Source organism: Brevibacillus sp. YAE8 (assembly GCF_057543335.1).
The window spans coordinates 1-91,590 of record NZ_BAAIYG010000019.1 but is presented as its reverse complement, the minus strand read 5'-3'; the positions used below and the strand labels follow the sequence as shown (position 1 = coordinate 91,590).

The following is a 91,590-nucleotide window of genomic DNA, read 5'->3' as shown; positions in this document are numbered from 1 at the left end:
ATGTACCAACTCTTTGAAGCGTTGTTCTACATCTGCTTGCAGAAAAATCTTTCTTCTGTACCGAGGGCAGAACACAAAATGGTAGTTTAATAATGAAAGGGTTGTGCTTGTTCTTCTGTATTCGTTCATACACCTATCGTATCAGTTTGTTTTATATACTACAACAGATGAACAACAAAAAAGAGTGGAATTTTCAAATACTTGAAGTACCACAAACCTTCGATTTATTCGTGGTACTCCGTATTTGACCTCACTCTCATCCCGCCCCTAAAGGGGGTGCTATCGCACCGTAGCGGGCTTTCTTGTTCGGAAAATCTGTAACCAACGCAAAGAAAACAGCGGTCGAGTATCCGATTCCTTTTGCCAATGATTGCAACGCTCTTTTTTTCACTCGGGCCCGCTCCTTTCCGCTGATTTCGGTTCCAACCGAACTGAACTGTATGTAAAAAGAAACGCCGCTCATCCTGATTTTTACAGAATTATACGCCAGCCAGGCAGTCTTGGCAAGGCCGCCCCGGTTTATTTTTTCCTGCCGTTTCGCCACAGCATATAAACGTTCGCAACCGAGGTGACAACCAGCATACCAAGCAGGATGTTGGTCGCCACAAGCGTGTTCCTCAAGCTGCGAATCGGGTCCTGGATGGAGGCGAGCACCCCGGCCAGCCTGTCCGGCAGGTCGTGGATCGCGGCGATGAACTGATTGAGGTACTGCAAGTAGTTTTCCAAAGCAGCAGCTCCCTTTCCGCATGGTGATGGCTTTTGCCTGTACAGTTGGTATGGTTTGTCGGAAAGTCGCTCTTGATGCTTCTGCCGGCCAAAACCGCTTCGGGCCAAGCCATAGGCCATGACATGACGGCGGCAGGCACCGGGAAAATCCGCATCTTTCTGCTATGGCTAAAACTCGTCTGGTTGTGGAATAATAAAAATGAGAATATTACAATGATTCATAATTGCTTGATCCACAAAAAAACGAAAGGACGTCTTTCCATGATCGCAGAACGTTTTGTCCGGGAGTCGCGCACTTTCAAGGCAAGCCATGTGCTGCCTCCCGATACGAACAACCACAACACGCTGTTTGGCGGCAGGCTGATGGCGCACATTGACGATGTCGCGGCCATTTCCGCCATGAAGCACGCGCGCGGACCCGTCGTGACGGCTTCTACCGATTCCGTCGATTTTTTGCATCCGATCCGCGTGGACAACGAAGTTTCGCTCGAAGGCTTTGTCACCTGGACACACCATACGTCCATGGAGGTGTTCGTCAAAGTTGTGGCAGAGGACTTGCTGACGGGTGCGCGTAAAGTCTGTGCGACCTCTTTTCTCACCTTCGTCGCCATCGGGCCGGATGGCCGCCCAACCCCCGTGCCCAAAGTCGTGCCGGAAACCCAGGAAGAAATTTTTTTGCACGACGGAGCGGCAGAGCGGGCAGAGGCGCGGCAGCAGCGCCGCAAGCGCAGCAAGCATCTCGCGGATTTGCTCGGAACGGGGCGCCCTTGGGAGCCGTAGCTGACGGACGCTCGGACGCGCGACTGCAACGCCGCGAGCGTCTCTCCTGATTCGCTCGGCACGGGACCCGCCCGTGGGAGCCGTAGCTGACGAACGCTCGGACGCGCAACTGCAACGCCGCGAGCGTCTCTCCTGATTCGCTCGGGACGGAGCGCCCGTGGGAGCCGTAGCTGACGGACGCTCGGACGCGCGACTGCAACGCCGCGAGCGTCTCTCCTGATTCGCTCGGAACGGGACGCCCTTGGGAGCCGTAAGCTGCCACGCGATCCTTTTGCCCAGACAAAAGCTCCCCTTTCCAGCCGTCGAAAAGGGGAGCTTGCTCGTTTTATCAGCCTTCCTATGTTATTCCTTCGTGGCCCATTTGAAATCAAGGTAGCCCAACTCATCCATGACGACGCCCTTCAGCTTCTCGTCCTGCACCCAGTTGCTCGAATAAAAATAAATCGGAAGCACGGGCATTTCTTCCGTCAGGATGGCTTCTGCCTCCGCCAGCAATTGCTTGCGCTTGGCCGGGTCCGCTTCTGTCGCCGCTTTGTCGAGGAGCGACTGGTACTGCTTGTTTTCCCAGTTCGTATTGTTGTTGCCGCCCTTTTTGTCGTAGAACAGTCCCAAAAAATTCGCAGGATCGCCGTAGTCCGCCAGCCAGCCCATCCGTCCAATTTGGTAATTGCCCTCGGTTATATGATCCAAAAAGACCTTCCATTCCTCTTCCACCAGCTTCACGTCAACACCCAGCGCCTCTTTCCACTGCTTTTGAACTTCAAGCGCAATCTTTCGATGGTTTTCCGAGCGATTCATGGACAGGGAGATCGGCGGGAGCTTGCCGATTCCCAGCTCCTTCATCCCTTCTGCCAAAAGCTTTTTCGCTGTCTCGCGATCATTGTCCTTGAAGTAGCCAGACTGCTTCTCGCCATTGGTCACAGGCACGATTGCCGTAGCGGGCACCTGGCTTCCCTTGGTCACCGTGTCGACAATCGCCTGGCGGTTCATCGCGTAGGCGAACGCTTTGCGGATTTTCGCATTGGTAAAAGGAGCCTGCTCCGTATTGAACTTGTACCAGTAGACACCCGCGATCGGCTTCGTGTGCAGAAGCCCTTTCTCCTTCATCACTGGCAGAGCATCTGCCGGAAGCTGCCCGGGAGCACCCGCCCAGTCCAGCTCACCCGTATCGAACAAGGCCAGCTCCGTCTCTTCGTCCTCAACCATCGAAAAGGCGAGCTTGTCCAACTTCACGGCTGCCTGATCCCAGTACGACGCATTTTTCACCAGCGTCATCTGTTCAGCGCGCGTCCAGGAAGCGAGCTTGTAAGGGCCATTTCCTACATGCGTCGAGACGGCATTGGCCCATTTCGGATTCGCGGCCACGACCTTCTGGTTGACCGGATAAAAGGTCGGGAAGGCTGTCAGTTGGGCAAAATAAGGAGTCGGCTCCTCCAGCACGACGCGCAACGTCTTCGCATCAACTGCCTTCACTCCTACGGCGTCCAGATTCTCCTTGCCGCTGTTGGCTGCTTCGGCATTTTCGATCACGTAGAGCTGATGGGAGTAGATGCTGTCCGTTTTCGGATCGAGCACCCGCTTCCATGCGTATTCAAAATCGTAGGCCGTGACGGGATCGCCGTTGCTCCATTTGGCATCACGCAAGTGGAAGGTGTACGTCTTCAAATCGTCAGACACCTCGATCTTGTGCGCCATGGATGGCTGCAGCTTTCCATCCGGGCCAACGCGAACCAGGCCGTCGTACATCGCCCTGGTCAACATGAACGATACTTCATCCTCTGCCAGCGCCGGGTCGACCGTGAGCGGCTCCGCGACCAAATTGAGCCGCAGTACTTTTTCCGTAGCGGCCGGACTGGCTGCCTTTGGCTTTGCTTCATTGGCTGCCGCGTAGCCAGCGCAAGAGGCGATCACTCCAGCGGCTACCAACACATTCAAAACGCTTTTGCTGCGTGATTTCATCGCGATTCTCCTTTGATTCCTAGTTTTCAAACTTTACATATAATACCAAATAACTAAAATAAACACAAACAAGCCACTATCCACCGCTACCGCGTCCAGCGGTAGTGCCAAAATCCCGCAGCGTCAGTCTCGCGAAAAAAAAGCCGTTTTTGAGCAGCACTTTTTGCGAGGCGATATTTTCGGCTGTCGTCTTGGCCTGTACTTCACGGATACCGAGCGGCTGTATGTATTCGGTAAGCAGTAGCTTGAGCGCCTGAGACGCCACTCCTTTGCCTGCGGCATCCGCTCCGACCCGGTAGCCGAGTTCGGCGCTTCCTCGTTCGTGATCGAGGTCGACCAGATTCATCCGGCCCAAAATGTCTCCCGCCGCATTTTTGATGAGCGTAAAGCAGGAAATACGCTGCTCTTGCTCTGCCAACAAAGCTTGCAGACTGTTTTGAAAATAATCGCAGTGATAGTACGCCTCCCCGCGGCTGGGGACTGTCCGCTCGAAAAACTCCCGATTTTTGCACTCGAAGGCAAAAAGCGCCGGGGCATCCTGCTGCTTCAACGGCTCGATATGGATGGACATGAAAACGACACTCCTTCACAAACATGATTGGTTCTTCATCCGCGGCCGAAATCCGCTAGAATAGGAGACAGGTACAAAAACGAGGTGAATGCGCAAATGGCTTATTTGGAAGAAGGCACGTTCATTGCCTTTCTCGCCTTTTCGATTTTTTTCCTGGTCGCCTACAAGCTGGATCAGATTTCGTTCGTCGCCTTCGTCGTTTCATTGGTCGCGACAGCGGCGGTGCACGCTGCCTTTTACCTGCTCATGCTGAAATATTGGCCGATCTTTTAAACGCGCCGCCTGCTTGCTACAGCAGCAGATCACGCACCTGCGAAAACAAGCGCGGGCTTGATGCTCCCGCGCTTGTCTTTCGGCACGCTCAATTTCCGGCTTGCTTTTCGTAGGCGGCAAGAAGTCCGGCTGCCTGTTTTTGGTATGCTGTCAAAAATCCTTGAACGCCCCGGTTCCACTCCGCCTGCGGCAACGGCAGCGGCAACTGGTTCGCCTGCTTTCCGTTGACCAGCAGCATCGTCTCGACCAGCGCCTTCTGCTCAGGCGACAGCTCTCCAGCCTTCAGCACTTTCGGCTTCGCGAGCTTTTTCCCCGCCACCGATCGTAACAGCTCCGCAAAAAACATCTGGTGATACTCTTTGTACAAATCCATCGACATATAGTAGCTCATGCCTCCACGCTGCGGCACGATGCCCCGCTTTTGCGCCCATTCCGTCAACTCCTTGGCGGTCAGCGACTGGCTGCTTTTGCCTGTCGCCATGAAGTAGGCGAGGCTGTACATGTCTTCGTCGCTCATGTCAGCGCGTTTCGCATCGGGCTTGATCGCGCCTTTTGCTTCCAGTGCCGCGAACACCTCTGCTTTTCCTGCGCCCTGTGGCAGTCCCGCATACAGCGCGAGATTCGCGTAAAACTTGCTCTCGCTGCTGCCCTTCCCGGACCAGCTATACGGCTTGCCGAAGTCGACAAGCTCCAGCGGGTTTTGTTTCATCAGTGTCGTATATGCCTCGAAGCTTTGCAACTGGAGCGGGCGATACGTAATCACAGGCTTTTTCGTCAGGAACTTGGTCGTAAACAGCTCTTTGCCGTCCTGATCGAGATAGCCGAACTGGTCCTTCGTCGCAAACGCAAATGGCGGCTGTGTGTCGTCGTGCAGCCAAAGTCCGGGAAAGACTTCGCCGGACGGCTTGATCGCTTCGTACCTGGGAGCAGTCAACTGTCTGCCGTCTGCTGCCAAAAGCCCGTACAAGCCCGTCTGCTTATCCTGGTAGACGACAACGCCTGGTCTTTTGTCGCTTTGCGGCAGCGGCTTCAACGACTGGTAGTTCCCTGTGGTGATGCGCTCCAGCGAAGAGGAGTACACATCCCAGCCATCTTTCGTTTGCACCAGCAGCTTGTCGAAAGTAGAGGCTGTCTCGTATCCGGTTGCGTTCGCCAGCTTTTGCACGAGCCGGCTGCCTTCCTGCGCCCAAACATCGAGCGTCCCGTCCGCCCGCATCGCAACGGCCGCTTTTTTCTCGCCCATCGCTATTTCCACAGCCTCCCGATACGCAAACTCGCCCGCGACCTGCAACTGCCCGTCTGCGATCCGGATGAATGCCCGCTTGTTTGTGCCCTCCTTCACGCCCAATGTATAGAAGGCGTCGCCCACCTGCATGATGGTGACGGGCGGAGCGTCGTAGCGCCCCTTCCACCGCGCCAGCTTGATCTCTGTCGTGAGCAGCGTGCCGTCTGGCGTGTACAGGTCAGCCGTCTGCCCATCTGCTGCGACGATCAGCTTGGAGGCATCGTCTGCGTAAAGCTGTTCATAATGCTTGCTGATCGGTTTATCGGTCGAACGGTCGACGATTACGCTCCCTTTGCCCGCTTCGTACACCGCATTCAACTGCTCGGACAACGGCTGGACGTCGTGTTCGCTCTCCGGCTTGCCACTAATGCCACCGAAGCGTAGCACTTTTCCATCCGGCTCGGTTACCACCACCTGTCCCGTAGCTTCCTCATAGCGAATGACCCGATTTTCTGCTGGTGTGAGCAGCAAACCTTCGCGCTCCGAATACAGCCCGATTTTGCTGCCGTCCTTGACGCTCTGCAGACTGTAACTGCCTAACGGCGTCAACGAATCGAACCAGAAGTCCGGTTCGCGGATCGGCTTTTCCCAACCGGGGAGAATCGTCTTTTTCCCGTCGCTGCGCACCAGCAGACGGGAGGCAGGCGGCCCTTCCACGCGCGGATGCACGAACGGGATCACCACTCCTGCGTCTACCTGCACAACGCCGTACATGCCCGTCTTCGGGTCCTGTCCCAGCACGTAGCTGTCGCGCAAATAGTCCGCGCCCTTTTTCAACGAATGAGCCGTTCCTTTGGCGATGGAATGGTAGGTCACAATATCTTTGGAGACGGTCCAGTACAAATCCGGGTTGCTATGCGCAAATCCCACCTCGGCATGGAGCGGCTCCGCCAAAAGCTGTCCGTCCTTCCACAAACCGACTCCGTTTGGCCCCACCAGTTGAAAATATCCATGGTTCCAGGTGTAGATCGCCTTGTATTGCGCAGGCAGCACGTACTGTCCATTCACATCGACCAGACCTTCCTTGCCGCCCGAGCGCACCTTGAGATAGGCAGTCTTTGGCCCGCCTTCATTGGGAATCAGCGCGGCCCCCGGCAAGGAAAATCTCGGCTTGAACGTCACCAGATCGTACAAGGTCATCGCCTTCGCGGTCGTCGCCACAACGTAGCGCGTCGCGTCTGCTTCCTGATCGCCCTTTGCCTCTGGGGGAATCAGCGAGACGATGGACAGCTTGCCTGCCACGGGAGGAATCAGCACCTTGCCCGTTTTGTCCAGCAGCATGGAAGTCTGTCCGCCCAGCACAATGACTGGGTCATGGTCAGAAGACAGATAGTAGCTGTGCGCCCCTGCAAACTTCGTGGCTGACAGCTTTTTCGTCGTCAGGTCGATGTATTGAAACCAGCCGCCTTTTTGCACGATGGCGATGTTATTCGAGCCGGGAATTTCGATCTCGTCCCAGACGGCGGGAGTGATTTCCTTGCCGGTACGCACGTCGAGCAATCCTTTTTTTCCGGCCTTGGTGACGATCACCGCGTGCGCAGAGTAGTCGAATGCATCGTACTGGGCTTTCGTTACCAGCGCGTTGCCATTGGTGAAACCGATCTTGTAATCCGTCAAGTACGGCTGAACGGTTGCAAACGAAGCCGCTTGCACCGGCGCTGTCCATGCGCTCGCGCAGAGCAGCGCAGCCGCCATCAGACTGATCGCTTTTTGTTTCATGGGCTTGTTGGCCTCCCCCTGTGCTTTTTGCTTGCTATCAGTCAGACGCGCAAACGGCCACGTTGGTTTCACTTTCCTTTTCCATGGGTGGGCAGCGAAAAGGAAAAAGCGACGCCTGTCTTCGTATTTCGCACACTGTAGGAGGCTTCATGCAGTTCCAGAATGTGCCGGACGATGGCAAGTCCGAGCCCGGTCCCGCCTGTCTTGCGGTTTCGCGAGCGCTCAATCCGGTAAAAGCGGTCCCAGACAAAAGCGAGTTGCTCCTGCGGGATTTGCTCGCCTTCATTTTCAATCGTGACGCGCAGCGCTTGCGCCTCGCCTTCGATCCGCACGGTAATCTCGCTGCCCGGATTCGCATGGCGGATGGCGTTGACCAGCATGTTGAGCAACACTTGCTCGATTTTCTCCTGATCGGCGTACAGCGCTTCCTCGTTGGCCAAAATCGTCACGGCCCGCAGCTCTTTTTCGCGGAAATGATGCATCAGCCGCTCGACGATTTCCTCCGTCAGCTCGCTTAAGAAAAACCAGCTCTTTTTCAGCTTGATCGTCTTCGACTCCAGCTTGGCCAGCTCCAGCAAATCGCGGACGAGTTCCTCCATTTTTTCCGTCTCGTCGAGGATGACCTCGATGTAGCGCTCGCGCTTGTTCTCGCCGACGCCGTCCCGCAGCCCTTCCGCGAAGCTTTTCACGATGCTCAGCGGCGTTTTCAACTCGTGCGAGGCATTGGAGACAAACTCCTTCTGGATCAGCTCCATCCGCTGCTTGTGGTCCATCTCGTTGCGAAGCTGTTCATTGGCTTGTTGCAACTCCCGCAGCGTCACATCCAGCTTTTCCGCCATCGTGTTCAGACTGCGCGCCAGGCTGCCGAACTCGTCGTTGCGGATAATCGGCGACTTGACCGAGAAGTCGAGCCGCGCCATGCGCAGGGCGCTTTTGTTTAAGGAAAGTAGCGGCTTGGTGACGATTTTGGACAAAAGCAGGGACAACAGCAGGATCAGCGCGAAGCCGCCGATTCCGATGTAGACGTAAAACAGCCGCAGCGCATCGTTTGCCTCGCTGATCTGCTGCAAGGAGGTGAGGGCGACGACCAGCTCACTGAGCCGCCCGTCCTGTACGATCGGGTGAATCGCAACCAGGCTGCGCACGCCGCTCCACGGCTCCACCCATTCCTCCTCCAGCACGCTTCCGCCCTCCAGCGCGCGTTTGCGTTCCTCCGATAACGGGAATAAGTCCTTCAGCACATGAAACAGAATCCCTTGCCGCAAATTCCACTGGTTGGGCGCAGGCAAAAACAGCTCGGTAATTTCGCCGGAGACAGTCGACAGCGTCAGAGTCGTGTCGCTCCCTCGCAACGTGCCGATATCGGCTGCCCCCGCTTTTTTAATGACGCGCGGATAAAACATCTCCTGCAGCAGCCCTTCCTCAAAGACGCCGATCGCTTCAATCCGGTCGCCTTTGTGCAGATTCGCGCTCAAAAGGGCGCTGCGGTCTTCCTCCGGGAGCAGGGACAGCGAGATTTTCACGTTTTTGCCTTCGCGATCGCGAATGACGATGCGAAACGGATTGTCGTACTTCACCTGGCCGTTTGGGCTGACAATCGCCAGTTGCGTCTTGTTGCGGCTGATAAAAACGGACAACTCCCGGGCCATGCTCTCTGCGTCCCATTCCCGCGAGACGTACTCTTTGGCAAACGCTTCGAGCTTCTTCTCCAGGTCGTCCAGCTTTTTCGATTGATAAAATTGCTCAAAAAAAAGTAACTGACCGATCATGATAATCGTATAAAACAACAGGAAACACGATGAAGTGATGGCAAACAGCTTGAGTGTGACGCCCCATTTTTTCATCGCTCTTCCTCGAACGTATAGCCTGCCTTGATAACTGTCCGGATGTGTCGCGCTTCGCTGCCGAGCTTGCTGCGAAGCTTCTTGATATGGGTGTCGACGACGCGCAAATCGCCAAAGTAGTCGAAGCCCCAGACGTGATCCATGATCGTTTCCCGCGACAGCACGATCCCGGCATTTTTGATAAGATAGACGAGCAACTCATACTCTTTCGGGGCGAGGTCGATTTCTTCGCCCCTGATCTTCATGCGCCGGGCATGCCGATTAATGACGACCTGGCCGAAGCGCAGCAGATGGTCGGTTCCTCTGACCGTGCCCTCAACCCGCTTCATCAAGGAGTTGGCCCTGGCGACCAGCACTCGCGGGCTGAACGGCTTCGTGACGTAATCGTCGGCGCCAAGCTCAAAGCCTTGCATCTTGTCGTCTTCTTCGGACTTGGCGGTGAGGATGATGATCGGCACATCAGAGGTTGTGCGGATTTCTTTGCAAACCGTCCAGCCATCCATCTCCGGCATCAAAATGTCGAGAATGACCAGATCGACCCGGAGGCTTTCCAGCATCTGAATGGCTTGCTTTCCGTTTTCCGCTTCGTGTACAATCCATTGCTCCTGTTCGAAGTAGTCCGCGACGATTTCGCGGATGCGGCTCTCGTCTTCGACAAGCAGCACCTGTCGCTTCATGGATGGCTCTCCCTTCCTTGGATGGTGTGATAATTACAGCATTCGCCAAAAAAAGACACAGGAAATACACATCGTTACGGTAAGCTTAGCATAGAAAATAGCGCGTCTCGAAATTGGAAAGGATGTTCCCATGAACTTGCTCACCGTCTTGCAAAATAAGGATTTCAGACGTTTCGGTATTTTGGCGTTGTTTTGTTTCCTGCTCTACTCGCTCGGAAGCATGCTCAATGTCGTTTTGCTCACGTTTCTCGTCACATTTTTGATGGATCGGCTGCACCTGTTTCTCACCAGGGCGACCCACAAGCTCGTGCCCGTCCATCCCAAATTGATTCTCATAGCCCTCTACGCACTGTTGACGGCCTTTCTGGTTGGCGGAGGGATGAAAGCTTTCCCGGCCCTGATTCATCAAACCGGGCAATTGATCCACCTCATCGAGCAGGTGGTGCGGGAAAACCAGCATAACGAATTTGCGCCTTATCTCATGTCCGCCCTAGACAAGCTTGACATGAAAGGGCTTGTCAAAGGGAGTCTTGACTTTTTGACGGTCGTCAAGGACATGGGCTTCAACCTGTTTCTGGCGCTGCTGCTCAGCCTGTTTTTCCTGCTGGGCAAGGACAACGTGATCGCGTTTACCGCGCAGTTCCGCACCAGCAAGCTGTCGTGGCTGTACAACGAGATTGAATATTTCAGCCAAAAGTTTATTTTGACCTTTGGAAAAGTCATTGAAACCCAGTTGCTGATCGCCCTGTTCAACACTGTGTTCACGGTCATCGGCCTGTGGATTCTCGGCTTCCCGAACTTGTTTGGCCTGGCGCTGATGGTGTTCGTGCTCGGGCTGATCCCCGTGGCCGGCGTCATCATTTCCCTGATTCCGCTCAGCGCCATCGCCTTTAGCATCGGCGGCTTGCCTACGGTGATCTACCTGCTGGTGTTCATCATGCTGATTCACGCCATGGAAGCTTACGTCCTCAACCCTCGCCTGATGGCGTCGAAGACCCATCTGCCGATTTTTTACACGTTCGTCGTCCTGATCTTCTCCGAACACTTCTTCGGCGTCTGGGGACTGATCGTGGGGATTCCGTCGTTTGTATTTTTGCTCGACATTTTGGAAGTAAAAAAAATGGGAACCCCGATGTCCAAAAACAGACCTGTTTCCAAAGAAGTGCTGGACGTGCGGGTCAATGCCAAATAGGAAAACGGACAGCCGCCTCAATCCTCGACATAACCAAGCAAAAGGAGCCCTTCTCGTGCGGGCTCCTTTTTTGTTTGCTTTACTCTTTCCAAATTGTGCTACTCGCGTTCAAACCATTTAATCAGCGCCTGTGTCCCGCTGTCTGCCTCGCCTTTTTCCGCAAGCTCCTCATAGAGCGACTTGGACAGCGCGAGCCCAGGCGTCAACAGTCCCATCTCCTCGGCCGCTTCCAGGGCGATGCCCATGTCCTTGATAAAATGCTTGATGTAAAAGCCGGGCGCGTAATTGCCCGCAATCATCCGCGGAGCCAGATTGGACAAAGACCAACTGCCCGCCGCTCCCGCTTCGATGCTCGTCAGCACGCGCGCCGGGTCCAATCCCGCTTTTTTCGCGTAGGCGATCGCTTCGCACACGCCGATCATATTGGTCGCGATGCAGATTTGGTTGCACATTTTCGTATGCTGTCCGGCACCAGGGCCGCCCTGGAGAACGACGTTTTTGCCCATGACCGCAAGCAGCGGCTCCACCGCGTCGAACGCTTCCTGATCGCCGCCGACCATGATCGCAAGCCGCGCTTCCCGCGCTCCGACATCTCCGCCGGACACCGGGGCGTCCAGCGCATGCAGCGCATGCTTTTTCGCTTCCTCGTATATTTTTTGGGCGAGCGAAGGCTTCGACGTTGTCATATCGATCAAAAAAGCACCCGGCTTCGCATGCGAAATGATGCCCTCAGGCCCAAGGTACACTTCTTCCACATCAGACGGGTATCCGACCATCGTAATGATGACATTGGCTTCAGCAGCCAGCTCGCTTACCCGTTCCTTCCAGACTGCTCCTGCCGCCAGCAGTTCCTCGGCTTTTGCCTTCGTGCGCGTATAAACGAGCACCCGATACCCTGCCCGCAAAAAATGTCCCGCCATGCTTTTGCCCATGACGCCTGTTCCTACAAACCCGATAACCGTTTCTTCTGCACGTACAGTCACGCTACCAGCTCCCTCGTTTCTCTCTGTAATACCTACCCGTATAGTTCTGGAACAAAGCGGGATATTCCTGCTGCTCTCTGGCAAAGCGAGCGCCTGCACGGCCACAATTTCAGCCAACAGGACATATGTCCTTTTTTCTCGCCCCCCAGTCTTTTACTATAGAAGATGCCGTCTGCCCCATCCTTTTTTCTCGGAGGATTGCCATGAAGGAAATACACGATCGAGCTGTGCTCCACGCTTTTATCGAAAACAGTTGTCTGCACGAGCTGTTCGACGCTGCCGCCATCCGCGAAATGCATCTGTACCAGGCGGAAAAAGGCGAGCTGTTGTGCGCCAAAGGCGACGTGCTCCAGCACATGTACTTCGTCGTCGAAGGCAAAATCAAAATTTTCACGACGCTCCCCAACGGCAAGTCGCTGCTGCTGCGCTTCAACAACCCGCTGGCGATCATCGGCGACGTGGAGTTCGTCACGCGGCTGGAGGCGCGCAACACGGTTGAATTTGTCCATCCGGGCAAGCTGATTGCCTTGCCCTTCAAAGTATTGCACGAGCGCTACCAGAACCATCCGGGCTTTTTACAGTTCATCCTGCAAAAAATCAGCCACAAGCTGTACACCTCGTCCAACTCGACGAGCCTGAATTTGCTGTATCCGGTGGAAAACCGCTTCGCAAGCTACCTGCTCTCCACCCTCGAAGGCGGCACGCAGCCGACTGCCTCGGACGAATTGAAGACGGCGAAGCTCACAGAAGTAGCGGAGCTGCTCGGCACGAGCTACCGTCATCTGAACCGGGTCATTCAGAGCATGAGCGCGTCCGGCATCATCGAGCGGAAAAGAGGGGCGTTGCACATTCGCAATCGAAAAAAAGTCGTGGAGCTTGCGAGCGGCAACATTTACGAATAAATGGCCGCATAGGAGGGCGTGAAAAGCATGCAAGGCATTCTGTTTTCGCTGCTCGCAGGCGTGTTCATCTGCTTGCAGAGCGTCTTCAATGCCCAGGCGAGCGACAAGCTGGGCCTGTGGCAAACGAACGCCATCGTCCACGGGCTGGGCTTCCTCGTCTCGCTCGCCGTCTTCGCCATCGTCCGCGACGGGGACTGGCAAAAAATCGGGGAAGTGAACAAGCTGTACTTGCTCGGAGGCGTATTCGGGGCGCTGATCGTTTTCAGCGTCATGAAAGGCATCACCTTGATCGGCCCGGCCTACTCCGTCTCCATCCTGCTCATCTCCCAGTTGCTCGTCGCCCTGCTCATCGACTCTCTCGGCTTGTTCGGCGTGGAAAAAGTCCCGCTTGGCGCAAACAAACTGCTGGGAATCGGCATCATGATCGCAGGCGTGCTCGTCTTTAAGCTGAAATAAAAAAGGAGGGCGCATCTGCCCTCCTACAAAATCAACTGCTCCGGATTCAGCCCCAGTAAAGCCTCGTGCACGAACCTTCCGTCTTTGCGGATCAACACGTCGTCAAACCAGATTTCCCCGCCGCCGTACTCCGACCTTTGAATCGCGATCAAATCCCAGTGAATCGTGCTGCGATTGCCGTTGTCCGCCGAATCGTACGCCTGTCCCGGCGTCAGGTGGAAGCTCCCGGCGATTTTTTCATCGAACAAAATGTCGCCGATCGGGTGCAAAATGTGCGGATGAAACGCAATCGCAAACTCTCCGATGTAGCGCGCTCCCTCATCCGTATCCAGTATTTCGTTCAGCTTCTCGGTATGATTCGCCGTCGCCTCGACGATCTTGCCCTCGCGAAACGTGAAGCGCACGTTGTCAAAAGCCGTCCCTCTGTAGCGGCTTGGCGCGTTGTACTGGATCGTTCCGTGGAGCGAGCCGCGCACGGGCGCTGTGTACACTTCCCCGTCCGGCATATTCCGCTTGCCGACCGCCACCTGTTTGCCGATTCCTTTGATGGAAAAAGCCAGGTCGGTTCCCGGCCCCACTATCCGCACCTGATCCGTTTTGTCCATCAGCTCGTACAGCGGCGTGCTTGCCTTGGCCATTTTCCGGTAGTCAAACGAGCAGACGTCGAAGAAAAAGTCCTCGAAAGCGTCTGTGCTCATGTTTGCCTTTTGCGCGGTTGCCGCCGTCGGGTAATGAATACGGATTCCTTTGATTTCATTGTCGACGCGGTGCGCCATGGGTTGAAAAGCTTCGGCAAGCAGCCGCTGCTTTTCCTCTGGCACGTCTTTATACTCGCTGTCATTCGTCTCACCGTGAATGCCGATGTAGCCGTGGATGCCGTTCCACATGTCTTTTTCCCATTCGGCGACTTGCGCAAGCTGTGCCGCTGTCAGCCCGAGCATCCACTCCCGCTCGACGCGTGGCCTGATAAAACGCAGGTGCGGGTAAGCTCCTTTTGCATACAAACGTTTGACCGCCAGTGGGCAAGACTTGCTACTTGTTCCCAAAAACAGAAGGCCCTATAGTAAATGGTAAAAATGCAGTAATGACGGTCCTGATATGCAGAACGGAAAGGAGCGGATGAGCGTGCCAAGGGCATTAGTGGTCGATGACGACCCGCACATTCGGGAATTGGTCGCATTGTACTTAAAAGACGAGGGGTTTGACATTGTAGAAAAAACAAATGGAGCAGACGCATTGGCATACGCGGAAAATCATGCCGTGGATTTGGCGGTTATCGACATCATGATGCCGCAAATGGACGGCTGGGAGCTATGCTCCAAACTGCGTGAGTTTGGCGATATGCCGATCATCATGATTACCGCCAAAGGCGAGGCGCAGGACCGCATCCATGGATTCAAGCTGGGGACCGATGATTATCTGGTAAAGCCGTTTGATCCCGTAGAACTGGTTCTGCGCGTAAAGGCACTGCTCAAGCGGTATCGCATTTCGGTATCCAACATCATTACGCTTGGCCATCTTTCGTTGGACCGTTCACGCTATCTGGTGGTATACGCAGACGGACAGACCAAAACGATCCCCATGAAAGAATTTGAACTGCTGTACAAACTGGGCAACTATGCCGGGCAATTATTTACTCGCGAAACATTGATCGAACAAATTTGGGGGCTCGATTATGAAGGGGACGAACGAACGGTAGATGTGCATATCAAGCGGCTTCGCGAGCGGTTCCCCGAAGCCGAATTCGGATTTCGCATCGTGACGATTCGCGGTTTGGGCTATCGACTGGAGGTAACAGCGCAATGAAATCGCTCTATACACGGGTCGTGCTCGTGTTCGTCGGAATCGTCATGCTCAGCCTGGTGACGGCTTTTTTCATTACGACCTGGCTGTATGAAGAACGCGCCAAAGGCATCGTCCGAGACATACTCATCGAAAACGGAAGCCAAATGATCGCTACCTACCAATCCACTCCCACCGCAGAGCTGGTTCCGCTCATGCAGCACTTGTCGGGCCTTTCCCTAACCCATACGCAGCTTTACAATGCAGAGGGCGTTCCGCTCCTCGCCGAGAAAGGAACCTCGTTGCAGGTGGAGCCTCGTGATGTCGCGCGTGTCCTCGCTGGTGAAAAGCTAACTGATCTGCTGCGAATCGACACTTCTGCTTCCCATGAAGCTGCACTGCCTGTAATTGGCCTGCCTTTTCAGGTGGACGGACAGCCTTATGCCTTGTTCGTGACGCTGACACGAAACAGCGCTGACGAAGAATTGATGAATTCGATTCATTTGCTGTACGGTTTAATCCTGTTCATCGGAAGCTTTTTGATTCTCATCGCCGCCCGTTACCTGGTCAAGCCGATTGTTCAATTGACCGAAGCCACCCGGCGAATGGCGGAAGGAGAGTTCGCAGTAGAAGTACCTATCAAGCGCAAAGACGAGATCGGAATCTTGAGCGCCAGCTTCAACCAGATGGCCAAAAAGCTCGGAATGCTGGATCAAATGCGGCGGGATTTCGTCTCCAACGTCTCGCATGAGATCGGTTCCCCTTTAACTTCGATTTCCGGTTTCACAAAGGCGTTGAAGCACAAGGAAGTAAGCGAGGAAAACCGCCTTCGCTATTTGACCATTATCGAGGAAGAGAGCGAGAGACTGTCTCGGTTGAGCCAAAATTTGCTGCAATTATCCCAACTGCAGCAAGAGAACATGCCGCTGCGCACCAAGACGTATCGTCTCGACGAGCAGATTCGCAAGGTCGTGATTGCGCTTGCTCCACACTGGGAAACCAAACAGATCGACTTCGACCTTCATCTGGAGCCGCTCATGATAGAAGCAGACGAGGACCAGTTCAGCCAGGTGTGGATCAATCTGCTGAGCAATAGCATCAAATTCACACCTATAAACGGCACGATTCAAATCACGGCTGTCAAGAAAGGCAATCAGTGCATCGTTTCCATTACCGATAACGGAATCGGGATTCCTGAAGAAGAAAGGGCTCACATTTTCAAGCCTTTTTACAAAGTAGACAAAGCTCGCAATTCTGCCGTAAAAGGAAACGGCCTTGGGTTGTCCATCGTGAAGCAAATCATTGACGGGCATCGGGGAAACATTCGGGTTTTAGGTGAAGCAGGAAAAGGAGCGACGTTTGAAGTTACCTTGCCGCAGTGAAAAACCGCCAGCGTGCGGTTTTTTTCTTTTTTTGGTTCCCGTTCATATTCAGTTCACATAGCTGCTTTATATTCCTCTTAGAAGCTAATTACCCTACGGTGGTATAGTAAACAGGAGGAATCAAAAGTGAAAAAAGTTTTGTTGCGTTTGGCGGTGTATCTGCTTAGTCTGGTTGTATTTGTAGGCGGTCTTGGCTTTCTTGGATATTCCCATACGCAGAAGGAATTTTACAACGCGCTCCGCGAAGAGGCCGTCCCTTCCCTGGAGGGAGTCACCATTCCCCCTCATGATCCGGCGAAACCTACCGTTGCAGTCGTCTTGGGAGATTCTTCGATTACAACAGAGGATTTCGATTTTCTCATTCCGTACACGCTGCTCTCGATGACAGAAGCGTATAATGTCTATGCTGTCGCACCCGACAAAGACCTCAAAGCTCTGTCAGGCGGACTCGATGTCGTCCCGCACTACACGTATGCAGAGTTGGATGCTCTGTTGGGGAAAGACCCTGACGTAATCGTAGTCCCGTTTATGCCCATTATCGATGAAGCGACATATGCCCCTACCCGCGAGTGGATTCAGAAACACGCTAACAGCGATACCACTTTCCTGAGCATTTGCGGGGGTTCAGGCAACCTGGCTGATGCCGGTCTGCTGAAAGGAAAATCGGCTGCGTCTCACTGGCAAGCGATTCCGTCATTGCGAGTATTCTACCCGGATACGACTTGGGTAGAGGATGTGAGATATGTCCACGAAGGAAATACGCTGACTTCATCCGGTCAAACGGCTGGTATCGATGCGGTGCTTCACCTCATCTCGCAGCAAGTGGGCGAGCCGACAGCAGCAAGCATTGCCAAACAAATCAGCTATCCGAATTACGAATTTGTCGCGAATCCAAAAGTGGAACCGTTTGTTCTCGACTACAAATTTTCCACCTACATTCTGAATAGCACATTCCGCTGGCAGAAAAAGCAAATGGGCGTGCTGCTCTATGACGGCATGGAAGAACTGGCCCTGTCTTCGATCTTTGACTCGTACGCGGACACAGGAACGACACGCGTTCGGACCATTTCGAGGACGATGACACCGCTTACGACCAAGCATCACCTCAACATCGTGGCACGACACACCATCGAGAATGCGCCACAATTGGATAAAATGATTATCCCTGGCGGCGACGCGCCTTCGCTGGCTCACGATGACATCAAGTTTTGGAATGAAAAAGGCAAGGCCGATGTGACTCTGCTCATTCACGCCGATTCTCCCAACCGTTATGTGTTTGAAGCTCCATTGGAAGACCTGGCCAAGCAGGAAGACCTGCTGACAGCCCGGCATGGCGTAAAGCGTTTGGAATACCGCTCCGACAATATCAAGCTGGAAGGCAGTGCGCTTCCTCTCATGACCTATGCGCACCTGCTGCTTACTCTCGCTCTTGCTTTCTTTACGGCATTTTTCATTGATCGCAAGTTCATTGCCAAGAAATCGATTTGCTGTTTGCACAAGCGCACGCCGTAATCTCTGCCGAAACTGATCCCAAGCATGTGAAACAGATGAAAACACCTTCAAGACAATCCGATCATTTCGCAAGATCGGGGACAATCTTGAAGGTGTTTTTTTATGCGTGCGTGTCTGCTCCTTGAGCCAGACGACGCCGATCAGCGTAGCAAACACGATGCTGATTTCCCGCAGCGCCACTTCTCTGTCTTTGGAACGCAGTCGGCAACCGTTCCGTTCAGCAGACGATCCGGTACGGCAACGGCGGACTCGTATGCACAAGCCCCTGCTGTCCCCGCTCAGGCTCAGGCGCAAGCTCGATCGCGATAGGATGGATGGTGGCCCCTCTGTCGGTCGGATACCACGGGCGGTTTGCTTTTACCAGCACGAGCACGCCGTCCTGATCGCCGTAAAAGCGAAAGACTTCCGATTCAGCCTCAAATTCGCTCGGGATCGGGGCGAGCGAAGCCGCGAATGCCGCGACATCGGGAACGGGCATGCCGACTTCCTGAATCGAGAGCCAATCCGTCTTCGCCTCTGTCGGAAAAGCCAGCAGCTCCAAAATGTTTCCTTCCGGGTCTGCGAAGTAGAGCTGCTTTCCTTTCCACGTGTACGACTGCATGACTTCCTGCCCGTCTTTGCTGCGCAAAACGATGCCGCGCTGTCTGATCGCTTCCGCATACGAATCGAACGCCCGCTCCGCGATGCCGCAGGCAAAATGGTAAAACGGCTTTTGCTCGGCCCGCTGAAAAGCCAGTGTGGCTTCCCCTACCGATACGGCAAACGAGCGGGGCGTGCTTTCGATCAGCGGCATGTGCAAAACTTGCGTGTAAAAAGCCAGCAGTTCTTCCGGCTTGCTCGTCGTCAACGTCACCTTTTGCAGCTTCATCGGCCGTTCACTTCCTTTTTTCTTCCATAGTAGCATAAGTAGCGCCCGGGAAGCGGCAGCCCTTTTCGCCGCGGAAGAAAAAAACAAGCGATCCCCAAACAGGAATCGCTTGCCGCTAGTCACGCGAAATGCTTGACCAGATTCAGAAACAGATCAATAGCCGTGCCGATCTCTTCCTCGTCGATATCAAATTTGGGGTGATGATGCGGATAGGCGCTCTTTTTTCCGCACAAAAACACGATGTTTGGCTTGACCGCTTCCCGTTTTTCAGCCATCCATTTCGCGACGGCGAGCAAGAGCGCCGTATGTCCGTCGTGTCCCAGGGGAATTGTAGCGTGGCGGCATAAAAAAACCTTCTCTGCCGAAAGAGAAGGAGTTGGATTTTCAGAATAAGGCACAGGAAACGGGACGAAATAGGGAGGTTGGTGTTCGCGGTTGTCCAGCCGAATCGAACGAGTAACCGATGAACCGAATAGGCGTCTGGCGATTCGTTCTACCCATACAAATTAGGATTAGCACGTATGCTCTGTCATACATTTCTACGAGCGACCAGCGCTCATAGGGGTCCTTGTCTCGCACAAGGATAGGCGTTGTCCGCGATTTCCTGTGGCTGAGATGTACTCAGCTTACAAAACGCAATCCGTTACGTTTTCTAAGCTAAGCACATGAAGCTGTGCCTAGTCTTCCAGCTCGATATATTTTTCGGCCTGCGGAAACTCCAGAAAAATGTTGTGGCATTCGTCTTCAATCAACTGGGACAAGCGCTTGACTTTTCTCTCCAGCTTCAAGCCGCTTTCCCGCGCTTTTTCAATGTCGTACATGGCGCGCGTGATCGTCTTGTCCCCGCCATTGAAGTAGCCGCCCGTATTCAGTTCCTCTTTTTTCATCGAACCGTATCGCTTCAGCGAGGCAGCTTCCTTGCGCATATGCTTCGCAATCTGCATCGCAGTAAAAAGGCTGATCTCCTGATTGTTCCAGGTGATTTTGTGGGCGAGATTGGCGCTGTGGATCAGCTCGTCAATGACGCGGAAGTCTTCGCGCGCTTCCTCCAGCTCTTCCGTGATGAGCGCAAACGAACGAGTCGGCTCCTCCGCTTGCTCGCCTTTCACATAGACGCAGAAGGCGTTTTTTTCGCGCTCCTGATCGAGCTCGCTGACCTTGTGGGCAATATCTGAACGCAACGGAACAAGTGCTGCCAAAGACAGTTTCGCCATTTCCAACCTTCCTTTCTCTCGGGACGAAATTTACTCTTTCAATGAGACGAGCCAATAGCTGGAAAGTTTCGTTTTTTCCAGAAAACTTTTGGCACTGGCTTTTAGAAAAATAGCAAAGCCCCCTCATTCATCGAGGAAGCTTTGCCGGTGCAGTCATGCGCTTTTGGATGAGTTGAATTTTTTGTGGTAATAGCGGGAAAATCCGATGATACAGGGGACGAGGACGATCGTCGGCATAAACCAGACGAGCGGGTGAACAGAGCTTAGGCCGAGCAGGCGCGGCGCACCGAACACGGTAAAGGCCGTAATCGTCGCGATACAGCAGCCGAGCATTCCTCCCAGATGCTCAAACCACCAGTGGAGCTTTCGCCCCGGCGGCCGCAGCCAGTACACAAGCTGCGTCGTGCCGAGGAAAATCCCGATGAACGGAAACCAGGTCAGCAGGGTAAAGTCGATCGTCGCCCCGTACAGGCTCATAGCTGCGCCCGAGGCGACCAGCAAAGCGGGAAACAGCAGGTCGACCGGTTGGCGATGCGCCGCTTTGCGGTTTTTGTACCGCAGCACGCGAATCCCGTACCAGGCTGTCGCCGAGCTCAAAATCGAGATAAAAATGAGGAACCAGGCGAAGGCGACGGACTCGACCGTTTTGTCCGGATCGAATCCGATCCGCCAGATGCCCATGACGAGGGCCGAGATCGCGACTGCTCCCATCGCGATCACGTAGACCCAGCCTGAGCGCACGTGCGCCTTTCCGCCCTTTTTGGTGACGATTGGCAGCCAGAATACGAGCAAGGCGGTAAATCCGGCGATGATGTGAATCACTTTGAAAATCGAGAAAAGAAGCATGGCGCTGTTTCCCCCTCTGCTAACCATTGGTCAGCGTCTGATACATGATCTGATGCACTTCATCGACAGTCAGTCCGCTCGCATTCGGCGCGATTTGCGTCTTCATCCGGATGCCGTACGTAATCATCGTGAAAAAAATCGCGACCTTCTCCGCATCGAGCGTGGCCGGGATCACGCCAGCCCGCTGCCCAACCTCGATCCATTCCTTCGACGTCTGGATGCTCTCCTCGTGCAGCTTGGCAAGCATCTCGCCAATCACCGGGTCTTCTCTTTTGCTCAGCAAGTAAATCAGGATCAGATTCGTCACATCGCGCGGGTTGTGAATGTGGCGCAAGCCCTGCGAGATACTCCCGAGTGCCCCCGTCAATTCGCTTCCCCCTTCTTTTACGGTTTGGTAAAACCGCTGGCTGATGGCGGCAAAACGTCTTTGCAACAGCAAGCCGAGCAGTTCATCCTTGCTTTTTACGTAATGGTAGATCGCGCCCTTGGACAAGCCTGAACGCTTCATGATGTCCTGCAACGTCGTCTGCTGGCATCCTTTTTCCAAAATCAATTCCTCTGTCGCCGTCAGCAGCAATTGGAAGCTGGGGTTTTGATGAATCGATGACATAGTATCCTCCTGTAGAAAATGGACATGGAAGTCGGTTCCTTACGACCACTATACAAACCGTCGGTCGGTTTGTCAAGCGAAAGAAAAAACACGGACGTCGCTTCGTCCGCTTGACGCTGCTTTTCGCTGCTGCTTACGCTTTACTGCGAGCCGATGAGTTTGTAGTAGATCACCGTGTCGTGCAGGCTGCCGTCAGCAGACATGGCGTAGTGCGGGATTCTCCCGCCCTCTTGGTACCCCATCGCCTGATACAGCCGATTGGACGGATCTTCGGCGCGCGTATCCAAAACGAGCAGGCTGCGGTTCTCGGCCAGCGCCCGCGCCTGTGCAAGCAGCATCAGCGTGCGGCCAATGCCTTGCCGCTGCGCGGAAGGATGCACCATCAGCTTGGCGATTTCCGCCCGATGCCGTCCGTTTGGCCGCTCAGCCAGGTGGAGCTGGACTGTCCCGACGATGCCGTTTTCATTGGCTGCCACCCAGACTACCACCTGCTCGCCCGTTACCGAGGCCAAGTAGGCGTATGCTTCTTCCCAGGCCAGTGGCGGCAAAAACCCGACGGAAGCCCCATCCGCTACGACATCCACCAGCAGCCCGGCCAGCTCGCGAAGCTCCTGCTCCGTTGGCTGGATCACTTCTCGATACGATAAACCTGGCGTCATGCTTTGTCCCCTCCGTTACGTTTCGCTATGTGCGTGATTATTCTGTATCCTTTAGCACCACTATAACCGAGAAACGGAGCGCTGTCAGTTAAAACGGAACATTTTATGTAAGGAAAATTAACATACATATATCACCGATCCGTTATGGACGATACCCGTACATGCTAAAGATGAAAAAAAGACACGCATACACAACCCCTGCCGGAACAATCGAGAGCGCGATCCAAAATTTTTGCGCCGTTCCACGGGCAGCCTTGAACCAACCGTAGTAGTTGAACAGCAGCACGAGCAGAAACGGAACAAAGAAAAATCCGAGCATGGACTCGACCCACGCCGAATTGTTGTCCCAAAATTGCTCCGGCACCGGCAGCGTATGATACTCCGCGTAAATTGCTTCCTTGCGTGAGATGAACACGTACGACAGAACGATATAATAGACGATTACAGCGGCCTTGACCCAGCCCTTTATCCCTTTTGTCGTCCATAACAGCATAAAAATGATGCCCAAGATGAACCATAAGGCCATGTATTCCATCCCGATCCCTCCTAGAAGGGATTATATTTTTTCGCGCTGCATGAAATAAGTACCAACTTTTTTTGGTACCTCCCCGGCTTTCCCGGCAAGAGTCGACAAAATTTGGAATCCTTCCTATAATAGACTTGTCAAAAAAAAGCTGTCTTTTCGTAGGAGATGGTCATGATTACATACGCGATTTCGTTTTTGCTGTCGTTTGCTATCGTCATGGTGCTGATTCCACCGCTGGCCAAATTGGCGTTTCGCCTTGATTTTGTGGACAAGCCCCGGAAAGACGTCGAGCGCAAGATTCATCGGGAGCCGATCCCGCTAACCGCCAGCTATGCGATCTTCGTCGGCTTCGCTACATCGTTTCTGCTGTTTTCCAAAGAATCGCCGGAACAGACGATTGCCGTTTTGATCGGCTCGCTGCTCCTTCTTACCATCGGCACGATTGACGACTGGTACAAGACGCAGGGCAAAGACTTCTCCGCTCTGCCAAAAATGATCGTCCAGCTTTCCGCCGCCGTGATCGTGTACTTGTCCGGAATCAGCTTCTCCGGCTTTTACAATCCGCTGAGCGGGGAGTACATCCTGCTGCCGGAATGGCTGCAGTTCATCCTCACGATCTTGTGGATTTTCGGTGTGACGACGGTCATCAACTTTTCGGACGGCATGGACGGCCTCGCCGGAGGGCTGACCGCCATTTCTGCCGGTACGCTGTTCGTCGTCGCCCTTGTCAAAGGACAGACGACCTCCGCCATCATGGCGATCAGCCTGATCGGGGTCGCTCTCGCTTACTTGCGCTACAACAAGCCGCCCGCGAAAATTTTCATGGGAGACGCAGGGGCGACTTTTCTCGGCTTTATCCTCGCCGTGATCGCGCTGGACGGAGCCTTCAAACAGGCAACGGTCCTGTCGCTGTTCATCCCGATTTTGGCGCTGGGTGTGCCGATCTTCGACAACCTGTTCGTCGTAGCAAAACGGTTCATGCAAGGCAAGCCGATCTACCAGGCAGACGCCAGCCAGGTGCATTACCGCTTGCTGCGCACGGGGCTTAATCCCAAGCAGGTCGTGGCGTTTCTATGCTTAATCAGCATGTGCTTCTCGCTGACCTCGATTATCCTGCTTTTGCTGGGTGTATAGAACGAAAAAATGCCGCTTCGGTCCTCCCACGGACCTGCGGCATTTTTTTATGCTGAACAGGCTGGCTGGCGCAGCCGTTTCGCTTGTCGCCCAGGCCAGGCGAGGCCCGCTTCTCTACAGGAGCGCTCGCTTCGCCGTCAGCATCGTCTGGGTAATCCGAAAGCCTGTCCCTTCGTACAAAGCAATCGCAGGCTTGTTGTGCGTTCCTGTCACGAGGTACGGCTGCAAGCCTTTTTCCAGCGTCCGGTTTATGAAAAACCGGGCAAGCTGTTTGCCGTAGCCTTTTTTCTGGTGCTTGGGGTCGACGAAAACATCGTAGGCTTCGCCATGCGGGGTCACGATCAACGAGCCGACAAACTCGCCCTGTTCCTCGTAGAACATGTAGATGTCGTCCTTCATTTCCGTGAGCAGCCACTTTTGCCAGGAGTCCATCGTTTGTTCGCAGTAGTCGGTCAGACGGTACGGCTTCAGATCAATGCTTTTGCGCACCTCATAGTAGGCGTCGCTTTGGGACTGGATGTAGCAGGGCAGCTCCTGCTCGGCAAAAGGCTTGACCGCAAGCGTCGGCTCCGGCACCATCCCGCCTGTGTACTTCATCGTATGCTGTCCCCACAACGGCGCGAAGCCTTTTTTGGCAAAAAACGCCCCGGCATCGCCCTCGTCGATGCGATACGTGGCGACGACCGCCGTCGGCTTCTGCTCGTGCGCAAGCAACTGTGTCCAGACGAGGTCGAACAGCCGGGAGCCGATCCCTTTTTTGCGCTGCTCGGGACGTGTGTACACGTACATTTCCGCCGTCCCCTCTTCGCCAAAAGAGGTTAAATCGTACAAGCCGCAAGCGACGATCTCCCCTTGCTCCTCACAGAGAAACACCGTGGCCGATTTCAGGATTGCCGCGAGTTCCACCGGGCGCCATTGCACCTCTTTTTGCAGCATCGCCACGACCGTGCCCAGGTCGCGCTCCTTCAGGTTGCGAATCATTTCTCTTCTCTCCCTCTGCTGCTCATCGCCTGCGCGCTAGCTCTGCTTCGTGGCTGTCGCTTCCGCCGTCTGCTCCAGTTGCTTTTTATGTTGCAGGCACGCCTGGCATCTTCTGCTTTTTCTGCCAAAAGCGGTGTAGTATTTGAGCTTTTTGCAGGAGCGGCACGTCACGTACAGCGAGCTGGACAAATTGTAGTTTTGCTCGGGCGTGTTTTGCGAGAGGTGGACGGTCTTGTTGTATTTGATTAAAAGGTGCGCCGTATGTATGGCATCGACCAAAGCCGAGTGCAGCCTTCCTTCCTGAACGATGCCGGCTGCATCAATCGCGTCTTTCAGACTCATCTGCTTGCGGTCGGCGAGCAGCATGCTGATCGCGGGCTGGATGTCGTTGTAGTTGCGCAGCCAGTTGAAATCAAGTCCGAAGCGGGCGCAATGCTCGATCATCAGCCGTTTGTCGTCCTGGCCCCACGAGCACAAATAGTAGTCCTCGTCCGTGCCGATCCAGTCGAGAAAAGCGTCGAAGGCTTTGCGAAACGGAATAAACGTCGGCATGTTTTCTTTGTCCAGGCCGATAAATTTGCGGGTGCGCTCCGTAATTCTGCGCTCGATGGCCGGAAACGTGTAGCGCTGGAAGGTGTCGACCTCCACGCCGTTTTTTCCGGTCACGACTTTTGCCGCACCGATCTCGATGATTTCCGGGATCTTGTCCCGTTGATGGGTAAGGGTTGTTTCCAGGTCATAGACAATGATTTGCAAGCAGTATCACATCCTGAATGTATTGGTTCTATTATGAACGGTTGCGGGCATGGATTGCAAAAAGCAGCAGGCAAACGCTTTCCTTATTTAATGGATAATTGTATAGGAGCGCGGACAAAAAACAAAGCAAAAAATGGCTGCCGTACATGGCAGCCACGAAAAGCCTCTATCTGGTTGTGCCGGATTTTCAAAACGTTTTCCGCAGCCACGCGAGCAGCGCCCAGCGCCTTTCTGTCCGGCGCTTGTAGGCGGGCAGTCCCCGGTACACTTCTGTCGCTTCGCGAAAAGATGCCTTCGCCTTGTCTTTTTGCTGCAGCTCGTCGTACACGACGCCAAGCTTGAAGTACACCTCGCACGACGACATGTTCATTTTCGCCAGCTCCTCCAGGTATTCCAGCGCTTTTTCCCGCTGCTGGCGCTTCGCGTACTCTTCCCCGACAATCAGGCGCGGCTCCCCGTATCTGACGCGCGGATTGAGCTTCAACGCCTGCCCGATCAGCTCCAGCCCCTCTTCCATCCGCCCTGTCTTCAGCAAGCAAATGCCTTTGTCACACAAATATTCGGACGAATCCTGCATCGTGGCGGCGATCCCTTCCAAGTAAGCCAGCGCTTCTGCATATTGCCGCTTTTCCATGTGCAGACGGGCCGCCTCCAGCTTGGCTGGCGTGTCGTGCGGGTTCAGCCGCAACTGCGTGCGTAACGCCGACAGCCTTCTCCAACGGCGATACGGCTTGGTAATGTCAGGCAGCAGCCGGACAAAGCGGCGATCCAGGAAATACAGGACGAGCAAAATAATCAGCATGGCGATAAACGGATTGCCTGTCAGCCACCACAGGATTGAGAACAAGAACAGTTTCCCCAAAGATTTCCCCTCGATCCTCTCTTTTTTCTTTTTTTACTATAAGAGTCTGCCAACTCTATTGTCAAATATTGTTACCTCAAGATAAAAGGTTACTACGATAGTGGTTGTTATCCACCGCGATATAGGTTACTATAATCGTAGTAACCTATAATAAACTATTTCAAAAGGAGGTTTGCTCGCCACCGTGAACATGAAAGTGTACCTCCTGGCTATCGCTGCCTTTGTCGTAGGAACGGTAGAGCTGATTATCGGCGGCATCTTGGACATCATCGCGGGGGATTTGCAAGTCTCCATCAGCACCGCAGGCTGGCTGATTACGATGTTCTCTGTTGTTTTTGCGCTTTCCGCTCCGATTTTGCTGACCGTAACGGCAAAGGCCGAGCGAAAAGCGCTGTATTTGTGGGCGCTGGCCGTTTTTTTCGTCGGCAACGTGATTTCTTGGCTCAGTCCTCATTATTCGATCTTGATGCTTGGGCGGATTTTTTCCGCAGCGAGCGGTTCGCTGATTATCGTGCTGTCCATCACCATCGCTTCCTCGATCGTCCAGGAGGCGTACCGGGCGAGAGCAATCGGCGTCATTTTCATGGGCGTGAGCGGTTCGCTCGTGCTGGGTGTGCCGCTTGGCCTTGTCATCGGCAATTCGTTTGGCTGGCGCGCGCCGTTTTTGCTTATTTCCGTTTTGACGCTCGTCTCCATGATCGGGATTTCCGCCTTTTTGCCGAAAATCCCGGCAAGGCCGACGATTCCGCTCAGAGAGCAGCTTTTGACGCTGAAAAAGCCGAAGATCATCAGCGCGCAACTGACGTCCGTGTTCATGCTGACCGGACATTTGACGTTGTACGCCTATTTCACTCCGTTTTTGAAAACGGCTTTGCACCTGTCTTCCGGCTGGGTCAGCATCGTCTACTTTATTTTCGGCATCTCCGCTGTGCTCGGCGGCGGCGTTGGCGGCTGGGCGGCAGACAAGCTCGGTTCGACGAAAAGCATTTTGGTCATTATCGCCTCGTTCGCTGTCGTGATGTTCCTCATTCCGGCAGTGACGTTTTCGCTCTATTTGTTCCTCGTCGTGATGATTGTCTGGAGCATGCTCAGTTGGGCGATCACGCCCGCGCAGCAAAACTACCTGATCGAAACGGCCCCCGAGTCGTACGAGATTCAGCAAGGCTTGAACACGTCCGCGTTGCACATCGGCATTGCGCTCGGCTCGGCCGTCGGCGGCTTTGTCATTGAGCATCACTCTGTCGTGGACACGGCCTGGGTAGGCGGCATCTTCGTGCTGATTGCCTTTGTCTGCGCTGTTTTTTCTATTACAAGACCTGCTACGTCCAAGCTTGGTCAGTCCATTACCATTTAAGGAGGTGAATGCCGTCGCGCCGAGAGCGAGCCTGTGCGTTCCGCTCGGTGCGCGACGGCCTTATCATGAGCACACATATTCAAGCCAAACCAGGTGAAATCGCAGAAAGCATCCTGCTGCCAGGCGATCCGCTGCGGGCCAAGTACATTGCTGAGACGTTTCTCACAGACGTGACCTGCTACAACCAGGTGCGCGGCATGCTCGGCTTCACGGGCACTTATCAAGGCAAACGGGTGTCTGTGCAAGGGACAGGCATGGGCGTTCCGTCGATTTCGATTTACGTCAACGAGCTGATCCGCGACTACGGCGTGAAAAATTTGGTTCGCGTCGGAACGTGCGGCGGCATCCAGAAAGACGTGCATGTGCGCGACGTCATTATCGCCATGACGGCATGCACGGACTCGAACATGAACCGCCTGACATTCCCGGGCTTCGACTACGCGCCTTGCGCCAATTTCGAGCTGTTGCAAAAAGCGTACAACGCAGGCGTTGCCAAAGGCTTGCCGGTGCGGGTCGGCAACGTGCTGACGGCCGATGTGTTTTACCGCGAAAGCATGGAGCCGGTGAAAAAGCTCGGCGACTACGGGGTGCTCGCCGTAGAGATGGAGACGACGGCGCTCTATACGCTTGCCGCGAAGTACGGCGTCAACGGTTTGTCGATCCTGACCGTCAGCGACCATATTTTCACGGGCGAGGAAACGACGGCCGAAGAGCGGCAGACGACGTTCAACGACATGATCGTCATGGCGCTGGAGGCCGTTATCGCCGAGTAAGCATCATCGGCGTACGCGAGAAAGCTTACAACAAAAAGGGATCTGCGCTCGCTGGCAGATCCCTTTTTGCTGTACGTATTTGACGCAGCATGAACCATTTTGCTTGCTTCGGGCATTCGCCCGCTTTTTGCCCAGGCGAAACGATCCGGGTTACGCCTTGCTTTCGCATTCGTCCCGCTTGCTCGACTCTTCGCTGCAGAGCATGATCGACGCCAAAATCATCCCCGCAATTACCAGCTCGCCTTGCTCGACTTCAATCGCCTCCACACTCCCTGTAACCGGAGAGAGGATGTCGATGCTCCGGCTGCCGTCTGCGAGTGTGAACAGCACTTCTCCCTCCTGCACAGAATCACTCAATCGAAAAAAGATTCGCGCAATGGTTCCGGCAAATGGCGATACTACGTCATACTTTAAACCCAATCTGCTCACCTCGACTTATCTTCTCTTGGATTTCCTGATATTTGCGACTGATCGTGGACTGGCTGACGCCGAGCACCTTGGCTGCCATGGACGTCGTCTTGAACTCGTCCATCGCCATCTTGATAAGCTGCTCCTCCATCGCTCTCGTCGCTTCCTTCAGCGGCATGATCTTGGTCAAACGCTGCCGCATATACTGCTTTTTCTTCGTCTTCAACAGCGGCGTAATGTGGTGCGCTTCGATGAGATCCTCGTCTGCGGTGACCACGATTCGCTCGATGATGTTTTGCAATTCGCGCACGTTGCCTGGCCAGGAATACGATTCCAGCAGGTCGAGGGCGTCTTGGGACAGTTGGGTGGAACGTTCGTATTTTTCGTTAAACGTTTGCAAAAAGTGCAGGCTGATGAGCGGGATGTCCTCAGGGCGGTCGCGCAGCGGCGGAATCACGACAGGAATGACGTTCAGCCGATAGTAAAGGTCCTCGCGAAACGTGCCTTCCTCGACCATTTTTTCGAGATTTTTGTTCGTCGCGGCGATGATTTGCACATCGACCTCGACGATCTCCGAGCCGCCTACCGGGATGATCTCTCGCTCCTGGAGGACGCGCAGCAGCTTGACCTGCAGATTGAGCGGCATTTCTCCGATCTCGTCGAGAAACAGCACGCCTTTGTGGGCCATGCGGAAATACCCCGGCTTGCCGTTCGTATTCGCGCCTGTAAACGCGCCCTTTTCATAGCCGAACAGCTCGCTCTCCAACAGCGTCTCCGGGATCGCCCCGCAGTTGACCTTGACGAACGGGTGGTTGTAGCGCGGCCCCAACTCGTAAATCGTGCGAGCGAACACTTCTTTGCCGACGCCGGATTCCCCGGTGAGCAGCACGGTCGACGAAGTGTTGGCGATCTTGTGAATGTACTTCATCACTCTTTCCATCGGCTCGCTGGCGTAGATCAACTGGCGGTTTTTCGCGTACTGCTTCTGGTCGCGCAAATGCTCCAGTTCCTTTTTGTATTTCTCCGATATTTTTTTGACCTGGAGCAGTTCTTCCTTCAGCATGACCGTCTCCGTAATATCCCGCAGCGCAATGACGATCCGCTCCAGCTTGCCTTTGCCGTCAAAAATCGGGTTGCCGACCGCGAGCACATTTTTGCCCGAGCGGCTCTCCTGGGTGACGGACACTTTTCGTTTTCGCTCCATCACCATCCGGACGATCGCGGAGAAAAACAGCCCCTCCTGCTCCAGCTCCATCAGATTGATGCCGACGAGCTGCTCCTTGTTGATCTCCCAAAAGTCTTCGATCAGGTTGCCGCTGTAGCGCAACAGCACGCCTTTTTCATCGAGGACGAGAATCTCGTCGTAGATCGAGGAAAGAATCCCTTGCAGGTCGGTGTTGAGGTTTTTGACGTATTCCATCTCCATCGCCATTTTTTCGATGTACGGCAAATCTTGCAGGACGATCGTCGCCCCGGTTACCGTGCCGTCCTGGCTGCGAATCGGGCAAAAATCGGCCAGCACCCCGATCCGTTCGTTGACGATGATGTAGTTGAGCACCTTTTCCCCGTACTCGATCACTTTGTGAAAAACGTCCGGGTCGAGCAACTCGCCGACCCGTTGCTGGCGCAGCTCCTCCGGGGTCACGCGAACCATCCGCAACACTTCCGAGCTGAAGTTCTCGATCCGCCCCTTCTCGTCCACAATCAAAATGCCCATCGGGATCGAGTTGAGCAGCGAGCGAATCCAGTCGGGGTGCCCGGACTGGCTGGTCAGGACGTAGTACAGCACATCTTCGCGGCGCAAGTAGCCTTCGGGCTGTCCGGCCGGACCGGAAACCACGACGACTTCTTCTCCGCATACTTTGAAAAAATCCGGGACGTCTTCTCCCTGTTGCAAAAAAGAAAGGTTCGTTTGATAGGGCAACTCGCGCACGGGCCTGTCCATCCAGTCCGCGTCCGTCATCCGTTGCAGCAGATCGGTGTTGCGTATATAGGCAACGAGCTTTTGTTCATTGTTCGGATCGGTTACAAACACATAGCGTTCGTTGAACCGTGACATGATGTTCCGGACTTCATTTACTGAAGATTCAAACGATACAGTCAACGCTTTTCTGACAAAACGATTTGAAACCATAGGTCCTCCCAATATTGCTTGGCGTGTGACTTCTATTATACTCAGGGCTCCCATGGAGAAGAAAGGGGAAAAGAAGACTGGGGTGGGCAGTCTTCTTTTCCGGTAAACGATTTAGATTTGGACTTGCGGCAGTACGTTTTTGAACGTCTCGATCACTTTGTCAGCTTCCTCGTAGGTGATGGTGAGCGGCGGCTCGATGCGGATTGTCTTCGCGTTAATCAAAGTTCCGGCGACCAGCACGCCGTTGTCGAACAAGCCTTTGGACACTTCGTAGCCGATCTCGTCGCTGTGGAACTCGATCCCGATCAACAGCCCTTTGCCGCGCACTTCCTGCACCTTGTCGCTGTGCGCTGCCGCTGCTTCGCGCAGCCCTTTGAGCATGTACTCGCCCATTTCCACGCAGCGGTCGAGCAAGTTTTCCTCGATCAGCACGTTGAAGGTCGCAATCGCCGCCGCGCACGCCAGCGGGTTGCCGCCAAACGTCGTCGTCTGCACGAACGGATTCGGGAAAAAGCTTTTGAACACTTCCTCTGTCGCGACCACGGCTCCCGCTGGCATGATGCCGCCGCCGAACGCTTTGGCCAGGCACAAAATGTCCGGAACGACGTTGTAATGCTCGCAGCAAAACATTTTTCCGGTGCGGCCCATGCCCGTCTGCACTTCGTCGAGAATCAGGAGAGCGCCGTACTGATCGCACAGCTCGCGCACCTGCTGCAAATAGTCGTCCGGCGGCAGGTTGACGCCGCCTTCGCCCTGGATCGGCTCGAGGATGACCCCGGCGATCTCTTCGCCGACGAGCGCGCACGCTTCAAACGTCTTGCGCAACATCTCGATGTCGCCGAAGTGCACGTGGCGGAAGCCCGGGATCATCGGCAGAAACGGCTTGCGGAATACCCCTTTGGCGGTAGCGGACAGAGCGCCCAAGCTTTTGCCGTGGAACGCTTTCGTCGTCGCGATAAAAGTCGTGCGGCCCGTGTGCATTTTCGCCAGCTTGATCGCCGCTTCCACCGTTTCTGTCCCGCTGTTGGCGAAGTAGGCGTATTTCAGGTTGCCCGGCGTCACGTCAGCCAAAATTTTGGCGAGCATGGCGCGCAGCGGGTCGAGCAAGTCCTGGCTGTGCAGCGGCTGGCGGTTGAGCTGGTTGATGACGGCCTCCACGACTTTTGGATGGCGGTGGCCGACGTTGTAGATGCCGAAGCCACCCAGGCAGTCGATGTACACTTTTCCGTTGACGTCCATGAACGAGTTCGGGCCTGCGTCTTTCCATTCCACAGCGGCGAACTGGCCGTCCTTGGTCACGGATTTGCGGTAGCCAAGAAAGCCCGGATTGACGTGGTCGCGGAAGTTTTCCACCGTCTGGCGGGTGACCCACTCCGCTTCGTCTTTCGTGATTTCGCTTTTGGCGATCAGGTCGAGCACCTGGCTCGTATAGGCGTAGACGTCTTTGTACTGTTCTTTTACTTGTGCATGCTGATTGCTCTCCACTGTCTTGTTCATCGTGCTGTCCTCCTGATTGTCGTATTAGTTTTCAAACCAGCCGGTTGGCTGTACGTGCAGGTTGATGTTGATCTGCTTGACTTCTGTGTACTCCTCGAAGCCATACGTGCCCAGACCGCGGCCGATGCCGCTCTGCTTGTAGCCGCCCCACGGCGCTTCGTTGTACGTCGGATGGTAACAGTTGATCCACGTAATCCCGGCGCGCAGCTTCTTGATGACGCGCATCGCCTTGGCGCCGTCCTGAGTGAACACGCCGCCCGCCAGTCCGTAGACGGTATCGTTGGCGATGCGGATGGCGTCTGCTTCGTCCCGGAAGCGCTGGATCGCCAGCACAGGGCCGAAAATTTCCTCCTGGACGATCTTCATGGACGGGGTCGTATCGGTGAAAATCGTCGGCTCGATGAAGTAGCCTTTTTCCAGGCCGTTTGCCGTCAAGCGGTTGCCTCCGCACACCAGACGGGCGCCTTCTGCTTTTCCAAGCTCGATGTAGTGCAAGATTTTTTCCATGTGCGCCTGGCTGACGACTGGCCCCATCTCGGTAGCGGGATCGTCGCCGCGGCCTACGCGTATTTTTTTCGCCCGTTCCACCAGCCGCTCGACGAAGCGGTCGTGGATGCTGTCCTCAAGCAGCAGGCGCGATCCGGCGGAGCAGACCTGGCCTTGATTCGCGAAAATTCCGAATAGCGCGTAATCGACAGCCGTCTCGAAGTCGGCATCGGCAAACACGATGTTCGGCGACTTGCCGCCAAGCTCGAGGGAAATTTTTTTGATGTTGCCTGTAGCGGCCCGCATGATGCTGCGTCCGGTAGCCGTGCCGCCTGTAAACGAGATTTTGTCCACCAGGTGGCTCTCCGCCAGCTCGTTGCCTACCGTAGCTCCCGCGCCCAGCACCATGTTGGCTACGCCTTTCGGGATGCCTACTTCTTCTATGATTTCAAACAGCTTTTGCGCAGTGACCGGGGTGACCTCAGACGGCTTGAAGACGATCGTGTTCCCGGCGGCCAATGCAGGCGCGATCTTCCACACGCCCATGAGCAGCGGGTAGTTCCACGGCACGATCAGGCCGCATACGCCGACAGGCTCGCGCACGACCATCGCCTGCACAGGGTCTGCCACGTGATAGGTCTGCCCGTCCGGCTTGGTAACGAGGCCCGCGTAATAGCGGAAGCACGCGGCCGCGTCGGCGACGTCAAAAGCGGTCTCGCGCAGCGGCTTGCCGTTGTCCAGCGTCTCCAGCCTGCCGATTTCTTCCGCGCGCTCCTCGAGCTTGTCGGCGATCTTAAACAGGTAGCGGGCGCGCTCTGCTGCCGGAAGCTCCGACCAGATGCCGCTGTCGAATGCTTCGCGAGCGACCTGAATGGCATGGCGGGCGTCTTCCACGTCCCCTTCTGCCGAGAGGGCAATCACTTCCCCCGTAGCGGGATTCACAATCTCGCGGGTCTTTTTGCTTTGCGCGTCTACCCATTCCCCGTTGATGTACATCTTCAGGTTCATCATGCAACGAATCCTCTCCTTCCGCTGTATCCATTCACGTAAACTACCTAAAGCAACTCTCGTGCCAATCCGGGATGCGCCCGTGCACATGCGCAAACCCGGATCACCTGCACGAATGATCTATTCAAAAATTCATAGATTATGCAAAAATGAATAGCTGGATTACTTGCTCACAGCCTGCTTTTGTTGCAGGGCGACCAGGGCGGCAAAGTCGTGAATCAGCGTAGCTGCCAACAGCGACGTGATCTGTGCCGGGTCGTACGGAGGCAGCACCTCGACCAGATCGAAGCCGATGTAGTTCAGGCCGGTCAAGGAGCGAATCATTTGCAGCGCCTCGTGGCTGGTGAAGCCGCCTACTTCGAGCGTGCCTGTTCCCGGAGCAAAAGCCGGATCGACAAAGTCGATGTCAAAGGTCAAAAAGCACGGCGTGTCCCCGATTTTTGCCTTGATCTCGCCAAGCACGTCATCCCAGCCGCGGTTGCGCAGCTCTTGCGTCGTGACGACGTTGTAGCCAAGCTCGTAGCTCGCTTCGAGATCGCCGGGGTGGTTGAGCGTCCCGCGAATGCCGACCTGAAACACTTTGTCCGGCAAAAGCAGCCCTTCCTCATGCGCCCGGATAAACGGCGAGCCGTGCCAATATTTTTCGTCGTAATACGTATCCCACGTGTCCGTGTGCGAGTCGAACTGAATCATCGCGACCTGGCCGTACACTTTTTTGGCGGCCCGCAGCGAGGCCAGCGTAATCGAGTGATCCCCGCCCAAGCCGATCGGCACGATCCCTTTTTGCATCAGGTCGAGCATGGCTTCCTCCATCAGCTCGTAGCTGCGGTGGATATTGTGCGGGATGACCGGGACGTCCCCGATGTCGATCGCCTTGGTGTCTTCAAACGGGTACACTTTATGCGTCGGATGGTAAGGGAACAGCGTCATCGAAGCCTGGCGAATCGCTTGCGGCGCAAAGCGCGCTCCGACGCGGAAGGACGCCGCCGTGTCAAACGGCTGTCCGATGATCGCTACCTTGGCATTTTCTCGCGCGGACGGCAGACGCATGAAAGTGCCTGTCGTGCAAAACTCCGGTTTTACATCTGGGGAAAGTGGATATTGCATGAGTTTCAGTCCTCCGTTTGTAGGTTGTCGGGTATGAATCGTCTGTTTCTTCTCTACAGCGTTGGACTTTTTGGCAAAGATGACGGGCAGTTGGCTTTGTTACCGTAGTGCCTCTCTATCCCTCAGCTCCTGCCCAACGCTGCCTGTATCCTTTTGCAAACAAGCTCGCCGGATGGGCGAAAGCCGGCAACAGGATCATGGACAGCAGGACAGCAATGAGGAAAAGCTTGTTTCGCATCGCTTGTAACCACTCCTTGTTTCCTTCCTTGCGCGTTCATTGAAATATTATTGCAAAAATTATGCCAATTTATCTTTCGTGAAAACGTTGAAAGGCAGGCTGTTTTCTATTCGTTTTTTCATGATCTATCCATTTTTGCATAACCGCTTTTGCCTGGTCTGATCGCGAAAAAGGAGCGCCGCCCGAATGAGCAACGCTCCTGCCGCTGTTTTTATGCCCGTGTTTCCCCGCTTAGTTCGCCCAGCCCCGCACGCGTGCCGCTTCCGCCAGCCTTTTGACGGCGACCATGTACACGGCCTTGCGCATGTCGATGCTGTATTGCTCTGCTGTCTCGTACGCCTTGCGGAAGCTTCCCTCCATCTTCTCGCGCAGCATCTTGTCGACCGTCGCCTCATCCCAGTAGTAGCCCTGGTTGTTTTGCACCCATTCAAAATAAGAAACGATCACGCCGCCGGAATTGGCCAAAATGTCCGGCACGACGATAATCCCCCGCTCCTGCAACATGCGCTCGGCCTCTGCCGTCGTTGGCCCGTTCGCTGCTTCGATGACGATCCGGCACGACAGGCGCCCCGCATTTTCCGCCGTAATCTGTCCGCCCAGCGCCGCCGGAATGAGAATGTCGCACGGCCGCTCCAACAGCTCCTGGTTGGTGATCCGGTCGGCAAACAACTGGGTGACCGCGCCAAACGAATCGCGGCGCTCCAGCAAGTACGGAATGTCGAGGCCAGCTTCGTCGTAGATCGCGCCATTGGCGTCCCCGATCCCGACGATTTTTACTCCTTGTTCATGTAAAAACTTCGCCAGGTAGCTGCCGACGTTTCCAACCCCTTGAATGATGACCCGGGCGTCCTGCGTTTTGCTGCTACACCTCTGCTGTTTTAGCAAGTCGTGTGCCAAACGGCGATCCTCGTGCCTTCTTATTGGCATGCGCTTTCTCGCTTTATGCATTTTTGGGTAAACGATGAATTTTTGCATGGATCATTGTCTTCGATTAGGCTTGCTCGTGAGCGAAAAAGCCGGACTGCGGGCTGCTTTCGCTTTTGGCACATCCCTTGCTTACAGTTGCTGATGCAAACAGTCGCATCACCACCGATTTGGCAAGGGGGGCAAATGACATGAGGAAAAACGATGCGACCAGACTCCGCAGCCGGGCGGCGGGAGGACTGGATCGAATAGGAACTGGCTTTTGCTCGTAACAGGCCGTTGATCGAAGCTTGCTTTTGGACGAAGCGACTTCTGAATGTTAAACGCTTTCATTTCACTCGCAAAGGGGATTGGTCATGGAAAAAAGCCTGAATTATTCAACGTCGGCACCCACGTTAAAAAGAAGCTTGAAGCTGTGGCAAGTCATCGTATTGGGGCTTGGCTATTTGACGCCTCTGACTGTGTTTGACACGTACGGGATCGTCAGCCAGGAAACCGGGGGCCACGTCCCGACCGCGTACATTCTCGCGCTGGCAGCGATGCTATTTACCGCATCCAGCTACGGAAAAATGGTGCGGGTGTTCCCTGTCGCCGGCTCGGCTTACTCGTATGCGCGCCAGGCGATCAATCCGCACATCGGCTTTCTGGTCGGCTGGGTGTCGCTTTTGGACTACGTGTTTCTGCCCGTCATCAATGTGCTTTTGGGCAAAATTTATTTATCCGCCGCCTTCCCGATGGTTCCCGGCTGGATTTTGGGCATTTTGCTTGCTGCGGTGACTACTTTTATCAATTTTCGCGGTATTCAGTCTACGGCCAACTTCAACACGCTGCTGGTCGTGTTTCAGGTGATCGTGGTCGTCGTCTTTATCGGCTTGAGCATCTCGCACATCAGTGCGGCAGCAAACGGGGAGAGCGCCTTCACGATCCAGCCATTTTACGGCGAAGCGATTTCTTTTCCCACCTTGCTGACCGGAGCGGCCATTCTCTGCTTTTCGTTTCTCGGCTTTGACGCGGTCACCACTTATACGGAAGAAGCGGTCGATCCAATGAAGACGATTCCGCGCGGCATTTTTCTCGTCGCATTGATTGGCGGCGTCATTTTCATTACTACCTCCTATTTCACGCAGCTCGCTTTTCCGGTTGTCGACCAGTTCCAAAACCCAGAGTCCCCCTCGCCGGAGATGTCGATGATTCTCGGACAAGACTTGTTTTATGCGGTTTTCGTGGCAGGCAGCATTACCGCCGCTCTCGCCTCCGGGATCGCTTCCCACACGAGCGCTTCCCGCCTGCTGTACGTAATGGGCAGGGAAAACGTCTTGCCGAAAAAGTTGTTCGGCCACTTGCATCCAACGAGAGGAATCCCGGCTCGCAACGTGTTTTTCGTCGGGGCGGTGTCGCTTGCTGCGCTGTTCCTCGATCTGGAGACGGCGCTCGCCTTCATTAATTTTGGGGCATTGACCGCCTTTACTGCCGTCAACGCTTCCGTCATCGCCCATTACTATATTCGCAACCAACGGCGTTCCCTGGCGGATACGTATCGCTACTTGCTTGCCCCGTTGTGCGGGACCAGCTTCGTCGCGTTTCTCTGGTACAACCTGGACAGCCATGCCCTGACGCTCGGGCTGCTCTGGACGCTGGCGGGCATCGGCTACTTGCTGATCGGCACCAAGTTTTTCACGAAAAAGCCGCCTGTCATCGACTTTGAGGAAGCGATTTGATTTCGCTCTGCGCTGACCGTCAGCCAGCCAGTGCGCTTTAGCCAAAACTATTATCAGGAGTTGAGCTGCTCATGAAATTCGAATATTTGTACGATCAATCGGAAAATTTGCTCTCGCGCTTTGTCACCTTCGCCACGGAGCACCATCGCTACGACTTTGCCTTTTTCTACTCCCAGCACTTCGACGGCAAAAGCATTGTCATGTCGCTGCAAAACATGCGCGCCGCCCTGATCTCTTCCGACGACCTTGCGCACAATCATAGCTGGGTGCAGCCGCTTGCGGTGCATGCAGAAGACGAGGACGTCGTCACGAGCTTTTTGCAGAAAGCGCTCTCTTCTTTGTTTAGGCATGATGATCTTGATTGAACTCGGGGTGAATCTGTAAGCAAGTCTTTAGGTGGATGATTGATCTTTGGGCTGATGCCGGGATGTTGGGCATCGGCTTTTTGGTGTTGGGGTGGGGGTTTTGGCGTCGGGGCGGGGCTTTCGCTGGCGGCTGGCAGCGACTTTTTGGTGTTAGGGCGTGCCTTTCGCGGGGCGGCTGGCAGCGGCTTTTGGCGTTGGGGCGGACCTTTCGCGGGCAATCCGGCTGGCGTCCTCTGTGACGGCGGTCGAACTTCCTGCGTCTTTATCCAGAGACAAGCTCTTCGTCAACAAAAACGAAGTTGAAATATGCCCCCCTGCCCACCCGTACGGGGACTATGCTTAGAAAGGAGCACAACCAATGAACGGCTTGTTTCGCAGCATCCTTGTATTGGCGATAGGCTTGTTAGGACTAACCGCGTGTTCGCAAACGACAGGTCCCGCGTCGGAGACTGTCTCTGTGCCCCTGCCGCCACCGCCACCCGTCTCTCCCTACCTGTCGATCACGGCGACAACCGAGCAGGGCAAAAATTTGTATTTTACCTACCAGTTCGATACCAAGACCGTACAGCACGTAATCGAAACGCCCGATACCGCCCAATACCCGCTCGGCGCCGTCGACCTGCAAAACGGGGCGCTGTTTTATGCGGAACGCGATGCCACCGGGTCAGACCAACTGGTGAAGCTCGACCTGGCGACGCAGCGGAAAGAAACGTTGACCACCGATCTGTTTGCGATCAATTCCATCATTCCGACGGGCGACAAGGTGATTTTGGCGACCGCGGAAAAACGGAAAGACGTTGTCCAGCTCGCCTCCTATGACTTGCGCGCCAACACGCTTACGTACTGGATGAAGCCCGAAGATCACGATACGTCTGCCAGATCGTTGTCCTATAACCCGTTTACCCGCAAACTGTACGCGACTCTGTATTCTTTTGCCGAAAGCAGTAAAAACATGGAAAAGGCAAACGAAACACAGGCAGATGACGTCGTGGCCGCCACGCACCGCGTTGTCGAGTACGATCTGGACGGAAATGCCCTGCGGGAATTGTACAAGGCCCGAGAAGTGATTCCTTCTTTTTCCGTCTCAAAGGATGCGAAGCTAGCGCTGGTCAGAAGTGCGCCCATGGTCCATAAACAGCGGGAGAACTACTTGCACTACCTGGGTTCAGGCAAAAAAGAGAAGCTGGACCTTCCCGAGTTGGGGAGAATCGAGGAAATGTACTTGTCTGTTGACAAACAAGGGTTTTACTTCGCTGGGACTGTGAAAAACCCGCCCAAGCATCTGGCCCCTGTCGCCGGAGCATTGAACGGCCTGTATTACTACGACTTTGCCACCCGCACGATCACCCTGCTCTTTTCCAGGCCAGATACTTACATCAACAATTTTGTGCTGCTGGACGGCGCTTCGGCGGCGGCGCAATAAATGCGGGAGGGCAGCTTGGCAGAGTTCTTCGGCAAAAATACGGCGGCTTTTTTGCGAGAGATAGCGAGCATGCTTCCATCGGAATAGCGTGGGAATGGCAAGCGATGGGGTGGCAACTTTCTCAAGCGAGGGGACAGCGACTTTCTCAAGCGATGAGGCAACGACTTTCGCAAACGCCAGGCGGTGACGAAAAGGCGGCGATCGCCTGTGCGCTCTGCTCTGTTTTCGATTTTTGGGCTTTCACACACATGGGCATCCGCATATGGTAATCAGGGAGAGCAAAACCCACGAAAGGAGCAACACGATGTACCCATCGTATTATCACCATCCATGGCATCCCGCCGCCATGCCGGTCAACTGGAATCAGCCGTATTGGGAGCACTACTGGCTTCCGGCCTACTCCCATTGGCATGCAAGCTGGGAGGGCGGCTGGAATCGCGTTGAGCTGAAAGACTACGGCCCTCATCCACTGGCGATCAACATTGATGAAGCTGCGAAGCAAAATACAAACTATCGCACCGCCCTGTGGACAGGGAAGCATTTGCAGGTGACGCTGATGAGTATTCCCGTGGGCGGAGACATTGGCTTGGAAATCCATCCGGACACCGATCAGTTCCTCCGCATCGAAGAGGGCCACGGGCTTGTGCAAATGGGGCCGCGAAGAGACAGGCTGGACTATCAGGCCAGACTGAATGACGACTATGCCGTGATGGTCCCGGCAGGAACGTGGCACAACATCATCAACACCGGAAACGAGCCGTTGAAACTGTACACGATCTACGCGCCGCCCCATCATCCGCACGGAACGGTGCACCGAACAAAAGCGCAGGCCGCAGCAGAAGAACGCCACCACTCCTGAATGTGAATGCGTTAGCCCGAAAAAAATCCCAATCTCTCGCGTGGATAACGAGAAATTGGGATTTTGCGTTGGGGATGGCCGCCTACTTTTCGACGAGTGTTTCCGCCTGCTCAAAAACTACCTTTCCATCGAAAATCGTCAGCCGCACTTTCGTATCCAGAATTTCCTCCACCGGGATGGCAAACAGATTGCGCTCCAGGACGGCGATGTCAGCGAGCTTGCCCGCCTCCAAAGTACCCAGCTCGTGCTCGCGGAACGTCCCATATGCCGATCCGGCTGTGTACGCCTTGAGCGCATCGGCGAGCGAGATCCGTTCATGCGAATGCCAGACGTTTTCCCCGCTGCTGTCGATGCGGGTGACGGCGCGATACACTTGCAAGAGCGGCTGCAATATGTCGATCGGGAAGTCTGTGCCAAACGCCAGTCTCGCTCCGGCCTGCTGCAGCGTGTTGATGGAGAACACATGCGGTTCCCGCGCCAAACCGATGCGCTCGGTGTACACGCCCCGCTCGGACATGGCAAAATGGTCGGGTTGCATCGAAGCGGTCACATCCAGCTCCTTGAACCGGGGAATGTCGTCCGGGTGGATGACTTCCACGTGCTCGATGGAGTGGCGAGAGTCGCGCTTGCCGTTTGTTTTTTGCGCTTCCTCGTAGGCGTCAAAGGCAAGCCGGATCGCCCCGTCTCCGATGGCGTGGAAGCGAATGGAAAAGCCTTCCTCATCGGCCTCCACCACCCATTTTTTGATCGTCTCCGGCGGAAACGACGTCTCTCCGCGCGTATCCGGCTGGTCGGCGTACGGCTCCAGCAAATAGGCGGTACGCGCCGTAATGACGCCGTCGATGAACTGCTTCAAGCCCGACACTCGCAGCTTGTCTGACTGGTACGTCTCCCGCAGCCTTTTCGCCCGCTCCAGGTCGCCGTCCAGGGCAGGCCAGAGATGAAGCCGCGCCGTCAGCTCCCCTGTGTTCTCGAACTCCTTGAACAGCTCGTAATCCGTCAGCATATCCATCGATTCTGTGGCGAACAGGTCGTGCACGGCAGTGACGCCGAGACTCGCTGCGTGCGCCAGGAAGTTTTTGAACAGCTCCTGCTTCTTTGCTTTTGTAAAATGATAGGCGTGCTTGACGACGGCCCCCATCGCTTTTTCGTACAGCAGGCCATCCGGCTCTCCGGTTTCGTCTTTGCCGATAATCCCGAAGGCAGGGTCTTCCGTGTTCCGGTCGATGCCTGCAATCTCCAGCGCCTTGGAGTTCACCCAGACGTAGTGGCCTTCGGCGTGGAACATGATCGCAGGCCGATCGGGGACAACCCGGTCGAGGGAGTAGCGATTCGGCAGTCGCTGCGTGTCCCAGTAGCCGGCATCCCAGACCGCGCCGATGACCCACGGTTCATTCGGCTTCGCTTGCGCAAATTCGCGGATGATCTCCAGCGCTTCCGCTTCGGAGCGGGCGGAAAACAGCATCGCGCTTTCCATCATCACCGCTCCGTGCATCACGTGCAGATGGAAGTCGTGAAACCCTGGCATGACGAGCTGGTCCTGAAAATCGTATCGTTTTGTCTCTTCCCCTGCGTACTTGCTGATTTCTTCCTTGGAGCCAACCGCGATAATCCGGTTGCCCGCGATGGCAATGGCGGCAGGCTCCGGGCGGTCGGAAAGCCCGGTAAAAACGGCGTTGCTCGATACAATCAGGTCGGCTGTTTGCTTGGTCATGAATATCCATCCTCTCCAGATCGTGTTTGCTGTGAAAAAACGTTTGCCTCATTCCGTACGCCTTTAGTGCACCTCGTCGACAGTGAGCATAGGGGGCGGCTGCCTGAACATTTTCGTGAGCCCCAGCAGATAAAGAAAGCCGATCAGCAGCCAGCTTCCCCCGAGCAGCAAGGAGTGTTTGTCCAGCTTGACAAAAAACAGGCCGATGAGCGCCGCACCGATCAGCGGCAGGAGCAAGTATTGAATCGTGCCTTTGAACGATCGCTGTTTCTCGCGAATGTAGTAATGGGCAATCACGGCCAGATTGACGAAGAAAAAGGCGAATAAGGCCCCGAAATTGATAAACGATACGGCCGTCATGAGATCGAGAAACAGCGCGCTCATCGCGACTACGCCGATGAGGACGATATTCGGAATCGGCGTGCGGAACTTCGGCGACAAATAGCCAAACACTTTTTTCGGCAAAACATTTTCCCTGCCCATCGCGTACAAAATGCGCGAGGCGCTCGTGCCTGACGCTACGGCGGAGGCAAAACCCGCTGTCAGCCCGACCGCAATCACAATGCTCGTAAACACGTTTCCGCCGATGTACGCGGCAATCTCCAAGTAAGCGGAGTCGGGATTTTGGAAGGACTGATACTGCGGGAAAATGAGTTGCGCGAAATAAGAGCCGGAAATAAACAGCAGCCCGCCAATCAGCGTAATCATGTAAATCGCTCGCGGCAATGTTTTCGTCGCGTCCTTCGTCTCCTCCGAAAGCGTCGTCACCGCGTCAAAACCGAGGAAGCTGAAACAGAGCAGCGGAACGACGGACAAAAGCGTCGGAACGTTGATTTTTGCATCGTAAAAGGGCAGCGTCGAGAACAGTGTCCCTGCCCCCTTGCCGTTTTGCAGTCCGTAAATCGCCAAAACGAAAAACAGCAGGAAGACGAACAGTTGCAAAAACAGCATGTACGTATTGAACTGTGCTGCCAGCTTGATCCCGAGAATGTTGACCGCCGTAATGACGGCAACAAACGAAACGATCCAGACGAACATCGGGACGGAAGGAAAGAAGGCGGACAGCGAGATGCCGATGAGCAGCGAGCTAATCATCGGGCTGAACATGTAGTCGATGATGATCGTCCAGCCGACGATAAAGCCGACGTGCGGGCTGATCGTTTTTTGCGTAAACGTGTAGGCCGCTCCCGCATTCGGAAACGCTTTTACCAGTTGCGCATAGCTGTACGCCGTAAACAGCATGACAATCAGCGCGATCGCATACGCCGTGGGCATCATCCCGTTTGTGCTGTGTACGGCAACACCGTAGGTCGAAAAAAACGTTTGCGGGGCCATGAAAGCCAGCCCGAAAAAGACGATGTGCTTCAAGGTAAGCGAGCGTTTCAGCGTTGGTGCAGTCGGATGCTCCATAGATCAATCCCCCAGTTCTTTTGCTAGGTTACTCTCCTTTTTCGAGAAGTTGTCCTCTGCATATTTTGTACCAAGTCTGATTTTTTAGCAATTTCAGTTTATTTTCACCCCTGTTTCGAAACGTTTTTGCCGTAGCATCTATGCAATCGCGCATCGGCAACCCATTTTTGCATAATCAGATCAGAAAACTTGGCTGCACCAAGCCATTGGCGCAGCCTTAGTTGCACGTATGCTGGCACGAGAAAAAACGGCTGCCGAACTTGCTGGCAGCCGCTGTTTCATGATTGGCATGTGCTGGCGAAAATTCGCCCTGTGCCTGTGCCGCCTGCTACCTGTTTTTCGGCAGCAAAGGAAGGCGAATGTGGCTCGGGTGCTGTTCATCGTGGTAAATGTGCTGCCGGGCCACCACCGTCTCGGTTTCCGTCGCCAAATCTGTCCCGGTGTTCGGATTCGGGAACGAAAAGTTCTCCGCCCCGGAGGTGACGCAGACCCGGATGCGGTGGCCTTTTTGGAAGACGTTGGCGATTTTGCCCATGCGGATTTCGTAGCGCTCAATCTGGCCTGGCTCAAGCAGCTTCGGCTCGGCAAAAGAATGACGGTAGCGGGCGCAGATGATTCCGTCCGACAGCCGGATGGAGTTGCCCTCTTCATCGACGTCGCTCACGCGCACCAGCCAGTCCGTATCCCGCGCAGAGCTCGCCGCGTACAGGACAGCCGTGATTTCTCCCGCGATCGCGACTTCTTCCTGCAACGGCTCCGAGGTGTAGACTAGCACGTCCGGGCGCTTTTCGACCTCCCGGTAATTTTCCGGCACGCTGTTTTCGTTTTCGGACAAATCGAGCAAATAAGGCGCGGCGTCCAGCGGGTCAAACAAGTACGTGTCGGCTGGCTCGTTGCCCGGGGCCGCGAGCGTCAGAGCGCCGTCTCCCGCGCTCTTGGGTTGTGTCCATTGTGGTAGTACATCGGTTAAACGGAACAGTATCTATCGCTCAAGACAACGCTATCTATGTAATGATTGTGGAAAATCTTTCAATGATCTGACAAATACGCCATTTTCAGGCTCTCGATACCCTGAAAAATGGGTGAAATACATTGAATTAATGGTAGAGGGATATACCCTACCAAAAATCGCTGAAAAACTCCAAATACACATTTCTACTGCCTTTTATTGGAGGCATAAAATCTTGAACGCATTAGGAAGTCTTGGCTTTAATCAACTGCAAGGTATCGTTGAGAGTGACGAAACCTTCTTTCGTGAGTCTATGAAAGGTAGAGAAATCACTCATAGAAAATCCAAGAAACGAGGTGAAAAAGACGAAAAAAGAGGAATTTCCAACCTTAAAATTGCTGTTGTAGTTGCACAAGACCGTAACGGTAGTGTGATTGCTCGAAAAGCAGGAACAGGTCGTGTAAGAGCTGAAGAAATTGACACTGTTCCGTTGGCTTGAATTAGGCAAGTATTTGGCATTTGAAAAACGTGTTGAGCAAATGCTTATTTCAGCGTGTCAAAAATCGACCAACACCACAGTCAATTCTTTAAGGTCTGTTTTATAAGGCATAAAAAAAGGATAGCGTATGCTACCCGTCTTGCATCAATTTTCGGCAATACCATTGGCAAGTAATGAAATATATCCGATTGTACAAATTGCAATAATGTTAAGTATTATTAGTAGCCATTTCATTATGCCTTTTTTGGCTTTTAGTCCCGAAAAAACTCCTAATAATGGGAACAGAAACATCGAAATAATAAATGGCTTACCGAATGTTCCTAACGACACACCACTCAACATTGTATAAAACAAACCAATGAAGATTACCAAAGTAGCAAGTGAAAAAATACTGTATTTATTCAAATGGGTTCACCTCCTGAAAGTTATTTGTTATTCCTAATTTATCATATTCAAACCTTTATACAATTACTATTTTTATATCTTTATTATATCACAATGTTTATTTTTCTCCTTCAGAAGCCACAAAGTTTACGAAAACAGCCTTAAAAATAAACGTGGGCCTAGAATTTGAATAATTTTAATACAGTTAACCTTTTCCCCCAGAGCTCATAAACCTAGCTTCCTTTTCGATTACTTCAGTTTAATAGTTTCCGTATGCTCTATTCCTTTTGTGTCATCCCAAATGATTGTAACATATGCATTGGAAAGCTTACTTCGGAGTTTCCAAACAGGAAGAACCCAAGCATCCATTTCTCCTCCATCAAGTGTCATTAAATAAACAGTATCACTGTATTGGTATGGATTGTGATACTTGATTGTTTTATTAAGACCTAGTTCCTCAGATAGATTTACTTCTATACTTTTTAAACTTATAGGTAACTCCTTAACCCTATATTCAAGCTTCAAATTATCAGTTGTTACATTACGGTTAATTGCTGTCACTTTTATTTCCCCTGACCAGTTGGTTGAAACACCATTTAAAGAACACCCAGCAAAAAAGTTAGGTAAATACACAAAATCAGTATCCCTGTCGCTATTAGTGGCATCCATTTTTTTATTGTCATTTTACCCCTCCCGCTCTCTCTCACTGGCTATTAGGGCTTGCTGAACGAATGAGAAATATACAAGAAATCATGAATAATATGCAGATTTGGTTCCAAAACAGCAAAGTCAGAGTCTGAATGGCATATCAGTAGTATAAAATACTGTTTTTCCGATCCATTTTGAACGTTTCGTGTGCCTCTTGATTGAACGAAATTCTTACTGGTGCAAGGTTTTTCAAAGAATTCCTGCAAAAACCTTGCACTTGGTTATAAATCCAGATTTTCCGCAGTTTTCTTTGATTATTTCACGATTCCTCGCGTTTATGCATTGTTCAGCAAGCCCTATATAAATGCCAAATGGACGGAACTACCTTGTAGGTCATTCCGTTCTTTCGCCATTTGAAACCAGAATCACGTCCAGAAAAATCAGTTTATTAGTCCAGGGATTTTTATGCAACGCTGGTGATTTGTTCAATATCATTATTGTAGATGAAATTGTATAAAGCCGCCCTTTTTCCCTTCGCGCACCGGAGCGAAAAAGCTGCCGTCTCCCGCGTAATTGCGGCGGCTCCACGTCAGCCCCAGCATCCGCACGCCCAGCTCGTAAAAAATGCGCAGCAGGCCGAGATCGTTGTACAGCGGCTCTGCGCCTTCCAGCGAGAGGATGAACGAGACTTTGCCTGCCTGTCTGGCTGTGAGCAGGTCTTGCACGCATTTTGCGATGACAAACTGGTCGCCGGACTCCGCCGCTTCCGCGTGCAGGGCGCTCACCTGGTTCAGCGCCTTGCGCAAGGCCATTTCCGGCACAAACGCATCTTCGACGAATACGGCGGCCACGACGGAATGCACGCCGCCCTGCTGAAACCGCGGCAAATACTCCGTCTCGATCAGCTTCGTCCGTCCGTAGCCGCGTTGAATCTCCACATCCATCAAAAGGTCAAAATGCCCGTCCAGCACATGGACGCCATCGTGAAAACGCCGCGCCTGCTCCACAGTCGCATCTGCCATGCTCGCTCATCTCCCGTCTTTTTTGTCCAAATAGTTGTAGATCGTGTACTTCGTGACGCCCAGCAAATCGGCCACATGCTGGACGGCCCCTTTGATTAAAAACAGGCCGACCTCGTCGAGCAGGTGGATAAACTGGATTTTTTCTTCTTTTTGCATGAGAGCGATCGGCTTGCCCGTCTTTTTCAGGCAGTCGTCGATCATTTGCTCCATCAGGCTGGTGACCGTTGGCGCGAACGTTTCTGCCGTCCGGCCTTCCTCCACCTTGTCGGCAAACGCCATCATTTCGCTCAAGGCCGACTGCGCGATCGCAATGTGCGTCAGGTCGATGTTGATGCACAGGCTGCCGATGACCTGTCCGTTTTCGTCCTTGATATAGATCGAGCTGGACTTGATCTGCTTGCCTTTGATCGTGTCGTTGCGGTAGTTGAGGTCGTAGTCCTCCTGGCTCGTCTTGGCGGTGCGCAGCGCTTGCAGCGCCAGATTGGTGACAGGGGAGCCGACCTGTCTGCCGCTCACATGGCCGTTGTGGATCGCAATGATCGAGGAAGACACGTCCGTCAGATTGTGCAGCACCACTTCGCAATGCTGGCCGAATGTTTTCGCCAGCCCTTCCACGACCGGTATGTAGCTGGCGAGAATCGGATGAATCGGTTTCGTCATGAAAAAAGCCTCGCTTCTTTTGTCTAAGATGATGTCAACTGACCTCCACAATCAGCTCAATCTCAAGCGGATTGTTGAAGGGCAGGACAGAGGTTCCGGCTGCCGCCCGCGCATGCTTGCCTGCCTCCCCGAACACTTCGATCAAAAGGTCGGAAGCGCCGTTGATGACTCGCGGCTGCTCGTAAAAATCCGGCGCGCTGCTGACCAGCGCAAACAGCTTGACAATGCGCACAATCCGGTCGAGATCGCCAAGCTCGGCTTTCAGCATCGAAAGCAGATTGAGCGCCGTAATTTTCGCCGCCTCGTACCCTTCTTCGATCGTCACGTCTGCCCCCAGCCTGCCCAGGTAGAGCGGCTTGCCATCGACGTAGCAGCCCGCCCCGGAAGTGTAGAGCAGATTGCCCGTCCGCACGCACGAGACGTAGTTCGCCATCGTCGGCGGTGGCGGCGGCAGCGTATAGCCCAGTTGCTGCAAGCGATTTTCGATCTTCGACATAGCATCACCCCGCGAATGAATGAAAAGTCAGAAATATTTTTCGTTACGTTAACCATACTATTCTGCGCACTTCTTTTTCAACAATTTTTTTGAATACGATTAATTTTTTAAAAATCTACCCAGCAAAAAAGCCAGGCACGCTCGCTTGCAAGCATGTCTGGCGGATTGTTGGCGCATTTCTGGCGCGTTGCTGGCGATCCCGCAACTCATCTGCACCTGCAAAAGCGGTTTCCCTTCGCCTTCCTAACGGAGCCTCAATAACGAAGCTGCATCAAAATGCTTCTGATCTCGTCGTCATTCATCATCAGATCGTAATGCTTCCGGCTGATTTTCGCCAGCGCGAGATCGTGGTAGAAAAATTCCGTGAAAACTTTGACAAACGGCTTGGACATCGTTTTGATCGCTTGCCACGACTGGTTTTCCTCACAGGCGAAAATCACCTCGCGCTCGTCGATAATCAGCAGGCGAAAGCGCTCCAGCGTGTGGTGCTCTGCTGCCGGAATCAGCGTATGCACTTTGGCGATATTCGGCTTCAACGCCCCGACGACGAGCACCTCCACGTCTACTCCGTCCGCTTCTTTCTGTTCCAGAAGCGGCAAATACTCGACCAGATCGTCTTTCCACGCCGAAATGCGGATGGAGCTTTTCGCTTCCTGAATCATCTGCTTGCTCTGTACGCGAATCGACGTGTCGACCTTCAGGCTCCAAACCAAATCTTCGGAGTAGGACTTTTTGCGCGACTGGATTTTCAACTGCTTGATGTTGTCCTGGAACTCTGCCGTCAGCTTTTCGATGGCAAGCGGCAAGGGCAGCGCACTGTAGAGCTTTTTCTTTTCCGATACCGAATCCAGCACCATGCCTTTTTCGATCATGCGCGACAGCACTTCGTATATTTTCGCTTTTGGCACGCCGGAATATTTCACGATTTTCGTCGCGTCCAACGGTTCCTCGCTCGACACCAGCGCTTCAAAAACTTTGCTTTCATACTGCGAAAAACCAAATTTTTGTAACATGCTTCCTCCTGCCCGTATCAACTGGTTATTTATTTCCTATGATAAAGCATAGATGGACACAAAGCCAACGAACCTCCGAATTGACAGGCGCCTGCCTTCCATGTAAGCTGGTAAACGTCCGTAGATAAGGTTACTCCACAAGTAGTAACAAAAATTCAAAATCGTTGCACTTCTCTTTCAAAACGCTTTGAAAGCGGCTCCACGGGCCTGGAAGGGACATGCACCTCGCGCAGCATGAGATACTTGTTATAATTGGGAGGCAGAAAGTAGCAATGAATGTCGTTTTTTTGTTGACGGGTTTACTGTTTGTGTTCGGCGTGGGCTTTGCGCTCAGCCATCATCGCAGAGCGATCAGGCTAAAGCCGATTCTCATCATGATCGCCACCCAGCTCGTGCTGGCCTTTCTTTTGCTCAATACCGGGCTCGGGATTGACCTGATTTTGTTTATTTCCAAAGGCTTCGATACACTGATGAAGCTCGGGATCAGCGGAGTGGACTTCGTGTTTGGCGGGCTGGAAAACAACGGCACGTCCACCTTCTTTCTCGATGTGCTGCTGCCGATTATTTTCATCTCCGTGCTGATCGGGATTTTGAACCATTTTAAAATCTTGCCGCTGCTCATTCGCTTCACCGGCTTCGTGCTGAGCAAGCTGAACGGAATGGGCCGGCTGGAAAACTACATCGCGGTCTCCTCTGCTTTTCTCGGGCAATCCGAAGTGTTTCTGACGACGAAAAAGCAGCTCGGGCTCGTCTCCAGCAAGCGTCTCTATACGCTGTGCACCTCTGCCATGAGCGCTGTGAGCATTGCCATCGTCGGCGCCTACATGACCATGCTGGAGCCAAAATACGTGGTCGTCGCCATCGTCGTGAACATCCTGTCGGCGCTGATCGTCGCCAACATCATCAACCCGTACGAGCTGACGGCGGAAGAAGACTTGATCGAGCCTGAGGCAGAAGTAGAGAGGCCTGCCTTTTTCCAGATGATTAGCGAGAGCATCGTGGACGGGCTGAAAATCGCCGTGATCGTCGGCGCGATGTTGATCGGCTTCATCGCCCTGATGAATCTGGTCAACGAGCTGTTTTTGCTGATCTTCCGCATTTCGTTCCAGGACGTGCTCGGGTACATTTTCGCTCCTGTCGCCTTTTTGATGGGCATTCCCCAGGCGGAGATCGTTACGGCTGGCAGCATCATGGCGACGAAAATCGTCACGAACGAATTTGTCGCGATGCTCGACTTCAAGGAAATCGCGAGCAGCCTGTCGGCGAAAACGGTCGGCATCGTCTCGGTCTTCCTCGTCAGCTTTGCCAACTTCGGCTCCATCGGCATCATTACAGGCTCTGTGCGGGCGCTGAATGAAAAGCAGGGCGATCTCGTGGCGAAATTCGGCTTGAAGCTGCTGCTCGGCTCCACGCTCGCCTCTGTCTTGTCCGCCACGATCATCGGCGTCTTTCTGTGATCGGCGGCTGGCTTCCACGCAAAAAACAGGCATGCAGCTCACAGCCATGCCTGTTTTTTTTGCGTTCGCAGCTTCTGCGGATTGAGCTTGCCAGCTTCATCTGGCAAGGCAAGCTGGCTCAGCCGGGACGACGGCGCTCAAGCGCAACTCGACCCTTGTCCCTTGCCCTTCTGTCGAGTAAATCTCGATCTGCCCGCCCATTTCCTCGACCAGCTTTTTGCAGACGGAGAGGCCGATGCCCGTCCCCTTTTCCTTCGTCGTATAAAACGGCTCAAACAAATGCTTCTTGCGCTGCTCGGAAATACCGCAGCCGTTGTCCTCAATCGTCACGCTGACCGTTGATTCGGAGGCAAAAAAACGGGTGTGAATCCGGACGATTCCGTTTGTGTCCACTGCGTCGATCGCGTTTTGCATCAGGTTGAGGCAAATTTGCTCCACGTGGGATGGAATCGCCCAGACCCGGACTTGCTCAGGTGAATAATGAAAAGACAAGTGCACATCTTTTTCGATGAGAGAATGCATCGTCAGCTCATGCACCCTCTCCAGCAGCGGGTGCAGCTCGACGATTTCGTTGCGGCTGTTCGCCGCTTCATTTTTGCGGGCCAAAATCAAAAAGCTCGTGACCAGCTTGTCCAAGGTTTGCACCTCGTGCTGGCAAATTTGAATGTACTTGGCAAAGCGCTCCCTGTCTGCCGGAGAGGGAGCCTCCAGTTCCAGACTTTTTCGCATCAACTGCAAAAATCCGCGAATCGCCGTCAACGGATTGCGTATCTCATGCGCCATGCCTGCGGCCATCTGCCCGATGACCCCCATTTTTTGCTGGTGCAAATGGCTGATCTTCTGATCTTTGCTCGCCAAGTATCCGCGCATCGTGTGGTGATAGCGCACGCTTAGCACATCGTGCAGGCGCGACAACAGTTCCTCTCTGGCCAGTGCCTCCGTGCAGGCTCGCCGTATGCCCTCATACGCATGGTGGCGCAGGTTGTGCATCGCTTCGAGCAGCACTTCCTTCGGGATTTCTTCCTTCGCCCACCTCTCCCCCCACTTGTACGACTCCCTGGGCAGCGCCTGCAAATATACCGTGTACTCGCCCTCTTCTGCAAATAGATGCTGCACCGCTTCTGTCAGCAAGCCGTGAACCCTTATCCGCTGCTGTTGCTGATATTTGCGATAGTAACGGGAAATCGGCTCTCCAAATGAAAGCATGTCTTGCATGTGCAGCTCCACGATTTCCTCCGCAGCGACCAGCAACGGCGACAGCCATCTGTCCCTGACCGAAATCCACTCTTCGTCACTCATTGTTTCCCTCTTGCCCTTCCCCATATTTTCCCAACCAAAGGACAATTCGCTAGACTGTGACTGGTTCCTTCTCACACATAAATAAAAAATGATACGCCGGTTCTCTTTTTGCACGACAACGTCCGTTTGCCGCAGCCAGGCGAAGCGTTTGCTTTTTTCCGGCAAAAAAAGGATACGCAGCGAAATGGCTTACGCATCCTTCTTTATGACAAGCTATTGCTGCTCCGACGAGCCGTTGTTTACAGAAGCTTTCGTCAATTGACGCAAGGCGTAGCTCATCCTCGCGACCTCGCCTTCCCGATCCCGGAAAAAGTCGATCCAGACGATGGAATCTCTCCGTCTAAAAATAAAGCTGTCTTTTGCTACAGGCAATAGCGGATAAACGAGGCCGTCCACTTCCAAATACAACTGCCCATCCCGCTTTGCAATAACGGTATTCAGTCATTCGTCCGATTCATGGCGGCCTGCGTATTCGGACAGTTGCTCGTCTGCCAGCTCATACGGCGCGTATGTGTACACCGGAGCGACGCCCTCTCCGTTCGTGCGGAATACTTCCAGGTAAGCCAACAGATCGTTCACGGTTGATTTGAGAAAGCCGGCGGCGCGCATGGCGGGGACATCGTGCCAGTGCGGGGCGGCAATCACCTGATTTTCGCCGTCGAGTTTTTTGTTCGTGTACAAAATCGTGACGTCGTCCTTGTCCGCAAGCGCCTCCACGTCAAACACGGTCCGCTGCATCCCGAGCGGCTGCAAAATGTGCTCGGTCACGTACTGTTCATACGTCTGCCCGCTCGATGATCGCCCCGAGCAAGCCGTAGGCGTCGTTGTTGTAGCTGAACACTTCTCCCGGCTCGCCGAGCGGCTTGGCGTCAAACGCCGCGATCGCCTGCAGGACCTCTTCATACGTGTCCAGGTACGGCAGCTTTTTCAGCTCTTCCTCCGCTTCCGTCCCCGCAATCGCCGGGTCTTGCTCCATACTGCGCTTCATCGCTTTGTCCAAAAAAGGCAGCGGCGCCATTCCCGGCGTATGCGTCATGAAGTGATGAATCGTTATCCGCTTCGTCAGCTCTTCATCCCCGGCGCGAAACTCCGGCAAATACTTGACGACCGGATCGTGGACAGACAGCTTGCCAGCCTCCTGCAACTGCATGATGGCAACGCACGTAAAAGACTTGGTGATCGAGGCGATGCCAAACACCGTGTCGGCCGAGAGGGGCAGCCCGTTTTCCCTGTCGCGGTAGCCGAATGTCTTCTGGTACAGCAGCTTTCCTCCCCGCGCGACCCCAATCGCCGCTCCTGGCGCGTTGGCCTCGGCCAAAAGCTGCTCGGCATACTCTTCAAACGATTTCGTCTATGTCGTCACCTGCATCAGTTCCCCACCGCCTCGTCGTAAATCGCTCTGGCTGCGCGGGCGATGGCCAGCTCTGCGGCCTGCTTGTCGGTCACGCCCCGCGACAGTACGGTAATCGCAATCGTTCCTTTTCCATCAGGCAAATAAATCAGTCCTGCGTCGTTGACCACGGCGTTGACCGTCCCGGTCTTGTGCGCGACCTTCGTTCCTTCCGGCAGCAAGTAAGGCAGGCGGCTGTTGAACTGCTGGCGGCGCAAAATGTCCAGCATCAGCTCACAGGAGGCTTGCGTCAAAATTTCTTTTCGCGCGATCAGCATGAGCAGACGGTTCAGGTCGCGCGGCGTCGCTACGTTGTTGTCTAAAGTCGGCAGCGAGACGTCGTGGACGATTTCGTACTCGCCGGTTTCCTCCCGGCGCTCGTATTCGTCATAGCCTGCCGGGGACGGCGCTGGCTCGTTCATGCCGACACAGCGGTTGAGCAGTTGCCAGCACGTATGCCGCAAATGAATCTGCTTCAGCCCCAGCTCGTGCATGTGCGCCTCGACCTTGTCGATGCCGCCGACAAGCTCGATGATAAGATCGGTCGCGTAGTTGTCGCTGACAATCGTCATCAACGTCGCCAAGTCCTTGACGGTCAAGGCCGCGCCCGCATCCAGCTCCTGCAAAATGCCTGAACCGGGGACGCGCGTGTCTTTTTGCGTCACCACCCGCTGGTCGAGCCGGACGCGCCCTGCCTCCACCTCGCGCATCAAGGTGACCATGATCGGAATTTTGAATGCGCTCGCCAGTTGAAAAAGCTGATCGTCGAGCTGTCCGGCCGACTCCCCCGTTTCCAGATGCTCCGCTGCGACCCCGAACACGCCTGGCGCGTCCGCGAGCGCTTTTTCCAATGCCTTCTGCCATGCCATAGGAAAGTCTCCTCCTTTTTATGGAAACGGCCAACACACATGTATCACGGGTGTCGGCCATTTCTGTCATGCGCTATTGTTCTTTGTAGCCCCACTTGAAGTCGATATAGCCCAGCGGGTCCACGGTGATGCCTTTGACCTTGTCGTTTTGCACCCAGGAGTTGACGCTGCTGTACACCCCTGTGACCGGCATCTCGTCCATCAGAATGCTTTCGGCCGCAAGCAAATGCTGGTTGCGCTTGGCCTCATCCGGCTCGGCGTACGCCTGCTTTACCAGCTCCACATAGCGCTCGCTGTGCCAGAAGGTCGAGTTGTTTGCGCTGTACTTTTCCATCAAAAGCTCCAGGAAGTTGACGGGGTCGTTGTAATCGCCTGTCCAGCCCGTGCGCGAAATCATGTACTTGCCGTGCTCCTGATCGTCGAACATGACTTTGAGCTCTTTGTTGACGAGCTTGACGTCTACTCCCAGCACCTGCTTCCACTGGGCTTGCAGCGCTTCGGCAATTTTCTTGTTGAGGTCGGAAGTGTTGTACAGGTAGGTGATCTCCGGCAGTGTCGCGATGTTCAGTTCTTTCATGCCTTCTGCCAGTAACTGTTTCGCCGTCTCGGTGTCATTATCCTTGAAAAATCCATCCGGCTTCAGGGAGGCGGAGCGCGGCACGAAGCCCATCAGCGGCGTCTGTCCAGCCTGCCCGATGTTGTCCGCGATGTCCTTGCGGTTGATCGCGTAGGCAAACGCCTTGCGAATTTTCGCATTCGTAAACGGCGGCTTTTCCGTCTGGAACAGCAAGTAGTAGTTGGTCGCGCGCTCCATCGTCTTGAGCTTGCCTTCGTCGCGCAGCGGCCCGATTGCATCCGCCGGCAAACTGCTGATCGGCCCGCCTGCCCAGTCCAATTCGCCGCTGTTGAACAGCTCCAGCTCGGTATTCGTATCTTCAATCATGGAAAACTCGATTTCGTCCAGCTTCACGACGTCTTTGTCCCAATACTGGTCGTTTTTCGCCAGCTCGATCTTGTTTTTATGCTCCCAGTTCACCAGCTTGAACGGGCCGTTTGTCACGATCGTTTCCGGCTTTCTCGCCCAGTCGGGGTTGGACTCGACCACTTTTTGGTTGACCGGATAGTAGAAGGTGGCGAGCGTCAGGAAGTACGGGGTCGGATTTTCCAGCGTGACCTGCAAAGTCTTGGCGTCGATCACCTTGATGCCGACATCTGCTGCCTGCGCCTTGCCTTCGAAAAAGGCGCGGGCATTTTTGATCGGGTAGTATTTGTAGGCGGAGCCGCTCGCTGTTTTCGGATCGAGCACGCGCATCCAGGCAAAAGCGAAATCGTTGGCCGTCACAGGGTCGCCGTTGCTCCATTTGCTGTCGCGCAGCGTAAACGTGTACACCTTTTTATCGTCCGATATGGAAATGTCCGAGGCTACGGAATTGACCGGCTTGCCATCCTTGTCCAGCCGCACGAGCGAGTCGTACAAAGAGCGGATAAACGCGCCGGAAATGACGTCGTTGGACATGCCGGAGTCCAATGTTTCCGGCTCGGAGGCGTTCATGCGCAAAATCTGGCTGGCTGCCGGTGCAGGCGAAGCCGCTTCGGATGACGGCTGCCCTTGCGAGTCTGGCGCTGCCTGATTCGTGGGCGCACTGTTGCTGCAGCCTGCAAACAATCCGGATAGCAAAACCAAGAGACTTGTGATGACAACTGGTTTTTTCATGCTTACCCCCATTTTTTGGTTCGGCGAACGGTTGATGCATAAATATTCTGCAAATTTTGTGCCAGATCGTTTTTGCGGGCGCTGTTCTCTTCGCGTATTCAACGCTGAATACTTTTTGCTTTGGGCAGTTCCGGCAAAAATTTCCGCCTGTCTTCCCTGGGAAAAAACGCGGCCCACACGATCAGGCTGCCCATTTTTTCGTTTTCCGATTACGCAAAAAAGAAGTATTCAGTCTTGAATACTTCTATTCACGCGCGAATATGGAATTGTCCGGTAGACAGGGGTTAGCTGATCGCTGGCTGGTGCATGGAAACCGCGTCACACGACCGTCTGCAAAAGACGATCGGGACGTGCTTTTGCTTCGCCAGCTTCTTGATGTTTTTGCTGAGACTGTGGCTGACGAAGTTGATAAAGACGAGAACCAGCTCCGTATCGGCAGGAATCGTCGCCTTTACGTCCGATTTTTTTCGTCCGGAAACGTGATACACATTGCGAAACCCTTTATCCTGCAACAAGCTCTCGATTTCCCCTACCCGATCTCCACCTACTACAAGAACGCCTGCCATAACAAAGCTCCTCCTCTCTATTCTCCCGTCAGTATCAATCTGTCGTGCGCTGGGCCTGTTTGCTCCGCCTGCTATCTGCCTGTTCGTGCCTGATTGTACTTCGTCTCCGCCTTTTCAGCAGGGAGCCTGTATTTTTCGGTCCGCTCGATCTGGACCACCTGCGAGTCGTGAACCACGATGTGAATGGAGCCGTATTCCAAGCTGTCCAACGCACGCGCGATTCTCTCCCACAACCGTTCATCCAGGGCATTCTCTTTCTTTGCCATATGGTCACTCCTCCCTGTTTTTGGCGAAAAAAATCAATGTATATTATTCCTACCCATTTAGTATGTTTTGTTTCCTAATGATACCCCTCGGTCCCCTTTTTTGTCAATGAGAGCACGGGGCTTCGAGAGGCTGCGCAAATCCGGTATCGCTGGCGTTCATGTATGTCCATTGCATTTCCACGCTGTGCGGTTGCTTTGGTACTTCACCTCTTTTCCGGTTGATAGCAGAAAGACTCCCGATGAACAAGACATGCTGGTTGTCTGCACGGGAGCCTTCGGTAGTCCGATCAGCTATTTAACAAAAACAGATATACTTACTTTGATTTATAACGAGTTTATCATATACTTTCTCTCTCGGTCAATGCCTCTACTCTCCCTTTTTCGCAGCAGCTAGACCAGATGGCAGGCGACGAATCTGTCCCGGCTTACTTCGCGAAAAGCCGGGGCCTGCTCGCTGCACAGCTCCATCGCGTACGGGCAGCGCGTGTGGAACTTGCAGCCTGCGGGCGGATTGGCAGGGCTTGGCATGTCTCCCTGCAAAACGATCCGCTCGCGCTTGTGCCGCGGAATCGGTAGCGGAACGGACGACAAGAGCGCCTTCGTGTACGGATGAAGCGGCTCGGCAAACAGCTCGTCGCGGGAGGACAGCTCCACCAATGAGCCGAGGTACATGACGCCAATCCGCGAGCACAAATGCTCGACGACGCTCAAGTCGTGGGAAATGAACAAATACGTCAACTGCCGCTGCTCCTGCAACTCCGCAAACAGATTGATAATTTGCGCCTGAATCGACACGTCCAGGGCTGAAACCGGCTCGTCTGCCACGATGAAATCCGGGTTGAGGATGATCGCGCGCGCAATCCCGATCCGCTGGCGCTGACCGCCGGAAAACTCATGCGGGTAGCGGTCGATGTGATAAGGCGCAAGCCCGCACAGCTCCATGACGGCAAGCACCCGCTCTCTCGCCTCGGCGGGCGCGGCAAGCCCGTGGTCCAGAAGCGCCTCGCCCAGCGCCTCCCCGATGCGAATGCGCGGATTGAGCGAGCTGTACGGGTCCTGGAAAATAAACTGCATGCGCGGGCGCAGGGCGCGCAGCTCCGCTTTGGACAGGGCGTGCACGTCGATTCCTTGAAAGCGCACCTCGCCTGCCGTCTTTTCCAGCAGCCGCAAAATCGTGCGCCCGGTCGTGCTTTTTCCGCTGCCGGACTCGCCGACCAGCCCGAACGTCTCGCCTTTTTTGATCGAAAAGCTGACGTCGTCCACTGCCTTGACGTGGCCGACCGTCCGCCCCAACAGCCCGCCTGTGATCGGGTAATATTTTTTCAGCCGATGCACTTCCACCAGATTACCGGTCATAGCCAAATTCCTCCTCGTGCAGCCAGCAGGCTACCTTCCTCCCGTCGCCCAGCTCGCGCAGCGGCGGATGTTGCACCCGGCACTTGTCCAGGCAATGCGCGCAGCGGTCGTGGAAGTAGCAGGACTCGCCGAGCGTCGCCGGATGCGGCACCTGGCCGGGGATCGAGTACAGCTTGGCCTGCCGCTGGTTCAGCACGGGCTTCGAGCGAAGCAAGCCTTGCGTGTACGGGTGCAGCGGCGATTCGAACAGCGCTTCGACGGGCGCTTCCTCGACCACTTTTCCGGCGTACATGACCACCACGTGATCGGCCATTTCTGCGACCACACCCAGATCGTGCGTAATCAGCAGGATCGCTGTGCCTGACTCTTGCTTGATCTTGCGCAAGAGATCGAGAATTTGCGCCTGGATCGTCACATCGAGCGCGGTCGTCGGCTCGTCGGCAATCAACAGGCGCGGATGGCAGGAAATCGCAATCGCGATCATGATCCGTTGCAGCATCCCGCCGCTCAACTCGTGCGGGTACGCTTTGGCGATCTCCCTGGCGCGGGGAATGCCGACCAGCTCGATCAGCTCGATCGCTTTTGCCAGCGCTTCTTTTTTGCGCAGCCGCTTGTGCTCGATCAGCGGCTCCATGATTTGCTCGCCGATCGTCAACACCGGATTGAGCGACGACATCGGCTCCTGAAAAATCATCGCCAGTTCGTTGCCGCGCAGTTTGCGCAGTTCCTCCTTGCTCACCTTGCGCAAGTCGCGGCCCGCGAACCACACTTCGCCGCCGACGATTTTTCCCGCCGCCTCCGGGATCAGCCCCATCAGCGACATGGCCGCAGCGCTCTTGCCGCAGCCCGACTCGCCGACGATGCACACCGTCTCGCCAGGCTGCACGCGCAAGTCGAGGCCGTCTACCGCCTTGACCACGCCCAGCTCCGACTTGAAATGCGTACTCAGCTTGCGAATGTCCACCAGCTTGTTCACGTCCGGCTCACCTGCCCTTCTGCTTCGGATCCAGTGCGTCTCGCAGTCCGTCCCCGAGCAAATTGATCGAAATCACGGTGGCAAAAATGGCGACGCCCGGCGGTACCCACAGCCACGGCCGCTTTTGAAAATCAATCAGGGAGTTCGCCGCGTCCATCATGTTGCCCCACGTCGGTGTCGGCGGGACGACGCCCAGCCCGAAATAGGAGAGCACCGATTCGCTCAGGATCGCTCCCCCGACGTTCAAGGTCGCCACGACGATGAGCAGCGGCATCAGATTGGGCAGCAAATGGTGAAACAGCTTGCGCCGATCGCGCAGGCCGAGCACCTCTGCCGCCTGCATGAACTCGCTCTCGCGCAGCGTCAGCATCTGGCTGCGCACCAGCCGCGCCAAGCCCGGCCAGCCGATCAGGCTGAGCATGACCATCACGATGTAGATGCGGTAATCAGTCGGGATTTTCCACTCGGAGAGCACCGCGCCCATGATGAAAAGCAGCGGTAAGCCGGGAATGGTCATCAACACATCCGCCAGCCGCATAATCAACTGGTCGACCCAACCACGGTAAAAGCCTGCGAGCGCCCCGAGCACCGTCCCGATCGTGACGGACAGCACCATCGAGGCGATCCCGACCGTCAGCGAGATGCGACCCGCCTGCATCATCCGCGTCAAAATGTCCCGCCCCAAATTGTCCGTCCCGAGCCAATGCGCGAGGCTTGGCGGCTTGTTGATGCTCGCCGTGTTCACGCTGCCGCTGGCGTAGGGCGAAAAAAACGGCCCGATCAAACAAACTGCGGCCATCACCAGCAAAAACACGAGTCCGCCCATCGCCAAACGCTTCTTTTTCAGCCGCGAAAACGCCTCGCGCCACAAGGAGGATCGGCGGGAGGCAGTCCGCCCGTCTCTCGCCAGCTCCGCTGCTTCCCTCGCTACTGTCGCCATCTCGTTTCCTCCCTCACTTCAGCCGGACGCGCGGGTCAGCCACTCTGTACAGCAGATCGGCGGACAGGTTGCCCACGACGGTGAGAATCGCCAAAAACATCGTGAAGCCCATCAACAGCGGGTAGTCCCGCACCGAAAACGCCTGCATGTACAACTGTCCGACACCGGGCCAGTTGAAAATTTTTTCCGTGATGATCGCGCCGCCAAAAAGCGCCGGCAGCTCAAAGCCGAGCAGCGTAATCGCTGGCAAAAGCGCATTGCGCAGGGCGTGCTTGTGCAGGACGACTTTTTCTTTCAGCCCTTTGGCCCTGGCTGTGCGCACGAAGTCTTGCTGGATGACCTCGAGCATGTTCGTACGGAAATAGCGGGTCAGCGCCCCTACGCTCAACAGCGTCAGGACAGCCACAGGCAAAAACATGTGGCGAATGACGTCCCATGCGTAAGCAAGCCCCGTCTCCTTACTGCCGATCTGCATCATCCCGCCCGCAGGAAACAGCTTGGCATCGACCGCGAACAATTTGATGAACAGCAAGCCGACGAAAAAGACAGGCAGCGACATCGCGGCAAACACCCCGATCGTCACGAGCGCATCGAACCACGAATGCTGCTTTGCCGCAGACAGCACCCCGATGGAAATGGCGATGAGCCAGGTGAAAAACGTAGAGGTGATGGCGAGCAAAAACGAGTTCCAGATGTAGTCGTTCAAAAGCGACATCACCGGCTGCTGGTATTGCAGGGAGTAGCCGAAGTCGCCGCGCAAAGCGTTTTTCATCCAGATGACATACCGCTCCCCGACAGGCTTATCCAGTCCGTACATCGCCTTCAGCTCCAGCTTGCGCTCCGCCGTCAGCTTCGGGTTCGTATCGACGAAGTCGCCGGGCGTCATGGCGTACAAAAGAAAGATCAGAACGGATGCGCCGAAGAGGCTCAGCGCCATGTACAACAGTCTTTTCAGGAAATAGGCGGTCATCGTTTGCCTCCTTTCGGGTGGAAAAGAAGAAAGCCCAGCCCCAGGGCCGGGCACAACTCACGGGTGCAGCCATTCGCTACTCACTCTCATCCCGCCCCTAAAGGGGGTGCTATCGCACCGTAGCGGGCTTTCTCGTTCGGAAAATCTGTAATAACCTGCCCGCGATACTTGGGCGATCGCCACCAACCAAGTAATGGGGTACATGTCCTTTAACGAAGAAATGATGTCAAAGCGATTTATTTTCGGAATGATCCCTCCCCGAATAGATTGGGATTGCGCTTTTTTAGAAACTCGACCTGCGCTTTCAAATAATCCCGTTCTTCCTCCACGCTGGAAAACCTGGTGCGGGGCCGTCCAATAAAAGGATGGGAAGCTGCTTGTTTGCCCCGCTGATCCTGCAGTGTTTCGTGGTTGCGGCATTTCTTTACCCAGCTCTTTACCTGACTAGAACTGCGTATTCCCAGAGCATCCGCCACAGCTTGATAACTTCGTCCACCCTTTTCATATAAATCAACGGCTCTTTGTTTTGTCTCCTCTGAATACTTCACAAATGACTGCCCCTTTTTAGCCAAAGAAAATCCCCTCCAAGTATCAGTGTATCATCCAAGCTCGTTAACTTGGTCTTTTTTCACTGTCTACCTAAAGGGGATAATATCATTCTCCTGATTTTTCTGGTTTAAATCGTTTTTTGTTTTATATACAAAACATAGTTTTCAATTTATATATATTAAATTTTTCAGAACAGTCGAGTCAACGGTAAATATTTTGATAATTCAATTCATTGGCAGCAGCTCCTATTCATCGCCAGTCGATGACTCGCCGCCTGTCCATTTCCCGTTTTTGCGCAAGCGCGCCGGCGACCTCGGCCATGAGCGCCATTCCTCTGTCGATCTCGGCGGCATCCGTCTGAATGATGCTGAGGCGCAGCCCGTTGTCGCTAGCAAAGCTCGGCAAGTAGTTTTGCTCCGTGGAGAACACCCGTACATGGCGCTGCTGCAAGGCCGCGATCATGTCGAGGGCTGCGATTCCTTCCGGCAGGACGATGGTCGTAAAAATTCCCCCGTGCGCCGCGACATACCGAAAGCCCAGCCCCTTGTCCAGATGGCGGCGGCAAGCTGCATCCAGCGCTTCCATCCGCGCCTGATAGCGCTCCCTAACCATCGCCGCATGACGGTCGTACATGCCGCAGTTCAGATACAGTTCCAGAGCAGCTTGGGACAGGACCGACGTGCTGGAATCAGCCGATGCTTTGAACAGGCGAAACGTCTCCAGAAGCGACGGCGGCAACACGACCGCAGCCAGTCGCAGTCCCGGCAGCATGATTTTGGAAAAGCTTTTGACGTAGATAACCTGTCCCGCTGAATCGTAGCTGTAGATCGGGTCGGCCTTCGCCTTCGTCTCCATGTCAGCCAGGTAGTCGTCCTCGACGACAAATACCCCGTAGCGCTCCGCCAACCTGGCGATTTGCTTTTTCTCCTCTGCCGCATAGCTTGTCCCGAGCGGATTGTGGTAGCGCGGCACAGTATAAAAAAACTTGATCGGATTGTTGCGAAAATGTCGCTCCAGCTCGTCCAGGTCGATGCCTGCCGCAGTCCGCGCGATTCCGAGCGCCGTTACGCCCAGCAGCCGCAGCGAACGCAGCATGCCGTGAAAAGTGGGCTGCTCGACCAGCACCGCGCTTTTTCCGTTGGGAAAAGGCATCGACGCAAGCAGGTGCAAAGCTTGCTGCGCGCCCGAAACTACGCAGATTCGGGACGGATGCGCGAATACTTGCGAATGGGCGAGATGCTTCTCCAATTCGCGGCGCAAAGAGGAAAAGCCTTGCGGATCGCAATAGGTGAAAAGCTGCTCCCGGTACAGCTCGATGGCGCGGTTGAGGCAATGCTGGAAGTCTTTGTACGGCATGACCTCCGGATCGGGACTCGCCGCTGAAAAATCAATGTGCTCCTCCATCCGGCGCGCGCTTTCCTGCGAGCGAAGCACTGCGTAATAGCCGCTTTTTGGCACGGAGTAGATCAAGTGCTCTTTTTCCAGCTCCTGATAGGCCCGGATCGCCGTGTTGATGCTGCAATTCCACAGCGCAGAGGCTGTGCGGATTGAAGGCAGCTTCTCGCCCGGCCGTATGTTGCCCGCCGCCAGTCGCTCCTTGATCTCTTGCTTGACCGCTTCGTATTTTGTCTCCATCCTGTCCCCCGTTCTCCGCTCTGTGTGGGTACAGATGCGCTTTTTGTGCGTAGCTCTCTTTTTGTTCCTTACAGTATAGTAAATCGTAAGTCAGGCAGTAAACAGGAAAGCGGGAGGGGTACAGATGGAGTGGAAGCACGGCGAATGGCCTTATACGATGAGCGATGACAAGGCTTTGCTCGACGAGGACAAAATTTGTGCGTGGCTGGCTACCACCTATTGGGCCAGCGAGCGTCCGTGCGAGATCGTGCGCAAAAGCATCCAGCAGTCGCTCTGCTTCGGATTGCACCACGAGAACGGACAGGCTGGATTCGTCAGGGTCGTGACGGACTACGCGACTTTTTCCTGGGTGTGCGATGTCTTCGTCGATCCAGCGCATCGGGGAAAAGGGCTTGGCAAGTGGATGATGGAGATCGTCATCCACCATCCAGCCATTCGTCATACGAACATGACGCTGGGTACGCGGGATGCGCATGGACTGTACGAGCAGTACGGCTTCGTGCGCAGAGAGATGATGCGCAGGCAGGCAGAGTCTGTGTGAGCGGAGGTGTCCGTTGTCCGTCGGGCACGCCTGAGCGACCAGCCAAAGCCATGCAAAAAGGGAGGCTTCTCCAAAAGCCTCCCTACTTCTTTTTCACTTCGCCGTCCGCTGCGACCGTTGCCCCGTAGGAAATCCGGTTCAGCTTGTCCACCATCCGCTGCCTGTTTTGGCTGTCCATCGGGGCTGGCTGTCCGTTTGCAATCTTGACCGGGATGACCCGCGTCCTCGTGCCGCTTGCGGCAAATGTCAGCTCCGCCATGATGGCTTCACGGCCTTTCGGATTGTGCGAGGTCGTGAACACAAAATTGCCTACACTGTAGTAGATCGGCGCATTTTTGTAAAACTCGACGCCCATGACCGAATGGCTATGCGAGCCGACTACCGCATCCACGCCGTGGTCGATCAGCTTTTTCGCCAGCTCGCGGGCATACGGCTCGGGCGTGTCCTTATACTCCAGATTCCAGTGCATGACCGCAATCGTGATATCTGACTGCGCCACCGCCTGCTGCACATAGGAGAGCATCGGCTCATAGGCGTAGGCGTGCGCAAGCCCTGGCCTGTTTTTGCCCGCGTACCAGCGCTGATTGGGCAGCACGCGGCCAAGCCCGATCACCGCAACGCGTTTGCCTTTGATCGTCTGTACGTACGGCGCAAACGCTTCCGCTTCGTTTTTGCCTGCGCCCACGTAGCCGATTTGCTGCTTTTGCAAATGGGCAAACGTATCGAGCAGGGCATCCACACCGTAATCCAGCGTGTGGTTGTTCGCCAGATTGACCACGTCGATTCCGGCATTTTTCAGCCCGTTCAACGCTTCCGGCTTGGCGCGATACGTAAACTCCTTTTTCTCCGGCTTGCCGCGTGTGCTGACAGGCGTTTCCAGGTTGCCGATAGCCAGATCGGCCTGCCGCAAAAAATCCGCTGTTTTTTGAAACGGGTAGTCGATCCCGTGGCGCGCGATCTGTACCCCTACGCTTTTATCCAAAATGATGTCTCCCACAAACGCGATGCGGATTTCCTCTGCTGCTATTTGCCGCTCGCCCGCCTCTGTCGCCTGGACGAAAGCCGGGCTTGCGCTCGCAGCAGCCAGCAAAGCCGCTGCGACCGCTACCATGGCCGCCCTTTTCCATCGAATGATCTGCATTCGCCGCGCACACGTCCTTTTTTTACCTTTCATTGTAGAAGGCGCGCTGCGAAAAGCTTGTTGAAGCGTGTCCGGCGGGGAAAGGAATTTCTCGCCCTATTTTGACGCCGCGTTTTTCCCGTGTCGAACGGCGCATATCTGCTAGTATAATAGAAGGATACTTTTGCGCTGCAAGGAAGAGGATAAAGACTTGTCAAACATGCCAGCCTCCGCGGAACGCGAGCAATTTGCCAGCGGCCTGTTTTTTGTCCGGGCCAACCTCGTGTTCGCAAACGGCGATTTTGCAAGCTGGGTGGCAAGCGCTGCCCAATTGCAGGACGAGCTGCCCCAAAACCCGCTGTTCTACCATCTGAACTACAACGCGACAGAGCCTTTTATCCGAAAGACGCGCTTCGGCTTGAAAGGGATGATGTCCGATGAGACAGAGCTGGTCGGCAAGCAGTTTTCCCGCATCCTGGAGACGCACGGCTGGGGCGACTCGCTGATTAACAAATACGTGGTGCAGGCGCTGGCCGAATGGCAGCAAGGCAACAAGCCGCAGGCCCTGGCATGCTTGCACGAGGCGCTCGCAATCGGAGAGCGGAATTTGTACGTGCGCAGCTTTCTCGACGAAGGCCCGGCCATGCACAGCTTGCTGCTCGCCTATCAGCAGCGGGAAAAAGCCCGGACAGAGCCGTTTGCTCCTGACGTATCTCCCGCTTACGTCGCCCGCCTGCTTGCCCTCTTCCCGCAAACGGGCGCAACCATCAAAGACAATCGCTCCGCGCCGCTTGCAGAGCCGTTGACAGGCAAGGAGCGGATCATTTTGTCCATGCTCGGCAAGGAAGCTACCAATAAGGAAATTGCCGAAGCGCTGGGCAATACGGGCGGGACGGTAAAAGTGTACCTGCACGGAATCTACGGCAAGCTCGGCGTCGCCAACCGCACGCAGGCGCTGCTCAAGGCGCAGGAACGGTCGCTGTTGGAAACGGAAGCGCCCAGCCGCGTCAAACCGCAAAGCTGAAACAAAAGCTTGCCCGCTGGCTTCGCCCTTCGCTCACTTCGGCTGCATCCGAATCGCCCCGTCCAGCCGAATCGTCTCTCCGTTTAACATCGGGTTGGTGATGATGCTGTTCACCAGCCTGGCGTATTCGCTGGGTTGACCTAGGCGCGATGGAAAAGGAACGGTCGCTCCCAGCGCGTCTTTTACAGAGCGCGGCAGCTTGTCAAACATCGGCGTATCGAACAAGCCAGGAGCGATCGTCATCACCCGAATCCCGTACGGCGCCAGGTCGCGTGCCAATGGCAATGTCATGCCGACGATTCCGCCTTTGGAGGCGCTGTAGGCCACCTGCCCCACCTGCCCGTCAAAAGCGGCGACAGAAGCCGTATTGATGATGATGCCGCGCTCGCCCGTGCTGGCTGGCTCATTGCCTGCCATCTGCTCGACCGCCAGGCGCACGACATTGAACGTGCCGATCAGATTGAGCTGGATGACTTTGGCAAATGCCTCCAACGAATGCGGGCCGTTTCTGGAAAGCGTCTTTTGCCCCAGGACCGTGCCCGCGCAATTGATCGCAGCATGAATGGTGCCAAAAGCTCCCGCTGCGCGGTCAATCGCCTCCCGCACGCTCGCCTCGCTCGTCACATCCGTCTGTACAAACAGGGCTTGCTCACGTCCCAGCTCGCTGGCGAGGGCGTACCCCCGTTCGAGGTCCAGATCAAGAATGGCTACTTTTCCTCCGTGCTCAACCACATTCCTTACTGTGGCTTCCCCCAATCCGGAAGCTCCACCCGTTACCATGGCAACCACATCCCGAATTTCCACGCCATTCTCTCCCTTCCTTCAAATCGGCATTCGCAACATTACCTATGCAAGTTTTGCACCAGCCCGCAAAAGCGTTATCAGCTCCCGCTTTGTCTAAAACACTGCTGTCCATGTCGCGGTCCGGGCACATCCGCGCAGCGGACAGCGGACAGTGACGAGACACCTCTGTCCGGCGATTGGACAACTCTGACCGCTTGGCACTGGTTCGCCTCGGCAATCCGGCTGTGCTCCGCTGCCAGAGCCGCCCTTTTTCTCCGGCCGCAACCTTGCCACTCAGTCGTCCCAAACCAAAAGCTGGCAATTCGTCTATCAGATAGTATTTTATGAGCAGACGGCAAAGAAAATGGCAACTGCCTTCACAAACACCGGGGCCAACCAGCCTAACGCCTGCACGGGCAAAAACGCGATTCCGCAAGCCGGGTCGTCACAAGCTGCCGCACCACCCAGGGCAGACAGCAAAAAGATGCCGCGCTCCCCTGATGCTACACGGCACCTTTTTATGCGCGGGCTTGGCGCAGGCAGACTTGGAACAGGCGTGCTTTCAGTTCAGCTTCCCCGGCGTAAACCCGCCGACAAACGTCTTTGGCTCCGAGGAGATGATAAAGGCGCCGGGATCGATTTGCTGGATCGTTTTGATCGCATCCAGGTAATTTTTGCGCTTGGCCAAAATGAGAAAAATCATCCGCGTCCCGTACAGGCCGGAGCCGTGCCACTTGGTCACGCCGTAGCCCTTTTCCTTGAGCACGCTGGTCAGCTCCGCTTCATTGGCCGTAATCACTTGCAGCGTCATGTAGCCGAGGGCGATTTTTTGTTCGATGTACATGCCGAGCAACGTCCCCACTCCATACGACAGGCAATACGTGAAAATCCCCCAGAACGAATCCATGTAGTTCAAGACGATCGACAACCCGGACAAATAGACAAAAATCTCGACCGTGCACAAGCTCGCGGCCGCGTAGTTTCGGCCTTTTATCATCAGCACGACCCGCAGGGAATTGAGCGCGACGTAAATAATCTGGATCAACGCAATCGTCACATAAATCATGCGACACCCTCTCCTCAAAAAGTCGGCTCCGCCATCCAAGCGGCGGAGCCTCCCATCGGTTCAGACTATATGTCCACTCTGCTGAAACAGGCGGATGATTTTGCCTGCGACCTCGTCCCCCACCTCTGCAGTCGCGGACGTCCCGCCCATGTCCGGCGTGAGCACCTCGTGTTCCACCAGCGTCTCCTCGATCCCTTGCAGCACCAGCTCAGCGAGGTGCTTGTAGCCGAAAAATTCAAGCATCTGGCTCGCCGACCAGATCGCGGCCAGCGGGTTGGCGATGCCTTTTCCCGCGATGTCCGGGGCAGACCCGTGAATCGGCTCGAACATCGACGGATACGTGCGCTCGGGGTTGATGTTGGCCCCCGCCGCCAGGCCCAGCCCTCCGGCAATCGCCGCGCCCAGATCGGTCAAAATGTCGCCAAACAGGTTGGAAGTGACGACGACCTCGAACCGCTGCGGCTCTTTTATCATGAACATGCTCGCGGCATCGACCAAATACGAATGCGTCGGCACATCGGGGTATTCCTTGGCGACTTCTGCAAACACCTCGTCCCAGAAAACCATCGAGTAGTTGAGCGCGTTGCCTTTGCTGATACTCGTCAGCGACTTGCCCAGTTCGCGGGCCGTCGCAAACGCGTAGCGGATAATCCGCTCCGTCCCTTTGCGCGAGAACACGCCTGTCTGCAGCACCACTTCCTCCGGCTTTCCGCGAAACAGCCACTCTCCTGCCCCCGCGTATTCGCCTTCGCTGTTTTCGCGAATGAACAGCATGTCGACCGCTTCTCGCGGCACACCAGCGAGCGGGCAAGGAGCGCCGCGCAGCAGCTTGATCGGGCGGATGTTGACGTACTGCTCGAACCCTTTGCGAATGCGCAAAAGCAAATCCCACAGCGAAATGTGGTCCGGCACTCCCGGATAGCCGACAGCCCCCAGGTAGATCGCGTCGAACTTGCGGAGCTGCTCCATCCCGTCCTCGTCCATCATCTTGCCGTGTTTGGCGTAGTACTCGCAGCCCCAGGGAAAATCGTGAAATTGCAGCTCGAAGCTGCCGTCGAGCCGTGCCGCCGTGTCCAGCACCTTGATCCCTTCCCGAAGCACCTCCGGCCCGATGCCGTCTCCTGCAATCACTGCGATCTGCCATGTTTTTTTCATACGATCACTTCCCGTAAAAACGAAGCGGCCGCTCCGGCGATTTTCGCATGCCCCGCTTGATTTGGATGCAGTCCGTCTATGCCCGCAAAGTACGTCTGGTCGACCTCGCCCCGCTCGTCGTGGAAAATGCCCTGAAAGCTCAGGAACAACAGGCCGCTTTTTTTCGCCATCTCTTCCAGCGCCGCCGCGTATTCCTTGCCGCGCCGCAACAGCGTGCCATAGCCGGCTACAGGCTCCCAGACCTGCTCGCCGTCTACCTGGCCCGGGTCGAAGCCGGAGCCGGACGCGCCGATGATCGGCACGATGCCGTGGTGCAGCGCTTGCTTGACCATGGCGTACATATTGGCGAGCAGCACATTTTGGCTCAAGTCCCACCACAAATCGTTGCCGCCGCCGATGATGAGCGCATGCGAAGGGTTTTGCCAAACGACATCGTGCGTGAAGCGGCCGAGCATTCCCCCTGTCGTGTCCCCCGAAATGCCTTTGTTGATGACCTCCACCCCCAGTTCGCGCTGCAGGAGCGCGGGCCAGGCCGCCGTTTTCGGCACGCCCAGCCCTTCCGTAAAGCTGTCGCCGATGCACACCAGTTTTCTCATCGTTTGCTCGCCCCTTCCTATTTGTTTTTCGCTGCGCGCAGGCGGAAGCTCGATTTTTTCTCGACAAGCCCGAGCAGCAAGTCGACGAGGATGACGAGCAGCGCGGCTGGTATGGCCCCGGCCAAAATTTTTTGATCGTCAGTCGTGGAGATGCCGCGCAAGATCATTTCGCCCAGACCGCCCGCGCCGACAAACGTCGCCATCGTGGCCGCCCCGATCGCTACAACGGCCGCTACCCGCACTCCCGCCAAAATAATCGGCATCGCCAGCGGGATCATGACCATGCGCAAGAGCTGGCCGGACGTCATGCCCATGCCTGTTCCCGCCTCGATCATGTTTTTGTCCACGCCAGTCAGTCCCGCGTACGTGTTGGCGATGATCGGCAGCATCGAGTACAGCGCCAGGGCGACGATGGCCGTGTCATAGCCCAGGCCGAGGAAAATCATGATAATCAACAGCATGGAAATGGACGGAATGGTCTGGATAATGTTGATCGTCGTCTGGATCGCCACGGCCAGCGTCCGGTTTTTCGTCATCAGGATCGCCAGGGGAAGGCCGAGTGCAATCGCAATGACGATGGCGCTGATGCTCATGAACAGATGCTCCCCCGTCAGCTCCAGGATTTGCTCCGAATATTTGTTCATGACGCCGATTATGTCGAGGATGCTGTCCATCGAATCTGCCTCCTTTTCTGGCAAAAGGTCGCTACGGCTGCAAAAGCCCTTGCTCGGTCAAAAACTTTTGGGCGATTTCCGCTGGCTCCAGCTTTTCCACATCCGCCTGGTAATTGAGCGCCGTCATCGTCTTCGTGTCGATTTTGCCCGCCAGCTTGTTCAAAATGTCCGCCAGCTCGGGATGCTTTTTGAGCGCGTCGTTGCGCACGACAGGCGAGGCCGTGTAGTTCGGGAAGAAATGCTTGTCGTCCTCCAGCGTGACCAGATCGTACTCCTTCAGGCGCGAGTCCGTCGAATAGGCGAGCACGATGTCCACGTCGCCATTTTTCACCGCTTTGTAGACCAGCCCGATGTCCATCGGAATCGCCTTGGCAAATTCCAGGCCGTACTCCTTTTTGAACGCCGGATAGCCGTCGTTGGTCCGCTCCAGCCAGCCCGCGTCTGTTGCCAGCTTCATTTCGGCGGCGTGCGCCTGCAGGTCGGAAATCTTTTTTAGGCCGTATTTTTCCGCGATATCTTTGCGCACCGTAAAAATGTACGTGTTGTCAAAGCCGTAGGACGGAAACCATTCCTGGTCGAACTTTTCCTTGACGCCCTGCTTGACCAGGTCGAAGGCAGCGGCAGGGTCTTTCGGAAATTCGGTCATGCCGAGACTGCTCGTGAGATCTGTCCCTACGTAGCGGACGGCGGAAATCTGGATGTCGTTGTTTTGCATCGCTTTGAGCACGACAGGCGTTCCGCCGAGCCCGCCGACCATTTCCACCTTCAGGCTGGAATTGGCTTCAATCAGTTTTTTCAGCATGTTGGCGATAATCTCTTGCTCGGAGGTAGGCTGATAACCGAGCTGAACGGTGTTTCCAGCTCCCCCCTTCGAACAGCCCGTGACCAGCGCAACCGCCAGGACCGCCAAAAACAGCGTGCGAAAAAGCACTCTCATCCCCACATTCATTGCCCCCTTTTTCTCTCAACCTGTTATTGGATCGCTCTGCTCACTTCCGCAAGCCTCGCGGTGTGCACATGCGCTGGAACTTGCGCGTGACGAGGTCGGCGAACGCCGCGAGCAGGGCAGTCAGGAGCGCCCCTGTCAACAGCATGTTGTCATTCGAGTTGCCAAGCCCCGTGAAGACGAGGTAGCCCAAGCCGCCGCCCCCCACGACAGCGGCGAGCGTCGCCCAGCTTATCGTATAGATCGTCGCTGTCCGCAAGCCGCCCATGATGATCGAGATCGCCAGCGGAATTTCTACCTTGAACAAAATTTGCAGATTGGTCATGCCCATCCCGCGAGCCGCTTCGATCAGCGACGGCTCCACCTCGCGGATACCTGTGTAGGTGTTGCGCAGCATCGGCAAAAGCGAGTACAAAAACAGCGCGACGACGGCCGGAAAAGCGCCAATGCCCAAAAACGGAATCATGAAGCCCAACAGCGCCAGGCTCGGAATCGTCTGCAAAATGTTGACGACGCCGATGACATACTGGCTGATTCGCTCTGCTCTCGTCAATAAAATGCCAAGGGGAACGGAAAGGATGAATCCCGCAAGCACAGCGAGCAAGGAAATGTAGCAATGCTCCCAGACAAGCGAGAGAATTTGCTCGTGCCGCTCGGACAAAAAGGCAAAGAAATCGCTCATGCCCGTCCCTCCCCCTACAAAGCGCCGGAGCGCGGAAACTTTTCGCTCGGCCGTTTGAGCCGCTTGACGCCGATAAAATCCGCGACAAAATCGTTGGCCGGGTGCTGCAACAGGCGGTCCGGCGTGTCGATTTGCACGACAGCCCCGTCGTTCATCAGGCAAATGCGGTCGGCAATTTTGATCGCTTCATCCATGTCGTGCGTGACGAAGACGATGGTTTTATGAATCGTCTTTTGCAGACGGACAAACTCATCCTGGAGTTGCTCTCTGCTGATCGGGTCCAGGGCGGAAAACGGCTCATCCATCAAAATGATCGGCGGGTCTGCCGCCATCGCCCGAATCACCCCGACGCGCTGCTGCTGTCCGCCGCTCAGTTCGGCCGGGTACCTGTCCTTGTATTTTTTCGGCTCCAGTCCGACCAGAGCGAGCAGCTCATCTACCCGTTTCTCGTAGACGGCCGGATCGGTCTTGTTCAGCTTCGGGACCAGGGCGACGTTTTGCGCGATGGTCATGTGCGGGAACAGGCCGATCTGCTGGATGACGTAGCCGATGCCCCGCCTGAGCATAACCGGATCTTTTTTCGCGATGTCTTCGCCGTTGATGGTAATTTTTCCTGATGTCGGCTCGATCAGGCGGTTAATCATTTTCATCGTGGTCGTCTTGCCGCAGCCGCTCGGCCCGATCAGCACAAACAGCTCGCCCGCGCCGATGTACAGGTCCAGGCTTTTGATAATCGGCGCGCCATTGATCGTCTTCGTGACCTTGTCAAAGCAAATCATCCGCATCTCTCCTCGTCATGAAATAGATCATTGCCGCCGGTTCCAGATCACCAGCTTCAACTCCGTCATTTCTTCGATCGCGTATTTGATCCCTTCCCGGCCCGTTCCGCTTTCTTTGACGCCGCCGTACGGCATGTGGTCCACGCGGAAGGTCGGGATGTCGTTAATCAGCACGCCCCCGACATGCAGTTTCTCTGCGGCGTCGAGCGCTGTGTGCACGTTTTCCGTATAAATGCCTGCCTGCAGCCCGAACCGGGAATCGTTCACGCGCTCAATCGCTTCCTCGACCGAGTTCACCCGGTTCACCAAAACAATTGGGGCAAACACTTCCTGGCAGGAGACTTTGAGCGAAGGCCCGGCATCGAGAATCACGGTCGGCTGCAGGATGTTGCCCTCTGCCCTGCCGCCTGCGGCCACCGTCGCTCCCGCCCGTCGCGCCTCGTCAATCCAGTCCAGCGTCCGCTGCACGTCCCCCGGGGAAATCAGGGCGGAGATGTCTGTCGTCTCGTCGAGCGGGCTGCCTAACCGCAGCGCCTTTGCGGCTGCGACGAATTTTTCCACGAACGCGTCGTACACCTCCGCATGCGCGTACACGCGCTGCAACGAGATGCACACCTGCCCCTGAAACGAAAACGCTCCGGTGATGCAGCGGGCAATCAGCGGCTCAAGCTCGACGCCTTTGTCGATGATGACGGCGGAGTTGGAGCCAAGCTCCAGTGTCGTCCGCTTCAAGCCCGCCCGGTTGCGGATGCCAATGCCGACACCCGGACTGCCTGTAAACGTCACCATGTTGACCCGCTCGTCCGTGACGATCAGATCGCCGACGACGCGGCCGCTCCCCGTCACGACATTCAATGCCCCGGCAGGCAAGCCCGCTTCTGCCAACAGCTCCGCGATGAAAAAGGCGGACAGCGGCGTCTGCGAGGCGGGCTTGAGCACGATCGTGTTGCCCGCTGCGATGGCAGGCCCGACCTTGTGCGCGACGAGATTCATCGGAAAATTAAACGGGGTAATCGCGCCAATTACGCCAATCGGTTCGCGCAGTGTATAGGCGAGCCGGCCTTCCCCGCCGGGAGCGGCGTCGAGCGGCAACGTCTCTCCGTGAATGCGCTTGGCCTCTTCGGCGGCGAACTTGTACGTTTCAATCGTGCGCACGACTTCGCCTCTCGCTACCGCAATCGGTTTCGCCGCCTCCTGCGCGATGATCGTGGCCGCCTCCTCGCTGCGTTCGCGAAGCAGGCTCACCAGGCTTTCGAGAATCGCAGCGCGGCGATGCGCCGGCATTTTCGCCATGATGGCTTTTGCCGCGTAGGCAGCCGCGATTGCCTGCTTTGTCTCTTCTTCGTTTGCCGCCGGAATCTCGGCGAGCGCTTCCCCGGAATACGGAGAGCGCAGCTCCGTGTACTGCCCCGCTTTTACCCACTCGCCGTTGATGAACAAGCTTTTTTGCATCGTGTGCATCGCTGGTCCCTCCCCTCTTTTCATGCTTGCGCCTCTTCGATCCCCAACGTCTTCAGCACCATCTCGTGGAACTGCAGGACGGCGTGCTCGGTTGCGGAAAACTTCCCTTTCTGGAAGGCGCGGGACTTGAAGCCGATCTGCTCCAGCTCAACCAGCTCCACGTCCTCGACCCGCACCTGCTCGGTAAACGCCATCAAATCTTTTTCTTCCTGCGTCAACTCTTCATGGCGGAACAAATACGTGTACACGCCCAATGTCGTCTCGTGGTCGATCGGCACCATCTGGATCAGCGACATGTTGCCCGGCCCCGGATAGATCGTCAGCATCAGGTTCGGCCACAGCCAGTAAAAACGGCCGCCCTGCATCTCCGCCTTATTCAGTTCAACCGAGCCGAGTTGCTTATCCGGCTTGACGACCGTCCCTTGCACGGAGTAATTTTCGCACTGGATGATCTGGTACTTCGTCAAATCGAGCGTAGCGGTAAAGCCGGGATGGGCAATCGGGCAATGGTCGCATTCCAGGTAGTTGTCGATGAACGCTTTCCAGTTCGATTTGATGACCCGCGTGTTGACGCTGTATTTTTTCAACTGGCCCAAAAACGGAAACGCCGCCAGATCAGCGAAAAAGTCGCCGTAGGAAGCCGCCAGCGGAACCGCGTCATCATCGAGGTTGACGAAAATCAGCGACGCTTGCACCTCCAGCCTCACCTGGCGCAGACAGGCTTCTGCTGCGCACAGTTGCTCGCCGTTTTTAAAGTTCGGCGCCTTGTTCAGCGAACCGTCGAGCTGGAACGTCCACCCGTGGTAGCCGCATTGCAAAATTTTCTTGTTGCCCTCGGCGTTTTTCTCCAGCTTCGTCGCGCGGTGCGGACAGACGTTGTAAAATGCGCGCAGCGTACCTTCCCGCCCTCGCACGACAAGGATCGGCTCACCTGCCACGTCACAGGTAAAAAAGTCGCCGGGATTTTCGACCTGACTGATATGCCCGACAAACTGCCACGAGCGGGCAAAAATCTTTTCCTGCTCTGCGCGGAGCACCTCCGGATCGGTATATAGACGGTAAGGAAGCGCTTTCACCTCGCGGGTAGTGGAACCAACCTTTGCTTCTTGGATAGACATCTGCCATGACCCCTTTCGTTTTCGCACCATGCGGCATCATTATTGGTTACGGTCTTGCCCCTCCTTTTTGCAAAAACGATGCCACATGCGAAAACCACGGTTATCACGGTGATAATAGTAAAATTATTGGGAAAATTGAGTTTATTCAGGTTCATTTCGAACCGATTTGCACTCACGCGTGGTATGATGGGAAAAACGGCTGCACGCGCGGAGGTTCCCATGTTCAAAGAGTCGGAAAATGGCTTCATCATTGAAATGAGCACGGATATTTTGGAAAAAATCCTCGACCATTCCACCGATGAAATTTACGTGGTCGACGGCGAGACACGGATCGTCTTCATGAACAAAATATGCGCCCAGCACTACGGGCTCAAGCGCTCGGAGGTCATCGGCAAGCGCAACGAGGAGCTGTTCAAGCAAGGCTACTGGACGCCCTCGATCATCCCGATCGTCATGCAGGAAAAGAAGCCCGTCACCATCAAGCAGACGACCTACTACGGCGGCGAGCTTGTCACGACAGCCGTCCCCATCCTGAACCGGACGAAGGAGATCGAGCTCGTCGTCATTACCGCCCATGAGCAGAACTTCAAGAAAATCATGCACACCGATCAGGAACCCGCCGACCAAAATCAACTGCCGAACAACATCATCACGAACAGCCAGAAGATGAAGGACTTGCTCACCTTTTGCCACAAAATCGCCCTGGTCGACTCGACGATTCTTTTGCAAGGCGAGTCCGGCACGGGAAAAGGCGCGTTCGCCGCTTTCATTCACCAGATGAGCCGCCGCAAAAACGGGCCGTTTTTGACGATCAACTGCGCTGCGATCCCGGAGGAGCTGCTGGAGTCAGAATTGTTCGGCTATTCGCAAGGCGCGTTTACCGGAGCGAGCAAAAGCGGCAAGCTTGGGCTGATCGAGGCGGCGAACAACGGCACGATCTTTTTGGACGAGATCGGCGAACTGCCGCTGAAAATCCAGGCCAAGCTGCTGCAGGTGATTCAGGAGCACCGCTTTTTGCCTGTCGGCGGCACCGAGTACAAGCAGGTGGACATTCGCATTTTGTCCGCGACCAACCGGGACTTGTCCAAGATGGTGGAAAACAAGCAGTTTCGCGAGGACCTGTACTACAGGCTCAACGTGATCGACCTGAAAATCCCGCCGCTGCGCGAGCGCCCTGAAGACATCGTACCCCTCACCTATTATTTCATCAACCGCTGCAACAAAAAATACGGCGTGGACCGACTGATTTCCCAGGAGACGCTGCAAGCTTTGAGCAGCTATTCCTGGCCGGGCAATGTGCGCCAACTGGAAAACATGATCGAGCGGCTCGTAGTCACGACAGAGTCGATCATCACCCCGGCCGATTTGCCGGACATTATTCATCAGCATAACCGGAATCATCTGCCTTTGTCTTCGGCCGGAAGTCCTCCGCTGCCCCAGACGCTCGACGCAGCGCTGGCAGAGGTGGAAAAACAGATGGTCCGGCGCTCGTACCAAAAGCACCGCACAACCCGCAAAGTCGCCGCTGACCTGGGCGTGAGCCAGACGAAAGCGACGAAGCTGATTCAGAAGTATTGTCGGGATTTGGGTGAGTTGGAATAGGTTCAAGGGGAGGGGGTTACTTGCTAGTTGGCAGAGGGGCTGGTTTCGGCGATCCTTGTTTTCTGGTTGGGAAGCTGGTTGGGGACGTCCCTTCGTTTTCCGGCTGGAGAGCTGACAGACTCCGAGCACTCCTTCCCTTTCTTGCTGAATACCTGGCCCCTTGCCTCCCCGCTCCCAACTTTTACGGCAATGATGCACATTGCTGCTGGCTACTTGCGAGCGAATCCTGCCCCCCGCCCGCTCATGCCGACGACAAATTCGTCCCTCCGAACTCGCCTGCCAAAAAATCACAAAACGACAATTCCTGTCTCTGTCTCCACCTGTCTCCTCCCGTCTCCTATCCCTTCCTTTTACCCGTAAGCGCCCTGCTACGCCCCAAACGAGCATCATCACCCTTCCTATAATATGGTAACTTTTCCACCCCTTCGCCCGTCTCTTCGATGAGGTGATTCCAACATGCACTTCCACAAATGGTTACGCAAATACGTAGCGGCTGTTTTGGCATTCATCCTGCTCGGCTATCCTCCCCCTTCCGCCCAAGCCTGCTCCTGCGGAGAACAGAGTGCGACGAAGCGGTTGGAAAAAACAGAAGCTGTCTTTCAGGGCGTCGTCACGGACATCCGCCAAAACGGCGCGGATGAAGAGGTGATTTTCGCGGTCACGAAAACGTGGAAAGGGGACAAGCTCCCGGAGCGCCGCACGTTGTCCGCTCCCGGAAGCTGCCATTACCGGTTTGAACGTGGCGTGGAATACGTCGTCTTCGCTTCCGGCTATCAGGCAGAGGACGGATCTACTTCCTTGCGCGTGTACAATTGCTGGGGACTGCTCCCGTTTCGGAAGCGTATGGAGATATCGCCGAGCTTGATTACGGATTGCCTTTGAACATCCGCCATCTGCTGCCTATTCCCGAGCAGCGCTATGCCTGGTACTTGTCCCTTTTCGATGCGATCAGCGACATCTGCCAGCAGCCAGCCAAATGAACCGTGCACCAAAAACCCCGGAAAAAGAGCGGTGTGCCCTTTTCCGGGGTTTTGCGCGCGAACTGCTCGTGCGGACTCCTCATCCGGACCCCGCCCCTGTTTATTTGCGGATGCCTTTTTTCGTCGCCAGCTCGGTGTACGCACCCGTCTCCTTCTCCGTGTCCTGCGTGAACTGCTGGCGATCCGCATAGGCAGGCTCGACCTGTATCTCGCCGAGCTTTTGCAAATAGGCCGGGTCGCTCGTCATTTTGGCGATGCCTTCTTCCCACTTTTGGATGACGGCATCAGGCGTGCCTTTGGCAAACGACACTCCGGTCCACCAGAACACCGTCAGGCCGTCGATGCCCTGCTCCTGCGCGGTAGGGACATCAGGCAAAAACGGGCTGCGCTCCTCTCCGGCAACCGCGAGAATTTTCACCTTGCCCGCCGCAAGCATCGGCATGATCTCGCCGACTGTGTGCACAGCCAATACCGCGTGGCCGCCCGCTACTTTGGGGACAGAATCGGAAGCGCCTTTGGTCACGATCATCCTCGTCTTGGAAAAATCCGCGCCGATGGCATCCAGCCACTGGGCCACGCCGAATGCGGAAAAGCCCGCGGGTCCCACCGAAGTCCAGGTCAGCTCTTCCGGGTTTTCCCTGACCCACTGGGAAAAAGCGGCGAAGTCTTGCCACGGCGCGTCGGCTTTGACGGCAAAGGCGAGCGTCCCTTTGCCGATCCGCGCTGTATAAATCTGGTCTTCGTTTTGAATCGGGGGATTTTTCATGCCAGCGGCCAGCATCGTCGTATTCGACACGTTGACCGCCAGTGCCGTGTAGCCGTCGTTTTTCGCCTGCTTCAAGGCAAATTCGGCTCCCACGGCACCGCCGCCGCCCGCCTTGTTGACCACGACGATCGGCTGGCCCCATTCCTTGCTCAAATAGTCAGCGGTGGCTCTCGCGACGAGATCGACGCCGCCTCCGGCTGAATACGGCACGATGTACTCGATTTGCCGGGTCGGATAGGCCGCAGCCGTTTCGCCCTGGACGGACTGCCCGGTCGCGCAGGCGCTCACGGTTGCCGCCAGCAAAAAAGACATCGTGACCGACACCCAATGTTTGTATCCTTTCACTACTTTTCCTCCCGTCTCTACACTAGGCTACGTCCACGCCTTTTTTCTGCTCCTCCCGCAACCGCTGGCGGGTTCGCCTGTTCAGCACAAGGGATACGATCAACAGTACCGCGGCCGCAAGCAAAATCGACAGCGACAAAGGGCGAGACAGCACGATACCGAGTGAGCCGCTTCCCATCGCCATCGTCTGGATGAACGATTCCTCCAGCAGCGGCCCGAGAATGAAGCACAAAATCAGCGGCACGACAGGCCATTTATACTTCACAAACAGGTAGCCAAGTCCGCCGAACAAAAAGGTAATCCAGACGTCAAACATGCTGTTGCGCACGCTGTACGCCCCGATCGTGCACAGCATCAAAATGACAGGGGCCATGATGCCAAACGGAACCCGGGTCAGTTTCACCCAGAGCCAGACCATCGGCAAATTCAGCACCAAAAGCATCATGTTGCCGATGAACATGGAGGCGATCACCGTCCAGACGAAGTCGGCATGCTGCGCAAACAACACCGGGCCAGGCGTCAGGCCGTAAATCATCAGACCTGCGAGCAAGATCGCGAGCGGCGGAGAAGACGGGATGCCGAGCGAAAACAACGGGATGAAGCCCGCGCTGCTGGTCGCGTTGTTGGCCGCTTCCGGCGCTGCCACACCTTCGATCGCTCCGGTTCCGAATTTCTCCGGCTGGCGGGAAACTTTTTTCTCCAGATCGTAAGCCAAAAAAGCCGTAATCGCCGCCGAGCAGCCTGGAAGCAGCCCGAGGAAAAACCCGACAAGCCCGCCTCTAAGCATCGGCGCGGCGCTTTTTTTCATGTCCGCCTTTTGCGGATAAACGCTACCAGGCTTGCCAATTACGGTCGCCTTGCGCTTTTCCGCGATGCCCTTGAGCACCTCGGTAATGGCAAACAGCCCGATGATGATGCTAATCATGTCCAAGCCGCCCGTCAGCGACGAGACGCCGTAGTCAAAGCGCGGCATGCCGGACGATGGCCCCAGGCCGACCAATGACAGCGCATAGCCGAACGCCCCCATCAAAAACGATTTCAACAGCGAGCCGCCCGACAGGCTGACCATCAAGGTGAGCGCGAGCAGCATCAGCGCAAAATATTCAGGCGGCCCGAACTTCAATGCCTGATCGGCGAGCAATGGCGCGAAAAACACCAGCCCGATCACGCCGACTACCCCGGCGACAAACGACGCGATGGCCGAGATGCCGAGCGCTGGCCCGCCCTTCCCTTGCTGGGCCAGCGGGTAACCATCCAGACAAGTAGGAACGGACGACAGCTCGCCCGGTATATTGAGCAGAATCGCCGTCGTAGAGCCGCCATACATCGCCCCGTAATAAATGCCAGCCAGCATAATCATGCCCTGGGTCGGCTCCAGCACGGTCGTCACCGGCAGCAAGATCGCGATCGCCGAAGTTGGCCCCAGCCCCGGCAGCACCCCTACAAAGGTGCCAATCAAAGCCCCGAGCGCTGCCATGAGCAGATTTTCCAGGCTAAACGCAGTCGCAAATCCGACCAGCAAAAGCTGCAGCGTATCGATGGTCAGCACCTCCTACCACAAATCCCCGCCAGGGAAAGGCATTTGCAGCCACAAAATAAACACCGCGTACATAGCGCCAGTCAACAGAAGCGAGTAGAAAACAGCGACGTACAATCGATAAAAGCCGATCAACATAAAAAAGGCAACGGAAGCAAGCGCCGTAGCAAGCAAATAACCCATCGCGCCAATCAGCCACGCGTAGAGTAGAAGACTCAACCATGCAAACAAAACGCGCGGTCTTTCGTCTCCCGGCGCAACTGCCTGACGCGGCGGCGCAGCGTGCGCTTTGCCGGGATAAGACTGTACCAAAAGCACGCCCCCGAGCATGACGAACAAAAACCCGAGTATCGCAGGCAGCGTATGGTCTCCTACGTACAAGGACTGCGCATAAGCTTGTAACCGATACGCCTCCAGCGAAATCATGACGCCAATCGCCATGCAAAACAACGCGCCGATCCAATCAGCCCGGTTGTGCGGGCGTCTCACAAACACCACCTCAGCTCCTGAAAAGCTACCATCAACCTATGGCACATTCGCCCATTGTGTGCGGGCAAAAAAATGCCAATACCAGTCTTTGCGAAGACGGCAATGGCGTCGGATTACCATTTGATTTGGTCACTCATATGGATGATGGCCTGCGCGACTTTTGCTTCGTAGCTTTCCTTGCTGCACAGTTCTTTCCATAGTTGCTCCTGTTCTTCGTGAGTGAGCAGGTCGCTGCGGCCCGCCCTTGTCTGCATGGCCCCCTTCAGCGGCGCGGCGTTTTGGCCGGTTTCGCCGCCGTGGCTGACAAGCTCGTGCACCAGGAGCATGTTCAACAGCTTGTCCATCTTCGCCTGCCTCCGGGCCAGATGCGGCTCCATCCGCTTGGCGACCAGCCACAGCTTTTCTGTTTGCTCTTGTGCGGTTACCATGACTCTTTCGCACCCCCATACTATATATATCTAAATATAATTATTTATATCTAATTATAATAAACATTTTGCGAAAGAGAAGCCAGATCGACCTGTTTTCATGGATGGGGTTAACTTTTTCTTTGCAATTTCATCCGACTTAGATAAAAATTAGCTCCTATACAAAATAGAAAAAAATGGTAATTATGTGATAGAATCTCCAAAAAGGAGCAGTGTTTATGCAAAAGCAAGCGAAAATCATGTTTAGTTGTTTACTCGTTGCCGCTGTATCCATTACTGGCGCATCTGTTCTTGCAAGCAAGAGTAATGTAGCCGAATATAGATACTATTTAGAAAAGCACATTGAGGAAAAACTTGAAGTTGCTTATGATAGCGCGGCAGCAGTATTTCGTTTTGATGACAGCGACTACCAACTTTTTCGAGCAGATAGTCTTGACCGACCAGAAGAGATGTCGACAGATGACTATACCTTTTTACGATTGACCATGGGCGAAACCATCTTCCAAACGAACGAGATTGAGAAAGGAGATTTTGCCCCGGCTATTTACATTAAAAATAGCCTGGATGAAGCAGTTGTCCTTTTGAAGAAGCAAAATGGTGAGAATAAAAAGTTTACTTATCAGAAAGATGACACGGCAAAATTAAGATGGAAGCTAGTGGAACAAGAAGCGGCTGATGGCGAGGCGGTAAAAGTATCTGCGCCGCAATCATTCGATGCCTTCGTACAAGAAAAAGCTTCAAATTAACTGCCAAAAAGTCGGTTACGCTTCTAGCGAAACCGACTTTTTGAGTGTCTAAAGTTCCTCGACATTGTAAATGCGCTATTCGTTGACGTTACTCTCATAGTAGATAGAGCTTCGGAGGGAGTTCACAAATAGACGAGTCTGAGCAACCGTCTCTAGTCACTGCGATTTTTGCTCCCCTTCACGCTGATGGGCTTCCACAAAAAAACTGCCACCCGCCAGTCAATGAAAACGACTGGCGAGCAGCAGCTCCCCCCTCTTCCCTTATGCGATTATTCCATTGTCAAAACGACGCGGCCATTGACTTGGCCTTTTTCCAAGCGCTCCAGCACCTCGTTGATTTTATCGAGTGGCTGGGTTTCGATGATGGCGCGGACTTTGCCGCGCGCGGCGAAGTCGAGCGCTTCCTGCATGTCTTTGCGCGTTCCGACGATCGAGCCTTTGACGGTTACGCCGTTGAGCACTGTATCGAAGATCGGGATTGGCAACTCCGCATTCGGCAAGCCGACTACGACGAGCGAGCCGCCGCGGCGAACGGACTTGTACGCCTGCTCAAACGCTTTTTTCGTCACAGCCACGCTGATCGCGCCGTGTACGCCGCCGATCTGCTCCTGAATCGCCTGCACAGGATCAACCTCGCTACCGTTGACGGTCAGGTCAGCCCCTAGTTCTTTTGCCAAGTCCAGTTTTTCCTGGTGAATATCTACCGCGACGACGTTGTAGCCCATCGCCTTTGCATATTGCAACGCTACGTGGCCCAGTCCGCCGATGCCGTAAATCGCTACCCATTCGCCCGGCTTCACGTTCGCGACCTTCAGTGCTTTGTAAGTAGTGACTCCTGCGCACAAAATCGGCGCTGCCTCTACGTCGCCCAGCTCATCCGGAATGCGCGCGACATAAGCTGCCGGCGCTACGCAATACTCTGCGTAAGCTCCATCTGCGGAGTAGCCGCCATTGAGCTGCTGCAGGCACAGCGTCTCCCAGCCTGTGAGGCAGTAGTCGCATTCGCCGCACGCCGAGAACAGCCACGGGATACCTACGCGATCGCCCAGCTTGAGCGACGTGACGCCTTCGCCGAGCTTTTCAACCACGCCTACGCCTTCGTGTCCCGGAATCAGCGGCAGTTTTGGCTTGACTGGCCAGTCTCCGTGCGCCGCATGCAAGTCAGTATGGCAGACGCCGCACGTCTTGATTTTCACCAAAACCTCGCCGTAGCCGACCTCTGGGACCGCTACTTCCTTCACTTCCAGCTTTTGATGGAACTCGTTGACCACTGCTGCTTTCATTTGGACCATCCTCCTCTTTCCCCCTGGGCATTATGTATGCCTGTTCGGCGGTAATCCGCTTACGTCCCTTTATCATTGCAAGCAGCATGCCAAACTGTAAGCGCTTTACATTTCGCGGTTTTTCGCGATATGTCGCGGAAATTCGCACTCGGACTGGCCGTTTTTTCGGCCCACTCAGCCAAAAATTCGGCCCGCCAGCCAAGCTTTTGGCCAAAAAAGGGGATTCTCCCCTGTCTGCGGTATTACTACATAGCGGAAAAAGGGGGTAAAAGCATGCAAATATCCAAGTTCATGACACCGGAGATCATCTTCGGAAACCAGTCCATCGGCCAAGTCGGGGAAAGTCTTCGCAGATTGGGTGCCTCCCGTGTCTTTCTTGTCAGCGACCCCGGTGTCGTGAAGGCAGGCTGGGTCGAGCGGATCATCCACTACTTGCAGCAGCAACACCTCGATTATCATCTGTGGACAAACGTGACAGCCAATCCCAAAGATTACGAGATTCACGCCGGAATCGCCGCTTACCGCGCGGGCGAGTGCAACGCGATTCTCGGCGTTGGCGGCGGCAGCGCCATTGATGCGGCCAAAGCCATCGCCCTGCTTGCCACCAACGAAGGCAGCATCGTCCAGTACGAAGGCGTCGATCGCATCCTGCATCCGCTCCCGCCCATGGTCATGGTGCCGACCACTGCTGGCTCCGGCTCGGAAGTATCGCAGTTTTCCATTATTGTCGACAGCGAGCGAAAAGTAAAAATGACGATCGTCTCCAAATCGCTCATTCCCGATATCGCCATCATCGACCCGCAAACGTTGATGACCAAAGACCGACAGCTCACCGCCAATACAGGCATGGACGTCCTGACGCATGCCATCGAATCGTATATTTCCCTCGCCGCGACACCGCTCACCGAGGTACACTCGCTGCAGGCGATGCGGCTTATCGCCCAGCATTTGCGCCCATCTGCCGCCAGCCAGTACAACGCTTGCGCCAAGCAGGCGATGGCCATGGCGAGCTTGCAGGCGGGCATCGCTTTTTCCAACGCCATCCTCGGAGCCGTACACGCCATGTCCCATCAACTGGGCGGCTTTCTCGACGCGCCGCACGGGGAAGTGAATGCGATCCTTTTGCCTCACGTACTCGAATACAACTACATTGCCGCCCCGGAAAAATACAGGCAAATCGCCGAATGCCTGGGCGAGAACACTTCGGGCCTGAGCACCCATGACGCTTCCCGCCTCGCGCTGAAAGCGGTGAAGGACCTGGCAAACGACCTCGACGTCCCCCACTCGCTGTCTGCCATCGGGCTGCACCCGGAGCAAATCGAGCTATTAAGCTCGCTCGCCCTGCTCGACGTCTGCATGACCACCAACCCGCGCGACATGAGCGTCCAGGACGTCGCTGCCCTTTTTCGCCAAGCATTATAGGAGGCCGCCATGCAAAACAAACAGGAGATATTGGAAAAGCTCACCGGGATATCGTCCTCGCGCAAAAGCTACTACAGCGAGCTTGTCTATCTCGTGGAAGAAATGAAAAAGAAAAACCGCCAGCTCGCCGTCATCAACGAGCTGACGCAAATCCAGATCAACGCCACCTGGCCGCAAACCAGCAGCTATCTCGCCGCGCAACTGTCGCAAATTCTCGCCTTCGAGCACTTTGCGCTGACAATCGTAAAAGGCGGCATGCCCGCTTCTTACTTGTGCATCTGGACCGACTCCGACTGGCAATGCCGCACCTTGACCCAGCCCGCGGCTGCCGATCCGGCGCTGTTTATCGAGCAGGTCCACCAAAAGCTGACGGAGGTGCTGCCGCAGCATTTTGCCACGTCCGTTCCGCTGCGCAGCCAGTTGAACCAGACGTTCGGCTTTTTGACCTTGCTGCACCAGGAAAAGCGCCAGGCAGACAAGGAGGAAACAGAGCTGATCGAGCTGGTCGCCAGACACGTTGGCGTCGTCGTGGAAAACAGCCTCTTGTTCCAGGATGTGAACGAAAAAATCAAGATCGAGGCGCAACTGATCCAATCCGCGAAAATGGCCGCAATCGGGGAAATGGCGGCCGGAATCGCCCACGAGCTGAACAGCCCGCTGACTGCGATTCTCGGCAATTCCCAGTTGCTCCTGCGCGACATGGCGGATGGCCCCACCGCTCCGCTCATGCGGGACATTTACCAGTGCGGGGTGCGCTGCAAAAAGATCATCCAAAACTTGCTGACTTTTTCCCGGCAGGAGGAATATTTGTTTGAGACTGTCTCCATCGACGAGGTCGTGGAAGATGTGCTCGGGCTGATCGGCTACCAGTTGTCTGTCTCCGGCCTGACCATAACCCGGGAAATGAACGTGCCGAGCCTGCTGTTCCACGGAAGCCGCCATCAAATCGAGCAAATCGTCATTAATCTGCTGCTGAACGCCAGAGACGCGCTCGCGGACAGTGAAGCGCCGCAAATTGTCATTCGCTCGTTTCTCGCAGAAGAAGCTGGCGTCCGCTACGTAGGCTTGTCCGTTTACGACAACGGGACAGGCATCCCGAAGGAGCAACTGCCGCAAATCTTCCAGCCGTTCTTTTCCACAAAGGAACGGACAAAAGGAACCGGACTGGGCTTATCCGTCAGTCTTGGCATCGCGGAAGCGCATGGCGGCAGGCTGTTTGCGGAAAGCGAAGAGAACGGCTACAGTAAGTTCACGCTGCTGCTGCCGCTGCTTGAGAGAGAGGAGGACAACCATGGAGCCGAAACGAATTTTGATTGTCGATGATGAGACAGAAGTAACCACCTTTTTCACCTATTTTCTCCAGCGCAAAAACTGCGAGGTCGTCGTGGCGAATACAGGCAAACAGGTCGAGCGGCTGCTGCATGACGCCTCCCAGCACTTTCATGCCGCCCTCGTCGATTTGAAGCTGCCGGACGCCGACGGCCTGGAGCTTTTGCGCGAGATCAAGGCGGCCCATCCCGCGTGCGAGGTGCTGATTATGACGGGCTACAGCACGATCAAATCGGCAGTCACCGCCATGCAGTGGGGCGCCAAAGACTATTTGGAAAAGCCGTTTGACGACCTGGACAGCCTGGAGCATGTCATCGACTCTGTTCTGTCTGCCTCGGCGAAGCAAAAAGATGACCTATCCCAAGAGGCCGCGCAATATGGTATCGTGTATTCAGCAGAAAGTCCGATGGCCCAAGTGACGGCCATTGCCAAAAAGTTGGCAAAAAAAGCAATTCACGTCCTGATTGAAGGAGAAACAGGCACGGGCAAGGAGCTGATGGCCCGTTTTCTCCACGGAGCGAGCAACCGCGCTCAGCAGCCGTTCGTCGCCTTCAACTGCGGTGCCGTTCCGGAGTCGTTGCTGGAAAGCGAGTTGTTCGGCTTTGAAAAAGGCGCTTTTACCGGGGCGATCAAGTCGCGAAAAGGCTTGTTTGAGCTTGCGCACAACGGCACGCTGTTTCTCGATGAGATCGGTGAAGCCCCTCTCTCGATTCAGGTCAAGCTGCTCCGCACGCTGGAAACGGGAGAGTTCATGCGGGTCGGAGGCGAACAGGTCGGCCAGAGCAACATCCGCTTCATCTCGGCCACGAACCGCAACCTGGAGCACGAAGTCGAAATGAACCGTTTTCGCAGCGATTTGCTCTATCGGCTGGAAGGAATCAAGCTGGCGATTCCTCCCCTGCGCGAGCGGACTTGCGATATCCCGGCCATCGCCCACTACTATTTGCAAAAGCGCAGCGGCACCCCGTGCGAGATCGAGGCGGACGCTCTGGAGCTTTTGCAGCGCTACGACTGGCCTGGCAACGTCAGACAACTGCTTAACGTGCTCAACCAGACCATCGCCCTGCACGAATGCGAGCGGCTGCGCGCAGAGCATCTGCCGGCCCAGCTTCGGCAAAGAGCGGCGCAGCCGAAGCTGCAAGGGCGAGAGCAGCCCGCCGAAGACCAGCCACAGCCCGGCAGCATCGAGCAGGCGATCGAGCGGGAATGCGCGCGCTTCGTGGAATCGCTCACCCGCAACATCCCTTCCATCGAAGGCGTCGACTTCGAATATTTGCAAAAACGAATCAAGCTCCTGGAAGGGGAAATCGGGCGGGCGATCATCGAAAAAGGACTGAGCGAGACAAAAGGAGACAGGCAGTTGTTGAGCAAGAAATTGAATATCACCAAGCGGACGATCCGCTACATTCTCAATGAAAAGGGGTAATGCCTCGCCGACCTGCGCTGATCCCCTGTTAGGAGGCAATACGTTGTGGTACCCCAAAAACAGCAATCTGGGTTGATCGCCAACCTCAAAAACATCCCGGCTGATTTTTCGCTCTCTGCCGTTATCGTCGGCCTGATCGCTACGATGGTGTCGTATGCGGGGCCGCTTCTGATCGTGTTTCAGGCAGCGCAAGGCGCGGGCCTCAGCGAAGCCGAGCTGTCCTCCTGGATATGGGCAATCTCGATCGGCAGCGGCCTGACCGCGATTATTCTCAGCATCTGGTTCAAAACGCCAGTCATTACGGCATGGTCAACGCCCGGTGCCGTCCTGCTCGTATCGAGCCTGACCGTCTATCCGTACAGCGATGCGATCGGGGCGTACCTGTTTTCCGCCGCCGTCATCACCCTGCTCGGCGTCTCCGGCTTGTTTTCCATCTTGATGAAATACGTGCCGCAGTCGATCACGACCGCGATGCTCGCCGGGATACTGTTGTCCTTTGGCGTCGATGTGTTCGTTTCGATGCAGCATTTGCCTGCCCTGGCTTTGCCGATGATTTTTTGCTACCTGTTCGCCAAGCGCTGGTCTCCGCGCTACGCGGTCGTGCTCACGCTCCTGGTCGGGCTGGCCGTCGCCTTCGCGATGGGGCGTCTGCAGCTCGATTCCGTCCAGATGGCGTTGGTCAATCCCGTGTTCACGCTGCCGACCTTCTCGCTCGATGCGATTGTCGGCCTGGGGATTCCGCTGTGCATCGTCACGATGGCTTCGCAGAACGCGCCGGGAATCGGCGTCCTGAAGGCAGACGGCTACGACACGCCTGCAAGCCCGCTCGTAGCCACGACCGGGATCGCTTCGCTCTTGCTCGCTCCGTTTGGCTCGCATGGGATCAACCTCGCTGCGATTACGGCTGCCATCTGCACGGGAAAAGAAGCGCACCAGGACCTGTCGAAGCGCTACATTGCGGGAATTGCCTGCGGTGCCTTTTACCTCGTGTTCGGCATGTTTGGCGCTACGATCACCTCTGTCTTTTTCGGGCTGCCGAAGGAGCTGATCGCCGTCATTGCGGGACTGGCTTTGTTCGCTTCGCTCAGCTCGAGCCTCGCCCAAGCGATGAGCGATATCAAGGAACGGGAATGCGCCCTCGTCACCTTCCTCGTCACGATATCGGGCATCTCCATCGGCGGGATCGGCGCCGCCTTCTGGGGGCTGATTGCGGGAGTGATTACGAATTTGATTTTGAATGGAAACGTGCGCAAGTGGTTCGTGCGGCGGAAAAAGGACGCGCGGCCGTTGGCTTAGTTGGGCTGCTTTGCAGGAAATGTCTCCCTGTACATGGGAAATCTGGCCTACGCCCCTTTCCAGCTCTTGATCCATCGGAAAAATATATACATTTTTCTTTCGCAAACTAAAAAGCGGGCGTCCTCTTTGAGAGATACCCGCTTTTTTGCTGCTGCCGTTTCGTCGCGTGAGCCTGCGTGATGAACGCTGTCTTTGTCGTGCCGTTACCGATACAGCCCTTGCTCGCGGGCGTAGTTTCCCCAATGCGGGCGGCTGCCGTCCCGATCGACAAACGGATACTCGTCGGAAAGCCCCCACGTGCTCAGTGCCTGCCCCGCTTTTTCGGCGATGGCGGGATCAGCGGCGAGCGCGGCGACTGCCCGCCCGATATACAGCGGAGTTTCCGACACGATGAAATGCGGATCTTTTTTGACCGCCTCTTTCCACGTCTCTTCCGTCACGCCAAAATAGTCGAGCATCTCCTCTGAACGCAAGAACCCGGGTGTCAGCGCCAGAGCGGTAACGCCATGCGGACGCAGGTCCTCGGCCATCGCCTGAGCCAGATGGATCACTGAAATTTTGGCCAGACTGTAGTACAAGTGCTGGCGATACCGATAGTCGACCCCGTCCGTGATCTCGATGATGAGCCCTTTTTTCCGCTGCACCATGAGCGGTGCGGCATAGTAGCTCGTAATCATATGCGTGTGGACTGCGCGCTGCTGCATCAGCAAACCATCTGCCAAAGAATGCTCCCAAAACGTTTTTCCCCAGACAGTCAACTTCTCTCCGCCCCAGATGTCGTTCACCAAAATGTCGAGCTGGCCGTTTTGCTCTGCTTTTACCCGTTCAAACAGCGCTTTCACTTCGTCTTCCTGCGAATGATCGACTCGGACCGCAATGCCGACTCCGCCGCTGGCCGTCACCAGCTCGGCCGTCTCCTCAATCGTCTCGGGCCGGCCCAAGTCAGACTGTTGGCCTCTCACGCTGCGTCCCGTTACATACACGGTTGCGCCCGCTTCCCCCAAGCCGACGGCAATCCCGCGCCCTGCCCCTCTCGTTCCTCCTGCGACTACTGCGACTTTTCCTTGCAATGCTTTCATCTTTGCATTCCTCCCTTTTCGTTGCGCACCACGCATAAGTGCCTGACGCGCGATGTTACGCTGCATGCCGGCGGTCGGTTGACCACATGGAACAAGTGTAGCGTTTTATATATGACATCGTCTGTCATATTGGGTAAAGTAAAATGAACAGACATAGCAAACGATCTTTTGGTGAGGAGTGATTATCATGCGGGCTGACCGACTGCTCTCGATCTTGCTGCACCTGCAAAATCACGGCCGGATGACAGCCAGGCAACTGGCGGAAAAACTGGAGGTGTCGGAGCGGACGATCCATCGGGACATGGAAGCCTTGAGCGCATCTGGCGTGCCCGTCTACGCCGAACGGGGCTCTGCTGGCGGATGGGTTTTGGCGGAGGGCTATCGCAGCAATTTGACCGGGTTGAAAACAGATGAACTGCAATCGCTCATGCTATCCTCCCCGTCCGCTCTGTTGAACGACCTGGGGCTTCGGGACGAGTACGAGCAAGCTTTTCTCAAGCTGCTGTCCGCCTTGCCGCAGAGCGTTCAGCAGGACGCCTGGCACGTGCGGCAGCGGCTGCATATCGACGGAGCTGGCTGGCACGAGTCAGATGAATCGTTTCCCCTGCTCGCCACCATCCAGGACGCCGTCTGGCTCGCCCGCAAGCTCTGGGTCCGCTACCAGCGGGAGGACGCGCTTGTCGAGCGAATCGTGCACCCACTCGGACTGGTCGCCAAGCGTAGCGTCTGGTATTTGGTGGCGCAGGTCGACGCGGATATGCGCACGTACCGGATCTCCCGGTTTACGGAGGCGCGGGTGCTGGAGGAGTCTTTCGTCCGGCCTGAAAACTTTGATCTCGCCAGCTATTGGGAAGAATCGACGAAACAGTTCAAGGCAAGCCTTCCGCGCTATCCGGCTGTCATTCGCGTCCGCGAAGAGGCGCTGCCCCGGCTGAAACAGGAGCGCTACGTAAAAATAGCTTCCATCCAATCCGTTGCCACAAACGGTTGGCTGGAAGCCGAGGTGGAATTTCATACGCTGGACTCTGCCTGCATTTTGGTGCTCGGATACGGTCCGGCGCTCGAGGTGCTGCAGCCGGATGAGCTGCGGGCAGAAGTCGTAGCGAGTGCTGCTGGTATCTTGCGGTTGTATGGGGGCGGGGGCCTTGCCAACTGAGGTCTGGCTGACCGCTTAACTGATCGCGCGACTTTCCGCTTGCCTGTTCAAACGACTAACCGCTTGCCTGTTCGCTCGGCCTTCCGCTTGCCTGTTCGCTCGGCCTTCCGCTTGCCTGTTCGCTCGGCCTTCCGCTTGCCTGTTCGCTCGGCCTTCCGCTTGCCTGTTCGCTCGGCCTTCCGCTTG

The 91,590-nt window shown here is 55.3% G+C and carries 89 protein-coding genes and 4 pseudogenes; 27 read left to right on the top strand and 66 right to left on the bottom strand.

Annotated features, from left to right (window positions below; genetic code table 11):
- Nucleotides 1-129: transposase (locus AC27IT_RS19585; RefSeq protein WP_487092054.1), on the bottom strand; the 129-nt coding region annotated here is incomplete at its 3' end.
- 390 nt (nucleotides 130-519) lie between these two features.
- A complete protein-coding gene (locus tag AC27IT_RS19580) occupies nucleotides 520-726 on the bottom strand; it encodes a hypothetical protein (RefSeq protein ID WP_025845331.1) in 207 nt (68 codons plus the stop codon).
- Nucleotides 727-987: 261 nt separating this feature from the next.
- Between AC27IT_RS19580 and AC27IT_RS19575 the strand changes: the two genes are divergently transcribed.
- Entirely contained in the window at nucleotides 988-1,506 is a 519-nt protein-coding gene (locus AC27IT_RS19575) for an acyl-CoA thioesterase (protein ID WP_025845333.1), read from the top strand.
- A 342-nt stretch (nucleotides 1,507-1,848) separates the two neighbouring features.
- On the opposite strand, the gene AC27IT_RS19570 is transcribed toward AC27IT_RS19575, so the two are convergent.
- Both AC27IT_RS19570 and AC27IT_RS19565 read right to left on the bottom strand, forming a co-directional pair.
- The gene (locus AC27IT_RS19570; RefSeq protein ID WP_025845334.1) at nucleotides 1,849-3,465 is read right to left on the bottom strand and encodes a peptide ABC transporter substrate-binding protein; all 1,617 of its coding nucleotides are present in this window, start codon (nucleotides 3,463-3,465) and stop codon (nucleotides 1,849-1,851) included.
- Between the two features lie 76 nt (nucleotides 3,466-3,541).
- Complete coding sequence (locus tag AC27IT_RS19565; RefSeq protein WP_283858146.1) at nucleotides 3,542-4,036, bottom strand: GNAT family N-acetyltransferase; 495 nt, start codon at nucleotides 4,034-4,036, stop codon at nucleotides 3,542-3,544.
- A gap of 96 nt (nucleotides 4,037-4,132) precedes the next feature.
- On the opposite strand from AC27IT_RS19565, the gene AC27IT_RS19560 reads away from it, so the two are divergent.
- Nucleotides 4,133-4,309, top strand: a complete 177-nt coding sequence (locus tag AC27IT_RS19560; protein ID WP_007784359.1) for a hypothetical protein — start codon at nucleotides 4,133-4,135, stop codon at nucleotides 4,307-4,309.
- Between the two features lie 88 nt (nucleotides 4,310-4,397).
- Here AC27IT_RS19560 and AC27IT_RS19555 read toward each other — a convergent pair whose 3' ends face one another.
- The 3 genes from AC27IT_RS19555 to AC27IT_RS19545 form a co-directional block, all read right to left on the bottom strand.
- Nucleotides 4,398-7,313, bottom strand: coding sequence for a WG repeat-containing protein (locus AC27IT_RS19555; RefSeq protein ID WP_487092052.1), 2,916 nt, complete (start codon nucleotides 7,311-7,313; stop codon nucleotides 4,398-4,400).
- 68 nt (nucleotides 7,314-7,381) lie between these two features.
- Complete coding sequence (locus AC27IT_RS19550; protein ID WP_327944209.1) at nucleotides 7,382-9,157, bottom strand: sensor histidine kinase; 1,776 nt, start codon at nucleotides 9,155-9,157, stop codon at nucleotides 7,382-7,384.
- A complete protein-coding gene (locus AC27IT_RS19545) occupies nucleotides 9,154-9,834 on the bottom strand; it encodes a response regulator transcription factor (protein WP_005830406.1) in 681 nt (226 codons plus the stop codon). The genes AC27IT_RS19550 and AC27IT_RS19545 overlap by 4 nt, the downstream gene beginning before the upstream one ends.
- A gap of 130 nt (nucleotides 9,835-9,964) precedes the next feature.
- Here AC27IT_RS19545 and AC27IT_RS19540 point away from each other — a divergent pair, with 130 nt between their 5' ends.
- Nucleotides 9,965-11,026: an AI-2E family transporter gene (locus AC27IT_RS19540; RefSeq protein ID WP_007784367.1), complete on the top strand. Its 1,062-nt coding sequence runs from the start codon at nucleotides 9,965-9,967 to the stop codon at nucleotides 11,024-11,026.
- A gap of 98 nt (nucleotides 11,027-11,124) precedes the next feature.
- On the opposite strand, the gene AC27IT_RS19535 is transcribed toward AC27IT_RS19540, so the two are convergent.
- Complete coding sequence (locus tag AC27IT_RS19535; protein ID WP_283859306.1) at nucleotides 11,125-12,108, bottom strand: NAD(P)-dependent oxidoreductase; 984 nt, start codon at nucleotides 12,106-12,108, stop codon at nucleotides 11,125-11,127.
- A 104-nt stretch (nucleotides 12,109-12,212) separates the two neighbouring features.
- Between AC27IT_RS19535 and AC27IT_RS19530 the strand changes: the two genes are divergently transcribed.
- Together AC27IT_RS19530 and AC27IT_RS19525 are read left to right on the top strand one after the other, a co-directional pair.
- The gene (locus tag AC27IT_RS19530; protein ID WP_007784370.1) at nucleotides 12,213-12,911 is read left to right on the top strand and encodes a cyclic nucleotide-binding domain-containing protein; all 699 of its coding nucleotides are present in this window, start codon (nucleotides 12,213-12,215) and stop codon (nucleotides 12,909-12,911) included.
- Between the two features lie 27 nt (nucleotides 12,912-12,938).
- Nucleotides 12,939-13,367, top strand: a complete 429-nt coding sequence (locus AC27IT_RS19525; RefSeq protein WP_005830411.1) for a DMT family transporter — start codon at nucleotides 12,939-12,941, stop codon at nucleotides 13,365-13,367.
- Between the two features lie 23 nt (nucleotides 13,368-13,390).
- Here the strand turns inward: AC27IT_RS19525 and AC27IT_RS19520 are convergent, their stop codons facing one another.
- Nucleotides 13,391-14,371, bottom strand: coding sequence for an aminopeptidase (locus AC27IT_RS19520; protein ID WP_487092050.1), 981 nt, complete (start codon nucleotides 14,369-14,371; stop codon nucleotides 13,391-13,393).
- Between the two features lie 121 nt (nucleotides 14,372-14,492).
- Between AC27IT_RS19520 and AC27IT_RS19515 the strand changes: the two genes are divergently transcribed.
- The 3 genes from AC27IT_RS19515 to AC27IT_RS19505 all read left to right on the top strand — a co-directional run bounded on the left by AC27IT_RS19515 (nucleotide 14,493) and on the right by AC27IT_RS19505 (nucleotide 18,043).
- On the top strand, nucleotides 14,493-15,173 hold the full coding sequence (locus AC27IT_RS19515; RefSeq protein ID WP_025845351.1) for a response regulator transcription factor: 681 nt from the start codon (nucleotides 14,493-14,495) through the stop codon (nucleotides 15,171-15,173).
- Nucleotides 15,170-16,531 (top strand): sensor histidine kinase, encoded by a 1,362-nt coding sequence (locus AC27IT_RS19510; protein ID WP_487092049.1) that lies wholly within the window; start codon nucleotides 15,170-15,172, stop codon nucleotides 16,529-16,531. Before AC27IT_RS19515 ends, AC27IT_RS19510 begins: the two co-directional genes overlap by 4 nt.
- A 126-nt stretch (nucleotides 16,532-16,657) precedes the next feature.
- Nucleotides 16,658-18,043, top strand: coding sequence for a DJ-1/PfpI family protein (locus tag AC27IT_RS19505; RefSeq protein ID WP_283858151.1), 1,386 nt, complete (start codon nucleotides 16,658-16,660; stop codon nucleotides 18,041-18,043).
- 217 nt (nucleotides 18,044-18,260) lie between these two features.
- Here the strand turns inward: AC27IT_RS19505 and AC27IT_RS19500 are convergent, their stop codons facing one another.
- From AC27IT_RS19500 to AC27IT_RS19470, 7 genes are all read right to left on the bottom strand, one after another.
- Entirely contained in the window at nucleotides 18,261-18,911 is a 651-nt protein-coding gene (locus AC27IT_RS19500) for a VOC family protein (RefSeq protein WP_025845356.1), read from the bottom strand.
- A gap of 119 nt (nucleotides 18,912-19,030) precedes the next feature.
- Nucleotides 19,031-19,207 carry a hypothetical protein gene (locus AC27IT_RS19495; RefSeq protein ID WP_155808582.1) on the bottom strand — a complete coding sequence of 59 codons (177 nt, stop codon included), beginning with the start codon at nucleotides 19,205-19,207 and terminating at the stop codon, nucleotides 19,031-19,033.
- Between the two features lie 381 nt (nucleotides 19,208-19,588).
- Complete coding sequence (locus AC27IT_RS19490; protein ID WP_005830426.1) at nucleotides 19,589-20,125, bottom strand: hypothetical protein; 537 nt, start codon at nucleotides 20,123-20,125, stop codon at nucleotides 19,589-19,591.
- Nucleotides 20,126-20,278: 153 nt separating this feature from the next.
- A complete protein-coding gene (locus AC27IT_RS19485; RefSeq protein WP_005830428.1) occupies nucleotides 20,279-20,971 on the bottom strand; it encodes a DUF2306 domain-containing protein in 693 nt (230 codons plus the stop codon).
- Between the two features lie 19 nt (nucleotides 20,972-20,990).
- Complete coding sequence (locus AC27IT_RS19480) at nucleotides 20,991-21,581, bottom strand: TetR/AcrR family transcriptional regulator (protein WP_005830430.1); 591 nt, start codon at nucleotides 21,579-21,581, stop codon at nucleotides 20,991-20,993.
- A gap of 140 nt (nucleotides 21,582-21,721) precedes the next feature.
- A complete protein-coding gene (locus tag AC27IT_RS19475; protein WP_283858152.1) occupies nucleotides 21,722-22,240 on the bottom strand; it encodes a GNAT family N-acetyltransferase in 519 nt (172 codons plus the stop codon).
- 142 nt (nucleotides 22,241-22,382) lie between these two features.
- Nucleotides 22,383-22,775 (bottom strand): hypothetical protein, encoded by a 393-nt coding sequence (locus AC27IT_RS19470; RefSeq protein ID WP_007784390.1) that lies wholly within the window; start codon nucleotides 22,773-22,775, stop codon nucleotides 22,383-22,385.
- A gap of 156 nt (nucleotides 22,776-22,931) precedes the next feature.
- Between AC27IT_RS19470 and AC27IT_RS19465 the strand changes: the two genes are divergently transcribed.
- The gene (locus tag AC27IT_RS19465; protein WP_283858153.1) at nucleotides 22,932-23,900 is read left to right on the top strand and encodes an MraY family glycosyltransferase; all 969 of its coding nucleotides are present in this window, start codon (nucleotides 22,932-22,934) and stop codon (nucleotides 23,898-23,900) included.
- Between the two features lie 114 nt (nucleotides 23,901-24,014).
- On the opposite strand, the gene AC27IT_RS19460 is transcribed toward AC27IT_RS19465, so the two are convergent.
- The 3 genes from AC27IT_RS19460 to AC27IT_RS19450 all read right to left on the bottom strand — a co-directional run bounded on the left by AC27IT_RS19460 (nucleotide 24,015) and on the right by AC27IT_RS19450 (nucleotide 26,499).
- A complete protein-coding gene (locus tag AC27IT_RS19460) occupies nucleotides 24,015-24,881 on the bottom strand; it encodes a GNAT family N-acetyltransferase (RefSeq protein WP_238504083.1) in 867 nt (288 codons plus the stop codon).
- Between the two features lie 36 nt (nucleotides 24,882-24,917).
- Nucleotides 24,918-25,637 (bottom strand): 3'-5' exonuclease, encoded by a 720-nt coding sequence (locus AC27IT_RS19455; protein ID WP_005830439.1) that lies wholly within the window; start codon nucleotides 25,635-25,637, stop codon nucleotides 24,918-24,920.
- 187 nt (nucleotides 25,638-25,824) lie between these two features.
- Nucleotides 25,825-26,499, bottom strand: coding sequence for a tetratricopeptide repeat protein (locus AC27IT_RS19450; protein WP_005830441.1), 675 nt, complete (start codon nucleotides 26,497-26,499; stop codon nucleotides 25,825-25,827).
- A 184-nt stretch (nucleotides 26,500-26,683) separates the two neighbouring features.
- On the opposite strand from AC27IT_RS19450, the gene AC27IT_RS19445 reads away from it, so the two are divergent.
- Together AC27IT_RS19445 and deoD are read left to right on the top strand one after the other, a co-directional pair.
- A complete protein-coding gene (locus AC27IT_RS19445) occupies nucleotides 26,684-27,853 on the top strand; it encodes an MFS transporter (protein WP_026558169.1) in 1,170 nt (389 codons plus the stop codon).
- Nucleotides 27,854-27,918: 65 nt separating this feature from the next.
- Nucleotides 27,919-28,626 (top strand): purine-nucleoside phosphorylase, encoded by a 708-nt coding sequence (deoD, locus tag AC27IT_RS19440; protein WP_005830445.1) that lies wholly within the window; start codon nucleotides 27,919-27,921, stop codon nucleotides 28,624-28,626.
- Nucleotides 28,627-28,776: 150 nt separating this feature from the next.
- On the opposite strand, the gene AC27IT_RS19435 is transcribed toward deoD, so the two are convergent.
- The 7 genes and pseudogenes from AC27IT_RS19435 to AC27IT_RS19405 all read right to left on the bottom strand — a co-directional run.
- Nucleotides 28,777-29,055: a biotin/lipoyl-binding protein gene (locus AC27IT_RS19435; RefSeq protein ID WP_476578002.1), complete on the bottom strand. Its 279-nt coding sequence runs from the start codon at nucleotides 29,053-29,055 to the stop codon at nucleotides 28,777-28,779.
- Entirely contained in the window at nucleotides 29,030-31,093 is a 2,064-nt protein-coding gene (locus AC27IT_RS19430) for a sigma 54-interacting transcriptional regulator (RefSeq protein ID WP_235694666.1), read from the bottom strand. The genes AC27IT_RS19435 and AC27IT_RS19430 overlap by 26 nt, the downstream gene beginning before the upstream one ends.
- Nucleotides 31,094-31,279: 186 nt before the next feature.
- Complete coding sequence (locus tag AC27IT_RS19425) at nucleotides 31,280-32,665, bottom strand: putrescine aminotransferase (RefSeq protein WP_005830451.1); 1,386 nt, start codon at nucleotides 32,663-32,665, stop codon at nucleotides 31,280-31,282.
- Between the two features lie 24 nt (nucleotides 32,666-32,689).
- Entirely contained in the window at nucleotides 32,690-34,162 is a 1,473-nt protein-coding gene (locus AC27IT_RS19420; RefSeq protein WP_005830453.1) for an aldehyde dehydrogenase family protein, read from the bottom strand.
- A gap of 159 nt (nucleotides 34,163-34,321) precedes the next feature.
- A complete protein-coding gene (speB, locus tag AC27IT_RS19415; protein ID WP_007784404.1) occupies nucleotides 34,322-35,266 on the bottom strand; it encodes an agmatinase in 945 nt (314 codons plus the stop codon).
- Nucleotides 35,267-35,381: 115 nt separating this feature from the next.
- On the bottom strand, nucleotides 35,382-35,504 hold the full coding sequence (locus tag AC27IT_RS19410; RefSeq protein ID WP_255320452.1) for a hypothetical protein: 123 nt from the start codon (nucleotides 35,502-35,504) through the stop codon (nucleotides 35,382-35,384).
- Between the two features lie 231 nt (nucleotides 35,505-35,735).
- A pseudogene (locus AC27IT_RS19405) lies at nucleotides 35,736-36,356 on the bottom strand (Glu/Leu/Phe/Val family dehydrogenase); the annotation flags it as partial.
- 428 nt (nucleotides 36,357-36,784) lie between these two features.
- Here AC27IT_RS19405 and AC27IT_RS19400 point away from each other — a divergent pair.
- The 4 genes from AC27IT_RS19400 (at nucleotide 36,785) to AC27IT_RS19385 (ending at nucleotide 40,793) form a co-directional block, all read left to right on the top strand.
- Complete coding sequence (locus AC27IT_RS19400; protein WP_487092048.1) at nucleotides 36,785-38,146, top strand: APC family permease; 1,362 nt, start codon at nucleotides 36,785-36,787, stop codon at nucleotides 38,144-38,146.
- A 71-nt stretch (nucleotides 38,147-38,217) separates the two neighbouring features.
- Complete coding sequence (locus AC27IT_RS19395) at nucleotides 38,218-38,511, top strand: SAV0927 family protein (RefSeq protein WP_007784416.1); 294 nt, start codon at nucleotides 38,218-38,220, stop codon at nucleotides 38,509-38,511.
- 358 nt (nucleotides 38,512-38,869) lie between these two features.
- Complete coding sequence (locus AC27IT_RS19390) at nucleotides 38,870-39,934, top strand: hypothetical protein (RefSeq protein WP_487092047.1); 1,065 nt, start codon at nucleotides 38,870-38,872, stop codon at nucleotides 39,932-39,934.
- Between the two features lie 304 nt (nucleotides 39,935-40,238).
- Entirely contained in the window at nucleotides 40,239-40,793 is a 555-nt protein-coding gene (locus tag AC27IT_RS19385) for a cupin domain-containing protein (protein WP_007784420.1), read from the top strand.
- An 82-nt stretch (nucleotides 40,794-40,875) separates the two neighbouring features.
- Here the strand turns inward: AC27IT_RS19385 and AC27IT_RS19380 are convergent, their stop codons facing one another.
- From AC27IT_RS19380 to AC27IT_RS19370, 3 genes are all read right to left on the bottom strand, one after another.
- Entirely contained in the window at nucleotides 40,876-42,507 is a 1,632-nt protein-coding gene (locus tag AC27IT_RS19380) for an amidohydrolase (RefSeq protein ID WP_026558166.1), read from the bottom strand.
- A gap of 63 nt (nucleotides 42,508-42,570) precedes the next feature.
- Complete coding sequence (locus tag AC27IT_RS19375) at nucleotides 42,571-43,917, bottom strand: APC family permease (protein WP_005830467.1); 1,347 nt, start codon at nucleotides 43,915-43,917, stop codon at nucleotides 42,571-42,573.
- A gap of 328 nt (nucleotides 43,918-44,245) precedes the next feature.
- Nucleotides 44,246-44,896 carry a CocE/NonD family hydrolase gene (locus AC27IT_RS19370; RefSeq protein ID WP_487092053.1) on the bottom strand — a complete coding sequence of 217 codons (651 nt, stop codon included), beginning with the start codon at nucleotides 44,894-44,896 and terminating at the stop codon, nucleotides 44,246-44,248.
- On the opposite strand from AC27IT_RS19370, the pseudogene AC27IT_RS19365 reads away from it, so the two are divergent.
- A pseudogene (locus tag AC27IT_RS19365) lies at nucleotides 44,853-45,353 on the top strand (IS1595 family transposase); the annotation flags it as partial. The gene AC27IT_RS19370 and the pseudogene AC27IT_RS19365 overlap by 44 nt on opposite strands.
- A 156-nt stretch (nucleotides 45,354-45,509) precedes the next feature.
- On the opposite strand, the gene AC27IT_RS19360 reads toward AC27IT_RS19365, so the two are convergent.
- The 6 genes from AC27IT_RS19360 to AC27IT_RS19335 all read right to left on the bottom strand — a co-directional run bounded on the left by AC27IT_RS19360 (nucleotide 45,510) and on the right by AC27IT_RS19335 (nucleotide 49,588).
- Nucleotides 45,510-45,770, bottom strand: a complete 261-nt coding sequence (locus AC27IT_RS19360) for a hypothetical protein (RefSeq protein WP_005830473.1) — start codon at nucleotides 45,768-45,770, stop codon at nucleotides 45,510-45,512.
- A 228-nt stretch (nucleotides 45,771-45,998) separates the two neighbouring features.
- Complete coding sequence (locus tag AC27IT_RS19355) at nucleotides 45,999-46,418, bottom strand: hypothetical protein (protein ID WP_026558163.1); 420 nt, start codon at nucleotides 46,416-46,418, stop codon at nucleotides 45,999-46,001.
- A gap of 473 nt (nucleotides 46,419-46,891) precedes the next feature.
- Nucleotides 46,892-47,419 carry a dipeptidase gene (locus tag AC27IT_RS19350; RefSeq protein WP_025847564.1) on the bottom strand — a complete coding sequence of 176 codons (528 nt, stop codon included), beginning with the start codon at nucleotides 47,417-47,419 and terminating at the stop codon, nucleotides 46,892-46,894.
- A gap of 6 nt (nucleotides 47,420-47,425) precedes the next feature.
- A complete protein-coding gene (locus AC27IT_RS19345) occupies nucleotides 47,426-48,079 on the bottom strand; it encodes a helix-turn-helix transcriptional regulator (protein ID WP_005827381.1) in 654 nt (217 codons plus the stop codon).
- A gap of 34 nt (nucleotides 48,080-48,113) precedes the next feature.
- A complete protein-coding gene (locus AC27IT_RS19340) occupies nucleotides 48,114-48,575 on the bottom strand; it encodes a RidA family protein (protein ID WP_340673029.1) in 462 nt (153 codons plus the stop codon).
- Nucleotides 48,576-48,829: 254 nt separating this feature from the next.
- Nucleotides 48,830-49,588 (bottom strand): TrmB family transcriptional regulator, encoded by a 759-nt coding sequence (locus AC27IT_RS19335; protein ID WP_005827386.1) that lies wholly within the window; start codon nucleotides 49,586-49,588, stop codon nucleotides 48,830-48,832.
- A gap of 272 nt (nucleotides 49,589-49,860) precedes the next feature.
- Between AC27IT_RS19335 and AC27IT_RS19330 the strand changes: the two genes are divergently transcribed.
- On the top strand, nucleotides 49,861-51,045 hold the full coding sequence (locus AC27IT_RS19330) for a NupC/NupG family nucleoside CNT transporter (protein WP_005827388.1): 1,185 nt from the start codon (nucleotides 49,861-49,863) through the stop codon (nucleotides 51,043-51,045).
- Between the two features lie 96 nt (nucleotides 51,046-51,141).
- On the opposite strand, the gene AC27IT_RS19325 is transcribed toward AC27IT_RS19330, so the two are convergent.
- The 13 genes and pseudogenes from AC27IT_RS19325 to AC27IT_RS19265 all read right to left on the bottom strand — a co-directional run bounded on the left by AC27IT_RS19325 (nucleotide 51,142) and on the right by AC27IT_RS19265 (nucleotide 63,575).
- Nucleotides 51,142-52,344 (bottom strand): sensor histidine kinase, encoded by a 1,203-nt coding sequence (locus tag AC27IT_RS19325; RefSeq protein ID WP_221842775.1) that lies wholly within the window; start codon nucleotides 52,342-52,344, stop codon nucleotides 51,142-51,144.
- A gap of 213 nt (nucleotides 52,345-52,557) precedes the next feature.
- Nucleotides 52,558-52,752 carry a hypothetical protein gene (locus AC27IT_RS19320; RefSeq protein ID WP_260507378.1) on the bottom strand — a complete coding sequence of 65 codons (195 nt, stop codon included), beginning with the start codon at nucleotides 52,750-52,752 and terminating at the stop codon, nucleotides 52,558-52,560.
- Between the two features lie 33 nt (nucleotides 52,753-52,785).
- Nucleotides 52,786-53,662 (bottom strand): annotated as a pseudogene (locus AC27IT_RS19315) (serine hydrolase domain-containing protein).
- A 50-nt stretch (nucleotides 53,663-53,712) separates the two neighbouring features.
- Complete coding sequence (locus tag AC27IT_RS19310) at nucleotides 53,713-54,603, bottom strand: serine hydrolase (protein ID WP_005827393.1); 891 nt, start codon at nucleotides 54,601-54,603, stop codon at nucleotides 53,713-53,715.
- A gap of 73 nt (nucleotides 54,604-54,676) precedes the next feature.
- A complete protein-coding gene (locus AC27IT_RS19305; RefSeq protein WP_290426320.1) occupies nucleotides 54,677-56,317 on the bottom strand; it encodes a peptide ABC transporter substrate-binding protein in 1,641 nt (546 codons plus the stop codon).
- Between the two features lie 284 nt (nucleotides 56,318-56,601).
- Nucleotides 56,602-56,883 carry a DUF2325 domain-containing protein gene (locus tag AC27IT_RS19300; RefSeq protein ID WP_007786731.1) on the bottom strand — a complete coding sequence of 94 codons (282 nt, stop codon included), beginning with the start codon at nucleotides 56,881-56,883 and terminating at the stop codon, nucleotides 56,602-56,604.
- Nucleotides 56,884-56,954: 71 nt separating this feature from the next.
- On the bottom strand, nucleotides 56,955-57,149 hold the full coding sequence (locus tag AC27IT_RS19295) for a YezD family protein (RefSeq protein ID WP_005827399.1): 195 nt from the start codon (nucleotides 57,147-57,149) through the stop codon (nucleotides 56,955-56,957).
- 390 nt (nucleotides 57,150-57,539) lie between these two features.
- On the bottom strand, nucleotides 57,540-58,505 hold the full coding sequence (locus AC27IT_RS19290; protein ID WP_007786733.1) for an ABC transporter ATP-binding protein: 966 nt from the start codon (nucleotides 58,503-58,505) through the stop codon (nucleotides 57,540-57,542).
- A complete protein-coding gene (locus tag AC27IT_RS19285; protein WP_283858160.1) occupies nucleotides 58,495-59,481 on the bottom strand; it encodes an ABC transporter ATP-binding protein in 987 nt (328 codons plus the stop codon). The genes AC27IT_RS19290 and AC27IT_RS19285 overlap by 11 nt, the downstream gene beginning before the upstream one ends.
- Before the next feature lie 7 nt (nucleotides 59,482-59,488).
- A complete protein-coding gene (opp4C, locus tag AC27IT_RS19280; protein ID WP_005827404.1) occupies nucleotides 59,489-60,421 on the bottom strand; it encodes an oligopeptide ABC transporter permease in 933 nt (310 codons plus the stop codon).
- A gap of 13 nt (nucleotides 60,422-60,434) precedes the next feature.
- Entirely contained in the window at nucleotides 60,435-61,391 is a 957-nt protein-coding gene (locus tag AC27IT_RS19275; RefSeq protein WP_005827406.1) for an ABC transporter permease, read from the bottom strand.
- A gap of 236 nt (nucleotides 61,392-61,627) precedes the next feature.
- Entirely contained in the window at nucleotides 61,628-61,963 is a 336-nt protein-coding gene (locus tag AC27IT_RS19270; protein ID WP_206699224.1) for a helix-turn-helix domain-containing protein, read from the bottom strand.
- 226 nt (nucleotides 61,964-62,189) lie between these two features.
- Complete coding sequence (locus tag AC27IT_RS19265; RefSeq protein WP_487092045.1) at nucleotides 62,190-63,575, bottom strand: aminotransferase-like domain-containing protein; 1,386 nt, start codon at nucleotides 63,573-63,575, stop codon at nucleotides 62,190-62,192.
- 124 nt (nucleotides 63,576-63,699) lie between these two features.
- Between AC27IT_RS19265 and AC27IT_RS19260 the strand changes: the two genes are divergently transcribed.
- A complete protein-coding gene (locus tag AC27IT_RS19260; RefSeq protein ID WP_005827413.1) occupies nucleotides 63,700-64,116 on the top strand; it encodes a GNAT family N-acetyltransferase in 417 nt (138 codons plus the stop codon).
- A gap of 82 nt (nucleotides 64,117-64,198) precedes the next feature.
- On the opposite strand, the gene AC27IT_RS19255 is transcribed toward AC27IT_RS19260, so the two are convergent.
- A complete protein-coding gene (locus tag AC27IT_RS19255; protein ID WP_283858161.1) occupies nucleotides 64,199-65,257 on the bottom strand; it encodes a CapA family protein in 1,059 nt (352 codons plus the stop codon).
- 199 nt (nucleotides 65,258-65,456) lie between these two features.
- On the opposite strand from AC27IT_RS19255, the gene AC27IT_RS19250 reads away from it, so the two are divergent.
- Nucleotides 65,457-66,260, top strand: a complete 804-nt coding sequence (locus tag AC27IT_RS19250) for a helix-turn-helix transcriptional regulator (RefSeq protein ID WP_238504263.1) — start codon at nucleotides 65,457-65,459, stop codon at nucleotides 66,258-66,260.
- A 33-nt stretch (nucleotides 66,261-66,293) separates the two neighbouring features.
- On the opposite strand, the gene AC27IT_RS19245 is transcribed toward AC27IT_RS19250, so the two are convergent.
- The 11 genes and pseudogenes from AC27IT_RS19245 to AC27IT_RS19195 form a co-directional block, all read right to left on the bottom strand.
- Nucleotides 66,294-67,064 carry a 3-hydroxyacyl-CoA dehydrogenase gene (locus tag AC27IT_RS19245; RefSeq protein WP_005827418.1) on the bottom strand — a complete coding sequence of 257 codons (771 nt, stop codon included), beginning with the start codon at nucleotides 67,062-67,064 and terminating at the stop codon, nucleotides 66,294-66,296.
- Nucleotides 67,065-67,385: 321 nt separating this feature from the next.
- A complete protein-coding gene (locus AC27IT_RS19240) occupies nucleotides 67,386-67,523 on the bottom strand; it encodes a hypothetical protein (RefSeq protein WP_157797536.1) in 138 nt (45 codons plus the stop codon).
- Nucleotides 67,524-67,605: 82 nt separating this feature from the next.
- A complete protein-coding gene (locus tag AC27IT_RS19235) occupies nucleotides 67,606-68,109 on the bottom strand; it encodes a DUF2179 domain-containing protein (RefSeq protein WP_005827420.1) in 504 nt (167 codons plus the stop codon).
- A 60-nt stretch (nucleotides 68,110-68,169) separates the two neighbouring features.
- Nucleotides 68,170-69,264, bottom strand: a complete 1,095-nt coding sequence (locus AC27IT_RS19230) for a tartrate dehydrogenase (RefSeq protein WP_005827421.1) — start codon at nucleotides 69,262-69,264, stop codon at nucleotides 68,170-68,172.
- Nucleotides 69,261-69,860: a GDSL-type esterase/lipase family protein gene (locus AC27IT_RS19225; RefSeq protein ID WP_283858162.1), complete on the bottom strand. Its 600-nt coding sequence runs from the start codon at nucleotides 69,858-69,860 to the stop codon at nucleotides 69,261-69,263. Before AC27IT_RS19225 ends, AC27IT_RS19230 begins: the two co-directional genes overlap by 4 nt.
- 17 nt (nucleotides 69,861-69,877) lie before the next feature.
- Nucleotides 69,878-70,534 carry an ABC transporter permease gene (locus AC27IT_RS19220; protein WP_005827424.1) on the bottom strand — a complete coding sequence of 219 codons (657 nt, stop codon included), beginning with the start codon at nucleotides 70,532-70,534 and terminating at the stop codon, nucleotides 69,878-69,880.
- Nucleotides 70,535-70,565: 31 nt separating this feature from the next.
- Nucleotides 70,566-71,471: an osmoprotectant ABC transporter substrate-binding protein gene (locus AC27IT_RS19215; RefSeq protein WP_026558154.1), complete on the bottom strand. Its 906-nt coding sequence runs from the start codon at nucleotides 71,469-71,471 to the stop codon at nucleotides 70,566-70,568.
- Between the two features lie 52 nt (nucleotides 71,472-71,523).
- Complete coding sequence (locus tag AC27IT_RS19210; RefSeq protein WP_007783846.1) at nucleotides 71,524-72,162, bottom strand: ABC transporter permease; 639 nt, start codon at nucleotides 72,160-72,162, stop codon at nucleotides 71,524-71,526.
- Between the two features lie 53 nt (nucleotides 72,163-72,215).
- Nucleotides 72,216-72,941 (bottom strand): annotated as a pseudogene (locus tag AC27IT_RS19205) (ABC transporter ATP-binding protein); the annotation flags it as partial.
- 27 nt (nucleotides 72,942-72,968) lie between these two features.
- Nucleotides 72,969-74,426 carry an aldehyde dehydrogenase family protein gene (locus tag AC27IT_RS19200; RefSeq protein WP_238504258.1) on the bottom strand — a complete coding sequence of 486 codons (1,458 nt, stop codon included), beginning with the start codon at nucleotides 74,424-74,426 and terminating at the stop codon, nucleotides 72,969-72,971.
- Entirely contained in the window at nucleotides 74,423-75,520 is a 1,098-nt protein-coding gene (locus AC27IT_RS19195; RefSeq protein ID WP_327945191.1) for an aromatic ring-hydroxylating oxygenase subunit alpha, read from the bottom strand. The genes AC27IT_RS19200 and AC27IT_RS19195 overlap by 4 nt, the downstream gene beginning before the upstream one ends.
- A gap of 219 nt (nucleotides 75,521-75,739) precedes the next feature.
- Between AC27IT_RS19195 and AC27IT_RS19190 the strand changes: the two genes are divergently transcribed.
- Both AC27IT_RS19190 and AC27IT_RS19185 read left to right on the top strand, forming a co-directional pair.
- Nucleotides 75,740-77,122 carry a sigma-54 interaction domain-containing protein gene (locus AC27IT_RS19190; RefSeq protein WP_007783855.1) on the top strand — a complete coding sequence of 461 codons (1,383 nt, stop codon included), beginning with the start codon at nucleotides 75,740-75,742 and terminating at the stop codon, nucleotides 77,120-77,122.
- Between the two features lie 456 nt (nucleotides 77,123-77,578).
- Nucleotides 77,579-78,004: a hypothetical protein gene (locus AC27IT_RS19185; protein ID WP_327945190.1), complete on the top strand. Its 426-nt coding sequence runs from the start codon at nucleotides 77,579-77,581 to the stop codon at nucleotides 78,002-78,004.
- A gap of 198 nt (nucleotides 78,005-78,202) precedes the next feature.
- On the opposite strand, the gene AC27IT_RS19180 is transcribed toward AC27IT_RS19185, so the two are convergent.
- The 4 genes from AC27IT_RS19180 to AC27IT_RS19165 form a co-directional block, all read right to left on the bottom strand.
- Nucleotides 78,203-79,180, bottom strand: a complete 978-nt coding sequence (locus AC27IT_RS19180) for a tripartite tricarboxylate transporter substrate binding protein (RefSeq protein ID WP_035317275.1) — start codon at nucleotides 79,178-79,180, stop codon at nucleotides 78,203-78,205.
- Nucleotides 79,181-79,235: 55 nt separating this feature from the next.
- Nucleotides 79,236-80,762, bottom strand: coding sequence for a tripartite tricarboxylate transporter permease (locus AC27IT_RS19175; RefSeq protein ID WP_327945189.1), 1,527 nt, complete (start codon nucleotides 80,760-80,762; stop codon nucleotides 79,236-79,238).
- Between the two features lie 3 nt (nucleotides 80,763-80,765).
- Nucleotides 80,766-81,245, bottom strand: a complete 480-nt coding sequence (locus AC27IT_RS19170) for a tripartite tricarboxylate transporter TctB family protein (RefSeq protein ID WP_327945188.1) — start codon at nucleotides 81,243-81,245, stop codon at nucleotides 80,766-80,768.
- A gap of 107 nt (nucleotides 81,246-81,352) precedes the next feature.
- Nucleotides 81,353-81,667 carry a hypothetical protein gene (locus AC27IT_RS19165; RefSeq protein ID WP_005827439.1) on the bottom strand — a complete coding sequence of 105 codons (315 nt, stop codon included), beginning with the start codon at nucleotides 81,665-81,667 and terminating at the stop codon, nucleotides 81,353-81,355.
- Between the two features lie 218 nt (nucleotides 81,668-81,885).
- On the opposite strand from AC27IT_RS19165, the gene AC27IT_RS19160 reads away from it, so the two are divergent.
- Nucleotides 81,886-82,413, top strand: coding sequence for a hypothetical protein (locus AC27IT_RS19160; RefSeq protein ID WP_327945208.1), 528 nt, complete (start codon nucleotides 81,886-81,888; stop codon nucleotides 82,411-82,413).
- A 269-nt stretch (nucleotides 82,414-82,682) separates the two neighbouring features.
- Here AC27IT_RS19160 and adhP read toward each other — a convergent pair whose 3' ends face one another.
- Nucleotides 82,683-83,696 carry an alcohol dehydrogenase AdhP gene (gene adhP, locus AC27IT_RS19155; protein WP_005827442.1) on the bottom strand — a complete coding sequence of 338 codons (1,014 nt, stop codon included), beginning with the start codon at nucleotides 83,694-83,696 and terminating at the stop codon, nucleotides 82,683-82,685.
- A 273-nt stretch (nucleotides 83,697-83,969) separates the two neighbouring features.
- On the opposite strand from adhP, the gene AC27IT_RS19150 reads away from it, so the two are divergent.
- The 4 genes from AC27IT_RS19150 to AC27IT_RS19135 are packed head-to-tail and all read left to right on the top strand — an operon-like array spanning nucleotide 83,970 to nucleotide 89,169.
- Nucleotides 83,970-85,118: an iron-containing alcohol dehydrogenase gene (locus AC27IT_RS19150; protein ID WP_005827443.1), complete on the top strand. Its 1,149-nt coding sequence runs from the start codon at nucleotides 83,970-83,972 to the stop codon at nucleotides 85,116-85,118.
- Between the two features lie 9 nt (nucleotides 85,119-85,127).
- Nucleotides 85,128-86,441, top strand: a complete 1,314-nt coding sequence (locus tag AC27IT_RS19145; protein WP_197187058.1) for a sensor histidine kinase — start codon at nucleotides 85,128-85,130, stop codon at nucleotides 86,439-86,441.
- On the top strand, nucleotides 86,410-87,873 hold the full coding sequence (locus AC27IT_RS19140; RefSeq protein WP_007783886.1) for a sigma-54-dependent transcriptional regulator: 1,464 nt from the start codon (nucleotides 86,410-86,412) through the stop codon (nucleotides 87,871-87,873). Before AC27IT_RS19145 ends, AC27IT_RS19140 begins: the two co-directional genes overlap by 32 nt.
- 45 nt (nucleotides 87,874-87,918) lie before the next feature.
- Nucleotides 87,919-89,169: a benzoate/H(+) symporter BenE family transporter gene (locus AC27IT_RS19135; protein ID WP_005827448.1), complete on the top strand. Its 1,251-nt coding sequence runs from the start codon at nucleotides 87,919-87,921 to the stop codon at nucleotides 89,167-89,169.
- A gap of 203 nt (nucleotides 89,170-89,372) precedes the next feature.
- Here the strand turns inward: AC27IT_RS19135 and AC27IT_RS19130 are convergent, their stop codons facing one another.
- The gene (locus tag AC27IT_RS19130) at nucleotides 89,373-90,248 is read right to left on the bottom strand and encodes an SDR family oxidoreductase (RefSeq protein WP_122952993.1); all 876 of its coding nucleotides are present in this window, start codon (nucleotides 90,246-90,248) and stop codon (nucleotides 89,373-89,375) included.
- A gap of 187 nt (nucleotides 90,249-90,435) precedes the next feature.
- Between AC27IT_RS19130 and AC27IT_RS19125 the strand changes: the two genes are divergently transcribed.
- Nucleotides 90,436-91,404, top strand: coding sequence for a helix-turn-helix transcriptional regulator (locus AC27IT_RS19125; protein ID WP_025849050.1), 969 nt, complete (start codon nucleotides 90,436-90,438; stop codon nucleotides 91,402-91,404).
- Nucleotides 91,405-91,590 lie beyond the last annotated feature (186 nt).

Excerpts from the sequence above, each read along its gene's own strand:
- AC27IT_RS19220 (WP_005827424.1), bottom strand. The coding sequence starts at position 70,534 with ATGGACAGCATCCTCGACATAATCGGCGTCATGAACAAATATTCGGAG.
- AC27IT_RS19225 (WP_283858162.1), bottom strand. The coding sequence starts at position 69,860 with ATGAGAAAACTGGTGTGCATCGGCGACAGCTTTACGGAAGGGCTGGGC.
- AC27IT_RS19230 (WP_005827421.1), bottom strand. The coding sequence starts at position 69,264 with ATGAAAAAAACATGGCAGATCGCAGTGATTGCAGGAGACGGCATCGGG.
- AC27IT_RS19530 (WP_007784370.1), top strand. The coding sequence starts at position 12,213 with ATGAAGGAAATACACGATCGAGCTGTGCTCCACGCTTTTATCGAAAAC.
- AC27IT_RS19265 (WP_487092045.1), bottom strand. The coding sequence starts at position 63,575 with ATGGAGACAAAATACGAAGCGGTCAAGCAAGAGATCAAGGAGCGACTG.
- AC27IT_RS19340 (WP_340673029.1), bottom strand. The coding sequence starts at position 48,575 with ATGTCGAAGATCGAAAATCGCTTGCAGCAACTGGGCTATACGCTGCCG.
- AC27IT_RS19565 (WP_283858146.1), bottom strand. The coding sequence starts at position 4,036 with ATGTCCATCCATATCGAGCCGTTGAAGCAGCAGGATGCCCCGGCGCTT.
- AC27IT_RS19305 (WP_290426320.1), bottom strand. The coding sequence starts at position 56,317 with ATGAAAAAACCAGTTGTCATCACAAGTCTCTTGGTTTTGCTATCCGGA.
- AC27IT_RS19350 (WP_025847564.1), bottom strand. The coding sequence starts at position 47,419 with ATGGCAGATGCGACTGTGGAGCAGGCGCGGCGTTTTCACGATGGCGTC.
- adhP (WP_005827442.1), bottom strand. The coding sequence starts at position 83,696 with ATGAAAGCAGCAGTGGTCAACGAGTTCCATCAAAAGCTGGAAGTGAAG.
- AC27IT_RS19555 (WP_487092052.1), bottom strand. The coding sequence starts at position 7,313 with ATGAAACAAAAAGCGATCAGTCTGATGGCGGCTGCGCTGCTCTGCGCG.
- AC27IT_RS19355 (WP_026558163.1), bottom strand. The coding sequence starts at position 46,418 with ATGGATGCCACTAATAGCGACAGGGATACTGATTTTGTGTATTTACCT.
- AC27IT_RS19570 (WP_025845334.1), bottom strand. The coding sequence starts at position 3,465 with ATGAAATCACGCAGCAAAAGCGTTTTGAATGTGTTGGTAGCCGCTGGA.
- AC27IT_RS19540 (WP_007784367.1), top strand. The coding sequence starts at position 9,965 with ATGAACTTGCTCACCGTCTTGCAAAATAAGGATTTCAGACGTTTCGGT.
- AC27IT_RS19500 (WP_025845356.1), bottom strand. The coding sequence starts at position 18,911 with ATGAAGCTGCAAAAGGTGACGTTGACGACGAGCAAGCCGGAAGAACTG.
- AC27IT_RS19345 (WP_005827381.1), bottom strand. The coding sequence starts at position 48,079 with ATGACGAAACCGATTCATCCGATTCTCGCCAGCTACATACCGGTCGTG.
- AC27IT_RS19255 (WP_283858161.1), bottom strand. The coding sequence starts at position 65,257 with ATGCAGATCATTCGATGGAAAAGGGCGGCCATGGTAGCGGTCGCAGCG.
- AC27IT_RS19490 (WP_005830426.1), bottom strand. The coding sequence starts at position 20,125 with ATGGCGAAACTGTCTTTGGCAGCACTTGTTCCGTTGCGTTCAGATATT.
- AC27IT_RS19260 (WP_005827413.1), top strand. The coding sequence starts at position 63,700 with ATGGAGTGGAAGCACGGCGAATGGCCTTATACGATGAGCGATGACAAG.
- AC27IT_RS19380 (WP_026558166.1), bottom strand. The coding sequence starts at position 42,507 with ATGACCAAGCAAACAGCCGACCTGATTGTATCGAGCAACGCCGTTTTT.
- AC27IT_RS19215 (WP_026558154.1), bottom strand. The coding sequence starts at position 71,471 with ATGAGAGTGCTTTTTCGCACGCTGTTTTTGGCGGTCCTGGCGGTTGCG.
- AC27IT_RS19150 (WP_005827443.1), top strand. The coding sequence starts at position 83,970 with ATGCAAATATCCAAGTTCATGACACCGGAGATCATCTTCGGAAACCAG.
- AC27IT_RS19125 (WP_025849050.1), top strand. The coding sequence starts at position 90,436 with ATGCGGGCTGACCGACTGCTCTCGATCTTGCTGCACCTGCAAAATCAC.
- AC27IT_RS19335 (WP_005827386.1), bottom strand. The coding sequence starts at position 49,588 with ATGTTACAAAAATTTGGTTTTTCGCAGTATGAAAGCAAAGTTTTTGAA.
- AC27IT_RS19400 (WP_487092048.1), top strand. The coding sequence starts at position 36,785 with ATGGAAAAAAGCCTGAATTATTCAACGTCGGCACCCACGTTAAAAAGA.
- AC27IT_RS19470 (WP_007784390.1), bottom strand. The coding sequence starts at position 22,775 with ATGGAATACATGGCCTTATGGTTCATCTTGGGCATCATTTTTATGCTG.
- AC27IT_RS19460 (WP_238504083.1), bottom strand. The coding sequence starts at position 24,881 with ATGATTCGCAACCTGAAGGAGCGCGACCTGGGCACGGTCGTGGCGATG.
- deoD (WP_005830445.1), top strand. The coding sequence starts at position 27,919 with ATGAGCACACATATTCAAGCCAAACCAGGTGAAATCGCAGAAAGCATC.
- AC27IT_RS19310 (WP_005827393.1), bottom strand. The coding sequence starts at position 54,603 with ATGGCATGGCAGAAGGCATTGGAAAAAGCGCTCGCGGACGCGCCAGGC.
- AC27IT_RS19250 (WP_238504263.1), top strand. The coding sequence starts at position 65,457 with ATGCCAGCCTCCGCGGAACGCGAGCAATTTGCCAGCGGCCTGTTTTTT.
- AC27IT_RS19180 (WP_035317275.1), bottom strand. The coding sequence starts at position 79,180 with ATGTCTTTTTTGCTGGCGGCAACCGTGAGCGCCTGCGCGACCGGGCAG.
- AC27IT_RS19185 (WP_327945190.1), top strand. The coding sequence starts at position 77,579 with ATGCACTTCCACAAATGGTTACGCAAATACGTAGCGGCTGTTTTGGCA.
- AC27IT_RS19145 (WP_197187058.1), top strand. The coding sequence starts at position 85,128 with ATGCAAAACAAACAGGAGATATTGGAAAAGCTCACCGGGATATCGTCC.
- AC27IT_RS19510 (WP_487092049.1), top strand. The coding sequence starts at position 15,170 with ATGAAATCGCTCTATACACGGGTCGTGCTCGTGTTCGTCGGAATCGTC.
- AC27IT_RS19430 (WP_235694666.1), bottom strand. The coding sequence starts at position 31,093 with ATGTCACGGTTCAACGAACGCTATGTGTTTGTAACCGATCCGAACAAT.
- AC27IT_RS19235 (WP_005827420.1), bottom strand. The coding sequence starts at position 68,109 with ATGATTTATGTGACGATTGCGTTGATCCAGATTATTTACGTCGCGCTC.
- AC27IT_RS19290 (WP_007786733.1), bottom strand. The coding sequence starts at position 58,505 with ATGACCGGTAATCTGGTGGAAGTGCATCGGCTGAAAAAATATTACCCG.
- AC27IT_RS19130 (WP_122952993.1), bottom strand. The coding sequence starts at position 90,248 with ATGAAAGCATTGCAAGGAAAAGTCGCAGTAGTCGCAGGAGGAACGAGA.
- AC27IT_RS19275 (WP_005827406.1), bottom strand. The coding sequence starts at position 61,391 with ATGACCGCCTATTTCCTGAAAAGACTGTTGTACATGGCGCTGAGCCTC.
- AC27IT_RS19575 (WP_025845333.1), top strand. The coding sequence starts at position 988 with ATGATCGCAGAACGTTTTGTCCGGGAGTCGCGCACTTTCAAGGCAAGC.
- AC27IT_RS19475 (WP_283858152.1), bottom strand. The coding sequence starts at position 22,240 with ATGACGCCAGGTTTATCGTATCGAGAAGTGATCCAGCCAACGGAGCAG.
- AC27IT_RS19195 (WP_327945191.1), bottom strand. The coding sequence starts at position 75,520 with ATGTCTATCCAAGAAGCAAAGGTTGGTTCCACTACCCGCGAGGTGAAA.
- AC27IT_RS19200 (WP_238504258.1), bottom strand. The coding sequence starts at position 74,426 with ATGAAAAGAGGGGAGGGACCAGCGATGCACACGATGCAAAAAAGCTTG.
- speB (WP_007784404.1), bottom strand. The coding sequence starts at position 35,266 with ATGCAATATCCACTTTCCCCAGATGTAAAACCGGAGTTTTGCACGACA.
- AC27IT_RS19425 (WP_005830451.1), bottom strand. The coding sequence starts at position 32,665 with ATGAACAAGACAGTGGAGAGCAATCAGCATGCACAAGTAAAAGAACAG.
- AC27IT_RS19295 (WP_005827399.1), bottom strand. The coding sequence starts at position 57,149 with ATGGCAAAGAAAGAGAATGCCCTGGATGAACGGTTGTGGGAGAGAATC.
- AC27IT_RS19390 (WP_487092047.1), top strand. The coding sequence starts at position 38,870 with ATGAACGGCTTGTTTCGCAGCATCCTTGTATTGGCGATAGGCTTGTTA.
- AC27IT_RS19525 (WP_005830411.1), top strand. The coding sequence starts at position 12,939 with ATGCAAGGCATTCTGTTTTCGCTGCTCGCAGGCGTGTTCATCTGCTTG.
- opp4C (WP_005827404.1), bottom strand. The coding sequence starts at position 60,421 with ATGGCGACAGTAGCGAGGGAAGCAGCGGAGCTGGCGAGAGACGGGCGG.
- AC27IT_RS19385 (WP_007784420.1), top strand. The coding sequence starts at position 40,239 with ATGTACCCATCGTATTATCACCATCCATGGCATCCCGCCGCCATGCCG.
- AC27IT_RS19300 (WP_007786731.1), bottom strand. The coding sequence starts at position 56,883 with ATGGCAGGCGTTCTTGTAGTAGGTGGAGATCGGGTAGGGGAAATCGAG.
- AC27IT_RS19160 (WP_327945208.1), top strand. The coding sequence starts at position 81,886 with ATGCAAAAGCAAGCGAAAATCATGTTTAGTTGTTTACTCGTTGCCGCT.
- AC27IT_RS19480 (WP_005830430.1), bottom strand. The coding sequence starts at position 21,581 with ATGTCATCGATTCATCAAAACCCCAGCTTCCAATTGCTGCTGACGGCG.
- AC27IT_RS19140 (WP_007783886.1), top strand. The coding sequence starts at position 86,410 with ATGGAGCCGAAACGAATTTTGATTGTCGATGATGAGACAGAAGTAACC.
- AC27IT_RS19410 (WP_255320452.1), bottom strand. The coding sequence starts at position 35,504 with ATGCGAAACAAGCTTTTCCTCATTGCTGTCCTGCTGTCCATGATCCTG.
- AC27IT_RS19210 (WP_007783846.1), bottom strand. The coding sequence starts at position 72,162 with ATGAGCGATTTCTTTGCCTTTTTGTCCGAGCGGCACGAGCAAATTCTC.
- AC27IT_RS19330 (WP_005827388.1), top strand. The coding sequence starts at position 49,861 with ATGAATGTCGTTTTTTTGTTGACGGGTTTACTGTTTGTGTTCGGCGTG.
- AC27IT_RS19165 (WP_005827439.1), bottom strand. The coding sequence starts at position 81,667 with ATGGTAACCGCACAAGAGCAAACAGAAAAGCTGTGGCTGGTCGCCAAG.
- AC27IT_RS19465 (WP_283858153.1), top strand. The coding sequence starts at position 22,932 with ATGGTCATGATTACATACGCGATTTCGTTTTTGCTGTCGTTTGCTATC.
- AC27IT_RS19395 (WP_007784416.1), top strand. The coding sequence starts at position 38,218 with ATGAAATTCGAATATTTGTACGATCAATCGGAAAATTTGCTCTCGCGC.
- AC27IT_RS19420 (WP_005830453.1), bottom strand. The coding sequence starts at position 34,162 with ATGATGAACCTGAAGATGTACATCAACGGGGAATGGGTAGACGCGCAA.
- AC27IT_RS19485 (WP_005830428.1), bottom strand. The coding sequence starts at position 20,971 with ATGCTTCTTTTCTCGATTTTCAAAGTGATTCACATCATCGCCGGATTT.
- AC27IT_RS19375 (WP_005830467.1), bottom strand. The coding sequence starts at position 43,917 with ATGGAGCATCCGACTGCACCAACGCTGAAACGCTCGCTTACCTTGAAG.
- AC27IT_RS19190 (WP_007783855.1), top strand. The coding sequence starts at position 75,740 with ATGTTCAAAGAGTCGGAAAATGGCTTCATCATTGAAATGAGCACGGAT.
- AC27IT_RS19550 (WP_327944209.1), bottom strand. The coding sequence starts at position 9,157 with ATGAAAAAATGGGGCGTCACACTCAAGCTGTTTGCCATCACTTCATCG.
- AC27IT_RS19545 (WP_005830406.1), bottom strand. The coding sequence starts at position 9,834 with ATGAAGCGACAGGTGCTGCTTGTCGAAGACGAGAGCCGCATCCGCGAA.
- AC27IT_RS19325 (WP_221842775.1), bottom strand. The coding sequence starts at position 52,344 with ATGAGTGACGAAGAGTGGATTTCGGTCAGGGACAGATGGCTGTCGCCG.
- AC27IT_RS19560 (WP_007784359.1), top strand. The coding sequence starts at position 4,133 with ATGGCTTATTTGGAAGAAGGCACGTTCATTGCCTTTCTCGCCTTTTCG.